The 115,343-nt window shown below is 54.1% G+C and carries 98 protein-coding genes, 1 tRNA gene, 1 pseudogene and 1 other annotated feature (1 of these 101 running past the window's edge); of the genes and pseudogenes, 61 read left to right on the forward strand and 39 right to left on the reverse strand.

The genetic code is table 11. The features are described from left to right. Window positions 1-110 precede the first annotated feature (110 nt). Together AC2FCQ_RS16115 and AC2FCQ_RS16120 are read right to left on the reverse strand one after the other, a co-directional pair. Window positions 111-197 (reverse strand) — tRNA-Leu (locus AC2FCQ_RS16115). A gap of 72 nt (window positions 198-269) precedes the next feature. Continuing rightward, on the reverse strand, window positions 270-1,214 hold the full coding sequence (locus AC2FCQ_RS16120) for a LysR family transcriptional regulator (RefSeq protein WP_265555824.1): 945 nt from the start codon (window positions 1,212-1,214) through the stop codon (window positions 270-272). A gap of 119 nt (window positions 1,215-1,333) precedes the next feature. Between AC2FCQ_RS16120 and AC2FCQ_RS16125 the strand changes: the two genes are divergently transcribed. Beyond that, window positions 1,334-2,326, forward strand: a complete 993-nt coding sequence (locus AC2FCQ_RS16125; protein ID WP_265555823.1) for an aldo/keto reductase — start codon at window positions 1,334-1,336, stop codon at window positions 2,324-2,326. 64 nt (window positions 2,327-2,390) lie between these two features. On the opposite strand, the gene rsmC is transcribed toward AC2FCQ_RS16125, so the two are convergent. Next, window positions 2,391-3,434, reverse strand: a complete 1,044-nt coding sequence (gene rsmC / locus AC2FCQ_RS16130; protein WP_209634898.1) for a 16S rRNA (guanine(1207)-N(2))-methyltransferase RsmC — start codon at window positions 3,432-3,434, stop codon at window positions 2,391-2,393. 316 nt (window positions 3,435-3,750) lie between these two features. Between rsmC and AC2FCQ_RS16135 the strand changes: the two genes are divergently transcribed. The 14 genes from AC2FCQ_RS16135 (at window position 3,751) to yjjJ (ending at window position 17,760) form a co-directional block, all read left to right on the forward strand. Next, window positions 3,751-4,188: a DNA polymerase III subunit psi gene (locus AC2FCQ_RS16135; RefSeq protein ID WP_037424156.1), complete on the forward strand. Its 438-nt coding sequence runs from the start codon at window positions 3,751-3,753 to the stop codon at window positions 4,186-4,188. Then, entirely contained in the window at window positions 4,133-4,576 is a 444-nt protein-coding gene (rimI, locus tag AC2FCQ_RS16140) for a ribosomal protein S18-alanine N-acetyltransferase (RefSeq protein ID WP_209634904.1), read from the forward strand. Before AC2FCQ_RS16135 ends, rimI begins: the two co-directional genes overlap by 56 nt. 168 nt (window positions 4,577-4,744) lie before the next feature. Beyond that, complete coding sequence (gene prfC, locus AC2FCQ_RS16145; RefSeq protein ID WP_209634908.1) at window positions 4,745-6,334, forward strand: peptide chain release factor 3; 1,590 nt, start codon at window positions 4,745-4,747, stop codon at window positions 6,332-6,334. 532 nt (window positions 6,335-6,866) lie between these two features. Next, window positions 6,867-7,481 carry a molecular chaperone OsmY gene (gene osmY, locus AC2FCQ_RS16150; protein WP_209634911.1) on the forward strand — a complete coding sequence of 205 codons (615 nt, stop codon included), beginning with the start codon at window positions 6,867-6,869 and terminating at the stop codon, window positions 7,479-7,481. Between the two features lie 156 nt (window positions 7,482-7,637). Further along, window positions 7,638-7,799, forward strand: a complete 162-nt coding sequence (locus tag AC2FCQ_RS16155; RefSeq protein WP_004955572.1) for a DUF1328 domain-containing protein — start codon at window positions 7,638-7,640, stop codon at window positions 7,797-7,799. A gap of 59 nt (window positions 7,800-7,858) precedes the next feature. Further along, complete coding sequence (locus AC2FCQ_RS16160) at window positions 7,859-8,044, forward strand: CsbD family protein (protein ID WP_209634914.1); 186 nt, start codon at window positions 7,859-7,861, stop codon at window positions 8,042-8,044. A 10-nt stretch (window positions 8,045-8,054) separates the two neighbouring features. Next, on the forward strand, window positions 8,055-9,176 hold the full coding sequence (locus tag AC2FCQ_RS16165; RefSeq protein ID WP_209634917.1) for a patatin-like phospholipase family protein: 1,122 nt from the start codon (window positions 8,055-8,057) through the stop codon (window positions 9,174-9,176). Then, complete coding sequence (locus AC2FCQ_RS16170) at window positions 9,173-9,949, forward strand: TatD family hydrolase (RefSeq protein WP_209634921.1); 777 nt, start codon at window positions 9,173-9,175, stop codon at window positions 9,947-9,949. The genes AC2FCQ_RS16165 and AC2FCQ_RS16170 overlap by 4 nt, the downstream gene beginning before the upstream one ends. A gap of 210 nt (window positions 9,950-10,159) precedes the next feature. Next, window positions 10,160-11,425: a NupC/NupG family nucleoside CNT transporter gene (locus tag AC2FCQ_RS16175; RefSeq protein ID WP_209635291.1), complete on the forward strand. Its 1,266-nt coding sequence runs from the start codon at window positions 10,160-10,162 to the stop codon at window positions 11,423-11,425. A gap of 373 nt (window positions 11,426-11,798) precedes the next feature. Then, window positions 11,799-12,578, forward strand: a complete 780-nt coding sequence (gene deoC, locus AC2FCQ_RS16180) for a deoxyribose-phosphate aldolase (protein WP_490308649.1) — start codon at window positions 11,799-11,801, stop codon at window positions 12,576-12,578. Between the two features lie 69 nt (window positions 12,579-12,647). Next, window positions 12,648-13,970, forward strand: a complete 1,323-nt coding sequence (gene deoA, locus AC2FCQ_RS16185) for a thymidine phosphorylase (protein WP_490308648.1) — start codon at window positions 12,648-12,650, stop codon at window positions 13,968-13,970. Window positions 13,971-14,154: 184 nt separating this feature from the next. Then, complete coding sequence (deoB, locus tag AC2FCQ_RS16190) at window positions 14,155-15,378, forward strand: phosphopentomutase (RefSeq protein ID WP_209634929.1); 1,224 nt, start codon at window positions 14,155-14,157, stop codon at window positions 15,376-15,378. A 167-nt stretch (window positions 15,379-15,545) separates the two neighbouring features. Continuing rightward, window positions 15,546-16,277 (forward strand): purine-nucleoside phosphorylase, encoded by a 732-nt coding sequence (gene deoD / locus AC2FCQ_RS16195; protein ID WP_061807400.1) that lies wholly within the window; start codon window positions 15,546-15,548, stop codon window positions 16,275-16,277. 139 nt (window positions 16,278-16,416) lie between these two features. Next, window positions 16,417-17,760, forward strand: a complete 1,344-nt coding sequence (gene yjjJ, locus AC2FCQ_RS16200; RefSeq protein WP_404760386.1) for a type II toxin-antitoxin system HipA family toxin YjjJ — start codon at window positions 16,417-16,419, stop codon at window positions 17,758-17,760. A gap of 17 nt (window positions 17,761-17,777) precedes the next feature. On the opposite strand, the gene AC2FCQ_RS16205 is transcribed toward yjjJ, so the two are convergent. Continuing rightward, the gene (locus AC2FCQ_RS16205; protein ID WP_490308647.1) at window positions 17,778-18,464 is read right to left on the reverse strand and encodes a YtjB family periplasmic protein; all 687 of its coding nucleotides are present in this window, start codon (window positions 18,462-18,464) and stop codon (window positions 17,778-17,780) included. 104 nt (window positions 18,465-18,568) lie between these two features. Between AC2FCQ_RS16205 and serB the strand changes: the two genes are divergently transcribed. The 4 genes from serB (at window position 18,569) to AC2FCQ_RS16225 (ending at window position 24,011) form a co-directional block, all read left to right on the forward strand. Then, complete coding sequence (serB, locus tag AC2FCQ_RS16210; RefSeq protein WP_209634935.1) at window positions 18,569-19,546, forward strand: phosphoserine phosphatase; 978 nt, start codon at window positions 18,569-18,571, stop codon at window positions 19,544-19,546. Window positions 19,547-19,691: 145 nt separating this feature from the next. Next, on the forward strand, window positions 19,692-21,077 hold the full coding sequence (gene radA, locus AC2FCQ_RS16215) for a DNA repair protein RadA (protein ID WP_020825123.1): 1,386 nt from the start codon (window positions 19,692-19,694) through the stop codon (window positions 21,075-21,077). Between the two features lie 56 nt (window positions 21,078-21,133). Continuing rightward, on the forward strand, window positions 21,134-22,408 hold the full coding sequence (gene nadR / locus AC2FCQ_RS16220) for a multifunctional transcriptional regulator/nicotinamide-nucleotide adenylyltransferase/ribosylnicotinamide kinase NadR (protein ID WP_209634937.1): 1,275 nt from the start codon (window positions 21,134-21,136) through the stop codon (window positions 22,406-22,408). Window positions 22,409-22,535: 127 nt separating this feature from the next. Then, entirely contained in the window at window positions 22,536-24,011 is a 1,476-nt protein-coding gene (locus tag AC2FCQ_RS16225; protein ID WP_490308646.1) for a glycosyltransferase family 39 protein, read from the forward strand. Here the strand turns inward: AC2FCQ_RS16225 and AC2FCQ_RS16230 are convergent. Next, window positions 24,005-25,006: a zinc-binding alcohol dehydrogenase family protein gene (locus AC2FCQ_RS16230; RefSeq protein ID WP_404760388.1), complete on the reverse strand. Its 1,002-nt coding sequence runs from the start codon at window positions 25,004-25,006 to the stop codon at window positions 24,005-24,007. The genes AC2FCQ_RS16225 and AC2FCQ_RS16230 overlap by 7 nt on opposite strands. A 98-nt stretch (window positions 25,007-25,104) precedes the next feature. On the opposite strand from AC2FCQ_RS16230, the gene AC2FCQ_RS16235 reads away from it, so the two are divergent. Next, window positions 25,105-26,016, forward strand: a complete 912-nt coding sequence (locus AC2FCQ_RS16235) for a LysR family transcriptional regulator (protein WP_209634942.1) — start codon at window positions 25,105-25,107, stop codon at window positions 26,014-26,016. 29 nt (window positions 26,017-26,045) lie between these two features. On the opposite strand, the gene ettA is transcribed toward AC2FCQ_RS16235, so the two are convergent. From ettA to AC2FCQ_RS16260, 5 genes are all read right to left on the reverse strand, one after another. Beyond that, window positions 26,046-27,713: an energy-dependent translational throttle protein EttA gene (ettA, locus tag AC2FCQ_RS16240; protein ID WP_037420609.1), complete on the reverse strand. Its 1,668-nt coding sequence runs from the start codon at window positions 27,711-27,713 to the stop codon at window positions 26,046-26,048. A gap of 265 nt (window positions 27,714-27,978) precedes the next feature. Beyond that, on the reverse strand, window positions 27,979-28,476 hold the full coding sequence (gene yfiB, locus AC2FCQ_RS16245) for an outer membrane lipoprotein YfiB (protein ID WP_037420612.1): 498 nt from the start codon (window positions 28,474-28,476) through the stop codon (window positions 27,979-27,981). 160 nt (window positions 28,477-28,636) lie between these two features. Continuing rightward, entirely contained in the window at window positions 28,637-29,884 is a 1,248-nt protein-coding gene (dgcN, locus tag AC2FCQ_RS16250) for a diguanylate cyclase DgcN/YfiN (protein ID WP_209634944.1), read from the reverse strand. Beyond that, complete coding sequence (gene yfiR, locus AC2FCQ_RS16255) at window positions 29,881-30,495, reverse strand: regulatory sequestration protein YfiR (RefSeq protein ID WP_209634946.1); 615 nt, start codon at window positions 30,493-30,495, stop codon at window positions 29,881-29,883. Before yfiR ends, dgcN begins: the two co-directional genes overlap by 4 nt. After that, entirely contained in the window at window positions 30,479-30,853 is a 375-nt protein-coding gene (locus AC2FCQ_RS16260) for a hypothetical protein (protein ID WP_265555815.1), read from the reverse strand. The genes yfiR and AC2FCQ_RS16260 overlap by 17 nt, the downstream gene beginning before the upstream one ends. A 383-nt stretch (window positions 30,854-31,236) precedes the next feature. Here AC2FCQ_RS16260 and sltY point away from each other — a divergent pair, with 383 nt between their 5' ends. Then, complete coding sequence (sltY, locus tag AC2FCQ_RS16265) at window positions 31,237-33,165, forward strand: murein transglycosylase (protein ID WP_490308645.1); 1,929 nt, start codon at window positions 31,237-31,239, stop codon at window positions 33,163-33,165. Between the two features lie 55 nt (window positions 33,166-33,220). Beyond that, a complete protein-coding gene (gene trpR, locus AC2FCQ_RS16270) occupies window positions 33,221-33,550 on the forward strand; it encodes a trp operon repressor (RefSeq protein ID WP_209634955.1) in 330 nt (109 codons plus the stop codon). Window positions 33,551-33,567: 17 nt separating this feature from the next. On the opposite strand, the gene yjjX is transcribed toward trpR, so the two are convergent. Further along, window positions 33,568-34,107, reverse strand: a complete 540-nt coding sequence (yjjX, locus tag AC2FCQ_RS16275) for an inosine/xanthosine triphosphatase (RefSeq protein ID WP_209634957.1) — start codon at window positions 34,105-34,107, stop codon at window positions 33,568-33,570. A 110-nt stretch (window positions 34,108-34,217) separates the two neighbouring features. Between yjjX and gpmB the strand changes: the two genes are divergently transcribed. Beyond that, on the forward strand, window positions 34,218-34,865 hold the full coding sequence (gene gpmB, locus AC2FCQ_RS16280) for a 2,3-diphosphoglycerate-dependent phosphoglycerate mutase GpmB (RefSeq protein ID WP_037420628.1): 648 nt from the start codon (window positions 34,218-34,220) through the stop codon (window positions 34,863-34,865). On the opposite strand, the gene robA is transcribed toward gpmB, so the two are convergent. Further along, complete coding sequence (gene robA / locus AC2FCQ_RS16285; RefSeq protein WP_209634959.1) at window positions 34,862-35,731, reverse strand: MDR efflux pump AcrAB transcriptional activator RobA; 870 nt, start codon at window positions 35,729-35,731, stop codon at window positions 34,862-34,864. The genes gpmB and robA overlap by 4 nt on opposite strands. A gap of 345 nt (window positions 35,732-36,076) precedes the next feature. Here robA and creA point away from each other — a divergent pair, with 345 nt between their 5' ends. Then, window positions 36,077-36,556, forward strand: a complete 480-nt coding sequence (creA, locus tag AC2FCQ_RS16290) for a protein CreA (RefSeq protein WP_209634961.1) — start codon at window positions 36,077-36,079, stop codon at window positions 36,554-36,556. A 43-nt stretch (window positions 36,557-36,599) separates the two neighbouring features. Here the strand turns inward: creA and arcA are convergent, their stop codons facing one another. Further along, window positions 36,600-37,316: a two-component system response regulator ArcA gene (gene arcA / locus AC2FCQ_RS16295; protein WP_004949989.1), complete on the reverse strand. Its 717-nt coding sequence runs from the start codon at window positions 37,314-37,316 to the stop codon at window positions 36,600-36,602. Between the two features lie 633 nt (window positions 37,317-37,949). On the opposite strand from arcA, the gene AC2FCQ_RS16300 reads away from it, so the two are divergent. From AC2FCQ_RS16300 to thrC, 5 genes are all read left to right on the forward strand, one after another. After that, window positions 37,950-38,636: a tRNA/rRNA methyltransferase gene (locus AC2FCQ_RS16300; protein ID WP_209634963.1), complete on the forward strand. Its 687-nt coding sequence runs from the start codon at window positions 37,950-37,952 to the stop codon at window positions 38,634-38,636. Window positions 38,637-38,848: 212 nt separating this feature from the next. Then, window positions 38,849-38,917 carry a thr operon leader peptide gene (thrL, locus tag AC2FCQ_RS16305; protein WP_071998276.1) on the forward strand — a complete coding sequence of 23 codons (69 nt, stop codon included), beginning with the start codon at window positions 38,849-38,851 and terminating at the stop codon, window positions 38,915-38,917. Beyond that, window positions 38,856-38,974 (forward strand) — a sequence feature (Thr leader region). It overlaps the preceding gene by 62 nt. Window positions 38,975-38,999: 25 nt before the next feature. Next, on the forward strand, window positions 39,000-41,459 hold the full coding sequence (thrA, locus tag AC2FCQ_RS16310; RefSeq protein ID WP_209634964.1) for a bifunctional aspartate kinase/homoserine dehydrogenase I: 2,460 nt from the start codon (window positions 39,000-39,002) through the stop codon (window positions 41,457-41,459). A 1-nt stretch (window position 41,460) separates the two neighbouring features. Then, window positions 41,461-42,390 carry a homoserine kinase gene (gene thrB, locus AC2FCQ_RS16315; protein ID WP_490308644.1) on the forward strand — a complete coding sequence of 310 codons (930 nt, stop codon included), beginning with the start codon at window positions 41,461-41,463 and terminating at the stop codon, window positions 42,388-42,390. A gap of 3 nt (window positions 42,391-42,393) precedes the next feature. Further along, complete coding sequence (thrC, locus tag AC2FCQ_RS16320; protein WP_209634970.1) at window positions 42,394-43,683, forward strand: threonine synthase; 1,290 nt, start codon at window positions 42,394-42,396, stop codon at window positions 43,681-43,683. A 63-nt stretch (window positions 43,684-43,746) separates the two neighbouring features. On the opposite strand, the gene yaaA is transcribed toward thrC, so the two are convergent. Beyond that, window positions 43,747-44,520 (reverse strand): peroxide stress protein YaaA, encoded by a 774-nt coding sequence (gene yaaA, locus AC2FCQ_RS16325; protein WP_265555810.1) that lies wholly within the window; start codon window positions 44,518-44,520, stop codon window positions 43,747-43,749. Window positions 44,521-44,624: 104 nt separating this feature from the next. Then, a complete protein-coding gene (locus AC2FCQ_RS16330) occupies window positions 44,625-46,049 on the reverse strand; it encodes an alanine/glycine:cation symporter family protein (RefSeq protein WP_490308643.1) in 1,425 nt (474 codons plus the stop codon). A gap of 381 nt (window positions 46,050-46,430) precedes the next feature. On the opposite strand from AC2FCQ_RS16330, the gene tal reads away from it, so the two are divergent. The 3 genes from tal (at window position 46,431) to AC2FCQ_RS16345 (ending at window position 49,554) form a co-directional block, all read left to right on the forward strand. Next, complete coding sequence (gene tal, locus AC2FCQ_RS16335) at window positions 46,431-47,384, forward strand: transaldolase (protein ID WP_209634976.1); 954 nt, start codon at window positions 46,431-46,433, stop codon at window positions 47,382-47,384. Between the two features lie 150 nt (window positions 47,385-47,534). After that, window positions 47,535-48,122 (forward strand): molybdopterin adenylyltransferase, encoded by a 588-nt coding sequence (gene mog / locus AC2FCQ_RS16340; RefSeq protein ID WP_490308642.1) that lies wholly within the window; start codon window positions 47,535-47,537, stop codon window positions 48,120-48,122. Window positions 48,123-48,246: 124 nt separating this feature from the next. Then, window positions 48,247-49,554: an MFS transporter gene (locus tag AC2FCQ_RS16345; RefSeq protein WP_265555809.1), complete on the forward strand. Its 1,308-nt coding sequence runs from the start codon at window positions 48,247-48,249 to the stop codon at window positions 49,552-49,554. A gap of 49 nt (window positions 49,555-49,603) precedes the next feature. Here AC2FCQ_RS16345 and satP read toward each other — a convergent pair whose 3' ends face one another. Beyond that, complete coding sequence (gene satP, locus AC2FCQ_RS16350) at window positions 49,604-50,203, reverse strand: acetate uptake transporter (protein ID WP_209634981.1); 600 nt, start codon at window positions 50,201-50,203, stop codon at window positions 49,604-49,606. A 61-nt stretch (window positions 50,204-50,264) separates the two neighbouring features. On the opposite strand from satP, the gene AC2FCQ_RS16355 reads away from it, so the two are divergent. The 5 genes from AC2FCQ_RS16355 (at window position 50,265) to nhaR (ending at window position 56,174) form a co-directional block, all read left to right on the forward strand. Continuing rightward, complete coding sequence (locus AC2FCQ_RS16355) at window positions 50,265-50,435, forward strand: hypothetical protein (RefSeq protein ID WP_209634983.1); 171 nt, start codon at window positions 50,265-50,267, stop codon at window positions 50,433-50,435. A gap of 92 nt (window positions 50,436-50,527) precedes the next feature. Further along, the gene (gene dnaK / locus AC2FCQ_RS16360) at window positions 50,528-52,441 is read left to right on the forward strand and encodes a molecular chaperone DnaK (RefSeq protein ID WP_209634985.1); all 1,914 of its coding nucleotides are present in this window, start codon (window positions 50,528-50,530) and stop codon (window positions 52,439-52,441) included. Window positions 52,442-52,547: 106 nt separating this feature from the next. Next, a complete protein-coding gene (gene dnaJ, locus AC2FCQ_RS16365) occupies window positions 52,548-53,678 on the forward strand; it encodes a molecular chaperone DnaJ (RefSeq protein WP_037420667.1) in 1,131 nt (376 codons plus the stop codon). A 235-nt stretch (window positions 53,679-53,913) separates the two neighbouring features. Then, window positions 53,914-55,080 (forward strand): Na+/H+ antiporter NhaA, encoded by a 1,167-nt coding sequence (gene nhaA, locus AC2FCQ_RS16370; protein ID WP_209634986.1) that lies wholly within the window; start codon window positions 53,914-53,916, stop codon window positions 55,078-55,080. Between the two features lie 194 nt (window positions 55,081-55,274). Continuing rightward, a complete protein-coding gene (nhaR, locus tag AC2FCQ_RS16375; protein ID WP_037420673.1) occupies window positions 55,275-56,174 on the forward strand; it encodes a transcriptional activator NhaR in 900 nt (299 codons plus the stop codon). A gap of 70 nt (window positions 56,175-56,244) precedes the next feature. Here nhaR and rpsT read toward each other — a convergent pair whose 3' ends face one another. Beyond that, window positions 56,245-56,508, reverse strand: a complete 264-nt coding sequence (gene rpsT, locus AC2FCQ_RS16380; protein ID WP_037420676.1) for a 30S ribosomal protein S20 — start codon at window positions 56,506-56,508, stop codon at window positions 56,245-56,247. Between the two features lie 390 nt (window positions 56,509-56,898). On the opposite strand from rpsT, the gene ribF reads away from it, so the two are divergent. The 5 genes from ribF to ispH all read left to right on the forward strand — a co-directional run bounded on the left by ribF (window position 56,899) and on the right by ispH (window position 62,725). Next, complete coding sequence (gene ribF / locus AC2FCQ_RS16385; RefSeq protein ID WP_061807386.1) at window positions 56,899-57,837, forward strand: bifunctional riboflavin kinase/FAD synthetase; 939 nt, start codon at window positions 56,899-56,901, stop codon at window positions 57,835-57,837. A 156-nt stretch (window positions 57,838-57,993) separates the two neighbouring features. After that, window positions 57,994-60,810 carry an isoleucine--tRNA ligase gene (gene ileS, locus AC2FCQ_RS16390; protein WP_209634988.1) on the forward strand — a complete coding sequence of 939 codons (2,817 nt, stop codon included), beginning with the start codon at window positions 57,994-57,996 and terminating at the stop codon, window positions 60,808-60,810. After that, complete coding sequence (gene lspA / locus AC2FCQ_RS16395; protein ID WP_209634990.1) at window positions 60,810-61,319, forward strand: signal peptidase II; 510 nt, start codon at window positions 60,810-60,812, stop codon at window positions 61,317-61,319. Before ileS ends, lspA begins: the two co-directional genes overlap by 1 nt. Window position 61,320: 1 nt before the next feature. Next, window positions 61,321-61,791, forward strand: coding sequence for an FKBP-type peptidyl-prolyl cis-trans isomerase (fkpB, locus tag AC2FCQ_RS16400; protein WP_209634992.1), 471 nt, complete (start codon window positions 61,321-61,323; stop codon window positions 61,789-61,791). Further along, window positions 61,772-62,725, forward strand: coding sequence for a 4-hydroxy-3-methylbut-2-enyl diphosphate reductase (ispH, locus tag AC2FCQ_RS16405; RefSeq protein WP_209634993.1), 954 nt, complete (start codon window positions 61,772-61,774; stop codon window positions 62,723-62,725). Before fkpB ends, ispH begins: the two co-directional genes overlap by 20 nt. A gap of 307 nt (window positions 62,726-63,032) precedes the next feature. On the opposite strand, the gene AC2FCQ_RS16410 is transcribed toward ispH, so the two are convergent. After that, complete coding sequence (locus AC2FCQ_RS16410; protein ID WP_209634996.1) at window positions 63,033-63,956, reverse strand: LysR family transcriptional regulator; 924 nt, start codon at window positions 63,954-63,956, stop codon at window positions 63,033-63,035. A gap of 192 nt (window positions 63,957-64,148) precedes the next feature. Here AC2FCQ_RS16410 and pvcA point away from each other — a divergent pair, with 192 nt between their 5' ends. The 8 genes and pseudogenes from pvcA (at window position 64,149) to kefC (ending at window position 75,980) form a co-directional block, all read left to right on the forward strand. Further along, window positions 64,149-65,114 (forward strand): L-tyrosine isonitrile synthase, encoded by a 966-nt coding sequence (gene pvcA, locus AC2FCQ_RS16415; RefSeq protein WP_209634998.1) that lies wholly within the window; start codon window positions 64,149-64,151, stop codon window positions 65,112-65,114. Window positions 65,115-65,204: 90 nt separating this feature from the next. Continuing rightward, window positions 65,205-66,068 carry a TauD/TfdA dioxygenase family protein gene (locus AC2FCQ_RS16420; protein WP_490308641.1) on the forward strand — a complete coding sequence of 288 codons (864 nt, stop codon included), beginning with the start codon at window positions 65,205-65,207 and terminating at the stop codon, window positions 66,066-66,068. Between the two features lie 6 nt (window positions 66,069-66,074). After that, a pseudogene (locus AC2FCQ_RS16425) lies at window positions 66,075-67,348 on the forward strand (glycosyltransferase). A 369-nt stretch (window positions 67,349-67,717) separates the two neighbouring features. After that, entirely contained in the window at window positions 67,718-68,539 is an 822-nt protein-coding gene (gene dapB, locus AC2FCQ_RS16430) for a 4-hydroxy-tetrahydrodipicolinate reductase (RefSeq protein WP_265555805.1), read from the forward strand. 470 nt (window positions 68,540-69,009) lie between these two features. After that, a complete protein-coding gene (gene carA / locus AC2FCQ_RS16435) occupies window positions 69,010-70,158 on the forward strand; it encodes a glutamine-hydrolyzing carbamoyl-phosphate synthase small subunit (RefSeq protein WP_490308640.1) in 1,149 nt (382 codons plus the stop codon). Between the two features lie 14 nt (window positions 70,159-70,172). After that, window positions 70,173-73,397, forward strand: a complete 3,225-nt coding sequence (carB, locus tag AC2FCQ_RS16440) for a carbamoyl-phosphate synthase large subunit (protein WP_209635007.1) — start codon at window positions 70,173-70,175, stop codon at window positions 73,395-73,397. Between the two features lie 179 nt (window positions 73,398-73,576). Continuing rightward, the gene (kefF, locus tag AC2FCQ_RS16445) at window positions 73,577-74,134 is read left to right on the forward strand and encodes a glutathione-regulated potassium-efflux system oxidoreductase KefF (protein WP_209635009.1); all 558 of its coding nucleotides are present in this window, start codon (window positions 73,577-73,579) and stop codon (window positions 74,132-74,134) included. Continuing rightward, complete coding sequence (gene kefC / locus AC2FCQ_RS16450) at window positions 74,127-75,980, forward strand: glutathione-regulated potassium-efflux system protein KefC (protein WP_490308639.1); 1,854 nt, start codon at window positions 74,127-74,129, stop codon at window positions 75,978-75,980. The genes kefF and kefC overlap by 8 nt, the downstream gene beginning before the upstream one ends. A gap of 138 nt (window positions 75,981-76,118) precedes the next feature. Here kefC and AC2FCQ_RS16455 read toward each other — a convergent pair whose 3' ends face one another. After that, the gene (locus tag AC2FCQ_RS16455; RefSeq protein ID WP_404760395.1) at window positions 76,119-76,733 is read right to left on the reverse strand and encodes a LysE family translocator; all 615 of its coding nucleotides are present in this window, start codon (window positions 76,731-76,733) and stop codon (window positions 76,119-76,121) included. A gap of 174 nt (window positions 76,734-76,907) precedes the next feature. On the opposite strand from AC2FCQ_RS16455, the gene AC2FCQ_RS16460 reads away from it, so the two are divergent. The 4 genes from AC2FCQ_RS16460 to AC2FCQ_RS16475 all read left to right on the forward strand — a co-directional run bounded on the left by AC2FCQ_RS16460 (window position 76,908) and on the right by AC2FCQ_RS16475 (window position 80,880). After that, entirely contained in the window at window positions 76,908-77,708 is an 801-nt protein-coding gene (locus tag AC2FCQ_RS16460) for a threonine/serine exporter family protein (RefSeq protein ID WP_209635012.1), read from the forward strand. After that, window positions 77,705-78,169, forward strand: coding sequence for a threonine/serine exporter (locus tag AC2FCQ_RS16465; protein WP_209635013.1), 465 nt, complete (start codon window positions 77,705-77,707; stop codon window positions 78,167-78,169). The genes AC2FCQ_RS16460 and AC2FCQ_RS16465 overlap by 4 nt, the downstream gene beginning before the upstream one ends. Window positions 78,170-78,312: 143 nt before the next feature. Next, window positions 78,313-78,795: a type 3 dihydrofolate reductase gene (gene folA / locus AC2FCQ_RS16470; RefSeq protein ID WP_037420718.1), complete on the forward strand. Its 483-nt coding sequence runs from the start codon at window positions 78,313-78,315 to the stop codon at window positions 78,793-78,795. Window positions 78,796-78,990: 195 nt separating this feature from the next. Further along, window positions 78,991-80,880 carry a PhoX family protein gene (locus tag AC2FCQ_RS16475; protein WP_265555799.1) on the forward strand — a complete coding sequence of 630 codons (1,890 nt, stop codon included), beginning with the start codon at window positions 78,991-78,993 and terminating at the stop codon, window positions 80,878-80,880. Window positions 80,881-80,919: 39 nt separating this feature from the next. Here AC2FCQ_RS16475 and apaH read toward each other — a convergent pair whose 3' ends face one another. The 6 genes from apaH to lptD form a co-directional block, all read right to left on the reverse strand. Continuing rightward, window positions 80,920-81,771, reverse strand: a complete 852-nt coding sequence (gene apaH / locus AC2FCQ_RS16480; RefSeq protein ID WP_209635015.1) for a bis(5'-nucleosyl)-tetraphosphatase (symmetrical) ApaH — start codon at window positions 81,769-81,771, stop codon at window positions 80,920-80,922. Window positions 81,772-81,775: 4 nt separating this feature from the next. Then, entirely contained in the window at window positions 81,776-82,153 is a 378-nt protein-coding gene (apaG, locus tag AC2FCQ_RS16485; RefSeq protein WP_012005174.1) for a Co2+/Mg2+ efflux protein ApaG, read from the reverse strand. Window positions 82,154-82,165: 12 nt separating this feature from the next. Beyond that, window positions 82,166-82,984 (reverse strand): 16S rRNA (adenine(1518)-N(6)/adenine(1519)-N(6))-dimethyltransferase RsmA, encoded by an 819-nt coding sequence (rsmA, locus tag AC2FCQ_RS16490; RefSeq protein WP_037420728.1) that lies wholly within the window; start codon window positions 82,982-82,984, stop codon window positions 82,166-82,168. Next, complete coding sequence (gene pdxA, locus AC2FCQ_RS16495; protein WP_209635016.1) at window positions 82,977-83,969, reverse strand: 4-hydroxythreonine-4-phosphate dehydrogenase PdxA; 993 nt, start codon at window positions 83,967-83,969, stop codon at window positions 82,977-82,979. The genes rsmA and pdxA overlap by 8 nt, the downstream gene beginning before the upstream one ends. Further along, window positions 83,956-85,254 carry a peptidylprolyl isomerase SurA gene (gene surA / locus AC2FCQ_RS16500; protein ID WP_209635017.1) on the reverse strand — a complete coding sequence of 433 codons (1,299 nt, stop codon included), beginning with the start codon at window positions 85,252-85,254 and terminating at the stop codon, window positions 83,956-83,958. The genes pdxA and surA overlap by 14 nt, the downstream gene beginning before the upstream one ends. Window positions 85,255-85,319: 65 nt before the next feature. Continuing rightward, complete coding sequence (gene lptD, locus AC2FCQ_RS16505; RefSeq protein ID WP_265555796.1) at window positions 85,320-87,683, reverse strand: LPS assembly protein LptD; 2,364 nt, start codon at window positions 87,681-87,683, stop codon at window positions 85,320-85,322. Window positions 87,684-87,911: 228 nt separating this feature from the next. On the opposite strand from lptD, the gene djlA reads away from it, so the two are divergent. Then, the gene (djlA, locus tag AC2FCQ_RS16510; protein ID WP_209635021.1) at window positions 87,912-88,733 is read left to right on the forward strand and encodes a co-chaperone DjlA; all 822 of its coding nucleotides are present in this window, start codon (window positions 87,912-87,914) and stop codon (window positions 88,731-88,733) included. Between the two features lie 121 nt (window positions 88,734-88,854). Here the strand turns inward: djlA and rluA are convergent, their stop codons facing one another. From rluA to AC2FCQ_RS16525, 3 genes are all read right to left on the reverse strand, one after another. Beyond that, complete coding sequence (rluA, locus tag AC2FCQ_RS16515) at window positions 88,855-89,505, reverse strand: bifunctional tRNA pseudouridine(32) synthase/23S rRNA pseudouridine(746) synthase RluA (protein ID WP_209635023.1); 651 nt, start codon at window positions 89,503-89,505, stop codon at window positions 88,855-88,857. A gap of 58 nt (window positions 89,506-89,563) precedes the next feature. Further along, entirely contained in the window at window positions 89,564-92,470 is a 2,907-nt protein-coding gene (gene rapA / locus AC2FCQ_RS16520; RefSeq protein ID WP_209635024.1) for an RNA polymerase-associated protein RapA, read from the reverse strand. 269 nt (window positions 92,471-92,739) lie between these two features. Continuing rightward, window positions 92,740-95,103: a DNA polymerase II gene (locus AC2FCQ_RS16525; protein WP_490308637.1), complete on the reverse strand. Its 2,364-nt coding sequence runs from the start codon at window positions 95,101-95,103 to the stop codon at window positions 92,740-92,742. A gap of 184 nt (window positions 95,104-95,287) precedes the next feature. Between AC2FCQ_RS16525 and AC2FCQ_RS16530 the strand changes: the two genes are divergently transcribed. Continuing rightward, window positions 95,288-96,058, forward strand: coding sequence for a DedA family protein (locus tag AC2FCQ_RS16530; protein ID WP_209635028.1), 771 nt, complete (start codon window positions 95,288-95,290; stop codon window positions 96,056-96,058). 27 nt (window positions 96,059-96,085) lie between these two features. Here AC2FCQ_RS16530 and ilvN read toward each other — a convergent pair whose 3' ends face one another. The 7 genes from ilvN to sgrR form a co-directional block, all read right to left on the reverse strand. Then, the gene (gene ilvN / locus AC2FCQ_RS16535; protein ID WP_037420755.1) at window positions 96,086-96,379 is read right to left on the reverse strand and encodes an acetolactate synthase small subunit; all 294 of its coding nucleotides are present in this window, start codon (window positions 96,377-96,379) and stop codon (window positions 96,086-96,088) included. A gap of 3 nt (window positions 96,380-96,382) precedes the next feature. Then, window positions 96,383-98,077 carry an acetolactate synthase large subunit gene (gene ilvB, locus AC2FCQ_RS16540; protein ID WP_490308635.1) on the reverse strand — a complete coding sequence of 565 codons (1,695 nt, stop codon included), beginning with the start codon at window positions 98,075-98,077 and terminating at the stop codon, window positions 96,383-96,385. Between the two features lie 111 nt (window positions 98,078-98,188). Further along, on the reverse strand, window positions 98,189-98,302 hold the full coding sequence (gene ivbL / locus AC2FCQ_RS16545; protein ID WP_218167600.1) for an ilvB operon leader peptide IvbL: 114 nt from the start codon (window positions 98,300-98,302) through the stop codon (window positions 98,189-98,191). Window positions 98,303-98,390: 88 nt separating this feature from the next. Continuing rightward, window positions 98,391-99,095 (reverse strand): thiamine ABC transporter ATP-binding protein ThiQ, encoded by a 705-nt coding sequence (thiQ, locus tag AC2FCQ_RS16550; protein WP_209635031.1) that lies wholly within the window; start codon window positions 99,093-99,095, stop codon window positions 98,391-98,393. Next, entirely contained in the window at window positions 99,082-100,689 is a 1,608-nt protein-coding gene (gene thiP / locus AC2FCQ_RS16555; protein WP_209635033.1) for a thiamine/thiamine pyrophosphate ABC transporter permease ThiP, read from the reverse strand. Before thiP ends, thiQ begins: the two co-directional genes overlap by 14 nt. Beyond that, a complete protein-coding gene (thiB, locus tag AC2FCQ_RS16560) occupies window positions 100,665-101,651 on the reverse strand; it encodes a thiamine ABC transporter substrate binding subunit (RefSeq protein WP_490308634.1) in 987 nt (328 codons plus the stop codon). Before thiB ends, thiP begins: the two co-directional genes overlap by 25 nt. 317 nt (window positions 101,652-101,968) lie before the next feature. Further along, a complete protein-coding gene (gene sgrR / locus AC2FCQ_RS16565; protein ID WP_490308633.1) occupies window positions 101,969-103,630 on the reverse strand; it encodes an HTH-type transcriptional regulator SgrR in 1,662 nt (553 codons plus the stop codon). A gap of 90 nt (window positions 103,631-103,720) precedes the next feature. Here sgrR and sgrT point away from each other — a divergent pair, with 90 nt between their 5' ends. From sgrT to AC2FCQ_RS16580, 3 genes are all read left to right on the forward strand, one after another. After that, window positions 103,721-103,894: a glucose uptake inhibitor SgrT gene (gene sgrT, locus AC2FCQ_RS16570; RefSeq protein WP_209635039.1), complete on the forward strand. Its 174-nt coding sequence runs from the start codon at window positions 103,721-103,723 to the stop codon at window positions 103,892-103,894. 159 nt (window positions 103,895-104,053) lie between these two features. Next, window positions 104,054-105,259, forward strand: coding sequence for a sugar efflux transporter (locus AC2FCQ_RS16575; protein ID WP_209635041.1), 1,206 nt, complete (start codon window positions 104,054-104,056; stop codon window positions 105,257-105,259). A gap of 142 nt (window positions 105,260-105,401) precedes the next feature. After that, the gene (locus AC2FCQ_RS16580; RefSeq protein WP_209635043.1) at window positions 105,402-106,874 is read left to right on the forward strand and encodes a DASS family sodium-coupled anion symporter; all 1,473 of its coding nucleotides are present in this window, start codon (window positions 105,402-105,404) and stop codon (window positions 106,872-106,874) included. Between the two features lie 110 nt (window positions 106,875-106,984). Here the strand turns inward: AC2FCQ_RS16580 and leuD are convergent, their stop codons facing one another. From leuD to leuA, 4 genes are read right to left on the reverse strand one after another with little or no spacing between them, the layout of a single operon-like run. Next, entirely contained in the window at window positions 106,985-107,587 is a 603-nt protein-coding gene (leuD, locus tag AC2FCQ_RS16585) for a 3-isopropylmalate dehydratase small subunit (RefSeq protein WP_037420776.1), read from the reverse strand. Between the two features lie 9 nt (window positions 107,588-107,596). After that, window positions 107,597-108,997, reverse strand: a complete 1,401-nt coding sequence (gene leuC, locus AC2FCQ_RS16590) for a 3-isopropylmalate dehydratase large subunit (RefSeq protein WP_265555791.1) — start codon at window positions 108,995-108,997, stop codon at window positions 107,597-107,599. A gap of 1 nt (window position 108,998) precedes the next feature. Further along, window positions 108,999-110,090, reverse strand: a complete 1,092-nt coding sequence (gene leuB / locus AC2FCQ_RS16595; RefSeq protein WP_209635049.1) for a 3-isopropylmalate dehydrogenase — start codon at window positions 110,088-110,090, stop codon at window positions 108,999-109,001. Between the two features lie 2 nt (window positions 110,091-110,092). Further along, entirely contained in the window at window positions 110,093-111,667 is a 1,575-nt protein-coding gene (gene leuA, locus AC2FCQ_RS16600) for a 2-isopropylmalate synthase (protein ID WP_209635051.1), read from the reverse strand. Window positions 111,668-112,556: 889 nt separating this feature from the next. On the opposite strand from leuA, the gene leuO reads away from it, so the two are divergent. Then, window positions 112,557-113,504, forward strand: coding sequence for a transcriptional regulator LeuO (gene leuO, locus AC2FCQ_RS16605; RefSeq protein WP_490308631.1), 948 nt, complete (start codon window positions 112,557-112,559; stop codon window positions 113,502-113,504). 466 nt (window positions 113,505-113,970) lie between these two features. Further along, window positions 113,971-115,343, forward strand: partial view of an AMP-dependent synthetase/ligase gene (locus tag AC2FCQ_RS16610; protein ID WP_490308629.1) — the 5' portion only. Its footprint extends 430 nt past the window's final position; the window shows 1,373 of its 1,803 coding nt (coding positions 1-1,373); the start codon lies at window positions 113,971-113,973; its stop codon lies beyond the right edge, outside the window.

Consider the following 115,343-nt stretch of genomic DNA (forward strand, 5'->3'; position numbering starts at 1 on the left):
GAGGGACTTGAACCCTCACGTCCGTAAGAACACTAACACCTGAAGCTAGCGCGTCTACCAATTCCGCCACCTTCGCATTGATGCTGTGCAATATAAATCATGTGGTTATTTGGTGCGAAGAGAGGGACTTGAACCCTCACGTCCGTAAGGACACTAACACCTGAAGCTAGCGCGTCTACCAATTCCGCCACCTTCGCATACCAGAAACATTACCGGAGTAACGCTACCACGGAGGCGAATTCTAGAGATTTTGGCGGGTACGTCAATAGTTATTTCCCCTGTTTGCTGGTGTTTGCTGGAAATATAGCCATATCACTACTTTTGCCGTGCTCAAACAGCCAAATCAGCCAGTCAATCAACACCCTGACCCGTGGCGCAAGGAAACGACCGGGAGGATACATGATGTAAATGGGCATCGGCGGGGGCGGTGTTTCTGCCAATACTTCCACCAATTCCCCATTTTGCAGCCAGGGCGTCAACGAATAGCGAGAAGCTTGTATGAGCCCCAGGCCGGCGCGACAGCCACTGGTGTAGGCATCTGCGCCACTGACGTTTAGCCGGGTGGGGAGTTCGCGTAATTCCACTTTGCCATTCCGGCAAAATTCCAGCGGATAATTGCGGTTGCTGGCGAGGGAAAAGTAACCCACCGCCTGGTGCGGTTGTAATTGATCAATCGACTGCGGCACGCCGAACGTCGCCAGATAGCCGGGTGACGCACAGGTTAGCTGCGGCATCATGGCTATGCGTCGTGCCACCAGACTGTCGTCCTCGGTTTCCCATGCGCGCAGTACGCAATCCACGCCCTCACGCAGCAAGTCGACGTGGGTGTCATTGGCCCCCAGCGACAGGGTGAGCTCTGGATAGCGCTGATAAAAGTCACCCAACGCGGGAATAACGATTTCGCGAGCCAGCGAATGCGGCATATCGATACGTATGTTGCCGGAAGGCTTCAGTTTATGGTGGCTAAACAGTGTGTCCGCTTCTTCCAATGCCCCTAGCAATTGCACGCAGCGTTGGTAATAAAGCGTGCCTTCGCTGGTCACCTGTACCTGGCGGGTGGTGCGGATCAGCAGGCGTACGCCGAGGCGTTGTTCCAGTCGCTTGAGCACATTACTGACGGTGGCTCGTGGCAATTGCAGACGCTCGGCTGCCCGACTGAAGCTGCCCAACTCGACGATACGGGTAAAAATGCGCATGGCCTGGATCTGATCCATCGGCTTCTCCGTATTGTTAGCGATTTATGAACAGTGATGAGCCATTCGCATTATTTATCTTTGCAGGGTAAACAACCAGACTTTGTTGCGTTATCAATCCACGGTATGAGGGCAACACAATGCAACAACGTCAATTAGGCCCCAATGGCCCGACTGTTTCTGCTCTGGGCTTGGGCTGCATGGGGATGAGTGACTTTTACTCAACCGGCAGCGATCAACAGGAAGCCATCGCCACCTTGCATCGGGCGCTCGAACTGGGCGTCACCCTGCTGGATACCGCCGACATGTACGGCCCACACACGAACGAGCAACTGGTGGGGAAGGCAATCAAGGGCAAGCGGCAGCAGGTGTTTTTAGCGACGAAGTTCGGTATTTTGCGCGATCCCACCGATCCCGCCGCGCGTGGCGTCAGCAGCCGGCCGGAATACATTCGCCGGTCGGTTGAAGGCAGCCTGAAACGACTGGGGGTCGATGAAATAGACCTTTATTACCAGCACCGGGTCGATCCGCAGGTGCCCATTGAGGATGTCGTGGGTACCATGGCGGATCTGATCCGTGAAGGGAAGATCCGCCACATTGGGCTTAGCGAAGCGTCGGTTGCTACGCTTGAGCGTGCGCATAAGGTGCATCCGATTACCGCGTTGCAGACCGAGTATTCGCTATGGACGCGTGATGCCGAGCAAGGCGTATTGGCCGCCTGTGAGCGTCTGGGCATCGGTTTTGTTCCTTACAGTCCGCTGGGGAGAGGTTTCCTGACTGGGGCGATCCAGCGGCCGGAGGACCTGGATGCCGACGATTTCCGCCGTAGCAATCCGCGCTTCCAGGGCGATAACTTTGCCCGCAATCTGGCCCTGGTGGCGAAAGTGACCGAGCTGGCGAAACTGAAAGGCGTGGCACCGTCGCAGTTGGCGTTGGCCTGGGTGTTAGCGCAAGGCAAGCATATTGTGCCGATTCCGGGTACCAAACGGCGTCGTTATCTGGAGGAGAACATGGCGGCAGCGGAACTGACATTGAGCCAGGCGGACCTGGCGGCAATCGAGGCCGTGTTCCCGGTGGAGGCAGTGGCGGGCAATCGCTACAGTGCGGAGTCGATGACGTATATTAACGGTTAAATAAAAAGGGCGCCGCGTATGAACGCGGCGCCCTGATACCCGGGGTTAACGGGCGAAATCCGACTTATTTCTTCTTCTTGGTATCGCGTGGCGCACGGGCTACGGTTGCCTGATAAACCTTGAAGCGGCCGTTTTGTGCCAGCACTTCATGGCTGCCAAAGGTGGCGTCCAGAATGTCCGGGTACGGCAGGAAGGCGTTGGCCACGATGCGCAGGCGGCCACCAATCGGCAGGTGTTTCAATGCGCCGCGGATCAAGGTTTCGGCCGCTGTCAGGCTGGTTTGCAGGCCATCATGGAACGGCGGGTTGGAGATGATCAAATCAAAGCGGCCGGTAATGTCGGAATAGACGTTACTGACGATGACTTCACCTTCAATGCCGTTGGCAGCCAGGGTTGCACGGCTGGATTCAATAGCGGCTGCGTTGACGTCGCTGAGGGTCAGCTTCATCTTTGGTGACATTTTGGACAACACTGACGCCATGACACCGGCACCGCAACCCACGTCCAGCACTTTGCCTTTCATGTGTTTATCCAGAGTAGACAGCAGCAGCGAACTCCCAACGTCCAGGCCGTCACGGCTGAACACGCCCGGCAGTGTTTTCACTTCCAGATCGTGTAATTGATAGCTTTCCCACCAGTCTTCCAGTGCGAATTCGGCCTGCGTATCCAGACGACCGTGATACAGGCCACAGCGGCGAGCGCTGTCGATTTTAACCAGTGTGGTGTTGTCTTCGAGCATCTGGTCCGCGCTGCGAACACCGCTGCGGTTCTCGCCGACGACGAACACATCAGCGCCTACGGGCAGCAATGCCAGAATGTTGCACAACTGGAATTGGGCTTCCTGCTTGCTCTTCGGCCAGTAGTAGATCAGCGTATCGCACTCGGCGACGAACGCGGCATCCACGGTCAGACCGAACTGCACGTTGTCACCCATCGCCCGGTTCAGTAACTGCCAGTGATGGTACTGCTGGGTATGGACACGCACATCCGCGGCCTCGAATTGGGCCGGCAGGGCGTCCTGCAGGTCACCGGCAAACAGAACGCGGCGTTCGATAAACTCATCACTGTGGCGCAGCATAACTTCACTGGCGGGGGTTAATGCAGACATCAGGTTTTGGCTCCTAGAAATTAGACCGGGGATTATAGAGCTTTGTGGCGATATGTTCGACGGGTTTATATACCCGTCATCTTTCAAATCGCAGATGTGTTGGCTGCGCGACCTCACCCCAGTCACTTACTTGAGTAAGCTGCTGGGGATTCACTCGCTTGCCGCCTTCCTGCAATTTGAAAGCTATTGGGTATAAAGAGAACCGTTAAGATGAAAGATGACGGGATGTTGGCGCAGGCCGTGCGGGTTTGTTAGCATAGCGCGGCGCATGGCAGGCATGGCGCACCACAACAGGTAGATCCTGACAGGAATCGGCATGGCATCAAAACGCGACTGGCTGTTACAACAACTGGGTATTACGCAGTGGACATTGCGCCGCCCGGGCGTGTTGCAGGGCGAAGTCGCGGTCAGCCTGCCACCCGAGGTGCGCTTGCTGGTTGTGGCGCAGACCTTGCCTGAGCATAACGATCCGCTGTTTTGCGACGTGCTGCGCAGCCTGGGATTGACCCCGGCGCAAACCTACGGCCTGACGCCGGATCAGGTGGCTATGCTGCCTGAGGACACCGAATGCAACAGTTGGCGGTTGGGCGTTGCGGAGCCACTTGCGGTGGCCGGCGCGCAGCTATATAGCCCGGCATTGGCCGAGCTCTCTCTCGATGCGAGTGCCAAACGCGCACTCTGGCAGCAGATTTGTCATCATGAACACTATTTCTACCCTGAACGCGGCCGATCTGGCCACAGCCTTCAAGATTGAGCAAGCCAGCCACGCCTTTCCCTGGACACAGGCCACCTTTACCAGCAATCAGGGCGACCGCTATCTGAATCTGAAGCTGGAATCCGACGGGCAGATGGCCGGTTTTGCCATTACCCAGATCGTGCTGGATGAAGCTACGCTGTTCAACATTGCCATTCATCCAGACTGGCAACGTCGTGGGTTCGGCCGCCAGCTGCTGGAAGCGCTCATTGCCCAATTGGAAACCCGTGGCGTAGTGACGTTGTGGCTGGAAGTCCGCGCTTCTAACCGTGCTGCCATCGCGTTGTACGAAGATCTCGGCTTCAACGAAGTGACCATCCGCCGGAATTACTACCCAGGCACCCATGGCCGTGAAGATGCGATTGTGATGGCGCTGCCGCTAGGTTAGCGGGTAGCCCGCTTCTAACTTTTCCGCCGGGAAAAGCATTGATTGTCACCGGTTGACAAATCAGCGAAAATACCCGGCTATTATCTTTTATTTACCGCTTTGCCTGGCGCCGCGATCGGCGCGTTCTGATGCTTTCGCAGGGCGGACTAACTGTAGAATCTGAAAAACATGTCTCCTAGTGAATTTGCCCGCGAAGTCTCGAAAAGAAGAACTTTCGCCATCATCTCGCACCCCGATGCCGGTAAAACCACCATTACCGAAAAGGTGTTGTTATTCGGACAGGCGATCCAAACCGCCGGTACGGTAAAAGGCCGCGGTTCAAACCAGCATGCCAAATCCGACTGGATGGAGATGGAAAAACAACGTGGTATTTCCATTACGACCTCGGTGATGCAATTCCCGTATCGCGAATGCTTGGTTAACCTGCTCGATACCCCGGGACACGAAGACTTCTCCGAAGATACTTACCGTACCCTGACCGCTGTCGACTGCTGTTTGATGGTGATTGACGCGGCGAAAGGGGTTGAGGATCGTACCCGTAAACTGATGGAAGTTACCCGTCTGCGCGATACCCCGATCCTGACCTTCATGAACAAACTGGACCGCGATATCCGTGATCCAATGGAAGTCATGGACGAAGTTGAGCGTGAGCTGAAAATCGCCTGCTCACCGATCACCTGGCCTATCGGCTGCGGCAAGCTGTTTAAAGGGGTTTACCACCTGTATAAGGATGAAACCTACCTTTATCAGACCGGTAAAGGCCACACCATTCAAGAAGTGCGCATTGTCAAAGGGTTGGACAACCCGGAACTGGACGCTGCCGTCGGTGAGGATCTGGCTGCGCAGTTGCGCGAAGAGCTGGAACTGGTGCAGGGCGCATCCCACGAGTTTGATCAAGATGCTTTCCTCAGCGGTGATTTGACGCCGGTATTCTTTGGTACCGCACTGGGTAACTTCGGTGTGGACCATATGCTTGACGGTCTGGTTGCCTGGGCCCCTGCGCCGATGCCGCGTCAAAGCAGCACCCGTGAAGTGGTCGCTGCCGAAGAGAAGTTCACCGGTTTTGTCTTTAAGATTCAGGCCAATATGGATCCTAAACACCGTGACCGCGTTGCCTTTATGCGTGTGGTCTCCGGCCGCTATGAAAAAGGCATGAAGCTGCGTCAGGTACGTACCGGTAAAGACGTCGTAATCTCTGATGCACTGACCTTCATGGCGGGCGACCGTTCGCACGTGGAAGAAGCCTATCCTGGCGATATCATTGGGTTGCATAACCACGGCACCATTCAGATTGGCGATACCTTCACCCAGGGTGAAGATATGAAGTTCACCGGTATTCCAAACTTTGCACCGGAACTGTTCCGCCGCATTCGTCTGCGTGATCCGCTGAAGCAAAAACAATTGTTGAAAGGTCTGGTTCAGCTATCTGAAGAAGGGGCTGTACAGGTCTTCCGTCCGATTGCCAACAACGATTTGATCGTTGGCGCGGTGGGTGTGCTGCAGTTCGACGTGGTGGTAGCGCGTCTGAAAAGCGAATACAACGTTGAAGCCTTGTACGAGTCCGTCAACGTGTCGACCGCCCGCTGGGTTGAATGCAGTGACGTGAAGAAGTTTGAAGAATTTAAACGTAAGTGTGAACTTAACCTGGCATTGGACGGCGGAGACAACCTGTCTTACATCGCGCCAACCATGGTTAACCTGAACATCACACAGGAACGTTACCCTGAAGTGGTGTTCCGCAAAACGCGCGAGCACTAACAGAACAGCAGGGCGCCTTAGGGCGCCCTGCTGCTATTGAATTCCCTCTCAGCCTGCTAATTAGTAAATTCCCCTCATCAGTTCATTCTCTCTTGTCATCATCAGCAATTTCCCGGCCTTACCTGCTTTTTTTGTCATATGGTCTATATTTAACAGGGCGCTAACTGTTGGGTAAGCGTAATTCACTGAATTTGCTTATAACTGTAGCGAGTTGTTCGGTACTGTTGCCAATTAGAGACAGTATGATGTGATAAATATCAATAACATAGCGATAACATCGATTTTACGGGCAGAGGTTGTCGTTAATAGACGACAGTTTTTAGTTTGAAAAGTAAGCGGTTTTTGTTTTGTTATTGATTTTAAAGTTAATTTTAAAGTTGGCACAGCCGTTGCAACAGTCCAAATGTGGCAACAATCGTTTTACGTGAATATTTGATCGTATAGAAATTGTGAAGTATTTACTGAATGGGCCGCGTTATGGCGGCTGAAGAATCCGTCACCATTTTGGGTTCACAACCAAAGGAAGAGATCGATGAAAAATACTAAATTTGCACAATCACTGATGGCTGTTGTTTTGGGTTCCGTTCTGGTTAGTGGCAGCGCGCTGGCTGAAGATACGCTGCTCAATAAAGCGTCGAGTGCCGCTGATAGTGCGGGTGCCAAAATCGATAGCTCCATGAAAAAAGTTGACGGCTACATGGATGACAGCGCAACAACGGCTAAAGTTAAAAGTGCGTTGGTGGATGATAAAACCATCACCAGCAGCGATATCTCGGTGAAAACCGAGAAAGGGACCGTCACCCTGAGCGGGTTTGTCGGTAGCCAAGCGCAGGCCGAGCATGCGGTAGAAGTGGCCGGTAAGGTTGAAGGCGTTAAATCCGTCAGCGACAAGCTGCACGTGAAAGATGAAAGCAAGCAATCCATGAAAGCCTATGCCGGTGATACTGCGACCACCAGCGAACTGAAAGCTAAACTGCTGGCCGATGACATCGTGCCTTCGCGTAACGTGAAAGTGGAAACCACCGACGGTGTCGTGCAGCTTTCCGGTGAAGTGAAAAGCCAGGCGCAGTCTGAGCGTGCTGAAAGCATCGCCAAGGCTATCGACGGCGTGAAAAGCGTTAAGAACGACCTGGTCGTTAAACCATAAATTTTTAGAACACGTGACAACAAGCACCAAATCCTGGGTTGGTCGTGAGGTTAACCCAGGATGCACCATCAAAAAAAGAAACTGACCTGTAACCTGAGAGAGCCTGACAAGGGCACAGGCTGCGATGTGTTTTTTCACTATGGTAAGGAGAAGCTTATGTTTCGTTGGGGCATTATCTTTTTAGTCATTGCATTGATTGCTGCGGCGTTGGGTTTTGGGACGCTGGCGGGTACCGCCGCTTGGGCAGCAAAAATCGTCTTCGTCGTTGGGATCATTCTGTTCCTGGTCAGCCTGTTTACCGGCCGCCGACGTCCTTAGCTTCTTAAGACAAAGTGTAACAAAGCTTAATCCGTTTTCTCGCAGTAGGGAGGCCAGTCATGAACAGCGATATCATTCTCGGACGCTGGAAACAGTTGAAGGGCCGGGCCTGCCAAGCATTGGCAGAGTGGTCCGACAATGACTGCATTTGGCTGATGGGAAGCAATGACTGCCTCTCTGGTGTACTGCAAGAGGATTACGGAAGAGAGCAAGACGAGGTATCCTCGGGTAAAACGTCTCACTGAGGATTCAGGGTTGGGATACAGAATACCCATCACGCTCGGCAATATAGAACCGCTGGCGTATAAACCTTACCGGCCCGGTAAAATGGCGTTGGTATGTGAAGGGGGCGGGCAGCGCGGTATTTTTACCGCCGGCGTACTGGACGAGTTTCAGCGTGCCCGCTTTAATCCTTTTGATCTGATGATCGGCACTTCTGCCGGCGCGCAAAATCTCTCGGCTTTTATTTGTGGCCAGATGGGTTACGCCCGGCGAGTGATCACGCGTTATACCACCTCTGCTGAATTCTTCAATCCGCTGCGTTTTGTGCGCGGCGGGCATTTGATTGATCTTGACTGGCTCATCGACACTACGTCGCAACAGCTGCCGCTGGCAATGGACGTGGCGGAAAAGCACCTGATCGATGGCCGTGAACTCCTGATGTGCGCTTGCCGCAGCGATGATTTTGAGCCCACCTACCTGTCGGCACAGCGCGAAAACTGGTTGCCAGCCATCAAGGCATCCAGCGCCATCCCTGGTTTTTACCGGATGGGGGTGGAACTCGATGGCGTGAGCTATCAGGATGGCGGTATCAGTGACGCGATTCCGGTTGAAGAGGCCTATCGCCGCGGCGCAGACACCATTGTGGTGATACGCACCGTGCCGTCACAGATGTACTACACGCCGCAGTGGATGAAGCGCATGGAGCACTGGCTGAGCGAGAGTAGCCTGCAACAGATGGTGCGCATCCTGCAACACCATGAGCAAAGCTATCACCGCATCCAGCAGTTTATTGAGAAACCGCCCGGCAAGCTGCGTATCTTTGAAATTTTCCCACCAAAGCCGTTGGCCAGTAATGCCTTGGGCAGCCGTTTGACGTCACTTAATCAGGACTATCACTTGGGTCGCCGTTGTGGACGTTACTTCCTGGCAACCGTCGGTCACTGGTTGGTTCAACAGGATAAGCTGGATGGCATGAAGGTGAAAAAGGCATTGTCGCGCCGTTTGATCCAACCGGAAAACGTTGTCATGCCTTCACCGATCATTACCGACGTCACACACCCGCGCGATCTTGCGGCACAACCGGAAGCCAAGTTGGCTGCGATGGATATTATCCTGCCGGGCGACGTGCCGCCGGGCGAAGGGGGACAGTTGTGAGTCACGACTTCACCGACACACACTGCCATTTTGATTTTCCGCCGTTTTACGGCCATGAGCCAGAAAGCCTGGCTCTTGCCGAGCAGGCGGGCGTGCGACGGATCATCGTGCCGACGGTGACCGCCGATCGCTTTGCCCGGGTTCTGAAGCTGGCGCGCGAATACCCACCGCTGTTTGCCGCTCTGGGGCTGCATCCGCTGTATATTGCCCAGCATCAGGAGCCTGAACTCGAGCAACTGGCGGCATTCCTGGCAAGTCAACCCCCGAAGCTGGTCGCCGTGGGGGAGATCGGCCTCGATTTGTATATGGAAAACCCGCAGTTTGAACGGCAGCAGCGGGTGTTGGCGGCCCAATTGGCGCTGGCTAAACAATACGATTTGCCGGTGATCCTGCATTCTCGTCGTAGCCACGATCAGTTGGCTGCACTGTTACGCCGTACCCCGGTGCCGCGTTGTGGCGTGGTGCATGGCTTTGCCGGCAGCTTGTCGCAAGCGCAAGCGTTCATTCGTCTGGGGTATTACATCGGCGTCGGGGGCACCATCAGTTATGAGCGGGCGCAGAAAACCCGCAACGTCATGGCCCAACTGCCGCTGACTTCTTTACTGCTGGAAACCGATGCGCCGGATATGCCGCTAGCCGGTTATCAAGGCCAGGCCAACCGCCCTGAGCGTGCCGCAGAGGTATTTAAGGTGTTATGCCAACTGCGTGCTGAATCTCCTGATGATATTGCGGCCCATCTGCAACACAACACTCACACCCTGTTTAAGCTCTGAGATGTAAACCCGTCATAAATGTGATGTCCATCACGTTATAAGATTTTCATTTGCTTCCTGTTGTATACATTTGTGACATAAATCGGTGCGGGTGCGGCTTCGCTCCGTATAATCGCATCCCGAAATCACTCATAAGCAACCCTCGCGGTATTACCGGACAGGGATGCATTTCTTTTTTTCGCAACAGGGATACTTTGCATGCAACTCATCATGAGCCTGGTCGGTATGGCGGCGCTGATCGCCATTGCCGTGCTGCTCTCCAGCAACCGCCGCGCGATTAAATTGCGCACCGTTGTCTGGGCATTTGTTATTCAGGTCGCCATCGGCGCGCTGGTGCTGTATGTCCCGGTTGGCCGAGCCATTCTTGGCGGTATGTCGGCGGGTGTCGCTAACGTCATCGCTTATGGCAACCAAGGGATTTCATTTATCTTTGGCGGCTTGGTTTCCGACAAGATGTTTGAAGTCTTCGGCGGCGGCGGTTTTGTTTTCGCACTGCGCGTGCTGCCGGTAATCGTGTTCTTCTCCTCGCTGATTGCGGTGCTTTATTACCTCGGCATCATGCAACTGGTGATTCGTATTTTGGGGGGTGGTTTGCAAAAACTGCTGGGTACTTCACGTACCGAGTCGCTGTCTGCAACCGCCAACATCTTCGTTGGCCAGACCGAAGCCCCGCTGGTGGTACGTCCCTATATCGCTACCATGACCCAGTCTGAATTGTTCACCGTGATGTGTGGTGGCCTGGCCTCGGTCGCCGGTTCAGTGCTGGCGGGTTACGCCCAGATGGGTGTGCCGCTGGAATACCTGATTGCCGCGTCGTTCATGGCAGCGCCGGGTGGATTGCTGTTTGCCAAGCTGATGGTGCCAGAAACCGAAAAAACCCACGATAAAGACGATGCGATGAAGCTGATCGCCGAAGAGGATCGCCCGGCTAACGTGATCGATGCGGCGGCCTCGGGTGCGGCTTCGGGCATGCAATTGGCGCTGAACGTCGGTGCGATGCTGTTGGCGTTTATCGCATTGATTGCGTTGTTGAACGGTATTCTCGGCGGTATTGGCGGTTGGTTCGACTATCCGCAACTGTCGCTGGAACTGATTCTGGGTTGGGTATTCTCACCGATCGCCTTCCTGATTGGTGTGCCATGGCATGAAGCGATGACTGCCGGTTCGTTTATCGGCCAGAAGATTATCGTGAATGAATTTGTCGCCTACATGAACTTTGGCGCTTACCTGCGTCCAGACGATGTGGTTGCGGCTGACGGGCTGCAGGTGCTGTCTATGCATACCAAGGCCATCATTTCCTTTGCACTGTGCGGCTTCGCCAACCTGTCATCGGTGGCGATCTTGCTGGGTGGTTTGGGCAGCATGGCGCCAAACCGTCGTCACGATATTGCGCGTTTCGGTCTGAAAGCCGTGGCTGCCGGTACGCTCTCCAACTTAATGAGCGCAACCATTGCCGGGTTCTTCTTGGCACTCTAAGCCAGATTCTGTCTTGCCCTGGCGCAACATGCTCTATGGCAGGACTCCGCCTATACTCTAAGACGGGCACAGATGCTGTGCCCGTTGTCTTTGTCCGTTTCTTTAGCGAATTTGTGAACGATATCGCGTTATTTTGTGATGCTCTTCACATATAATTCCGGCCTGTTACAGTGTTATTTCATATAGTGTGACTGTGAGCGCGAATCGCCCCGGGCGATCGTGTTCAAATAGCTATTACTGACCCTGCACGAAACGAAGGGTCATGCGCGGTGAGAAGGATCTCAGTGGCCGCCGTGGGAGCTTTGTTCCCCAGCGCTGTCTTCAAGGAACCAAGTCCGCTCGCCAACATCCAGGTTCTCAGTTGGAGAGTTTTATGACCGAACTAACCGCAGCAGCGCAACGTGCGCTGACCTTAATGGATTTAACCACGCTGAACGATGATGACACCGACGAGAAGGTGATCGCGTTGTGTCGTCAGGCGAACAGCCCGGCAGGCCATACGGCGGCCATCTGTATTTACCCGCGTTTTATCCCTATAGCGCGTAAAACGTTGCGCGAACAGGGGACGCCGGATATCCGCATTGCGACCGTAACCAATTTCCCGCATGGCAACGACGATATCGACATCGCGCTGGCGGAAACCCGTGCGGCTATCGCTTACGGTGCTGATGAAGTGGATGTGGTATTCCCTTATCGCGCGTTGCTCGCCGGCAATGAGCAAGTGGGATTTGAACTGGTAAAACAGTGCAAACAGGTCTGTCAGGCGGCTAATGTCCTGCTGAAAGTGATCATCGAAACCGGTGAGCTAAAGCAGGCGAATCTGATTCGTAAGGCGTCGGAGATTGCCATCAAGGCCGGTGCTGACTTTATCAAAACCTCTACCGGTAAAGTGCCCGTCAACGCGACGCTGGAAAGTGCTGAGCTAATGATGTCGGTGATCCGCGATATGAATGTCGCCAAAACCGTAGGCTTCAAGCCGGCCGGTGGTGTTCGTACGGCGGAAGATGCGCTGCATTATCTGCAACTTGCCGATCGTATTCTGGGTGAAGGCTGGGCCGATGCGCGTCATTTCCGCTTCGGGGCGTCCAGCTTATTAGCCAGCCTGCTGACGACGCTGGGCCACAGTGCCGAGAGGTCCGGTAGCGGTTACTGATCGATTACGTCGGCAACGCGCGATACGGCGCCTGCCTGCACCCTACATTCGCTAAAACAGGGGGATGCCTTGTTCCTGGCACAAGAAATTATTCGTAAGAAACGTGACGGTCAGCCGTTGAGCGAAGCGGAAATCCGCTTTTTCATCAATGGGATCCGTGACAATGTGGTTTCCGAAGGTCAGATCGCCGCGCTGGCGATGACCATTTATTTCCACGATATGACCATGCCGGAGCGCGTGGCGCTCACCATGGCAATGCGTGATTCCGGCACCGTGCTGGACTGGAAAAGTTTGTCGCTGAATGGACCTTTAGTCGACAAGCATTCCACAGGCGGTGTGGGCGATGTGACGTCGCTGATGCTCGGTCCCATGGTCGCCGCATGTGGCGGTTATGTCCCAATGATTTCTGGCCGTGGTTTGGGCCATACCGGTGGGACATTGGACAAGCTGGAGGCCATCCCGGGCTTTAATATTTTCCCGGACGACAATGCCTTCCGTAAGATTATTCAGGACGTAGGCGTTGCGATTATCGGCCAAACCAGCTCGCTGGCACCGGCGGACAAGCGTTTCTACGCGACCCGTGACATTACCGCGACCGTGGATTCTATCCCGCTGATCACCGCGTCTATTCTGGCGAAAAAGCTGGCAGAAGGCCTGGATGCCTTGGTGATGGACGTTAAAGTCGGTTCTGGTGCCTTTATGCCAACTTACGCGTTGTCGGCTGACTTGGCACAGGCGATTGTTGGCGTGGCCAACGGTGCGGGCTGCAAAACCACGGCATTGCTGACAGACATGAACCAGGTACTGGCTTCGAGCGCGGGTAATGCGGTGGAAGTGCGTGAAGCGGTGCGCTTCCTTACCGGTGAATACCGCAACCCACGCCTGTTGGAAGTGACCATGGCGTTGTGTGTGGAGATGTTGCTTTCCGGTGCGCTGGCGAAAGACGACGCCGATGCGCGTGCCAAGCTCCAGGCGGTATTGGACAATGGTAAGGCAGCAGAGGTGTTTGGTCGGATGGTGGCTGCACAACAAGGCCCGACCGATTTCGTTGAGCGTTACGACAGCTATCTGCCTGCGGCAACCCTGAGCAAGCCCGTTTATGCCGAGAAGCAGGGCATTATCAGCGCGATGGATACCCGCGCGCTGGGCATGGCCGTCGTGTCACTGGGCGGTGGCCGTCGTCGTGCGACCGACAGTATTGATTACAGCGTGGGCCTGACTGGCGTGGCACGTCTGGGCGACAAAGTGGATTCTCAGCAGCCGCTGGCGGTGATCCATGCCAACGACGAAGAAACTTGGCAGCAGGCGGCCGAAGCGGTCCGCAGTGCCATGACGCTAAGCGACAAAGCACCGGAAGAGACGCCGGTAGTTTACAAACGCATTTCGGAATAAGTATTACCTTTACAACATTTATAGCGGTAGCCAAACTCGCTGCCGCTATACCCAATGAATTTCAAGGTGCAGGTAGGCGGCAACGGAAGGAATCCCAGGAGCTTGGTAAATCCAGTGACTGGGGTGAGTGAAGGCAACCCACACACCTGCGGTTTGAAAGACGACGGGTATACAGGAGAGCATGATGAAACGCACATTTATTATGGTATTAGACTCATTCGGTATTGGCGCAAGCGAAGATGCTGAGAAATTTGGCGATCAGGGTTCCGATACGCTGGGCCATATTGCCGATGTTTGCGCGCGCGGTGAAGCCAACGTTGGCCGTCAGGGCCCGTTGACACTGCCTAACCTGAGCCGTTTGGGCTTGGGTAAAGCGGCGGAAGAGTCCACTGGCACCTTCCCGCAAGGGCTGGATCGCAATGCGGATATCATTGGTGCCTACGGTTATGCCAGCGAGCTTTCTTCTGGTAAAGATACGCCGTCAGGCCACTGGGAAATCGCCGGTGTGCCGGTCTTGTTCGACTGGGGCTATTTCAGCGACGAGCACAACAGCTTCCCACAAGAACTGCTGGACAAACTGGTTGAACGTGCCAATTTGCCCGGCTATCTCGGCAACTGCCACTCATCTGGCACGGTGATCCTCGACCAACTGGGTGAAGAGCACATGAAAACCGGCAAGCCGATTTTCTACACCTCTGCTGACTCAGTGTTCCAGATTGCCTGCCATGAAGAAACTTTCGGCCTGGACCGTCTGTATGAGCTGTGTGAAATCGCCCGTGAAGAGCTGACGGAAGGCGGTTACAACATCGGCCGCGTGATTGCGCGTCCTTTCCTGGGCGACAAGCCGGGCAACTTCCAGCGTACCGGTAACCGCCATGATCTGGCAGTAGAACCACCTGCCCCTACCGTGCTGAAAAAGCTGGTGGACGAGAAGGGCGGTGAAGTGGTGTCGATCGGTAAAATTGCCGATATCTACGCTAACGTGGGCATCACCAAGAAGGTCAAGGCGACCGGTATCGACGCGTTGTTTGACGCAACCCTGATCGAAATGGAAAAAGCCGGTGACAACACCATTGTGTTCACCAACTTTGTTGATTTTGACTCCTCTTACGGCCACCGCCGTGACGTTGCAGGCTATGCCGCAGCATTGGAGCTGTTCGACCGCCGCCTGCCTGAGCTGTTAAAATTGGTTAAAGATGAAGACATCATTATCTTCACCGCTGACCACGGTTGCGATCCAACTTGGCCGGGCACCGACCATACTCGTGAGCACATTCCGGTATTGGTTTACGGTCCGAAAGTAAAACCAGGCTCATTGGGTCACCGTGAGACCTTCGCCGACATCGGCCAGACGGTCGCCAGCTACTTTGGCGTGTCACCGATGGATTACGGTAAATCCATGCTCTAAGCCCCCTATTTCAAGCTGCAGCGTTATTAGCTTTATGCGTGGGCCCCAGTGACTGACTCAAGTCAGTGGCTGGGGACTCGCCCGCGAGTGAGAACACTGCAGTTTGGCGTTCAATGGTTTGGATGTTTGACGTTTTTATTCAATACGATTTCTAAAGGAAGACAATTATGGCTACGCCGCATATTAATGCTGAAATGGGTGATTTCGCTGACGTAGTACTGATGCCGGGCGATCCGCTGCGTGCAAAATACATCGCGGAAACTTTCCTGGAAGGCGCGGTGGAAGTGAATAACGTGCGCGGTATGCTGGGCTTCACCGGGACTTACAAAGGTCGTAAGATCTCTGTCATGGGCCACGGTATGGGGATCCCATCTTGCTCCATTTATGCGCGTGAACTGATTGCCGAATTCGGCGTGAAGAAAATCATCCGTGTGGGTTCCTGTGGCGCGGTTCGTGACGATGTCAAACTGCGTGACGTGGTGATCGGTATGGGTGCTTGCACTGATTCCAAAGTGAACCGCATGCGTTTCAAGGATCATGACTATGCGGCGATTGCCGATTTTGACATGGTGCGTAACGCAGTAGACGCAGCGGCAGCGCAGGGTATCCCGGCGCGCGTGGGTAACATCTTCTCTGCTGATTTGTTCTACACGCCAGATCCAGACATGTTCCAGGTGATGAAGAAGTACGGCATCCTGGGTGTGGAAATGGAAGCCGCCGGCATCTACGGTGTGGCTGCGGAGATGTACGAAGAGTTCGGTTGTAAAGCACTGACCATTTGTACCGTTTCAGACCACATTCTGCGTCATGAAGCGACCACCGCGGCAGAGCGTCAGACCACCTTTAACGAAATGATCGTTATCGCGCTGGAATCTGTACTGCTGGGTGACAAAGCGTAATAACACTGCGGGCGCGGCACCCTGCCGCGCCTCGGATAAATCTATTCATCCTGCCCCACTTATTATTTGAAAAACTTTACCTTATAGGTAATTAGCGCTATTAATCTATTCATCAATCTATTCACCAATCTATTCAATTATGACTACCCTTGAGCAGGTTCTGCGGAATGGCCCGGCTGCGTCAAAAGTGCTTACCGATGCGTTGGGCATTAGCCAACCAACGTTGTCGCGCCGTATTCGCGACCTGGCGGGCAGGGTATTGGCCGTTGGCAAAGGTCGCGCCACCCGCTATGCATTGTGCCGGGTTGTGGGAGGGGAGTCGTATTTTCCGCTGTATCAGGTGGATGAACTGGGCAAGGTTTCTAAGCTGCTCACACTTTATCCTGTCTATCCGGCGGGCTGCTATGCCGTTCAGCATGAGCAAAATGGCGAGTGGCATCTTTATGACGGTTTGCCTTGGTACCTAAACGATCTGCGACCGATAGGCTTTCTTGGACGAGCCTGGGGGAAAGCCGTCTCGCAAGTACTGCGTTTGCCGGAAGATACGCAGCTCTGGAATGAAGATCAGCGCCTATTGGCGCTTTGCCACTTTGGTGACGACATGAGCGGCAACCTACTGCCCGGCAATGGCAGCTATCAACGCTGGTTGGTAAGGGGTCCAGAGAGCGCTGTACCGGTATTGGATAAAAATACTCGTTACGCGGAACTGGCTAAGCAGGCGTTGGCGGGGGAACTGGTTGGATCGTCTGCCGGTGGCGAGCAACCCAAGTTTATCGCTTATGCTGAACTGAAGGGCGGCCGATGTCGTCATGTGCTGGTTAAGTTCAGTTCGGTTCCGACAAACCCTAATGCTCAGCGTTGGAGCGACTTGCTTATTGCAGAGTCACTGGCGTTGCAGGTCGTGGCGGAGGCGGGGTTGCCTGCGGCACAAAGTGACATCTTGCTGGGTGAAGATCGGCAGTGTTTTCTGGAAATTGAACGGTTCGATCGCATCGGTCCCTTTGGTCGGGTGGCGATGGTTTCGTTGGAAGCATTGGATGCCGAGTTTAGCGGTAGTGGTAATGCCAATTGGGCCACAGCGGCTGAAGGGTTATTGAAACAGGGTGTGATAGATCGCCATACCTGTCAGAGAATGGCTCTGTATTGGGCATTTGGCAGGTTAATTGCCAATAGCGATATGCATCAGGGTAACTTGTCGTTTCTACGCCCCGAACAGCGGCCAGTGGTTTTAGCACCTTTGTATGATATGTTGCCGATGGCATTTGCACCAACCAGCAGCGGTAACATGCGTCATCAAGCGGTGGAGATCCGACTGGGCCATGAGGTCAAGGGTGCTGTTTGGCGGCAGGCCGAATTGATGGCGCTGGAGTTTTGGCAACGTGTGTCACAACATGAACCGATCAGCGAAGCGTTCCGCGATATTGCCAAGCAGATGCTGAAACAGGTTCAGGGGCTGAACGAACACATCCAGCGCATGGCTTAAACTGGCTGTCTGCCGGTTTAAGGCTTCCTCTCTTCTTTCTTATCTTCCGGCTGTTCGTCATCGTCATTTTCCACCGTGTTACCCTCATCCAAGGGGGTATTGGCGGTCAGGAGATACGGTGACTGTTGCCAGCGGCTGCGACGGTGTTGCAGTAAGGTTCGGGCCAGAATAATGCCGATCGCCAACGCCAGCAGGATCATCAGGCGCAGCAGGTTGGTGGTGTTGTCCACCTGTTTGGATTCAGTTGCCAGCACGTGGGTATCGAGCGTGATGCGGATAAAGCCAATCGGGCCGTCTTTGCTCTGAATAGACTCCACCAGTTGGTGGTTGAAGTAACTCCCGGCGCGTTTGCCATCAAGCGACAGGCGATCGCGTATACTTATTTGCTCACCGGCATGGGAAATCAATGTGCCGTCAAGCTGATAGACGCTGGCGTCCAGAATACGGCTGTGATCGGTGAGCTGTTTGAGAATGGCATTGATGCGCTGATTGTCGACATCGCTGTCGTCGTCCATCAGGGGAGCAAGGCTCGATGCGACCTGTTTGGTCAGCGTTTGTGCCAGTTCTTCCACCTGTTCGGATCGCGCCAACTGGTGACTCAGGCTAAAATAGGACGCACCCTGCATCAACAAAACCAGTAAAGCCAGGCAAATCAGGATAATAGCAGTGCGGTGCAGGCGGAATTTCAGTTTAGCGCGAGCCATGCAGGTTCCTTGGGCATCTTGGACACTTTATGTTGCCAGAAGCAATGGCGATAGGATAGCTTGATGCGTCGTTTTATCATGCAGTGTTTTTTCAGGAGTTAAGGATGTCGAATAGTCTGACCTATTGCGATCTCCCGGCAGAGATCTCTCAATGGCCGGGTCTTCCCCTTTCGCTGAGCGGTGACGAAGTGATGCCGCTGGATTATCGGGCGGGTCATACCGGTTGGCTATTATATGGCAGAGAACTGAACAAAACGCGCATCACCGATTTCCAGCGTAAGTTGGGTGCGGCGATGGTGATCGTGACCGCCTGGTGTGTTGAGGATTATCAGGTTGTGCGTCTGGCCGGTACGTTGACGGCGCGCGCCAAGCTGCTGGCGGCAGAGAGCGGGCTGGATGTGGCGCCGCTCGGCAAGATCCCGCATCTGCGCACTCCAGGGTTATTGGTGATGGATATGGATTCGACCGCAATTGAGATTGAATGCATTGACGAGATAGCCAAACTGGCAGGCGTGGGCGAGCAAGTGTCGGAAGTCACCGAGCGTGCGATGCGAGGCGAATTGGACTTTACTGCCAGCCTGCGCCAGCGCGTAGGTGCGCTTAAAGGTGCCGATGCCAATATTCTCAAGCAGGTGCGTGATGAGTTGCCGTTGATGCCTGGATTGATCAGCCTGGTGCGTAAGTTACAGGCAATGGACTGGCATGTGGCGATTGCTTCTGGTGGTTTCACTTATTATGCCGAGTACCTGCGCGACAAACTGAAATTGGTCGCGGTGGCGGCCAATGAGCTGGAAATCCGTGACGGCAAGCTGACCGGTGACGTTTTGGGGCCGATAGTCGACGCGCAGTTCAAAGCGGATACGTTAGTTGCGTTGGCCGAAAAGCTGGGCATCCCAATACAGCAAACTGTCGCCATCGGCGACGGTGCCAACGATTTGAAAATGATGCAGGTTGCCGGATTAGGCATCGCCTATCACGCCAAACCGAAAGTGTATGAGAAGGCGCAGGTGTCGATTCGCCATGCTGACCTTATCGGTGTGCTGTGTGTACTGACCGGCAGCCTGAAACACGAAGTTCGCTAAACCCGTCATACTTGAAGCTGCCTCCGCGTTAGCTGCGTGCGCTCACCCCCAGTCACTTACCTAAGTAAGCTCCTGAGGATTCCCGCACTGGCTGCCTTGATGCAACTCCAATTATCTAGCGTATAAAAAATGATTGAGGTAATACGTGGCAAAAGCAGCAAAACGGGCGTTTGTATGTAATGAGTGTGGGGCTGATTATCCGCGCTGGCAGGGGCAGTGCAGCGCTTGTCACGCCTGGAACAGCATTACAGAAGTGCGCCTGGCTGCCGTGTCTTCTTCTTCTCGCAACGAGCGCCTTAGCGGTTATGCCGGCGATGCTGGCATCAGCAAAGTGCAAAAGTTGTCGGATATCAGTCTCGAAGAGTTGCCGCGTTTCTCTACCGGTTTTCTTGAGTTTGACCGCGTGCTGGGTGGGGGAGTGGTGCCGGGCAGCGCGATCCTGATTGGCGGTAATCCCGGTGCCGGTAAGAGTACGTTGCTATTACAAGTATTATGCAAACTGTCCGAACAAATGAAGACCCTGTACGTTACCGGTGAGGAATCCTTACAACAGGTTGCCATGCGTGCCCACCGTCTCGGTTTGCCGACGGGGGGCCTGAATATGCTGTCGGAAACCAGTATCGAACAGATCTGCCTGATCGCCGAGCAGGAGCAGCCAAAGCTGATGGTGATTGACTCCATCCAGGTGATGCACATGGCGGATATTCAGTCTTCGCCGGGCAGCGTGGCACAGGTGCGTGAAACTGCCGCTTATCTGACGCGCTTTGCCAAAACACGCGGTGTGGCGATAGTGATGGTTGGCCACGTGACCAAAGACGGTTCTCTGGCCGGGCCGAAAGTCTTGGAGCACTGTATCGACTGCTCGGTACTGCTGGACGGCGATGCCGATTCGCGTTTTCGTACCTTGCGCAGCCACAAAAACCGCTTCGGTGCGGTGAATGAACTGGGCGTGTTCGCCATGACCGAACAAGGTCTGCGTGAGGTCAGCAACCCGTCGGCCATCTTCCTGAGCCGGGGTGATGAGGTGACCTCAGGCAGTTCGGTTATGGTGGTCTGGGAGGGCACAAGGCCGTTACTGGTAGAGATCCAGGCGCTGGTCGATCATTCCATGATGTCCAACCCGCGGCGGGTGGCGGTTGGCCTGGAGCAAAACCGCCTGGCTATCTTGCTGGCGGTGTTGCACCGCCACGGTGGCTTGCAGATGTCCGATCAAGACGTCTTTGTTAACGTCGTCGGCGGGGTGAAAGTGAGTGAAACCAGCGCCGACTTGGCGTTGCTGATGTCGCTGGTATCCAGTCTGCGAGATCGACCGCTGCCAAACGATCTGGTGGTGTTTGGTGAGGTCGGTCTTGCGGGAGAAATCCGTCCGGTGCCCAGTGGTCAGGAGCGTATTTCTGAGGCGGCCAAGCATGGCTTCAAACGGGCTATCGTACCGCACGCCAACGTACCGAAAAAACCGCCGGCCAACATGCAGGTGTTCGGCGTGAAGAAGCTGGCGGATGCACTTGACGTGCTGGAACAGTTTTATTAATTGCCACGCGGGGTGAAGATTATGCTATTTTGTTTAGCATACTAAACGGAGGGGCTATGCGGCAATTTGATTACCTGAAGGCGTCGATTAAGCAGAAGAACTGTACCCTGCAACAGGTGGCAGATGCCAGTGGCATGACCAAAGGCTATCTTAGCCAGCTGTTAAACGACAAAATCAAAAGCCCGAGCGCCCAGAAACTGGAAGCGCTACACCGTTATCTGGGTCTGGAGTTTCCGCGTCGTGAGAAAAAGGTCGGTGTGGTGTTTGGTAAATTTTACCCTCTGCATACTGGCCATATTTACCTGATTCAACGTGCCTGCAGCCAGGTAGATGAACTGCACGTGATCCTGTGCCACGACGAACCGCGCGATCGGGAGCTGTTCGACAATAGCTCGATGTCGCAGCAGCCGACGGTCAGCGATCGTCTGCGCTGGCTACTGCAAACCTTCAAGTACCAGAAAAACATCCATATTCATTCATTCGACGAGCAGGGTATTGAACCCTACCCGCACGGCTGGAATGTATGGAGCGACGGGATGAAAGCTTTTCTGGAACAGAAAGCCATCGTGCCGAGTTTTATCTATTCCAGCGAGGCGCAGGACGCCCCGCGTTATCGCGAACATTTGGCGATTGAAACCATCCTGATCGATCCAGAACGTTCATTTATGAATATCAGCGGCAGCCAGATCCGCCAGGATCCGTTCCGCTATTGGGACTATATCCCGACCGAAGTGAAACCCTTCTTTGTCCGCACCGTGGCGATTCTCGGCGGTGAGTCGAGTGGCAAATCGACGTTGGTGAATAAGCTGGCGAACATTTTTAATACCACCAGCGCCTGGGAATATGGCCGCGACTATGTGTTCTCGCACCTGGGTGGTGATGAAATGGCGTTGCAGTATTCTGACTATGACAAGATCGCGTTGGGTCAGGCTCAATACGTTGATTTCGCGGTTAAATATGCCAATAAAGTGGCGTTTATCGATACTGACTTTGTTACCACCCAGGCATTCTGCAAGAAGTACGAAGGCAGGGAGCACCCCTTTGTGCAGGCGCTGATTGATGAGTATCGGTTTGATCTGGTGATACTCTTGGAAAATAACACCCCATGGGTGGCGGACGGCCTGCGGAGCCTCGGCAATCCCAACGATCGCAAAGCCTTCCAGCAGTTGTTGGAGGAGATGCTGCGCGCCAATAATATCGAGTACGTGCACGTAGAATCCAGCGGCTATGACGAGCGTTTCCTGCGCTGTGTCGACTTGGTAAAACAGCTGTTGGCGGCCGACGCCAGCCGTTTGATAGCGGCACCTGAAAATCAGCACGTCATTGGTTGATGTCGCCCAATGTGTGATCACCTGGGCAAAATTAGCCGTTAAACGCTGGATTTCACTGTTGTTTAGTTAAGGTTCATTAATCATTTATTAGGTTAAGCGTTTCGTCGAAACAAATGCCGTAGAGACTATGACGTATCGCTTACTTGCTATCTGGTTACTGTTCTATGCCGCTGCCTGGACACTGCTGACTGTTCACCTCGATCCAACCGTGCCTTACGATGCTGTCGAAGCCGTAAACTGGGGCATCAATGCAGAGTGGGGCTCGCCGAAAAACCCGTGGCTAGTGGGTGTAGCGATGCACCCGGTGATTTGGTTGCCCTGGTTGCCGTTAAATATCTATTGGTATGCGAGCCACTTTGTGGCAATCGCCATAGGTATGCTGGGGGTATGGCTTCTGGCGCGGCACCTGAGTGGCAGCACCCGGCTGGCTTGGTTGGCACTGTTGACGCTGAACCTCTCAGGCATCATTAATTTCGATATTATCCCCTATAACGACAACTATTTGCTGGTGATGCTGTGGCCCTGGATGATGCTGTGCTTTCATCTGGCGATCACCCGTTCCGCTAACTGGTGGCTGGCGTTTGCCGTCACGGCGGGTTTGGCGACGATGGCGAAGTACTCAACCTTTGCATTTGTTTATTTCGCTTTCCTGTCGACGCTGTTTATACCCCATATTCGCCGCTGCTACAGACAGCCTCAGTTTTACCTCGCAGTTGCTGCTTGGCTGGCTATTGTCGTGCCAAACCTGGTTTGGCTGTGGCAGCATGACTTTGCCGCATTCAAGTGGGTCGACTCGCAAGTCAAAATGCAGTTAAACCTGGATATGCTGCAATCGCTGCTGTTGGTGTTTTATCCGTCATTGTTCCTGTGGCTGATTTTGCGACGTGCGGGAGTGGTGCTGGCCTGGCCTGACGATCCTTCGATGCGGGTGCTGTTAGGCATCTATCTGTTGCCGCTGGGCATTATTACTTTCTGGTTTTCCTTCAATGTGGGGGGCCGATTGACTGAGTGGCTGCAACCTTTCTTTGTGTTGGCTCCCGCGTTGTTGGTGGGTTGTGTAAAACAACCGCCTCACCGTTCGTTGCGCAGTGCTGTCGTGGGGATGATGTGCGCAGCGCTGGTGATTTATTTGGGTTATGCCGCCATCATGGTCGGCAACGTGCGTAATGCCGGGCAAAAGATGGTGGGGATCAAGGCGTTCAGTGCTGGAGTTGAACAGCGTTGGTTGCAACATTACGGAATGGAATTAAATTATGTCGGTGGCGCTTATTTATCACAATGGATGACGGTGTATGCCGCTTCGCGCCCGGAGACGATTACGCGTTGGTCCAATCATGAGCGGCCGAACATTTATAACGCCCATGTCAGTTATGCGCAGATTGCGCAGCACGGGGCCGTGCTGTTTGGTCACTTGGGGGAGTCCTGTGAGCAAACGGATTTCGATGGCGCTCTGGCCAGTTGGCCCAAGATACGCATTGACGTGCAGCAAAGCCTGCCGTTCCAAGCCGATCCTAAAGCTGCGCCGCAACCGGTGTGCATTGCTTTTGTGCGGCCGGAAAAGGCGCGTGACGCCATAACGCCACGCGCTTTGCCTCATCAGTAAACAATCACCAATTTGCCCTGCATATGGCCGTCGCGCAGTTTTTCATGCGCGGCGGTCAGGTTGTCTACCGTCAACCCATGCAGCGTCTCACTCAGGGTGGTGCTTAACTTCCCTTCGTCGAGCAGCTGCGCGACGTGCTTGAGGATCTCACCTTGCTGGGCAATGTCCGGCGTGTTGAACATGCTGCGGGTAAACATTAATTCCCAGTGCAGTGCCGCACTTTTCAACTTCAGGGCGCTCTGGTCCAGCGGTTGCGCATTTTCTACGATGGTGCAGATGTGGCCCATCGGCGCGATCAAGTCAGACATTGCTTTCCAGTGACCGTCGGTGTCGTTCAGGCAAAGAATATAATCCACGTTCTCAATGCCTTGCTGTGCAAGGTTGCCTTTCAGATCGTGATAATCAACGATCAGATCGGCGCCGCGCTCCAGGCACCAGGCTGCTGATTCCGGGCGTGAGGCGGTTGCAATCACCTTCACCTGGCTGCGCTGTGCGGCAAAGGGGATCGCCAGCGAACCCACGCCACCGGCACCGCCAATAATCAACAGGGTTTTCCCTGCTGCCGCGTCCTGAATTTTCAGGTGTTCGAACAAAGCCTCCCAGGCGGTCAGGGCAGTCAGCGGCATGGCGGCGGACTCTGCCCAGTTCAGGCTGCGCGGCTTGTGGGCCGTGATACGAGAGTCAATCAACTGAAGGGTGCTGTTGCTGCCTGGACGAGTGATATCGCCGGCGTACCAGACCTCGTCGCCGGGTTTGAAGCCGCTGACGCTGCTGCCCACGTCAACCACGATACCGCTGGCATCCCAGCCGAGGATGCGCGGCTGTTGCAGGCCACTTTTTTGCAGGCCAGCGTGGACCTTGGTGTCCACCGGATTGACCGACACCGCTTTAACGTCCACCAACAGATCGTATTGACCGGGAGTGGGCTTTTCCGGGGTGATCTCAATGAAGGCTGCGGGGTTTTTTGGGTCTACGGCAATGGCTTTAATCGGCATGACTGTGCTCCTTTCGAATGAATAGCCACAGTGTAGACCTCTTGATGGGGAGTGATAAGATGGACAATAACTAACTAAGTGTTCGTTTGAGGTGAACAATGCGGTTTAAACAGTTACAGGACATGGCGCTGTTTGCGCTGGTGGCCGAGTGCGGCAGTTTTACCGCCGCCGCCAAACGCGCCGCTTTGCCAAAATCCAGCGTCAGCCAGCGGATTAGCCAATTGGAACAAACGCTGGGCCTGCGGTTACTGAATCGCACCACCCGTCAGCTCAACCTGACCTTTGCCGGTGAGCGTTATTTGGAACACTGTCAGGAAATGCTCACCGCCGCCGAACGGGCAGACCTGGCGCTGCAACGGTTGCGTGATAATCCCAGCGGCCGGTTACGTATATCGACCCCCGCAGGCTTAGGCGCAACCTTGTTACCGCGGCTGACTGCGGATTTTCAACGCCAATATCCAGATGTCTCACTGGAAGTGTCGGTGTCTGATGCGATGGTAGATATGGTGCAGGAAGGGTATGACGCAGCGCTGCGGACCGGCAAGCCACAGGACTCTTCACTGATTGGCCGCCGTTTGGGCCATGCGCCACGTTATTTACTGGCCTCATCGGCTTATTTGGCGCAGCACTCACCGATCCTTCACCCGCAGCAGTTGCAGCAGCATCGGTGTATTGCACACAGTTCCTGGCCGGCCTGGAACCTGCGCCGGGGGGATGAATATTTCCGTTGGCAGCTGCCGACGCGGCATATTACCGATAACCTGCTGTACGCGCGTGAATGTGCCATTGCCGGGGCCGGGATAACCCTCTTGCCGGCATTTCTTAGCCGTGAGGTGGTCGCGCAGAAGCAGTTGGTAGAAGTGCTGCCGGAATGGCAGGCAGAAGGTAATGAGCTGTATTTGGTCTATCCGAGCCGCAAGCTGAATTCGCCGGCGCTGGCCTGTTTTATTGACGTTGTGCTGCAACACCCGGTATTTGACGATTACGCCCGCGAGCTGGCGCGGGATTAAAAAAGGCGCCGCATGCGGCGCCTTTCGGATTACTTGGCGATTCTTTTGTACTTGATACGATGTGGCTCAAGCGCTTCAGCGCCCAGCGTACGTTTCTTGTACTCTTCGTATTCGGTGAAGTTGCCTTCGAAGAATTCGACGTTGCCTTCATCCTGGTAATCCAGAATGTGGGTGGCGATACGGTCAAGGAACCAACGGTCGTGCGAGATAACCATCGCGCAGCCTGGGAATTCCAGCAGGGCGTTTTCCAACGCGCGCAGGGTTTCGATGTCCAGGTCGTTGGTCGGTTCGTCGAGCAGCAGCACGTTGCCGCCAACCTGCAGCAGCTTGGCCAGGTGCAAGCGGCCACGCTCACCACCGGACAGCTCGCCTACGCGTTTGCCCTGATCGACGCCCTTGAAGTTAAAGCGGCCGACGTAGGCACGGCTTGGCATTTCAGTGTTGCCGATACGCATGATGTCCTGACCGCCGGAGACTTCTTCCCAGACGGTTTTGGCATTGTCCATGCTGTCGCGGAACTGATCGACCGAGGCCAGCTTAACGGTATCGCCCAACACGATGCTGCCGGAATCAGGCTGTTCCTGACCGGACATCATGCGGAACAACGTCGATTTACCGGCGCCGTTCGGGCCGATAATGCCGACAATCGCGCCCTTAGGTACTGCGAAGGTGAGATCGTCAATCAGCACGCGGTCGCCGTAAGACTTACGCAGGTTGCTGACTTCAACGACTTTATCCCCCAGGCGTGCGCCAGGTGGGATAAACAGTTCGTTGGTCTCGTTACGCTTTTGGTATTCAGTGCTGTTCAGCTCTTCAAAGCGCGCCAAACGGGCCTTGCCTTTAGACTGACGGCCCTTAGCGCCCTGACGAACCCACTCCAGCTCTTTCTCAATGGATTTACGACGAGCGGCTTCAGAAGAGGCTTCCTGTGCCAGGCGAGCGTCTTTTTGTTCCAACCAGGAAGAGTAGTTACCTTCCCATGGAATACCTTCACCACGGTCAAGCTCGAGGATCCAGCCGGCCACGTTGTCGAGGAAGTAACGGTCGTGCGTGATCGCCACAACGGTACCTTCGAAGTCGTGCAGGAAGCGTTCCAGCCAAGCCACGGATTCAGCATCCAGGTGGTTAGTTGGTTCGTCGAGCAGTAGCATGTCCGGTTTTTCCAGCAACAGGCGGCACAGCGCTACGCGTCGACGCTCACCACCGGAAAGGTTGGCGATTTTCGCGTCCCATTCTGGCAGGCGTAACGCATCGGCGGCACGCTCAAGCTGGGTATTCAGATTGTGGCCATCATGAGCCTGAATGATCTCTTCCAGGCGGCCCTGTTCAGCGGCCAGCTTGTCAAAGTCAGCGCCTTCTTCAGCGTACAGCGCGTACACCTCATCCAGGCGTTTCAGAGCACCAACCACTTCCGCCAGCGCCTCTTCGACCGACTCGCGGACGGTATGCTCCAGGTTCAGTTGCGGTTCCTGTGGCAGGTAGCCGATTTTAATCCCTGGCTGCGGGCGAGCTTCACCTTCGATATCGGTATCGATGCCAGCCATGATGCGCAGCAGGGTGGATTTACCCGAGCCGTTCAGACCCAGCACACCAATTTTGGCGCCAGGGAAGAAGCTCAGAGAGATATTTTTCAAGATGTGACGCTTCGGCGGAACCACTTTGCCGACGCGATGCATGGTATAGACGTATTGAGCCACGTTGCTCTAGCCTCTCTATATCAGTTTTTATACCCGTCATACTTGGTGCTGCATCTTAGTTGGCTGCCTGCATTTACCCCTGTCACGGACTACGCGTACGCTCCGGGGATGCATTTAGTTGCCGTCGCGATGCAACGCCAATTATTTGGGGTAGATAGGATGTCTGGCTGCGGAGTGTAGCCCGTTTCGAAAGCGGATCCCAGACATCACTCCGCGATCGCCAAGTATAACTCTTTATGCGCCCGTGAAGGCGCATATTGGTTGCTTAAGGCGTGACGACGATCGCGACGCGGCGGTTTTCCGCACGACCGCTGGAAGTGCGGTTATCGGCTACAGGATCGCGCTTGCCCATACCCCGCGTTTCAATATTGGCGCGAGGAATGCCTACGCTGGCCAGCAAGTCGGCGACGGCATCGGCACGGCGCAGCGACAGCTGATCGTTATAGCTGTCTTCACCGTAATTGTCGGTATGCCCGTCCAGACGGAATTGGGTGATGCCAACGCTCATCAGTGCGCGACCCATTTTTTGTACCGTTTCGGTGCTTTCCGGGTTCAGCTTGCCGACGTTATTACCAAACAGTACTTTGTCGGACAGTCCAAATTCCCAGCCGTTATCCGTCAGTTTGAATCCCTGTGACTGCAACAGCGCAATTTGCTCAGGGGTTAAGCCCTGCGGTTTGCTCTGGCAGCCGGCAAGGGCTAACAAGGCGATAAACATCATCGTCAGCAGTGAAAAACGGCGTTTTAGTGTTTGCTGTATCATAATCAAATCCCTAGTTTTATTTTATATACCCGTCATTCTTGATGCTGCATCTGTGTTGGCTGCGAGCGCTCGCCCCAGTCACTGACTTCAGTCAGTGCTTTGGGTCTGACGTTCTGGCCGCCTTGATGCAACGCCAATGATGTTGGGTATCGCCGGGGCTTTATTTCTGTATTGCTAGCCGCCAGCCTCCGTTATAACGATGTTTTGCCTGGTACATGGCATCGTCAGCTTCGTGCAAGAGCCCCTGAGGCGTTACCGCATGTTCAGGGTAAAGCGCAATACCGATACTCAGAGAGGAAATCACCGTCTCGTTGTTCGGCAAAATTACCGGTTGGGTCATGCAGTCGATAATGTTATCGGCAATTTGCAGCACATCTTCCGTAGTGTGGACCGGCGCCAACAATACGGCGAACTCATCACCTCCTAAACGTGCCACCAGATCGCTTTCACGCAGTTGCGCGCGAATACGCCCGGCAATGGTGGTCAGTACTACGTCGCCGGCGGCGTGCCCGTAGCTGTCGTTAACTTCCTTGAAGCGGTCGCCGTCTATAAACAGCACCGCCAGTTTTTCTTTTGGCTTAATGTCTCCTAACGCACGGCTCAGTCGGCCTTCAAAGAACGCGCGGTTTGGCAAACCGGTAAGGCTGTCATGGGTCGCCCGGTGCGTCAGTGAGTCATTTTCCTGTTTCAGATGCGCTTGCCAGGCTTCCAGCTCGTCGAGCAGGCCGTTAAAGTCACTGCTCAACTCATGCAGTTCGGCAATGGGGGCAGAAGGCACCCGCAGACCAAATGTACGATCGCGTCGCACCGCATGTGCCACGTTAGCAATATCGTCCAATGAGCTGACAATCCCTAGCAACATGCGGCGGGAAAGAACCAATGAGCACAGCGTACTGAGCACCAGACAGGCGAGCATCCCCACCATACCGCGCAGCAGGAAGCGCAGTAGGCTACCCCCATGCCCGCTAAGCCACACTTTACCGACCACTTTGCCTTCATGTGTAATCGGCAGGATCACCGGTTCCGGTAGCGCCCAGTGAGCGACGACTTGCTCCATACCGTGTAAAGGACCGTCTTTAGGATGACGCCAACTGGCGAGCACCTTGCCGTTATTGTTCAGGATTTTTGCTTCTGACACTTCCTCATTGGAGGCGATCAGCACCAGCGCTTCGCGTGCGGCGGTGCGGTCTTCAAACACGACAGCAGCTTCGACGGTATAGCTGATGGAGCGCGCGATCAGGTGCAAGTTGTGGTTGGCATAGGCACGTAGCGCAAACAGCGCGACCAACGTCAGGAAAATCCCGGCGGTGCCGACAGCAATCAACGCCAGTGCAAGATGTACGCGTTGCAACACCCCGCCCAGCGTAGGTCGTGATTGACCCGATCTGTTCTTGCGCAACCACTTCATAACGGAGGCGCCTGTTTGCGTGCCAGTTGAAGCACGTTAGGGTGAACACGTACGCCGCTGCGTGCCAGTGCGTCAAGGTTCACTTTAAAGCTGGCGGTGTCACCTTCGATCTGCAGGCAAAACGCGCTGCCGGCAGAACATTCACCGTCGTTCTCACTGATGCTGAGAATGGAACGTCCGCTAATGCGTTGCATAAAGTTCTGTTTTTGGCTGGCGCTGACATTACCCAGATAGATCACATCACAGCCGGTGCTCAGCAGTGGACTATCGAAGGGAATACGCTCAGTTTTGATTGGCCGAGGGGCGCTCAGTAGAATGGGATCGAACAGGCCCTTGTCATACTGGGTTGGCGCCGTCACGCATAACCGTATCGGGTTGGGTTCACTGTTCCAGCGTGCGTAGCTGATAATGCCAACGACCACGGTGGTAACAGCATGGGTGCGATTTTTATAGGGATCGGCCGTCTCGGGGCTGGCTAAACTGGGAAAGACCAGCAGTGTGGCAAGAAGCAGCGACAATAAGCGACCATAATTTAGACGTGCGCAAATGAAACTCATAAATGAGTTTTTTGCGCAGGTTGCCAATAACGCGGCATTATTCGCCATCTTCATCTGCCATTCCTGCCCACGTCCGCGCACTGTTGCGGCAACGTAACAATGAGAAGCCTGACCCGGTTGAAGGGATAATTATCTTACTGAAAACTGTCAATCGCACTGCCTGATGAACACTATCTAACCCATAATTGGCGCGGATTGTATTATAAGATATCTCGGTTGCGCGCTTTATGTGCCGTTTTCTCGGAATTATCTTATCTTTTTTTAACAGTATAAAAACGTGCACCCGAGTTTGCCAGGCGTTTTCAGCAAAGTTGGTGCAGCAGGTCAGGGATTCAGCGGTTTGCGCAACATCGTTCTTTCGTTGTTCCGACAGTGGAATTCTATGGTGGCTAATAATTTCAAATGACTTCATCTTATTATCGACGTCGTCATTAATAATGGCTGAGCGCGTCATTTTTCAGTGATAACACCTGGCCAAAATGATTAATACGGCAGAAATTGCCGCCAGCTTTATTTTATTTGTCAGCGACGGTAAACCTTTTTTACCTATAGCCCATCGTGACGATAAACTTCTTCTACAGTAGTGAATGGATAAGCAATCGTGCTGTCTATGATAGATGGCTGAGCCGGTCGCTTAGCGCACCCTTTTGTTCTGGCGTGATGACGGTGATTTTCCACGACAGGACGTGAAACACTCGGAGAGCCGATTTCCCCGTCCGTTGACTGCTGGCGTAGCGCGGCAACGGGGGGCGTCGTCTCTGGCAACACATAAGCATTAGCGAGGAAAGAGTCAGTATGGTCAAGGTAGACAAGTGGCGGTTTTGGGCTGTGGGCCTGTGTCTGACGGCATTTTCGGGCGCGACATTGGCGGATTCCCTGGATGCCCAGCGTCAACGTTACCTGCAGATTAAGCAGGCGTGGGACAGTAATCAAATGGGTGTCGTGGCACAACTGATACCGACGTTGCGCGATTATCCACTTTACCCTTACCTGGAGTACCGCGAGCTGACGCAAGATCTCAGCCAGGCGGGGTTCTCTGAGGTGAATGACTTTATTAAGCAGCACCCGACACTGCCGCCTGCCAAATCGTTAGCTCCGCGCTTTGTTAATGAGCTGGCACGGCGTGAAGACTGGCGCAGTCTGTTGGCTTTCAGTCCACAGGCGCCGAAACCTATTGCTGCGCGTTGTAATTATTACTACGCCAAATGGGCCACGGGCGATCAGCAGGCGGCCTGGAGTGGTGCAAGCGACGTTTGGATGAGCGGCAAATCGTTGCCGGGCGCCTGTGACAAGCTGTTCAGCGTTTGGCAGGGGGCGGGTAAGCAAACGCCGTCGCTTATCCTGGAGCGTATGAAGCTGGCACTGAAAGAAGGGAACAGCGGATTGGTGAACAGCCTTTACCGCCAGTTACCCTCAGATTATCAGACAATGGGCGACGCACTGGTACGGCTGCAAAATGATCCGACGACGGTGGAGTCCTTTGCTCGCAGCGTGGGGCCGACTGACTTTACCCGGGCGGCGACCAGCATCGCTTTCGAACGTCTGGCGCGTCAGGATGTCGAAAACGCCCGCGCGATGATCCCAACGCTCGCTCGCCTGCAAAAAATGAGTGACAGCGAACGACTGGGGTTGGAAGAAGCGGTGGCGTGGCGTCTGATGGGCAGTGACGCTACCTTTGAACAAACACAATGGCGCGATAAGGTGATCCTGCGCAGCCAATCCCCCACGCTACTGGAACGCCGTGTGCGCATGGCGCTGGGTAATGGCGATCGCCAAGGCGTAACGACCTGGTTGGCTCGCCTGCCAGAAGAGTCACGTAATAAAGATGAATGGCGCTATTGGCGTGCGAGTATTTTGCTGGACGAGGGCAAACGCAGTGAAGGTGAAGAGATCCTGCGTCGCCTGATGACTGAACGCGGCTTTTATCCCATGGTAGCGGCGCAAAAGCTGAATACGACTTACCCGGTTATGGTCGCTGTGGCGGCGAAACCTCGCGCGTCGCTGGTGGACGGGCCGGAAATTGCCCGTGTGCGTGAGTTGATGTATTGGAATATGGACAATCTGGCGCGCAGCGAGTGGACTTCCTTTGTGGCCAGTCGCAGTCGTCCAGAACAGGAAGCGCTGGCGCGTTATGCTTTCGAGCAGAAATGGGCCGATCTTAGCGTGCAGGCGACCATCGTCGGTAAGTTGTGGGATCACCTGGAAGAGCGTTTCCCGGTGGCCTGGCCGCAAGAGTTCCGTGCTGCGACCGACGACAAGGGGATAACGCCGAGCTATGCCATGGCGATTGCCCGCCAAGAGAGCGCCTGGAACCCAAAAGCGCAATCCCCGGTGGGGGCGAGCGGCCTGATGCAGGTTATGCCGCGAACCGCGCAGCATACCGTTGAAATGTACAATATTCCGGGTTACTCAAGCCCAAGCCAATTACTTGACCCGCGGGTCAACATTACCATCGGCACCAGTTATCTGGAGTACGTTTACCAGCAGTTTGGGCGAAACCGTATTCTGTCGTCGGCGGCTTATAACGCTGGCCCATCCCGCGTAAACACCTGGTTGGGCAACAGTGAAGGGCGAGTCGATGCGGTGGCGTTTGTCGAAAGCATCCCGTTCTCGGAAACCCGTTCTTACGTGAAGAACGTGTTGGCTTACGATGCATTTTATCGCTATCTCATGCACCGACCAGCCAAAGTGCTGACCGATGCGGAGTGGCAGAGGCGTTATTGATTTTGACGGCGCTATGGTATGCTGCTGTACTAGTTAAATAGTATGGTGGCTTGCCATGACGCAATTATCACTTAACGACCCGGCTCTTTCAGAACAAGGTAATGAGGATTGGCTGCGCTTTGTTGCGCTGCTGCAAAACGCGTTTGCACAAGAACTGCATCAGCCTCTGATGCAACTGCTGCTGACGCCAGATGAACGCACGGCGTTAGGCACGCGGGTACGGATCATCCAGGAACTGATGCGCGGTGAGATGAGCCAGCGTGAGCTGAAAAATGAACTGGGGGCAGGCATTGCCACTATCACCCGGGGTTCGAACAGCCTGAAGGCGGCGACACCGGCGCTGAAGCAATGGCTGGAACAGCAGCTGTTGGGCGATACGCAGTAGCGTAACGCCCAACAGGGCTACTTCTGCGGCGCGTTATTGTGGTTTTGGTAGATTGAATTGTGGAAGGGCACCAACGCCAGCAACAGCGCCTGATGGTAAACGCTGGTGCGGCTTAACCGCCCATCGGTAAAGATGCCGATAGCGCCGCCCTGGCGTTTCACTTCAGCATTGCCGGTGATGGCCGCCATCTCGCTCCCCAATTCGCGACCAGCGCGAATTCCCTGTAAAATTGTCTCTGGTAACATCAGGCTGGCTGAGCGCGATTCGCCGCGGGTGTGTGGGTTTTCGACCGTCATCCAGGCGAAAGTCATATTCTCTTCGATACCTGCTTCCACGCCGACCCAAAAGTCGGCTTCTGGGCGTACTTGCCGCGCTTCCATTACACGCTGGCGTGCCCCGGTGCGGGTTTCGAGATTACCTATGGGTTGCAGTGAGACGCCGCTGGCGACGTCGACTGATTCAATACGGCATTGGCCTGCGCCAAAGGTGTCATCAAAAGCCAACTGAATAGCCTTGATCTTTGCCGGGTTGGTAGTGGCAGCGACAACATGATACATAACGGGTTTGGCATCCTTAAGCTAAGAGCCTATTCAAACGTCAGGCATGTGCGAAAGCGGTTTCTGACGAAGATAAACTCAGGTTTCACGCAGTATAACGGAAAAGCAAAATGTTACAGGTATACCTCGTTCGCCACGGCGAAACGGAATGGAATGCGGCTCGCCGTATCCAAGGCCAGTCCGACAGCCCGTTAACCGCCAACGGTGAACATCAGGCTCGTCTGGTTGCCCAGCGTGTCAGCAAACAAGGCATTACGCATGTGATTACCAGCGATCTCGGGCGCACCCGACGCACTGCACAAATCATCGCAGAGGCTTGCGGCTGCGAGGTGATTAACGATCCACGTTTGCGTGAGTTGCATATGGGGGTGCTGGAAGAGCGCTTGATCGACAGCCTGACGCCGCAGGAAGAACAGTGGCGCAAGCAGATGGTCGATGGTACTGCGGACGGGCGCATCCCTCAAGGCGAATCCATGAGTGAGTTGGGCGAACGTATGCGTGCGGCATTGGAAAGCTGCCTGATGTTGCCTGAGGGCAGCAAACCGCTGATCGTCAGCCACGGTATCGCTTTGGGGTGTTTGATCAGCACCGTACTCGGATTGCCGGCTTATGCTGAACGCCGCCTGCGCCTGCGTAACTGTTCGCTGTCGCGTGTCGACTATCAGCAGAGCCCATGGCTGGCTTCTGGCTGGATCGTTGAAACCGCGGGCGATGTCACGCATTTGGACATGCCCGCGTTGGACGAACTGCAACGCTAACGACGGATCGGGATCAAGTAGTCGCAGTTGATCTCGGTTGGCGGTTGAGGTGGCCTACGGTCACCTTTTGGATAAAAGCGCTCAATGTCGTGCCCTTTACGGCGCGTGAGTTTGAGTGCTGGCAGGCAGGTGCCATACAGGGTCAGAATAAAGTCTTGTAGGCCTGAAGCCGGGCCTTCGTAGCTGAACATGGCATATTCGCCGCCTTGCAGTACGAGCGGCTGGCCTGCCTGTATTTTTGCCGGCACGTGATCAGGCTCCAGCGCTGTGGTGTACAGCACTTCCTGCTCGTCATCCTTTTCCTGGCTTGGGCGCGAATGATGCAACCCGTACAACACCGGTGGCAGCGTGTCTGCTTCGCCCAGATATTGGCGCCAGAACTGGGAACGCAGCTCGGTACGGAAGTTGGATATTTGCTCAAGTGTGCAGGAATAGCTTTGCGTCAGGCCAATCAGATGCTGTTCCGGCAGAGAGATAAACTCAGGCTGCGGCAGGGTAAAGGCACCCAGGCGAATTGGCGGGCAAATGCCGAATGCGCTCCAGTCTTCTGCACGGCGATATAGCGCTGGCGTTTGCGCAAACTGTTTTTTAAATGCGCGTGTGAATGTCTGCTGCGAGTCGAAGCGATACTGTAAGGCGATATCCAGAATAGGTCGGCTGGTTAAACGCAGCGCCACCGCAGCTTTGGATAATCTCCTTGCCCGGATATAAGCGCCGATGGCGTTACCGGTAATATCTTTGAACATCCGTTGTAAATGCCACTTGGAGTAACCCGCTTTAGCCGCCACGTTGTCTAGCGACAAGGGTTGGTCCAGATGGCTTTCCAGCCAGCTAAGCAGATCACGAATGATACCGGCTTGATCCATAGATCTTCCTCGTAGAGCTTTAGGGTAAGGACCCGAACTGTTTATTCATTACGCTGGTGCTTTGCGCTATCAGACCAATCCATGAGCCATTTTGCGTAGCACTCTTTACCTCTTGCTGCGGGTTGCGCAAGAGTTGGATAGGGGCACACCTTAAACGGGCGAAAAGAAATAACGACGCCGCATAATAGCAATTTTTTTCCTCCGAGACTCCCAAAGATTTTTTTCACGCTCTGTGCTAAAAAGATCGGTGCGGACCAGAAGAAAACCTATTCTGTGACCTAAAACATAAACAATATTGATTGCCAGCGCCTATTTCTTTAGGTTCTGGCTATTGGAGTTAAGTGAATGAAAAAAGGATGGATATTTTTGTTTGGTTTAGTTTGCGCAACAGTAAATACGGCGCAGGCTGAACAGGTTGGGTCAGTCGACACGGTATTCAAACTCTTTGGTCCAGACCACAAAATTGTCGTGGAAGCGTTCGACGATCCTGATGTCAAAAATGTAACTTGTTATATCAGCCGGGCAAAAACCGGTGGCATTAAAGGCGGGCTGGGATTAGCGGAAGACACTGCGGATGCGGCCATTTCTTGCCAGCAGGTTGGGCCCATTGAGCTGAACGATAAAATTAAGAATGGCAAGGCGGAAGGTACCGTCGTGTTCCAGAAACGAACATCCTTGGTGTTTAAGAAGCTGCAGGTCGTGCGTTTCTACGATGCGACACGCAATGCGTTGATTTATCTGAGCTATTCAGACCGAGTGGTGGATGGTTCACCGAAGAACGCGTTGAGTGCGGTGCCGATCATCCCTTGGGGTGAGGCAAAATAAGATTTGGGGTTCGAGGGAACCCCAACTATTTAACGCGGGAGACTTACTCTTCCAGATCGCCGCAGAAACGGTAACCTTCACCGTGAATGGTGGCGATAATTTCTGGTGTGTCAGGCGTTGATTCGAAGTGCTTGCGGATGCGACGGATGGTCACGTCCACGGTACGGTCATGCGGCTTCAGCTCACGGCCGGTCATTTTCTTCAGCAGTTCGCCACGGGATTGGATCTTGCCCGGGTTTTCGCAGAAGTGCAGCATGGCGCGGAATTCACTGCGCGGCAGTTTGTACTGTTCGCCAGCTGGGCTGATCAGTGAGCGGCTATTGATGTCCAGCTCCCAACCGTTGAATTTATAGCTTTCAACCAGGCGGCGTTCTTCGCCGACGCTGCCCAGGTTCATGGTACGAGACAGCAGGTTGCGTGCGCGAATGGTCAGTTCACGCGGGTTGAACGGCTTGGTGATATAGTCATCAGCGCCGATTTCCAATCCGAGGATCTTATCAACTTCGTTATCACGACCGGTCAGGAACATCAGCGCGACGCTAGCCTGTTCACGCAGTTCGCGCGCCAGCAGCAGGCCGTTTTTGCCTGGCAGATTGATGTCCATGATAACCAGATTGATATCATTTTCAGACAGGATGTTGTGCATTTCTGCACCATCATTGGCTTCATGAACAACGTAGCCTTCCGCCTCGAAAATGCTCTTCAGGGTGTTACGAGTGACTAACTCGTCTTCGACAATCAGAATGTGCGGGGTCTGCATATTTGCTACCTAAAATTGCCAACAAAATAGAAAATAGGAAGTACAGAAGTCTTTGTTTTCTTGGCGGAGGGCAGAGATTAGCGCTCACGTTCCCTCTTAACAAATGACTACAGTACGTAAACTCGTTCTTGATGCACTTTCCATCTCATGTCAACAAGATCGCTAGCTTGGTGGGGGTGCTATTCCCTACAACCCCAAAGGTGCCAAAACGGCGCATATCCTAACCCTATTAACAGCAATATAACAGTGCGTACCGAATTCATCACCCAACAAAACTAAGCTTTGTTGACATATATCAAATTCAATTGTAGCACGTTAACAGTTTTGTGAAAAACACTTACAGAAATGCCAGTTTAAGTCACAGAAGCATAAATTCTGTGTACGATTCAGCATTGTCGCGCCTAATGGGGTAGAATTATCGGCTTATTGATAAAGGGGGGCTTTTAACACTTTGATTTATAATGGTAGTAAATCATAAGCAGCAATAATATGTATTACGCTCTCTTTATCAGGCCAATAACGCATTTAACCCTATCTATCGTGGCTGTCGGGATTATTGTTGCACGCTTGTAAATATAATCAGACTATCCTGAACAGTCAAAAACTCGCAATCCCTCATTCTGTGGAGTATTGATGCAGCTTCATATTGTTTTAGTGGCTCCGGCACGGCCGGAAAACGTCGGCGCTGCGGCGCGGGCGATGAAAACCATGGGCTTTACTTCGTTACGTATTGTCGATAGCGACGCGCACTTGCAGCCGGCGGCGCGCTGGGTCGCCCATGGGGCAGGGGATATCCTTGACGGCGTGCAAACTTTTTCAACGCTCGAGCAGGCACTGGCGGATGTTGATTTCACGGTAGCGACCACCGCTCGCAGCCGCGCACGCTTCCACTATTACTGTACGCCCCAGCAGTTACTGGGTCAGTTGGACGAACGCCGTGAGTGGGTAGGCCAGGCTGCGCTGGTGTTTGGTCGTGAAGATTCCGGTTTGACCAACGAAGAATTGGAATTGGCCGATCTGCTCACCGGTGTGCCAATGAAGGCGGATTACCCCTCCTTGAATCTTGGCCAGGCGGTGATGGTGTATTGCTACCAACTGTCAGCGCTGATGGACGTTAGTGCACCGCAGGAGCCGGTGGCTAACGAAGGCCAACTTAAGGCGCTGCGTCAGCGTGCCGAAGGTTTACTTGGCGCATTAGGGGTCAGTGATGACCAAAAATTGCGAGACTGGCTGCATCAACGGCTCGGTGCTTTGCAGCAGCGGGACACGGCGATGCTGCATACGTTGTTGCACGACATCGAAAAAAAACTGACAAAGTGATACCCACAAACATGGCTTATTATGCAGTGTGATCCACTGCAAAATTGCTTGCTGTCTGTGTTTTTATTCTGTCATTTGGCTTTTCAGCTCTCTCATTGCTCAATGGCCCCTTTGGGGAATAAATAAGCAAAAATAAGAAATAATTTGACTTGGGATAGCGATTGCTTTAACCAATAGAGGGGACAGAGTATTTAATGAGACAGACAGAAAAAATGCGAAACATCAGCCTGAACACAACAATTATTACCACCACCGATACCACAGGTAACGGGGCGGGCTGACGCGTACAGGAAACAAAAGAAAAAAGCCCGCACCTAACCAGTGCGGGCTTTTTTTTCGGCTTAAATTCGGGAGAGATAAGAAATGCGAGTGCTGAAATTTGGCGGAACCTCGGTAGCGAATGCAGAACGTTTTCTGCGCGTCGCCGACATCATGGAAAGTAACGCACGTCAGGGACAGGTGGCCACGGTATTGTCCGCTCCGGCTAAAATCACCAACCACTTGGTGGCGATGATTGACAAAACGGTAGCTGGGCAAGACATTCTGCCAAATATGAGCGATGCAGAACGCATTTTCGCTGACTTGCTGAGCGGTTTGACACAGGCATTACCTGGCTTTGAATATGATCGTCTCAAGACCTTGGTCGATCATGAGTTCGCTCAACTCAAGCAGGTACTGCACGGCGTTGCACTGCTCGGACAATGTCCGGACAGCGTGAATGCGGCTATCATCTGCCGCGGTGAGAAGCTCTCCATCGCTATCATGGAAGGCGTTTTTCGTGCCAAAGGTTTCCCGGTCACGGTGATCAACCCGGTAGAGAAATTGCTGGCCCAGGGGCACTATCTGGAATCTACGGTGGACATCGCCGAATCCACACTGCGCATCGCGGCGTCGGCGATTCCTGCGGATCACATTGTGCTGATGGCCGGTTTCACCGCCGGTAATGATAAAGGTGAACTGGTGGTGCTTGGCCGTAACGGTTCTGATTACTCTGCTGCGGTGCTGGCTGCTTGTCTGCGTGCCGACTGTTGTGAGATCTGGACTGACGTCGATGGTGTCTACACCTGCGATCCACGCACCGTGCCGGACGCCAGGTTGTTGAAGTCGATGTCGTATCAGGAAGCGATGGAGCTTTCCTACTTCGGCGCCAGCGTACTTCACCCCCGCACTATCGCCCCGATTGCCCAGTTCCAAATCCCTTGTCTGATTAAAAATACCGCCAACCCGCAAGCACCAGGCACGTTAATCGGCGGTGAAAATCTGGATACCGATACCCCGGTTAAAGGCATCACCAATCTGAACAACATGGCGATGATCAACGTTTCCGGGCCAGGGATGAAGGGCATGGTCGGCATGGCTGCGCGGGTGTTCGCCGTGATGTCGCGTGCAGGTATTTCGGTGGTGCTGATTACCCAGTCCTCTTCCGAATACAGCATCAGCTTCTGTGTGCCGCAAAATGAACTGCAGCGTGCGCGTCGTGCACTGGAAGACGAGTTCTATCTTGAACTGAAAGATGGGCTGCTGGAGCCGCTGGACGTCATGGAGAAACTGGCGATTATTTCGGTAGTCGGCGATGGCATGCGTACTCTCCGGGGGATTTCGGCCAGTTTCTTCTCGGCACTGGCGCGCGCCAATATTAACATTGTCGCTATTGCCCAAGGGTCTTCAGAACGTTCTATTTCGGTTGTGGTGAGCAATGATTCCGCGACGACCGGTGTTCGTGTCTGCCACCAGATGTTGTTCAACACCGATCAGGTGATTGAGGTCTTTGTCATCGGTGTCGGTGGCGTGGGTGGCGCATTGATCGAGCAGATTTACCGCCAGCAGCCGTGGTTAAAACAAAAGCATATCGATCTGCGCGTGTGCGGGATCGCCAATTCCCGCGCCATGTTAACCAACGTACACGGCATCGCTTTGGAAAGCTGGCGCGACGAGCTGGCCGGTGCACAGGAGCCGTTCAATCTTGGCCGTTTGATTCGTCTGGTGAAGGAGTATCACCTGCTGAACCCGGTGATTGTTGACTGTACCTCCAGCCAGGCGGTTGCCGATCAATATGCGGATTTCCTCGCCGACGGTTTCCACGTAGTGACGCCGAACAAAAAGGCCAATACCTCGTCGATGAACTACTACCAACAATTGCGCACCGCCGCAGCCGGTTCGCGCCGCAAGTTCCTGTACGATACCAACGTCGGTGCGGGCCTGCCGGTGATCGAGAACTTGCAGAACCTGTTGAACGCGGGTGACGAGCTGACGCGTTTCTCCGGTATTCTCTCCGGTTCGCTGTCCTTTATTTTTGGTAAGTTGGATGAAGGGATGTCGTTGTCGGCGGCGACTCAACAGGCTAAGGAAAAAGGGTACACCGAACCGGATCCGCGGGATGATCTGTCCGGTATGGATGTCGCGCGCAAGTTGTTGATCCTGGCGCGCGAAGCGGGCTACAAACTGGAGTTGGCGGATATCGACGTGGAGTCGGTGTTGCCGCCGTCCTTTGACGCTGCTGGCGATGTAGATGCTTTTATGGCGCGCCTGCCGGAGCTGGATAACGAGTACGCCCGCAACGTGGCCAATGCTACCGAACAGGGCAAGGTATTGCGCTATGTCGGCGTGATCGAAAATGGCCGCTGTCAGGTACGTATAGATGCGGTAGACGGCAACGATCCGTTGTATAAAGTGAAGAACGGCGAGAACGCCTTGGCTTTCTACAGCCGTTACTATCAGCCGTTGCCGTTGGTGCTGCGTGGCTATGGCGCCGGTAACGATGTGACCGCAGCGGGTGTCTTTGCTGACTTGCTGCGCACACTGTCATGGAAGTTGGGAGTTTAATATGGTTAAGGTGTATGCGCCGGCCTCAATTGGCAACGTAAGCGTCGGTTTCGACGTCCTGGGCGCCGCGGTATCCCCGATCGACGGGACTTTGCTGGGCGATTGCGTCAGCGTAGAGGCCGCCGAAACGTTCAGTTTGCAGAATGCCGGCCGTTTCGTCAGCAAGCTGCCGGACGACCCGAAAGAGAATATCGTTTACCAATGCTGGGAGCGTTTCTGCCAGGAGATGGGTCAACAGATCCCGGTGGCGATGCGGCTTGAGAAGAATATGCCGATAGGTTCCGGGTTGGGCTCAAGTGCCTGCTCAGTGGTTGCAGGATTGATGGCGATGAACGAATTCTGCAACCGCCCATTGGATAAAATGACCCTGCTGGGCCTGATGGGCGAGCTGGAAGGCCGTATCTCCGGCAGCGTGCATTACGATAATGTGGCGCCTTGCTACCTTGGCGGCCTGCAGTTGATGCTGGAAGAAGAAGGCTTCATCAGCCAGGAAGTGCCATGCTTTAAAGACTGGCTGTGGGTGATGGCCTATCCAGGCATCAAGGTATCCACCGCCGAAGCGCGTGCGATCTTGCCCGCGCAGTATCGTCGTCAGGACTGTATCAGCCACGGCCGTTATCTGGCGGGCTTTATCCATGCCTGCCACACCCAACAACCGCAGCTGGCCGCCAAGCTGATGCAGGATGTGATTGCCGAACCGTATCGCACCCGCCTGTTGCCGGGCTTTGCCGAGGCGCGCAAGGCTGCGCAGGATATCGGCGCGTTGGCCTGCGGTATTTCCGGCTCAGGCCCGACGCTGTTTGCCGTTTGCAACGACCGCGCGACCGCGCAACGCATGGCCGACTGGCTGACTCATCACTATCTGCAAAACGACGAAGGTTTTGTTCATATTTGCCGTCTGGATACCGCAGGCGCACGACTACTGGGATAACGCATGAAACTGTACAACCTTAAGGATCACAACGAGCAGGTCAGCTTCGCACAGGCGATCAAACAGGGCCTGGGTAAACAGCAAGGGCTGTTTTTCCCGCTGGAGCTGCCGGAATTTGAGCTGACGGAAATCGACCAGTTGCTGGAACAGGATTTTGTCACGCGCAGCAGCCGTATTCTGTCGGCGTTTATTGGTGATGAAGTTTCTGAAGAAGCATTGCATAAGCGTGTGGCGGCGGCCTTTGAGTTCCCAGCGCCGGTCGCGCAAGTCGAAGATGACATTGCCTGTCTGGAACTGTTCCATGGCCCAACGCTGGCGTTCAAAGACTTCGGCGGCCGCTTTATGGCGCAAATGTTGGCGGAAGTCGCGGGCGATCAGCCTGTGACTATTTTGACCGCGACGTCTGGCGATACGGGGGCCGCGGTAGCGCATGCGTTCTATGGCCTGAAGAATGTGCGCGTAGTGATTCTGTATCCGCAGGGCAAAATCAGCCCGCTGCAGGAAAAGTTGTTCTGTACCCTGGGTGGCAACATCCATACCGTGGCGATCGACGGCGACTTCGATGCTTGCCAGGCACTGGTGAAGCAGGCATTTGACGATCAGGAATTGAAAGACGCTCTGCATTTGAACTCGGCTAACTCTATTAATATCAGCCGGCTGCTGGCGCAGATTTGTTATTACTTCGAAGCGGTAGCGCAACTGCCGCAAGAAGCACGCAATCAGTTGGTTGTCTCGGTGCCTAGCGGCAACTTCGGTGATTTGACTGCCGGTTTGCTGGCAAAATCGTTGGGCCTGCCGGTGAAGCGTTTTATCGCAGCGACCAATGCCAATGATACTGTGCCGCGTTTCCTGACTCACGGGCAGTGGCAGCCGCACGCCACCGTGGCGACGCTGTCGAATGCGATGGATGTTAGCCAGCCGAACAACTGGCCGCGGGTAGAAGAACTGTTCCGTCGTAAGATCTGGCAACTGAAAGAGCTGGGTCACGCAACGGTCAGTGACGAGACCACCAAGGACAGCATGCGTGAGCTGGCGCAATTGGGCTATCTCTCCGAACCTCATGCGGCAATTGCGTACCGCGCATTGCGCGACCAGTTGCAGGACGGTGAGTTTGGTCTGTTCCTGGGGACCGCGCACCCAGCCAAGTTTAAAGAGAGCGTAGAGGAGATTCTGGGTCAGGAACTGCCATTGCCAAAAGCATTGGCACTGCGTGCCGATTTGCCGTTGCTGTCTCATAACCTGCCAGCTGGGTTCAGCGAACTGCGTAAGTTCCTGATGGCCTTACCAGCCTGATTCTGATGAGCTCATAAAATCAAAAAGCCGTCATTACGACGGCTTTTTTGTGGGCGAGGTTTATTACTGCTCTGGGCGTTTGAACACCAGTTCGTTGCCCTTGGAGCCGGCTTCATCAAAGGCGTAGCCTTCGAGGTTGAAGCCAAGTAGCTGTTCGCGCTGGGTCAGGCGGTTTTTGATGATATAGCGGCTCATCAACCCACGCGCCTTCTTGGCATAGAAGCTGATCACTTTGTATTTGCCGTTCTTCTCGTCGAGGAACACCGGTTTAATCAGTGTGCCGTGCAGTTTGGCTGGTTTCACGGATTTGAAGTATTCGTCTGACGCCAGGTTGACTACCACGTCGTCCCCCTGTTGTTCCAATGCCTCGTTGAGCTTTTTAGTAATTTGCTCGCCCCAGAAACTGTACAGATCCTTGCCCTTGGCGTTTTCCAGTTTGATGCCCATCTCCAGACGGTAAGGCATCATCAGGTCGAGCGGACGCAGCACGCCGTACAGCCCGGACAGCATGCGCAGATGCTGTTGGGCAAAATCAAAGTCGTCTTCGCTAAAGTCTTGTGCGTGCAAGCCAGTATAGACATCGCCTTTAAAAGCCAGCAGTGCCTGGCGGGCATTGTCGGGGGTAAATTTTGGCTGCCAGTCACCAAAGCGAGCGGCGTTCAGCCCGGCCAGTTTGTCGCTGATGCCCATCAACGTAGAAATTTGTACCGGCGTGAGGTCACGGCAGATTTTGATCAACTGCTTAGATTTATCCAGCAGCTCCGGCTGTGTGAAGCGTTCTGTCGCCAGCGGGCTTTCGTAATCAAGAGTTTTTGCAGGTGAAATAATAACGAGCATGGCCAGATCCTGTTTATCCAAGAACGAGTACTGTAGCAAAAAGCGCGGAAAAAAGGGCAATGGGTGTGATAGGCAGGGCGCGTGCCAGACGCGCCCGCAAAAAATTAATGCTTGTCCCACACGCCCGGTTCAAGCTGGGATTTCAGTTCGGGGAAGCGATTGGCGTCGAACGTGGGCAATTGCCCCAGCGTTCGCTGACGGTGGTAATCATTCGCCAGCTTCAGCGCTACCCGTGACAGCAGCAAGATTGCTGTCAGGTTGGTAATGGCCATCAACGCCATTGAGGTATCTGCCATTTTCCATACCACAGGCAGTTCTGCCTGCGCGCCAAACATCACCATGCCTAGCGCGGCGCAACGGAAAATCAGCAGACCCGCCGGGTGATTGCGTTCCAGAAAAACCAGATTGCTCTCGGCATAGGCATAGTTGGCAATAATAGAGGTAAAGGCGAAAAAGAAAATGGCGATGGCCACAAACGGCGAGCCCCAACTGCCGACGGCGGCGGAGAGTGCCCGCTGTGTCATGTCGATACCACTGATGTTGGCTACCGGCTGGTCCAATACACCAGAGGACAGAATGATTGCGGCGGTCGCGCTGCAAATCACGATGGTATCAATAAATACCCCGAGCATTTGTACATAGCCCTGAGAAGCAGGGTGCGGAGGATAGGGGGAAGCGGAAGCCGCCGCATTGGGGGCAGAACCCATGCCGGCCTCGTTGGAAAACAGGCCGCGCTGAACGCCCTGAGTCATTGCCTGCGAAATACCGTAACCGACGGCACCTGCTGCCGCTTCCTGTAGCCCGAAAGCGCTTTTGACCACCAGTGACAGGATAGCCGGCATATGCTCAATGTTATGACCAATCACCCAGAACGCCAGCAGCAGGTAAGCGGCCGCCATCAAGGGGACGATCAACTCAGCTACGCGGGCGACGGAACGGATGCCGCCAAAGATCACTGCGCCGCTCAGGATCACCAGGCCGATACCGACATACAGAGGTTCTATATGGAAGGCGACGGCGGAAGCCTGAGCGATGGAGTTGGCTTGCACGGCGTTGAATACCAGGCCAAAGGCAATGATCAAAAAGATTGAGAACAATACGCCCATCCAGCGCATGCCCAGACCTTTCTCCATATAATAAGCCGGACCGCCACGGTAGTTACCCTGGTCGTCTTTGGTTTTGTAGAGCTGCGCCAGGCTACTTTCTACAAAGGACGTGGCCATGCCGATAAATGCCACAACCCACATCCAGAAGATGGCACCAGGGCCACCGGCGGTGAGGGCGATCGCTACTCCCGTCAGGTTACCGGTGCCAACACGGGCCGCGAGGGTGGTACAGAGCGCTTGAAAGGAGGAAATGCCAGCACTGTCGCTCTTGTTGCTGTGTTTCAGTATCGAGAACATGTGGCTGAAATGGCGGACCTGAATAAAGCGGGTGCGCAGCGTGAAATAAATGCCTGTACCCAACAGCAAATAAATCAGTACCGAACCCCACAAGATATTATTGATAAAATTCATTAGGTCCGTCACGGATCCCTCCTTGTTGAAATTTGTTGCGCACCACGCCGCATCCACCGCGGGTGAAAAGACATTGATTGAATTTTTACAAGAGCTTAGCTGAGATCAGCCGGAGTCTGAGCAATTGAGATTTTTCTCAGATTTTGTCACCCATTGCACTAATTTTCGCGAATTTAACATAATTTATTCAATCGATAGCACGTTATTGCCTTTTCATCAGCTCGGGAATGGCGAAAGATAGTGGCGTAAACGGTTGCTCGCTCAAGGATAAAACGGGCGTCGCCAGGCCGTGATTTTCCAGCCTTGCACCGGGCCTTGCGCATGTTATTATCAGGGCAGGGCATGGTTGAACGATGCCAAAAGTTCATGCACACACGATGAGATAATGCCAACATGACCGATAAATTAACTTCCCTGCGCCAACTGACTACCGTGGTTGCAGATACGGGCGATATCGCGGCAATGAAGCTGTATCAACCGCAAGATGCTACGACCAACCCTTCGCTGATCCTCAATGCAGCCCAAATTCCTGAATACCGCAAACTGATTGACGAAGCCATTGCCTGGGCACGTGAGCAGAGCAGCGATCGCGAACAGCAGATTGCCGATGCCGCCGACAAGCTGGCAGTCAACATCGGTCTGGAGATCCTGAAACTGGTGCCGGGCCGTATCTCCACTGAAGTGGACGCGCGTTTGTCTTACGACACTGAAGCCAGCGTTGCCAAAGCCAAGCGACTGATCAAACTGTACAACGATGCCGGCATCAGCAACGATCGTATCTTGATCAAACTGGCTTCTACCTGGCAGGGCATCCGCGCCGCGGAGCAGCTGGAAAAAGCAGGCATCAACTGTAACCTGACACTGCTGTTCTCCTTCGCTCAGGCGCGTGCCTGTGCTGAAGCTGGCGTGTTCCTGATTTCTCCGTTTGTTGGCCGTATCCTCGACTGGTACAAAGCGAATGGCGACAAGAAAGAGTTCGCGCCAAACGAAGATCCAGGTGTGGTTTCCGTTACTGAGATTTACCAGTATTACAAAGAGCACGGTTACAAAACCGTGGTGATGGGCGCGAGCTTCCGTAACGTCGGCGAAATCATCGAACTGGCTGGCTGTGACCGTCTGACCATCGCCCCTGCGCTGCTGAAAGAGCTGGCAGAAAGCGAAGGCACGCTGGAGCGTAAACTGTCCTACACGGGCGAAGTGAAAGCGCGTCCTACAGCGTTGACTGAGCCTGAGTTCTACTGGCAGCACAACCAGGATCCAATGGCCGTTGAGAAACTGACCGACGGTATCCGCAAGTTTGCCGTAGACCAGGGTAAGCTCGAAAAAATGATCGCCGATCTGCTGTAATTTTCGCAATCAGCGCAGAAAAAGGTGGCTTAGGCCGCCTTTTTTTATGCCCGCAGATCCCGGTAGCGGGCAGACACTTTATACTCTCTGGATTCATAACAGGGCGGGAAATGAACCCGCCCGAACCCCATCAGGCTGTAGAGGTTACGCATGGACATATTACGTATTGGTTTGGTTTCCGTTTCTGACCGCGCTTCTGGCGGCGTTTACCAGGATAAAGGCATACCGGCGCTGGAAGAATGGCTGGCCACATCGCTGGCGACGCCGTTCAAAGTGGAAACCAGGCTGATCCCCGATGAGCAAACGTTGATCGAACAAACCCTGTGTGAGCTGGTGGATGAAATGGGCTGCCATTTGGTGCTGACGACCGGCGGTACCGGCCCGGCACGCCGTGATGTGACCCCCGATGCCACGTTGGCGATTGCCGATCGCGTGATGCCCGGCTTCGGCGAGCAAATGCGTCAAATCAGCCTACACTATGTGCCAACGGCAATTCTTTCGCGTCAGGTGGGGGCGATCCGCAAGCAGGCGTTGATCATCAATCTGCCGGGGCAACCCAAGTCGATCAAGGAAACGCTGGAAGGGGTTAAGGATGAGCAGGGTAAGGTGGTTGTGCACGGTATTTTCGCCAGCGTGCCGTACTGCATACAGCTGCTTGAAGGACCTTATGTGGAAACGCATGCCGCGGTGGTAGCAGCATTTCGTCCTAAGAATGCGCGTCGCGAGATAAACCTCTAAATTTCAGCGATATGTGGGATAAATTCCAGCCGATCTGGTGTGAAATAAATTTGCCGTTATAGTAAGGATTCGTTTACAGAAAGCCTCTGGCTTTTATTTTAACAGTCTCCTCCGACGGTACTCTATGCCTCTCGATAATAATCGCCGGTTAAACCGGCAAGACTACAAAACTCTGACGTTAGCCGCCTTGGGCGGTGCGTTAGAGTTCTATGACTTCATCATTTTTGTCTTCTTTGCCGCGGTTATGGGTGAGCTATTCTTCCCGGCAGATATGCCGGAATGGCTACGCCAGGTACAGACCTTCGGCATCTTTGCCGCAGGCTATCTGGCGCGCCCGCTGGGTGGCATCGTGATGGCGCACTTTGGCGATCGGGTCGGCCGCAAAAAAATGTTCAGCCTGAGTATTTTACTGATGGCGTTGCCTACGTTGGGCATGGGTCTGTTACCGACCTACGCCAGTATTGGCATTGCCGCACCACTGCTGCTGCTGCTGATGCGCGTGCTGCAAGGGGCGGCTATCGGTGGTGAGGTACCCGGCGCATGGGTGTTTGTTGCCGAGCACGTGCCGCGCCGTCGTATTGGTTTTGCCTGCGGTACGCTGACTGCCGGTCTGACCGTCGGTATTTTGCTGGGGTCGTTGGTGGCGACGGTAATCAATACCACGCTCAGTCAACAGACCATTATTGACGGCGGTTGGCGCCTGCCGTTCCTGCTGGGCGGTATTTTCGGTCTGGTGGCAATGTATCTGCGCCGTTGGTTACAGGAAACGCCAATATTTATCGAGATGCAGGCGCGGAAAGCCTTGGCGGAGGAGCTGCCGCTGAAATCGGTGGTACTTAACCATCGCAAAGAGGTTGTGGTGTCAATGCTGCTGACCTGGCTGTTGTCCGCCGGCATTGTGGTTGTGATCCTGATGACGCCGACCTATTTGCAAAAACAGTTCGGCATCGCCCCGGCGCTGTCACTGCAAGCTAACAGTATCGCCACCATTATGCTGATTGCCGGTTGTATTATTGCGGGGTTGTCGGCGGATCGTTTCGGCGCCAGCAAAACCTTTATCGTTGGCAGCTTGCTGTTGGCTGGCTGCAGCTGGCTGTTTTATCGGACGGTGGGAGAGCACCCGGAAATGCTGTTCGCCTGCTATGCGCTGGTAGGTTTCAGCGTGGGTGTCGTCGGGGCTGTACCCTATGTCATGGTGCGGGCTTTCCCAGCGGAAGTGCGGTTTACCGGGATTTCGTTCTCATATAATGTTGCATACGCTATTTTCGGGGGTTTAACCCCAGTATTTGTGACGTTGATCATGAAGTTAACCCCGTTAGCGCCTGCTTACTATGTACTGGCGCTGTCAGGTATCGGGTTGCTGCTGGGAATGTACCTGCACCGTGACCTGAACAGTGAGACCAAGGCGCAGCGTGCCCGCTCTTACAGCTAAAAAAAAGCCCTGCAATAAGTGCAGGGCTTTTTGTTTCAGACGGCGGTGATTATGCCGCTGCCCGAATGGGTTCTACATTGTTGACGTCGGGTTCGCCAATCGGCAGAACCTTACGGCCAAATTGCTCGTTGAGCACTTCTGCCATTGCCAGGTAAATGGCACTGGCACCGCAGATAATGCCTTCATAACCAGCAACGTTCAGCAGGGCATGATTGCCCGTGATATTGCCGATCGCCAGCAAGGCGAACAGCAGCGTCAGGCTGCCGAACACAAACTGCAGCACGCGGTTAGCGCGCAACGTGCCGAAGAACATGAACAGAGTGAAGACACCCCACAGCGCCAGATAAATACCCAGTACGCTGGCGTCGGTCGGTTCGGCCAGACCCAGGCGCGGCAGCAGCAGCAGGCCCACCAGGCTCAGCCAGAAGCTGCCATAAGAGATAAAGGCAGTCATGCCGAAGGTGTTTCCCTTCTTGTATTCCAGCAGGCCGGCCATAATTTGGGCCAACCCACCGAAGAAAATCCCCATGCTGATAATGGCGGAATTCAATGGGAAAAAGCCCGCGTTGTGCAGGTTCAGCAAGACGGTGGTCATCCCGAAGCCCATCAGGCCGAGAGGGCCGGGATTCGCCAACTTGTTGGTGTGCATAAGTCCTCTGCAATAACAGAAAATTAACGGAAATAGCGAAGTAAATATATAAATGCTCTGAATGGCCGAAAAATCGATAACTTCCATCAGAGTGCGCGGCATCATAATGATCCCCGGAACAGGAAACAATGATCTGAGTGACGATAAAAAAGAAATTTTTTTCGCCTTGCCCCTTGATGCTGAGTTGGATGGCCCCATCTTATTTGCAACCGCAGTTGCTGACCGCGGCTAAGACTGAAATGTTGGGCAGTTGAAAAACAAAAATTTGCCCGCATATAGGTTAGCAACCTGACCGAATATGAATTTATTAGTGGAGACGTTTAGATGGGCAAAATTATTGGTATCGACCTGGGTACTACCAACTCTTGTGTAGCTATTATGGATGGTGGTAAAGCGCGCGTGCTGGAGAACAGCGAAGGCGACCGTACTACACCTTCGATCATCGCATATACCCAGGATGGTGAAATTCTGGTTGGCCAGCCTGCTAAGCGTCAGGCTGTTACTAACCCACAAAACACCCTGTTTGCGATCAAGCGCCTGATTGGCCGTCGCTTCCAGGATGAAGAAGCACAGCGTGATAAAGACATCATGCCGTACAAAATTGTGGCTGCTGATAACGGCGACGCATGGGTTGAAGTGAAAGGCCAGCGTGTAGCACCACCGCAGATCTCTGCTGAAGTGCTGAAGAAAATGAAGAAAACGGCGGAAGATTACCTGGGCGAACCGGTAACTGAAGCGGTTATCACTGTTCCTGCATACTTCAACGACGCACAGCGTCAGGCAACTAAAGACGCCGGTCGTATCGCAGGCCTGGAAGTAAAACGTATCATCAACGAACCGACTGCTGCTGCCCTGGCTTACGGCCTGGACAAAGAAGTTGGCAACCGTACCATCGCGGTTTATGACCTGGGTGGCGGTACTTTCGATATCTCTATTATCGAAATCGACGAAGTTGACGGCGAAAAAACCTTCGAAGTTCTGGCAACCAACGGTGATACCCACTTGGGTGGTGAAGACTTCGACAGCCGCCTGATCAACTACCTGGTGGAAGAGTTCAAGAAAGAACAAGGTTTCGATCTGCGCAACGATCCGTTGGCGATGCAGCGTCTGAAAGAAGCCGCTGAGAAAGCGAAGATCGAACTGTCTTCCGCTCAGCAGACCGACGTTAACCTGCCGTACATCACTGCAGATGCGAGCGGTCCAAAACACATGAACATCAAAGTGACCCGTGCAAAACTCGAGTCGCTGGTTGAAGATCTGGTAGCGCGTTCTATCGAGCCGCTGAAAGTGGCACTGAAAGACGCAGGCCTGTCGGTTTCCGACATCCAGGACGTGATCCTGGTGGGCGGTCAGACCCGTATGCCAATGGTTCAGAAGAAAGTTGCTGACTTCTTCGGTAAAGAACCACGTAAAGACGTTAACCCGGACGAAGCCGTTGCGGTGGGTGCTGCGGTACAGGGCGGCGTGTTGGCCGGTGATGTGAAGGACGTTCTGCTGCTGGACGTTACCCCGCTGTCGCTGGGTATCGAAACCATGGGCAGCGTGATGACTCCGCTGATCACCAAAAACACCACGATCCCGACCAAGCACAGCCAGGTGTTCTCTACCGCTGAAGACAACCAGTCTGCGGTAACCATCCACGTGCTGCAGGGTGAGCGTAAACGCGCTAACGATAACAAGTCACTGGGTCAGTTCAATTTGGACGGTATCCAGGCTGCTCCGCGCGGTATGGCGCAGATCGAAGTCACCTTCGACATCGACGCCGACGGTATTCTGCATGTGTCTGCTAAAGACAAGAATACTGGCCGTGAGCAGAAAATCACCATCAAGGCTTCTTCTGGTCTGAACGAAGAAGAAATCCAGAAAATGGTGCGTGATGCTGAACTGAACGCCGAAGCGGACCGTAAGTTCGAAGAGCTGGTGCAGACCCGTAACCAGGCTGACCACCTGATCCACGGCACCCGTAAGCAGTTGGAAGAAGCGGGCGACAAACTGCCAGCAGAAGACAAAACGGCTATCGAAGCGGCGCTGAAAGATCTGGAAACCGCGGTTAAAGGCGAAGATAAAGCCGATATCGAAGCGAAGACCCAGGCTCTGGTGCAGGTTTCTGGCAAACTGCTGGAAATGGCTCAGGCGCAGCAGGCACAACAAGGTGCTGATGCTGGTGCTGACAACGCGGCGCAGAAAGACGACGACGTGGTTGACGCTGAGTTCGAAGAAGTTAAAGACAAAAAATAATCGCCCTTAAGCGGGCACGTAACGGCCGAGAGGCCGTTACTGGAAACCAGCACGGGCGTCGAGGCAACTCTGCGCCCGTGCACGCATGTTAAGGGTTACAGAAATAATGGCGAAGAAAGACTATTACGAGATTCTCGGCGTCTCCAAGACGGCGGAAGAGCGTGACATAAAAAAGGCGTATAAGCGCCTGGCGATGAAATACCATCCTGACCGTAACCAGGATCAAGACGCCGAAGCCAAGTTTAAAGAGATCAAGGAAGCGTACGAAGTCCTGACCGACGATCAAAAGCGTGCAGCTTACGATCAGTACGGCCACGCCGCTTTTGAACAAGGCGGTATGGGTGGTGGCGGTGGGTTTGGCGGCGGCGGTGCCGATTTCAGCGACATCTTTGGCGACGTTTTCGGCGATATCTTTGGTGGTGGCCGCCGTCAGCGTGCCAGCCGCGGTTCTGATCTACGTTACAACATGGAGCTGTCCCTTGAGGAAGCGGTTCGTGGCGTAACCAAAGAGATCCGTATCCCGACGCTGGAAGAGTGTGGCGTTTGCCACGGTAGCGGTGCAAAACCAGGCAGCTCGCCAGTGACTTGCCCAACCTGTCACGGCCAAGGCCAGGTGCAAATGCGCCAGGGCTTCTTTACCGTGCAGCAGGCCTGTCCGCATTGCCATGGCCGCGGCCAAATTATCAAAGACCCGTGCAACAGCTGCCATGGCCACGGCCGGGTAGAGAAAGCCAAAACGCTGTCGGTGAAAATCCCGGCCGGCGTTGATACTGGCGACCGCATCCGCTTGGCGGGTGAGGGGGAAGCCGGTGAACATGGCGCACCAGCAGGCGATCTGTACGTTCAGGTTCAGGTGAAAGCGCACCCGATCTTCGAACGCGAAGGGAACAACCTGTACTGTGAAGTGCCAATCAACTTCGCAATGGCAGCATTGGGCGGTGAGATTGAAGTGCCAACGCTGGATGGCCGCGTGAAGCTGAAAGTCCCGTCAGAAACCCAGACGGGCAAACTGTTCCGCATGCGCGGCAAGGGTGTTAAATCGGTGCGTGGTGGCAGCCAGGGTGACCTGCTGTGCCGCGTGGTGGTGGAAACTCCGGTTAACCTGAACGACAAGCAGAAGCAATTGCTGAAGGAACTGGAAGAGAGTCTGGGTGGCCCTTCTGGTGATAAAAACAGCCCACGTTCGAAGAGCTTCTTCGACGGTGTGAAAAAGTTTTTTGATGACCTGACGCGTTAAGCTGTTGTTCTGTTAGCGTACTGCATAACCCCGGCGTCAAAACCGGGGTTTTTTATTGGCCGTGGACGGCTAATAATCCTACAAAAAATGTGACACCTGTCGTATATAGATCGGTTTTTACGATCATTAAAGCATTTATAAACGTATTTTATCGAGCTAAATCGCCGTCTATACTCATTCCATTACTTTGTTTGCGGAGCTGTTTCTACTTCGCGCATCTCTGGAGAGACGTATTGTGACCAATATCATTCGTCAATTTTTACGTCAGGAAGCCGCAGGCGGCATTATCCTGATCGTAGCCGCGATTATCGCGTTGATCATGGCCAATACCCCAGCCCAGGGGATTTATCATGCTTTTCTCAATTTACCGGTCATGGTGAAAGTGTCCTCACTGGACATTGCCAAGCCGCTCCTGCTGTGGATCAACGACGGCCTGATGGCGATCTTTTTCTTGGTGGTCGGGTTGGAGGTCAAGCGTGAACTGATGCAGGGTTCACTGGCCGGGCGTGATAAGGCGGTGTTTCCCGCTATTGCTGCGTTGGGCGGCATGTTGGCACCGGCACTGATTTACCTGCTGTTTAACGGTGCCGATGAGGTTACCCGTCAGGGCTGGGCGATCCCGGCGGCAACGGATATTGCGTTTGCCCTTGGGGTGATGGCGTTGTTGGGGAACCGCGTACCAACCAGCCTGAAAGTGTTCCTGCTGGCGCTGGCGATTATCGATGACCTGGGTGTGATCGTGATTATCGCACTGTTCTATACCCACGAAGTGTCGATGGCGGCTTTAGGTGTAGCAGCCGCGTCTGTTGCGGTGCTGGCATTTATGAACTGGCGTGGCGTGGGCAAAACGTCGCTTTACATGATTGTCGGCCTGGTGCTGTGGGTGGCTATCCTCAAGTCCGGGGTACATGCGACCCTGGCTGGGGTAATTATTGGCTTTATGATCCCGTTGAACGTGAAGAAAGGCCCGTCACCGTCGGAGACTCTGGAGCACGAGCTGCACCCATGGGTGGCGTTCCTGATACTGCCGCTGTTCGCTTTCGCCAATGCGGGTGTTTCATTGCAGGGCGTGTCACTGAGTGGGCTGACCTCACTGCTCCCGGTCGGTATCGCAGCGGGTCTGTTCATCGGTAAGCCGTTGGGTATCTTCATCTTTAGTCTGCTGGCGGTGAAGTTGGGCATTGCCAAGCTGCCTGAAGGAATTGGTTTCAAACAGGTGTTTGCCGTTTCTGTGCTCTGTGGTATTGGTTTCACCATGTCAATTTTCATCGCTTCGCTGGCGTTTGGCGATGCGGATGTCGTACTAAGCACTTATTCGCGGCTGGGTATCCTGATTGGGTCAACCACGGCGGCGGTGGTTGGATACGGTCTGTTGCGCATGTCGTTGCCACGGGTCAGATAACCCCTTTAGGGGATCCTCTGTTCGTAAGTACCGATTACAATAGCTGGTCGGAGCTGTGCAGTATGAAATATGTGCAGCTTCGGCCATTCTGTTTGGGACGAATGCAGCAACAGGTTGTCTGAAACAGGGAAAGGACATTAGTCGCTCGTCAGGGTCTATCGTTTAGCCTGACGAAATGTTAAGGAGAGCACCTCGTGAGGATGTCGCATATTAACTTTAATCACCTTTACTACTTCTGGCAGGTCTGCAAGGAAGGTTCGGTGGTCGGCGCCGCTGAAGCACTGTTTCTGACGCCGCAGACCATCACCGGCCAGATCAAAGCGCTGGAAGAACGTTTGGACGGTAAGCTGTTCAAGCGTCAGGGGCGTGGGCTGGTGCCTTCTGAATTGGGGCAGCTGGTTTTCCGCTACGCCGACAAAATGTTTATGCTCAGCCAGGAAATGCTGGATATCGTCAATTATCGCAAGGAATCTAACCTGCTGTTCGACGTCGGGGTCGCGGATGCGCTGTCCAAACGCTTGGTGAGTCAGGTTCTGGAGACCGCGGTGGTGGTGGATAATGAACAAATCCATCTGCGCTGCTTTGAGTCGACGCACGAGATGCTACTGGAACAGCTCAGCCAGCATAAACTCGACATGATTTTGTCAGATTGCCCGGTGGACTCCAGTCAGCAGGAAGGGTTGTTTTCACTCAAGCTGGGTGAATGCGGTATCAGTTTCTTTTGCCGTCAGCCCGCGCCGGACTTGCCGTTTCCCGCTTGTCTTGAACAGCGTAAGCTGCTTATTCCAGGCCGGCGTTCGATGCTGGGGCGTAAGCTGCTTAACTGGTTTAACACGCAAGGTATTCAGGTAGAGATCTTGGGCGAGTTCGATGATGCGGCCCTGATGAAGACCTTTGGCATGTACCACAACGCGATCTTCGTTGCGCCGACGCTGTATGCGCAGGATACCTATAACGATGATGACGTGGTGGAGATTGGGCGTATTGATAGCGTACAGGAAGAGTACTACATCATTTTTGCCGAACGAATGATCCAGCATCCAGCGGTACAACGGGTATGCAACAAGGATTTTTCCGCGCTGTTTACTTACTAACGCGGTGAAAACTGCAGACGTAAAAAAACCGGCCTGAGCCGGTTTTTTTATCAAGCAGACAACGTAATGCTTATTGCATTGCGTTGATACGCGCAGTCAGATTTGACTTATGGCGTGCTGCTTTGTTTTTGTGGATCAGGCCTTTAGCTGCCTTGCGGTCCACGATTGGTTGCATCACGAGGAATGCGTTTTTTGCAGCTTCTTTATCGCCAGTTGCGATAGCAACTTCTACTTTCTTGATGTAGGTACGCATCATAGAGCGGCCGCTAGCGTTGTGCTTACGACGTTTCTCAGACTGTACGGCGCGTTTCTTAGCTGATTTGATATTAGCCAAGGTCCAACTCCCAAATATATTCTATTGAGGACAATTCGAAGGCCGAGGAATATCCCCTTTTAGTCTTCGTTTGTCAACGGATTTGTGCAAATAAGCGCCGTTTGTACGGGCGGCACTTGCTACGTTGTGATGGGGCAGGATTTTACCAGCTTCGGTCATGGGAATACAGTGTTTCGCGAGAAAATTCGCCAATGAATTGCTGTATTGGCTGCAAGCTGTTGGTCGTGGTCGATAATCAGCGGCATGTTGCCGGATAAACTGCGGTTGGGGCGTTTCACCTGCAGATTATCTCCGGTATGGTATGTCTATTACACAAAGGCACCAATCGCGGGTTAACCTTAACCGCTGTACAAGGTATAATCCGGCGATTTCCACTGTTTTGAGCCAGCTATGGAGCTAATTCGCGGCATTCACAATATCCGGGCACGCCACCATGGTTGTGTGCTCACCATCGGCAACTTTGACGGCGTACACCGCGGTCACCAAGCGTTGCTGGAGCAGCTGAAACAAGAGGGGCAACGCCTCGGGCTGCCAGTGATGGTCATGATCTTTGAGCCGCAACCGCTGGAAATGTTTGCAGCGGACAAGGCACCGGCCCGACTCACGCGCTTGCGTGATAAAGCCAAATATCTGGCGCAGGCGGGCGTTGACTACCTGCTGTGCGTCAAGTTTGACCCGCGTTTCGCCGCCAACACGGCACAGGCGTTCGTTGCCGAGTTGCTGGTGGAAAAACTGGGTGTGAAATTCCTGATGGTCGGGGATGATTTTCGCTTTGGCGCGACGCGTCAGGGCGATTTTCCGCTATTGCAAAAAGCCGGGATAGAATACGGCTTTGAAGTGATCAGCACGCCGACCTTCCGTGAAGGCGATCAACGTATCAGCAGTACGGCGATTCGCAATGCACTGCGCGATGATGATCTGGCACAGGCTGAAACGCTGTTGGGTCATCCGTACAGTATTTCAGGCCGAGTAGTACACGGTGATGAACTGGGCCGTACCATCGGCTTCCCCACGGCCAACCTGCCGCTGAAACGCCTGGTTGCTCCGGTCAAAGGGGTTTATGCGGTGGAGGTGTATGGCCTGGGGCCTGAACCGCTGCCTGGCGTAGCCAATATTGGTACGCGACCAACCGTTGCCGGCGTGCGCCAACAGCTGGAAGTCCATCTGTTGGATGTCACAATGGATCTTTACGGGCGCCATATTGACGTGGTGCTCCGCGCGAAATTGCGCAATGAACAGCGTTTTGCTTCGCTCGATGCCCTGAAGCAGCAAATCGCCAATGATGTGGTGACGGCCCGGAAGTTCTTCGGGTTAAAAACACTGGTTTAATCGTTTACCCTAAGTAATTCGAGCCGCATCGCGGCGGCAACCGCGCGAATCCCGATGGGCTTGCACAGGCAAGTGATTTGGATAAGAAAGGGCGGCCCACAAAGATGTGGCTTGAAGTGCGACGGGTAAATAGCCGAAAACGGAAACGAGAATCTCATGAGTGACTACAAGAATACCCTGAACTTGCCGGAAACAGGGTTCCCGATGCGTGGCGATCTGGCCAAGCGTGAACCTGGCATGCTGCAACGTTGGTATGAACAGGATCTGTACGGGATCATTCGTACTGCCAAAAAGGGCAAAAAATCCTTCATTTTGCATGACGGCCCTCCGTATGCGAACGGCAGCATTCACATTGGTCACTCGGTTAACAAGATTCTCAAAGACATTATTATCAAGTCAAAAGGGATGTCCGGTTTCGATTCGCCTTATGTTCCAGGTTGGGACTGTCATGGCCTGCCGATCGAACTGAAAGTCGAGCAGCTGTACGGTAAGCCGGGCGAGAAACTCACCGCGGCGGAGTTCCGTGAGAAATGCCGTGAGTATGCCGCTGAACAAGTTGAAGGCCAGAAAAAAGACTTCATCCGTCTTGGCGTGCTGGGCGACTGGGATCACCCGTACTTGACCATGGACTTCAAAACCGAAGCCAATATCATTCGTGCGCTGGGTAAAATCATCGACAACGGTCACCTGTTGAAAGGTGCCAAGCCGGTGCACTGGTGTACCGATTGCCGCTCTTCACTGGCGGAAGCGGAAGTCGAATATTACGACAAGACGTCACCGTCTATCGATGTGGCTTTCCACGCGGTTGACGCGGCTGCCGTGGCGGCCAAGTTTGGCGTCACCAGCTTCAATGGCCCGGTCTCTTTGGTTATCTGGACCACCACGCCGTGGACCTTACCGGCTAACCGCGCTATCTCTCTGCACCCGGAATTTGCTTATCAGCTGGTGCAGGTCGACGGCCAATGCCTGATCCTGGCGGCTGAACTGGTAGAAAGCGTGATGAAACGCGCCGGTATCAGCGCGTGGACCGTGCTGGGCAGTTGCAAGGGTGCCGATCTGGAGCTGATGCGTTTTGAACACCCGTTCATGGGCTTCGACGTACCGGCGATCATGGGTGAGCACGTCACGCTGGACGCGGGTACCGGTGCGGTACACACCGCCGGTGGCCACGGCCCGGATGACTTTGTCATCAGCCAGAAATACGGTTTGGAAATTGCCAACCCGGTGGGGCCGAACGGTTGCTATCTGCCGGGCACTCATCCACTGCTGGATGGCAAGTTTGTGTTTAAGGCCAACGATCTGATTGTTGATCTGCTGCGTGAGAAGGGTGCATTGCTGCACGTGGAGAAACTGGTTCACAGTTATCCCTGCTGCTGGCGTCACAAAACGCCGATCATCTTCCGTGCAACGCCTCAGTGGTTCATCAGCATGGATCAAAAAGGCCTGCGCAAGCAGTCGCTGGAAGAGATCAAAGGCGTGCAGTGGATCCCTGAATGGGGCCAGGCACGCATCGAAACCATGGTCGCTAACCGCCCGGATTGGTGTATCTCACGCCAGCGTACCTGGGGCGTGCCAATGTCGCTGTTTGTGCATAAAGACACGGAGCAACTGCACCCACGCAGCGTAGAGCTGATGGAAGAAGTGGCCAAACGTGTTGAGCAGGACGGTATTCAGGCATGGTGGGATCTGGACGCCGCTGACATTCTTGGCGCGGAAGCTGCCGACTATGTCAAAGTGCCCGATACCCTGGACGTGTGGTTCGACTCCGGTTCGACCCATTCTTCCGTGGTTGATGTTCGTCCTGAGTTCAATGGTCATGGCGCTGACATGTACTTGGAAGGCTCCGACCAACACCGTGGCTGGTTCATGTCATCACTGATGATCTCCACCGCCATGAAGGGCAAAGCACCCTATAAAGAAGTACTGACTCACGGTTTCACCGTTGACGGTCAGGGCCGCAAGATGTCCAAGTCCATCGGCAACACCATCAGTCCGCAAGACGTGATGAACAAGCTGGGGGGGGACATCCTGCGTCTGTGGGTGGCTTCTACGGATTACACCGGTGAGATCGCGGTATCTGACGAGATCTTGAAACGTTCTGCCGATTCCTATCGCCGCATCCGTAACACCGCGCGCTTCCTGCTGGCGAATCTGAACGGATTCGAACCAAGCACGGATTGTGTGGCTCCGGAAGATATGGTGGTACTGGATCGCTGGGCCGTGGGTCGTGCTCTGGCGGCACAACAGGATATCGAGCAGGCTTACGCCAACTACGATTTCCATGAAGTGGTACAACGCCTGATGCAGTTCTGTTCTGTCGAGATGGGGTCCTTCTACCTGGATATCATCAAAGATCGCCAGTACACCGCGAAGAGCGACAGCGTCGCCCGCCGCAGCTGCCAGACTGCGCTGTTCCATATCGCAGAGGCATTGGTGCGCTGGATGGCACCGATCATGTCGTTCACCGCTGATGAAATCTGGGCTTTCCTGCCGGGCAAACGCGCGCAGTACGTGTTCACTGAAGAGTGGTACGACGGCCTGTTCGGTCTGGCCGAAGGCGAAGGCATGAACGATGCCTTCTGGGCTGAGCTGCTGAAAGTACGTGGCGAAGTGAACAAGGTGCTGGAACAGGCTCGTGCTGACAAACGTCTCGGTGGCTCGTTGGAAGCCGCGGTAACGTTGTATGCCGATAGCGAACTGGCTGAACGTCTCAACAGCCTGCAGGATGAGCTGCGCTTTGTGTTGCTGACCTCCGGCGCTCGCGTTGCACCTTTGGCTGATGCGCCAGCGGATGCACTGACGTCAGAACTGGTGAAGGGCCTGAAAATCGCCTTCAGCACTGCAGAAGGTGAGAAGTGTCCGCGCTGCTGGCATTACACCACCGATATCGGTTTGGTGGCGGAGCATGCAGATCTCTGCGGCCGCTGTGTTATCAACGTAGCCGGCGACGGCGAAAAGCGTAAGTTTGCCTAATGAGTAAACCAATCTGTTCGACTGGCCTGCGCTGGCTGTGGCTGGTAGTAGTCGTGTTGGTACTGGATTTTGCCAGCAAGCAGTGGATCCTCGGTAACTTTGTGCTGGGCCAGTCCCAGCCGCTGATCCCGTCGTTCAATCTGTTCTATGCGCGTAACTACGGTGCTGCGTTCAGTTTCCTGGCCGATCATGGCGGCTGGCAGCGTTGGTTCTTCGCCGGTATTGCGGTGGCTATCGTGGCGGTGCTGCTGGTGATGATGTACCGCAGTCAGGCGCAGCAGAAGCTGAACAACATTGCCTATGCTTTTATCATCGGTGGTGCGCTCGGTAACCTGTTCGATCGCTTATGGCACGGTTTTGTCGTCGATTTTATCGACTTCTACGTAGGCGATTGGCATTACCCGACCTTCAACCTTGCAGATAGTTTTATTTGCGTAGGGGCGGCGATGATAGTGCTGGAAGGCTTCTTGTCGCCGGCGAACAAAAGCGCAAAGAGCAAAGGTGAGTAATATGACGGCTCAGGTTAACGGCAGCAGTGAAGTGTTGGTGCACTTCACGCTGAAACTGGAAGACGGTTCGACCGCAGAGTCTACCCGCAGCAGTGGCAAACCGGCGCTGTTCCGTCTGGGTGACGGCAGTTTGTCCGAACCGCTGGAAGCACAACTGCTTGGTTTGAGTGCGGGCGACAAATGTGCTTTTACCTTACAGCCGGAAGCGGCATTCGGTGCAGAGAACCCGGATCTGGTCCAGTTCTTCTCACGTCGTGATTTCGCGGAAACCGGGGTACCGGACGTCGGCACAATTATGCTGTTTACCGCCGTTGACGGTAGCGAAATGCCAGGCGTGGTACGTGAAGTGGCGGAAGATTCGATTACCGTTGATTTCAACCATCCGCTGGCGGGCCATCCGGTAACCTTCGATATCGAAGTGCTGGAGATCGATCCGCAGCAGGAGGAGACGCATGCAAATATTGCTGGCTAACCCACGCGGCTTCTGTGCTGGGGTTGATCGTGCGATCAGTATCGTTGAACGTGCGCTGGAAATTTATGGCGCACCTATCTATGTGCGCCACGAAGTGGTGCATAACCGCTATGTGGTAGATAGCCTGCGCGAGCGCGGGGCGGTATTTATCGAAGAAATTACTGAAGTGCCGGATGGGTCGATTTTGATCTTCTCGGCGCACGGTGTTTCTCAGGCGGTACGAGCAGAAGCCAAAGCGCGTGATTTGACCATGCTGTTTGATGCCACTTGCCCATTGGTGACCAAAGTGCATATGGAGGTGGCGCGAGCCAGCCGCCGTGGTACCGAGGCGATCCTGATAGGCCATGCGGGCCATCCAGAAGTGGAAGGCACCATGGGCCAGTACAGTAACCCTAAAGGGGGCATGTACCTGGTCGAGTCGCCAGATGATGTGTGGAAGCTGCAGGTGAAAGATGAGAGCAACCTGTGCTTTATGACGCAAACCACATTGTCGGTGGATGACACGTCTGACGTGATTGATGCTTTGCGCAAGCGCTTCCCGAGCATTATCGGCCCGCGTAAGGACGATATCTGCTATGCCACCACTAACCGCCAGGAAGCGGTACGCAACCTGGCGGGTGATGCAGATGTGGTTTTGGTTGTGGGGTCGAAAAACTCCTCTAACTCTAACCGGTTGGCAGAGCTGGCTCAGCGTGTCGGCAAGCCGGCATATCTGATCGACTCTGCGGCTGACATTCAGGAAGCCTGGCTGAAAGATGCCCGTAATATCGGTGTCACTGCCGGCGCATCCGCACCTGACGTACTGGTTCAGGATGTGATCAGCCGCCTGAAGGCGCTGGGGGGTGTCAACGTGCAGGAAGTCAGCGGCCGCGAAGAAAACATCGTGTTTGAAGTGCCGAAAGAGTTGCGGGTTGATATCAAGCAGGTTGAATAAGCTTCAACGCCAAATAAGATAACGGGGAGCCTAGGCTCCCCGTTTTTCGTTTGGGAGTGAGAGCCAAGAAATAGAGGAATTGAGTTTTGGGTAGGGAAAGGGAACTGATTCAAATTTTATGTTATTCAAAGTCAAATTCGTTCTGATAATTTGAATTAAAGATGAGAAATTACTTATATAGAAAGTCAGGGAGTTATTAAGGATAATATCATTAGTCTGCAATCTAAATTAACTCTGGTGCTGGTCAGCAATATGCCGAAAAGTTAAATAACTAAATTAAGTGACGTTACGGATACTTCTTATTTTATTAAGTTCTGAACTGATCTAAGGAATGCTTCTCGTTTTTCTGTAAATAGATTTTCATATGCTCTAATAAGCGGCGAACTTTTAATGGTTGGCTGTCCCTTCTTGGCATAATCGCATAACAATTAATGTCGGGTAATCGCCACTCGGGTAACACCTCTACCAAATCACCGTTGTGTAATTCACGCTCAACGTTGACAAAAAAATTCCGGATGATTCCTTTGCCGGCCAGTGCCAATTCTTTCATCGCCATGCCGTTATTGGTAAATAAACGTCCGGTCATTCGTAACCTGTGCTCTGCGCCGTCCTGATGGAGCAGGCGGACAAACTGCGGGTTGCCCAAGGGGGTAAAAGTAACCCATTGGTGGTGAGTCAGTGACTGCGGGCTATCGGGTATGCCGTGGTTGGCAAGGTAGACTGGAGAAGCGCACAGGACTTCGCGAAAGCGCGCCAGCCGGGTCGATACGTAGCTGGAGTCGGCCAATACGCCACCGCGGATGGCCAGATCAATGCGTTGGCCTATCAGGTCGATTTTTTCGTCATGAATTTCTAATCTCAGTGTGATTCGCGGGTGATCATCAAGGAAGCTTTGCAGCGCCGGCACCAGATAATGGGTGGCAAATTCCGTGGAGGTGGCGACGCGCAATTCCCCAGCCAGTTCACCGCGCAACGCAGCGATACGCTGCTGGCCCCGTTCGGCTGCATGGATCATCAGTACACAATCCTCATAAAAACACAGCCCGGCCTCGGTCAGGCTCAGTGAACGCGTAGAACGTAGAAGTAATTGAATGCCCAGTTCGTTTTCCAGCAAGCGGATATGCTGACTGACGGCGGAGGTAGTAATGCCTAATTCTTTGGCTGCCATGCTGAATGCGCCGCAATCGACAACTTTAGAAAAAATGGCCATGCGTTTTAGAATATTACTCATAGTTTGTTAAGTTCAACTTAACCAAGATTGTGAATTATACGGGCTAATAATATAGCAGTTTCTCTTCTATATTGCCTGAAGCAGATAAATCGTGAGGGTAAGACTTATTTCCCGATCGTCATCTCTATTTTTGATAAGTCTTATTGCGTTTGCGAATAAATTGCCTGCGCCACATCTGAACAGGAGTTAATTGTGGATAGTGCTCGTATTGAAACAATATCGTTAAAAATCCTTCATGAGCTATTGCAATACCGACGTCGATTCCCAGGAATGGAAACGTCAAACGCTGAGGAAGAACATGCCGTTTCTCAGGTACAATTACCGCGTATCCGGGCATTTATTGAAAACCAACAACGCATTGAATTTGTGCTCCCCGCCTTCCCAACAAAATCACCTAATACTAATAAGGTAATTGGTTCGGTGCCCGATATGGCAGAACGGCTGTCACTGATATTCCTTAATTCTCTCTGCCAGCGTATTCAGCTTTATTACCCGCCAGGGGCGCATATCGTCATCTGTTCTGACGGCCATGTCTTTGGCGATTTGATCCGCGTCAGCGATGACGCCATTAATCACTATCAGCGCGAAATCGAAAACTTGTTACATGAGGTGGGGGCAACTCACCTGAGCGTGTTCAACCTGGGCGATGTGGAAGGCCTGGCCGAGCATACCGGCGATTACGATCTCCTGCGTCAACTGCTGGTTGACGGTTATGCCGAATCGGAAACGGCGATCAAACAACAGTTGATGCAGGATGAGCAGGGGTTACAGCTGTATCGCGCCATCACCCGCTTCTTGTATGAAGACAGTCAGCTTCCTGATTACGTTGGTTCCAACGCGGCACTGCAAAAAGATGCCAAACAGCGTGCCTGTGGCGTGATACAGCGTAGCTGGGCCTGGGGCAATTTGTTGGCCCAGCATTTCCCATCGGCGATACGTTTGTCTATCCACCCGCAGCCTGCGGACAGCCTGAAAATGGGCATTCATATGATGCCGACCAAAGATGATTGGCTGACCCCGTGGCACGGGGTGGCGGCTAACATCAACGGACAGTTTGTCCTGATGAAGCGCAAGGATGCCCAGCAGTTGGCGGGTGAACTGGTGACGATCCGCGGAACACCCAGCCATTACCTGATCGAACAGCCTCAAATGGCGTAATTGGCCACATTGCGCCCGCAATCTTGGTGGGCGTCTTTTAACGGTACGGTTGCCGTGTGAGCAGCAAATTCGATTCAAGGAGAGTTACTGATGGATAATCAAACACTGAACTGCCGCATTGAACTGAATACCCCCTTTGGTGCGGTACTGACCCCTATGCACCCTGGGCAACACATCAGCGAACTGCCCGTGGCTGCACTGCGGGCATTGGCGCAGCAGCATCACCTGCTGGTGTTGCGCGGCTTTGGCTCCGGTTTTACCGATCCACAGGTACTGACGCATTATGCCGAGGGGTGGGGAGACATCATGATGTGGCCGTTCGGTGCGGTGCTGGACGTGAAAGAACACCCGGGCGCCAAGGACCACATTTTCGATAGCAGCTATGTGCCACTGCATTGGGATGGTATGTACAAACCGACCATTCCTGAATTTCAGCTGTTCCATTGCGTCGCGGCACCTTCACAGGATGAAGGCGGACGGACGACCTTTGTGGATACCACGCGGTTGTTGGCCAATGCCGACGAATCACTGCTGGCCCAGTGGCTGACGGTATCGATCTCCTACCGTATTAAGCAGGTGGTGCATTATGGCGGTGAGGTGTGCTCGCCGCTGGTGGTGACGCATCCAAGCGGCCACGGGCAGATCATGCGCTATAACGAGCCGCCGACCGAAGGCAAGAAATTCCTGAACCAGCACGCCCTGGAATACCACGGTGTACCGCAAGATCAACAAGAGGCTTTCCATCAGACGCTGCAGCAGCATTTGTACGATCCGCGTCACTATTATGCTCATCAATGGCAGCAGGGCGACGTCGTCATTGCGGACAACTTCTCGTTATTGCACGGCCGTGAAGGGTTCACTGCCCGTTCCGCACGTCATTTGCAGCGCGTGCATATTCAGAGTAACCCGGTGTGTGCCAATTTGGCGCTGAAGCCGGCTAACGCAGAGGCTTAACCCGTTATGGCACGTATTCTGATGACCCGGTGGCAACGCCGGGTCATGTTTATCCGATGCTGAGCATTGCTCGATACCTGATTGCGCAAGGGCATCAGGTTCGGGTGATGACCGGTGCCCTGTTTCGTGAACGTGCAGAAGCGGCTGGCGCACAATTTATCGCCTTTGATGAGCGGGTAGATTTTGATTACCGCTGTCTTGAGCAGCACTTTCCAGAGCGCGCTGCGCTGCCCCCGGGTAATGCGCAGATGGCGTTGGCGCTGAAAGATTTTTTTGCTGCGCCGATCCCGCTGTTGGATCAGCAATTGCGCGCCGCGATCGCGGCTGAGGCCACGGATTTGTTGATGGTGGAAAACTGCTTCTATGGCGTGTTACCACTGCTGCAAAGGGTGGACCGTCCTCCGGTGATCGGCATCGGCGTGACGCCTTTGTCGTACTCTTCAACGGATTCGATCTTCTACGGGCCGCGAATACCCCCCGGGTTATTGCCACGCGATTTGCTACGGGAGCAACTGGTGGATGACGCGACCCGTTTGCTCATCGATGAAGTGCACCAGCGCTTTGATGTTGCGATGGCACAATCCGGCGGTAAACCGCTGCAACAGGCGTTTACTGATGCACTGATTGGCGGTTGCGATCGATTCTTGCAACTGGCTACCCCGGCGCTGGAATATCCCCGTGACGATTTGCCTGACAGCGTGCGTTTTATTGGCCCGTTGCGCAGTGCCGCGGCGGCGGATAAGACACCAGACCTGTGGGATGAGGCCGACCGTCGTCCGCTGGTGATCGTCTCGCAGGGCACGCTGGCGAATGTCGATCTGCACCAGTTGATAGTCCCAACGTTGAAGGCGCTGGCGCAGTTACCTGTGCGAATTTTAGCGACCACCGGTGGGCGTTCAGTTGAAGCCTTGCAGGCACTTTTGCCTGCTAATGCCAGGGTGCAGGCGTTTATCTCTTTTGATCACTGGTTGCCGCAGGCGGCGTTGTTGATCACCAACGGCGGTTACGGTTCGATCAACGCCGCGTTGGATCACGGCGTACCCTTGATTGTAGCCGGTACGGGCGAAGATAAACTCGAGGCCGCTACGCGGGTGGTCGCTGCGGGATGTGGGATAAACCTGCATACCAGCACTCCAGATGAAGCACAGCTGAGGCAGGCCGTACAACAGATCCTGGTACAGCCGCTGTATCGACAGCGTGCGGCGCTGGTCCAGGCCGACTATGCGCGCCATGATGCGCTGGCGGCAATCGCCGAGGAAGTGGCGGCCTTAACCGGTTAAGCAGCCCGTCTTATCACCTCTTAGGCACCCTTCGTGGTGCCTTTTTTTATGCAGATTCAACCAGTCAAAACTGCATGATTATGTATCACCCTGAATTGGCGTGTATTGCAGCGAATGTTAACCTATTGACAGCATTACTGATGAAAAGCAGCCAATATCATAATTTTCTAATTATGAAATGAATCCTCTGGTGGTGATAAGGTGTGGCAGTTAACCTGAACCCATATCCCCATCATATTTGAAGTGGCATCTGTGTTGGCTGCGTTCGATCACCCGTAAGAGTACGTTCATCGGGAAACGCGCCTTTGCGGCCTGGGTGTCGCTCTGAATTATCTCGGGTGCTGATATCACAATGACAAGAGAGCATGTATGACTGATTCACAAATCCGCATTGCGATTGCGGGTTCCGGCGGCCGCATGGGCCGTCAATTGATCCAGGCGGTACAACAGGTGCCTGGCGTGGTACTGGGTGCGGCGATTTCACGCCCGGGTTCAAGTCTGATCGGTGTTGATGCGGGTGAGCTGGCAGGCATAGGCAAGTTGGGCGTGGCCGTGAGCGACAGCCTGGAAAGCGTTGTCGGTGATTTTGATATTCTGATCGACTTCACTCGTCCGGAAAGCTCCCTGGCGTATCTGGCTTTCTGTGTCGAACACAAAAAAGCTATCGTGATAGGCACCACCGGTTTTGATGATGCGGGCAAAGATGCCATCCGCGCCGCTGGCGAGCAGATTGGCATCGTGTTTGCCGCTAACTTCAGCGTGGGCGTTAATCTGGTGCTGAAACTGTTGGAAAAAGCAGCCCAGGTGATGGGGGATTATACCGACATTGAAATTGTTGAAGCGCATCATCGCCACAAGGTGGATGCCCCGTCGGGGACTGCGTTGGCGATGGGGGAGGCGATTGCCGGTGCGCTGGGGCGTGATCTTAAAGAGTGCGCCGTGTATGCACGTGAAGGTTATACCGGCGAACGTGACCCAAAAAGCATCGGCTTTGCCACTATCCGCGCTGGCGACATTGTCGGTGAACACACTGCCATGTTTGCCGACATTGGCGAGCGGGTAGAAATTACCCACAAAGCCTCCAGTCGTATGACTTTTGCCAGTGGAGCAGTTAAGGCCGCTATTTGGTTAAGTAAGCGTGATAAAGGCCTGTTTGATATGCGTGATGTACTGGGTCTTGACCAGTTGTAATTAATTTATACACCATCGTGATGTGGTTGTATTAATCATAATTATATGATTAAAGGACAATAATTTTATTGTCCTTTTTTTTAACACTGAAAATGATGGTTTAGATTATTTCTGTGTTCTTGATGTGTTTTTATGTGTGTTTTAATGGGTTATTTCATCCATAATAGGCTTTGATGATGTTTTAAACCCCGTATTTTAGCGTCGCTAGTGCAATTTTTTGTCATCCCATCCCGCAACCGTTTACCAGCCCGAGTTTAGCGGTGTTTTTATGGCTGCTGGGGCTATTAAACGCCGAGAAGTGCAAAAATAAGAGAAAAAATGGCGCTTTGGGTAGACAAGCGGAGCACTCATCATTAAAATGCGCCCAATTTGCCAAAAATTGACCTTGAGGGCGGTTTTTGCATTGATTTAGATCGCGATATCTGAATTAATATGCAAATATTGTGATTGATTATTCCTTGGAGGGTGTTTTGATTAAGTCAGCGCTATTGGTTCTCGAAGACGGAACCCAATTCCACGGTCGGGCCATCGGGGCAGAGGGTACGGCAGTGGGGGAAGTGGTCTTCAATACGTCGATGACCGGTTATCAAGAAATCCTCACTGATCCTTCCTACTCCCGCCAGATCGTTACTCTTACTTATCCCCATATCGGCAATGTCGGCACCAATGCTTCCGACGAAGAATCCTCCGCAGTACACGCCCAAGGCCTCGTCATTCGTGACCTCCCACTGATTGCCAGCAACTACCGCAACGAAGAAGGTCTGTCTGATTACCTGAAGCGCCATAACATTGTGGCGATTGCCGATATTGATACCCGCAAGCTGACTCGTCTGCTGCGTGAAAAGGGTGCACAGAACGGTTGCATCATCGCCGCTGACACGCCGGATGCCGCTCTGGCATTAGCGAAGGCCAAAGCCTTCCCGGGTCTAAAAGGCATGGATCTGGCCAAAGAAGTGACCACTCAGGAAGCTTACAGCTGGCAGCAGGGGAGCTGGACACTGGAAGGCGAACTGCCGGAAGCCAAAGCAGCCTCTGAACTGCCATTCCACGTCGTGGCATATGATTACGGCGCCAAGCGTAACATCCTGCGCATGCTGGTGGATCGCGGTTGCCGCCTGACGGTAGTACCCGCACAGATGCCGGCAGATGAAGTCTTGAAGATGAATCCGGACGGCATTTTCTTGTCCAACGGCCCTGGCGACCCAGAGCCATGTGATTACGCTATCACTGCGATTAAACAGTTCCTGGAGACCGACATTCCGGTGTTCGGCATCTGCCTCGGTCATCAGTTGCTGGCACTGGCGAGCGGCGCAAAAACCGTGAAGATGAAGCTTGGTCACCACGGCGGCAACCACCCGGTGAAAGACCTGGATAACGACTGCGTCATGATTACCGCCCAGAACCACGGTTTTGCAGTGGACGAAAATAACTTGCCGGCCGAACTGCGCATCACGCACAAATCCTTGTTTGACCACACGGTGCAGGGCATTCACCGCACCGATAAAGCAGCGTTTAGCTTCCAGGGTCACCCTGAAGCCAGCCCGGGCCCACACGATGCCGCGCCGCTGTTCGATCACTTTATCGAATTGATCGAGACTTACCGTTCTAACGCCAAATAATCAGGAGCAAAAAAATGCCAAAACGTACTGATATAAAAAGCATCCTGATCCTCGGCGCTGGCCCGATTGTTATCGGTCAGGCGTGTGAGTTCGACTACTCGGGTGCTCAGGCGTGTAAAGCGCTGCGCGAAGAGGGTTACCGGGTCATTCTGGTGAACTCCAACCCGGCCACGATCATGACTGACCCGGAAATGGCTGATGCGACCTACATCGAGCCAATTCACTGGGAAGTGGTGCGTAAAATTATCGAGAAAGAGCGTCCAGACGCCGTGCTGCCGACCATGGGCGGCCAGACTGCACTGAACTGTGCGCTGGAGCTGGAACGTCAAGGCGTACTGGCCGAGTTTGGCGTGACCATGATTGGCGCGACCGCTGATGCGATCGATAAAGCGGAAGACCGTCGCCGTTTTGACGTGGCAATGAAGAAAATCGGTCTGGACACCGCGCGTTCAGGCATCGCACACAACATGGAAGAAGCGCTGGCAGTTGCCGCTGACGTTGGCTTCCCATGCATCATCCGCCCTTCCTTTACTATGGGTGGCACCGGTGGCGGCATCGCTTATAACCGCGAAGAGTTCGAAGAGATCTGCGAACGCGGTCTGGACTTGTCACCGACCAAAGAACTGTTGATTGACGAATCGCTGATCGGCTGGAAAGAGTACGAGATGGAGGTGGTGCGCGATAAGAACGATAACTGCATCATCGTCTGTTCGATCGAAAACTTCGACGCCATGGGTATCCATACCGGCGACTCCATCACCGTGGCGCCAGCACAGACATTGACCGACAAAGAATACCAAATCATGCGTAACGCCTCGATGGCGGTGCTGCGTGAAATTGGCGTCGAAACCGGTGGTTCCAACGTGCAGTTCTCGGTTAACCCGAAAACCGGCCGCTTGATCGTCATCGAAATGAACCCGCGCGTATCTCGCTCCTCGGCGCTGGCGTCAAAAGCCACCGGCTTCCCGATTGCCAAAATCGCCGCCAAGCTGGCGGTGGGCTACACCCTCGATGAGCTGATGAACGACATCACCGGTGGCCGTACCCCGGCTTCGTTTGAACCGTCAATCGACTACGTTGTGACTAAAATTCCTCGTTTCAACTTCGAGAAATTTGCCGGTGCCAATGACCGCCTGACCACCCAAATGAAATCGGTCGGCGAAGTGATGGCTATTGGCCGCACCCAGCAAGAGTCGCTGCAAAAAGCGCTGCGCGGCCTGGAAGTGGGCGCGACCGGTTTTGACCCGAAAGTGAGCCTGGATGATCCGGAAGCCTTGACCAAAATTCGTCGTGAGCTGAAAGATGCTGGCTCCGATCGTATCTGGTACATCGCTGACGCCTTCCGTGCCGGCCTGTCAGTTGATGGCGTATTCAACCTGACCAACGTTGACCGCTGGTTCCTGGTACAGATTGAAGAGCTGGTGCGTCTGGAAGAGCAGGTTGCCGAAACCGGCATCAACGGCCTGACTCAAGAGTTCCTGCGCACCCTGAAGCGTAAAGGCTTCGCTGATGCGCGTTTGGCGACTTTGGCTGGCGTCGCCGAAAGCGAAATCCGCAAACTGCGTCACGGTTATGGCCTGCACCCGGTATACAAACGTGTGGATACCTGCGCAGCGGAGTTCGCTACCGATACCGCTTACATGTACTCCACCTATGAAGAAGAGTGCGAGTCCAACCCGACCAATGACCGTCCGAAAGTGATGGTGCTGGGCGGCGGTCCGAACCGTATCGGCCAAGGCATTGAGTTCGACTACTGCTGCGTGCACGCCTCGCTGGCACTGCGTGAAGACGGTTACGAAACCATTATGGTCAACTGTAACCCGGAAACCGTGTCTACCGACTACGACACCTCCGACCGCCTGTACTTCGAGCCGGTGACGCTGGAAGACGTGCTGGAAATCGTGCGCATCGAGAAGCCTAAAGGCGTGATCGTGCAGTACGGTGGCCAGACCCCGTTGAAGTTGGCACGTGAGCTGGAAGCTGCCGGTGTGCCGATTATCGGCACCAGCCCGGATGCGATTGACCGTGCCGAAGACCGTGAACGTTTCCAACAGGCGGTGAACCGTCTGGGCCTGAAACAGCCTGCTAATGCTACCGTTGCCACTATCGAACAAGCGGTAGAGAAAGCGGCCGGTATCGGTTATCCGCTGGTGGTGCGTCCTTCCTATGTGCTGGGCGGGCGTGCGATGGAAATCGTCTATGACGACATCGACCTGCGTCGCTACTTCCAAAACGCCGTCAGCGTATCCAACGACGCTCCGGTACTGCTGGACCGCTTCCTGGATGACGCGGTAGAAGTGGACGTCGACGCAATCTGCGACGGTGAGCGGGTGCTGATTGGCGGCATTATGGAACACATTGAACAGGCTGGCGTACACTCCGGTGACTCCGCGTGCTCACTGCCGGCGTACACCCTGAGCAAAGAAATTCAGGACGTGATGCGTCAACAGGTTGAGAAACTGGCGTTTGAGCTGCAGGTTCGTGGCCTGATGAACGTGCAGTTTGCCGTGAAGAACAACGAAGTCTACCTGATTGAAGTCAACCCACGTGCTGCACGTACCGTGCCGTTTGTCTCCAAGGCTACTGGCGTGCCGCTAGCCAAGGTGGCTGCGCGTGTGATGGCAGGTAAAACACTGGCTGAGCAGGGCGTAACGGAAGAAGTTATCCCGCCGTACTACTCGGTGAAAGAAGTGGTATTGCCGTTCAACAAATTCCCAGGCGTTGACCCGATTTTAGGGCCAGAAATGCGCTCTACCGGGGAAGTGATGGGCGTTGGCCGCACCTTCGCAGAAGCTTTCTCCAAAGCGATGCTCGGCAGCCAGTCAGGCATGAAAAAACAGGGCCGCGCACTGCTCTCTGTGCGTGAAGGCGATAAAGCCCGCGTGGTGGACCTGGCCGCAAGCCTGTTGAAACAGGGCTTCGAGCTGGATGCCACTCACGGCACCGCAGTGGTGCTGGGCGAGGCGGGAATTAACCCGCGCCTGGTCAACAAAGTGCATGAAGGCCGTCCGCACATTCAGGATCGTATCAAGAATGGCGAATACACCTACATCGTTAACACCACGGCCGGTCGTCAGGCGATTGAAGACTCCAAGCTGATTCGCCGCAGCGCACTGCAGTACAAAGTGCATTACGACACAACCCTGAACGGCGGCTTTGCCACTGCGATGGCGCTGAAGGCAGATCCGACCGAGCAAGTGACGTCGGTGCAGGAGCTGCACGCACGCATCGGCAAGTAATTCGATAATGCCGTAAGCCCCAGGGCGCTGCAGCTGCAGCGCCCTTATTTTTTTAACTTGTTCAGGGAATTTGTTGTCTTGAATTAGAAATTTCCGCTATCAATCATTCAGCAAACTGTCACCCTGTGTGATTGGTATATGCTTGATGTATTAGCATGGAACGAAGGAACGACGACAACATGATTCTCATTATTTACGCCCATCCCTATCCCCGGCATTCGCATGCCAATCACCGTCTGCTACAGGCAGTGAAGGATATTCCTGAGGTGGAGGTGCGCTCGTTGTACGAGCTGTATCCCGACTTCAATATCGATATCAATGCCGAGCAGCAAGCCTTGGAGCGCGCCGATCTGGTGGTGTTGCAACACCCGATGCAGTGGTACAGCCAACCGCCGTTACTGAAACTGTGGATCGATAAAGTGCTGGAACATGGCTGGGCTTATGGCCATGAAGGCAATGCCTTGGTGGGTAAAGATGTGCTGTGGGCAGTAACCAGCGGTGGCGATGAACACCATTTCGAGCTGGGCGATTACCCCAACTTTGCAGCACTGGCACAACCGTTGCAGGCGACCGCATTGTATTGCGGCATGAATTGGCTGCCGTATTTTGCCGTGCATAACACCTTTACCTGCAATGAGCCGGCGTTGATGGCCGCTGGGGAAGCCTATCGCCAAAGGCTGATAACGTATCTGATGGAACACAGCGAACCCGTTGAGCAGGGAGTCGAAAATGGATAATCACCAGATGATGATTGAGGGGCTGATCTATTTAGGATCGGCCGCATTGTTTGTGCCGATCGCAGTGCGGCTTGGACTGGGCTCTGTGCTGGGCTACCTGATTGCTGGCTGCATTATTGGTCCCTGGGGGCTGAAGCTGGTTTCCGACGCTGAGTCGATCCTCACCTTTGCCGAGATCGGCGTGGTGCTGATGTTGTTTATCATCGGCCTGGAGTTGGATCCGAAACGGCTTTGGACGTTGCGGGCATCGGTGTTTGGCGGCGGTATTATTCAGATGGCGTCGTGCGGGCTGGCGCTGAGCGCGTTTTGTTATTTCCTCGGACTGGACTGGAAGGTGGCGCTGCTGATCGGTCTGACTCTGGCATTGTCTTCCACCGCGATTGCCATGCAGGCCATGAGTGAGCGTAACCTGACGCCATCGCCGATTGGTCGCAGCGCGTTTGCGGCGTTGTTATTCCAGGATATCGCGGCGATCCCTTTGGTCGCGATGATTCCGCTATTGGCCAGCAGCGGTACTGCGACCACGTTGGCATCATTCGCCCTGTCGGCTGCCAAGGTGGTTGGGGCATTGGCGACGGTGGTACTGCTTGGTCGCTATGTCACTCGACCGTTGCTGCATTTTGTCGCCCGTTCCGGTATGCGCGAAGTCTTCAGCGCCGTAGCACTGTTCCTGGTCTTTGGTTTTGGCATTCTGCTGGAAATGGCCGGGCTGTCGATGGCGATGGGGGCTTTCCTCGCTGGGGTGATGTTAGCGAGTTCTGAATACCGCCACGCATTGGAAAGCGATATTCAGCCATTCAAAGGGCTGTTACTCGGGCTGTTCTTCATCGGTGTCGGCATGTCTATCGACTTCGGCACCCTGTTCCACCACCCGTTGCTGATCGCGTCGCTACTGCTGGGCTTTATGCTGATTAAAGCAGCGTTACTGTGGCTGATTGGGCCGTGGCTGGGGGTGCCAAAACGTCAGCGTGGCATGTTTGCCATCTTGTTAGGTCAGGGCAGTGAGTTTGCTTTTGTGATCTTTGCGGCTGCGCAACTGGCTGGGGTCTTGCCGCCAGAATGGGCTAAGTCATTGACGCTGTCAGTGGCCCTGTCGATGGCGATGACCCCCTTGTTGTTGGTCGTGGCCGCCCGGCTTGAGAAGAACGCGCCGAAAGATGAACGTCCGGCGGATGAGATTGACGATGAGAATGCCAGCGTAATCATTGCCGGGTTTGGTCGCTTCGGCCAGATTGCCGGCCGTTTATTGCTGGCCAATGGTGTGCATACCGTGGTGTTGGATCACGACCCAGACCATATTGAAACTCTGCGTAAGTTCGACACGAAAGTATTTTATGGCGATGCCACCCGTGCCGAACTGCTGGAAGCGGCGGGGGCAGAGCACGCCAAGGTGCTGATTAATGCTATCGACGACGTAGAGGCCAACTTGCAACTGACCGAACTGGCCAAGCGGCATTTCCCGCATCTGAAGGTGGTGGCGCGTGCACGTGACGTTGATCACTGGTATCAGCTGCGGCAGTTGGGGGTGGAAAGCCCGGAACGTGAAACCTTTGAAAGTTCACTGCGTATCGGTCGTGAAGCACTGGAGCTGCTGGGGCTTGATGCCTACGAGGCACGTGAGAAAGCCGATACCTTCCGGCGTTATAACCAGAAAATGCTGGAGGAAACGCTGGAGAATTACCAGGATACAGAATTCCGCATTGCCAGCTTGCAGCGGGCCAAAGAGATGCTCAGCGCTGCTATCGAGCAGGACCAAAATCGGCTGGCGAGAGTACAGCAAAGTGGTTGGCGTGGCAGTATTGACGGTAAGGCACCGGAGGATGAGGTGGTAGAAGCCAAGGGATAATCATGCTGATATTGACCCAAAGTACGGGGTGTTGCGGTTAAGCGGCAAGTCCATGAATCCCCGGGAGCTTGGTGAGCCAAGTGACCGGGGTAAATGTATGCCGTCAACAACGCGGCAGCGACAGGTAAGAAGGGGCAATTAACTGAGCGCGACCTTGATACCCAAGGCAATCAGCATGCCGCCCAGCACTTTGTCGACGATCTTCTGGGTCTTTTCCAGCCCACGGCGTACCGGCCCGCTTTGTATCAGGAATACCAACGCCGGCCACCAGAGGGCAGACAGCCCAAGAATAATCCCTGCGTACCAGAGTTTTTCGCCCAGCCCAGAGTTGATCTGCAGTACCTGAGTGAATACCGCCAGGAAGAATAACGTGGCTTTTGGGTTAAGCAGATTACACAGATACCCTTGTACAAAGGCGCTTTTCAGGCTCACCTGCTGTTGCGGTAGATTACTGACATTCATCTTGCTGCCACCGCGTGACAGTAACGCCTGAATACCAACCCAAATCAGGTATACCGCCCCCGCGTATTTCAGCACATTAAACAACCAGGGTGTGGTCGTGATCACCACCGCCAAGCCGGCGACACAGTAAGACATATGGGTCGCGACACCGCAGAACACACCGAAGGCGGTCATCATGGCAGCCAGCCGCGGATAACGGGCCGCGTTTTTGATCACCAGGAAAAAATCCGGACCTGGCGATAGCATCCCTAAAGCGGCAATACCGGCAACGAACAGCGAAGTTTCAAGCATGATTTGACTCTCTGCACAAAAGGCCCAATTGCGCTGATAATAACGCCGCTTCTCCTGATGCGCATCAACCAAATGAGGTAATGTTTGACTCTATGATAAACATTCCTGCCCGCCGTCTTTCAAGCCGCAGTAGTGAAAGCCAGAGGGTCTACTCAGCGCGAACCCCGGGACATTATGCAACAGCCGACAACGACAGACATCCCGCCGCCACAGCGGCAACAACGTGAAATCACTCGGCTGTGCATTCAGTGTGCTTTGCTGCTGTTACAACATGGCGCTGAAAGCACGGTAGTGGAGCAGTTATCGACTCGGCTGGGGATGGCGCTGGGGATGGACAGCGTGGAAAGTTCGATCTCGGCCAATGCGGTCGTGCTGACGACGCTCAGTAAAGGTGAATGCCTGACCACGACACGCAAGAATGTTGACCGCGGCATCAATATGCAGATGGTGACCGAGGTACAACACATCGTCATTTTGGCGGAGCATCGGCTCGCCGATGCGCATGACGTAGCCCGGCGTTTCGAGAAAATCCGTCCGCTGCGTTACCCACGCTGGTTGGTCGTGTTGATGGTGGCGCTGTCTTGCGGCTGCTTCAGCGTATTGAACGGTGGTGATCAAAAAGCATTTGCAGTCACCTTTATCGCCAGTGGCCTGGCGATGTCTGTGCGCCAAATGTTGACGGCTCGTCATATGAATCCGCTGATTAACTTTTGCCTGACGGCGTTTGTCGCTACATCGGTTTCCGGCCTGCTACTGCGATTGCCGGTGTTTAGTCAAACCTCCACGGTGGCGATGGCGGCCAGCGTACTGCTGCTGGTGCCCGGATTCCCGCTGATTAACGCGGTCGCCGATATGTTCAAGGGGCACATTAATACTGGTTTGGCGCGTTGGGCGATGGCGAGCTTGCTGACGTTGGCCACCTGTATCGGTGTAGTGATGGCGATGGCGCTATGGGATCTGCGGGGGTGGTCATGAGTTTGCTTTGGGCCTTACTGCAGGACATGTTGCTGGCGGCGGTGCCGGCGCTGGGCTTTGCCATGGTATTCAACGTGCCGCTGCGTGCCTTGCGTTATTGCGCATTGTTGGGCGCGGTGGGCCACGGTTCCCGTATGCTGATGATGCACGCAGGAATGAACATCGAATGGGCGTCGCTGCTGGCAGCTATTTTGATTGGCATCATCGGCATTTATTGGTCTCGCTGGCTGCTGGCACACCCAAAGGTGTTTACCGTGGCAGCCGTGATCCCGATGTTCCCCGGTATCTCCGCGTATACCGCGATGATCTCAGTGGTTGAGATTTCGCATTTGGGTTATAGCGAGGCGCTGATGGCCACGATGATGAGTAATTTTCTCAAGGCCTGTTTTATCGTCGGCGCGTTATCGATCGGGCTGTCATTGCCTGGGCTTTGGTTGTATCGCAAACGTCCCGGCGTCTGAGGATTTACGGGCAAGAAAATATGGGTATTAGTTATGCTGATAAGAGCTATCTTATATATTCATATTGCTTGATTAGCCTATCGACGGCAGATAGGGCTTTACGTATAGTGTGAGCAATTTTGCTGCCTACACAGGGTTTAACAATGATTATCAGCCTGATCGCTGCCTTGGCGGCGGATCGCGTTATTGGTATGGAAAACGCCATGCCGTGGCACCTGCCAGCAGATTTAGCGTGGTTTAAACGTAACACGCTGAATAAACCGGTTATTATGGGCCGTAAAACTTTCGAGTCCATTGGTCGCCCGTTGCCGGGGCGCCATAATATCGTTTTAAGCAGCCGTCCTGGCAGTGAAACCGGGGTGACCTGGGCGACGTCACTGGACGAAGCACTGGCCGCTGCTGGCGATGTCGAAGAAGTCATGGTGATGGGGGGGGGGCGTATTTATACCCAATTCCTGCCACGCGCCAACCGCATGTACCTGACGCATATCGATGCCGAAGTCGGTGGTGACACCCATTTCCCGGACTATGAGCCGGACGAATGGGAAACTTCGTTCAGTGAGTTCCACGATGCTGACGAGCTGAATTCTCACAGCTATTGCTTCGAGATTTTAGAACACCGCTAATCACCGGGTGTTAGCCATATCCTCCAAAGGGCGCAAGAGATTGCGTCCTTTGTCGTTTCTGCGGCAAAAGGTTTTCTGACTTTCAACTGTAACATTTTCGTCACATTTCCTGATTAGTATGAAGCCCAACTCTGAGCGCCCGGCAACTCTGGTGAATCTTGATCGCGGCGCCATATTAAAAAAGGAAATAAACCTATGACGACTAAAATTGAGCAATTAGATGCCGATCGCCTGACCGACCCCACCCGCCGCAAGTTACTGCTGGGCAGCGCAGGTGCCGTTGGCCTGGCCGGTTTCCTCGGCGGCGGTATTTGGACCCTATCCGCCGACGCATTGGCAGAAGATTTACCGCCAAACAAGCTGTTGGGCTTCAAGGGCATTGCAGCCTCAACCGCGGATGAGGTGGCGATTGCACCGGGATATCGCGCGGAGGTGCTGATCTCTTGGGGGGAACCGTTGGTTGAGGGCGCTGCCGCTTTTGACCCGCAGGGCAATAACAGCGCCGCCGACCAGGAAAAGCAGTTTGGTGATAACAACGATGGCATGAGTTTCTTCCCGATTGATGACAATCACGGCGTGATGGCCATCAACAACGAATACGTTAATGAGCAGTATCTCTTTGCCCATGGTGGCACCAAAGCCACCAGCCTGGAGGACGTGCGTAAATCACAAGCCGCACATGGTGTTTCCATTGTTGCGGTGCGCCGCGACGGTGACAGCCAACGCTGGGAAGTAGAGCGTCCGTCACGCTATAACCGCCGTATCACGGCCAATACCGAAATGCAGTTCAGCGGCCCGGCTGCCGGCCACCCGTTGTTGCAGACGGCGGCTGATCCTAGCGGACGCAAGGTGTTGGGCACCTTCGGCAACTGTGCTAACGGGAAAACGCCCTGGGGCACTTACCTGACCTGCGAAGAGAATTTTGATACTTATTTTGGTACTCACCAGGCGGATTACAAGACGACGGCAGAACAGAAACGCTACACGCTGAAAGTGAGCGAACCGGAGCGTAACTGGCCGGATTATGACGAGCGTTTTGATGTGGCGAAAAATCCAAACGAATTCAACCGCCACGGTTGGATTGTCGAAATCGACCCAATGAATCCAACGTCGACACCGATCAAACACACCGCTCTGGGGCGCTTCAAGCATGAAAATGCTGCCGTTACTGTCGCAAAGGATGGCCGCCTGGTTGTTTACATGGGGGACGATGAGCGTGGTGAGCACATTTATAAATACGTTTCCAAGGGTGTGGTTGACGTGGCTAACCCTGCCAATAATCGTACCCTGTTGGACGAAGGCACGCTGTATGTGGCGCAGTTTGATGGCGATGCCGCCGGGACGCCGTTGAAGGGCACAGGGCGTTGGATTGCCCTGGAGTTCGGCAAGAATGGGCTGACACCGGAAAATGGCTTCCGTGACGAGGCTGAAGTGCTGATCTTCGCCCGTAAAGCGGCGGCGCAGGTTGGGGCAACCAAAATGGACCGCCCGGAATGGATCGCGGTCAATCCTCACGATGGTCGAGCCTATTGCACGTTAACCAATAACAGTAAGCGTGGCGAAGAGGGCATGCCGCTGAACGCGGCGAACCCGCGCCCGAATAATGTCTACGGTCAGATTATCCGTTGGGATGAAGGTGGCGATGCCACGGCGGCGTCATTCACCTGGGATATTTATGCATTGTGCGGCAACCCTATTGCGCACCCGGAAGGGGTGAATCGCGGTACGCCCAATATTACTGCGGACAATACCTTCAATAGCCCGGATGGCTTGGGCTTTGATAAATCCGGTCGCCTGTGGATCCTCACTGACGGTAAATACAGTAATAAGGGCGACTATGCTGGGCAAGGGAACAACCAGATGTTGGTGGGGGATCCACTCAGTGGTGAGATTCGTCGCTTTATGGTCGGCCCGAAATCCTGCGAATTGACCGGTATTACCTTCACTCCGGATTACAAGACGATGTTTGTCAACGTACAGCACCCGGGCGAAGAAGGCGATTCCCATTTCCCGAACAACAGTCCGCGCCCGCGTTCGTCAGTATTGATGATTACGCGTGAAGACGGTGGTGTTATCGGGGCTTAAGGCGAAAACAGTGGGGCGGCTTTAACTGCCCCACTCTAATTATGACGCGACCTGTTGGTGCACGCTGTCCTGAGAATCACGGCGGTGAGCCGGTTGGGTAAAGTACTGCTGATCTTCCCAACGTAGCATGGTCAGATCGCCCCCCCAACAACAGCCGGTATCAAGGCCAATAACGCCTGCGGGTGTGCCCTTACCTTCCAGTGATGCCCAGTGACCAAAGATAATGGTGTAATCGGCATCAACCAATCGCGGTAATTCAAACCAAGGCTTGAGCGGGGCAGGCGCTGTGCCTGGCGCATCTTTGCAGATCATATCAAGCTGGCCGTTCGGGAAGCAGTAACGCATGCGTGTCAGGGCATTGGTGCTGAACCGCAGGCGAGCCAATCCGCTCAGCTCTGGGCTCCAGTTGTTCGGCATATCACCGTACATGGCGTCGAGGAACAGCGGATAGCTGTCGCTGCTCAATACGGCCTCGACTTCACGGGCGCAGATTTGTGCCGTTTCAATGTCCCATTGCGGAGTGATCCCGGCATGTGCCATCACCAGTTTGAGTTGCTCATCCACTTGCAGCACCGGTTGGCGGCGTAGCCAGTTGATAAGCTCATCAGCGTCAGGGGCTTCCAGCAACTGAGTGATGCGGTCTTTGGGCTTATTACGACTGATGCCGGCATAGACAGCCAACAGGTGCAGATCGTGGTTGCCCAGGACCATACGTACCGCAGGGCCGAGTGAACGCACGTAGCGCAGCACGTCCAACGAGCCGGGGCCGCGGGCAACCAAATCGCCGGTCAGCCACAGGCGGTCATGCAGAGGATCGAAAGCAACTTGGGCCAATAGCGACTGCAGTTCATCAAAACAGCCATGAACATCGCCGATGAGATATGTCGACATAGAATTAGTGAATCAGTGTTGGGATAGCTAAGCGGAACACGGGAATAGCGGTCTGGAACGGTTGACCCTGATGATCAACCATTTCGTAATGGCCTTCCATGGTACCCAGTGGCGTTTCAAGGATAGCGCCGCTGGTGTATTGGAATTCTCCCCCAGGTGGAATGAGGGGTTGTTCGCCAACCACGCCTTCACCCTGAACTTCAGTCTGACGGCCATTACTGTTGGTAATCAACCAGTAACGCCCAAGCAGTTGCACGTTGAAACGCCCCAAATTGCGGATGGTGATGGTATAAGCGAAGACGTAACGTTCTTCCTCAGGTATCGATTGTGATTCCACATAGACACTTTGTACCTGAATACATACACGGGGCGAATCAATCATGACCACTACTCCTTATTGCTGCGGCGCGGGATTGGCTGAAAGCCAGTTAGCCAGCTTACAGTATTGCGCCACAGAAATATTCTCTGCTCTAAGTACCGGATCGATACCCAATTCCGTCAGTTGCTCTGGCGTGAACAGATCACCCAGGCTGTTGCGGACCGTCTTCCGGCGCTGGTTGAACGCCTGAGTTGTAATCCGGCTTAGCATACGTACGTCACCCACCGGGTTCGGGTTCACAAGGTGCGGAACCAGACGTACCACAGCGGAATCCACTTTTGGCGCCGGGGTGAAAGAGGTCGGTGGCACTTCCAGCACCGGGATGACATTGCAGTAGTACTGCGCCATTACGGTTAAACGCCCGTAGGCTTTGCTGTTTGGCCCAGCAACCAGACGATTGACGACTTCTTTCTGCAACATAAAGTGCATGTCGCGGATGGCCTGAGTATAGCTGAAAAGGTGGAACATCAGCGGCGTCGAAATGTTATACGGCAGGTTACCAAACACGCGCAGCGGTTGGCCAGCCTGCTCGGCCATTTCGGCAAAGTTCACCGTCATGGCGTCTTGCTGGTGGATGGTCAGTTTGTCTTTCAGCTGTGGGTGATTCGCCAGGCGAGCCGCCAGATCGCGGTCCAGCTCAATCACTGTCATGCGGTCCATGCGTGCGCCAACCGGCTCGGTCAATGCACCCAAGCCGGGGCCGATTTCAACCACCGCTTCACCCGGCATGGGATGAATGGCGGAGACAATGCTATCGATGACAAACTGATCGGTTAAAAAGTTCTGTCCAAAGCGTTTGCGGGCAAAGTGCCCTTGGTGGACTTTATTATTCATTACAATTAATTATCATTTTAATGGCGAGATTCAAGGCCGTTTTGAAACTGCCTGCATCGGCGGTGCCGGTGCCTGCAAGTTCTAAAGCGGTACCGTGGTCGACCGAGGTACGGATAAAAGGCAAACCGAGGGTAATATTTACCGCCCGGCCGAACCCTTGGTATTTTAGCACTGGCAGACCCTGATCGTGATACATCGCCAGCACAGCATCGGCATGTTGCAGATACTTGGGCTGGAACAGGGTGTCTGCCGGCAGTGGGCCAATAAGATGGATACCTTCAGCACGCAGCGCGTCGAGCGCCGGGATAATGGTATCGATCTCTTCGCGGCCCATATGGCCACCTTCTCCGGCATGCGGATTCAGGCCACAGACATAAATTTGTGGTTGTGCAAGGCCAAATTTGGTTTTCAGGTCATGGTCGAGAATATGGATGACTTCATGCAGACTTTGCTGGGTGATAGCGCCAGGCACAGCCAATAAAGGCAGGTGAGTGGTCGCCAACGCCACGCGCAGCTCTTCCGTTGCCAGCATCATCACGACACGATCGCAGCCGCTGCGATCGGCAAAGAATTCGGTATGGCCAATAAAGGGGACACCGGCATCATTGATCACGCCCTTGTTCACCGGGCCGGTGATCAGTGCGGCGAATTCGCCATTCAGACAGCCGTCGCAGGCGCGTGCCAGCGTTTCTACGACGTAGGCGCTATTGCCCACGTTCAATTCACCTGCTACGACCGCATGAGCGAGCGCGACGGGTAATACCGTCAGCGTACCGGCTCGCTGTGGCTGGGCAGGCTGTTGAGCTTGATAGTCGCGCAGCTGTAACGGCAGGTTTAACTGCCGGGCGCGCTCAAGCAACAAGGCCGGATCCGCGCACACCACCAGTTCAACAGGCCAATCCTGTTGTGCCAGCACTGCCACTAAATCCGGCCCAACCCCGGCAGGCTCGCCGGGGGTGATTACGATGCGATTATTGTTGTGCATTACCGTCAAGGATCTTCACGTAAGCCTGAGCACGTTGTTCCTGCATCCAGGTTTGCGCTTCTTCTGCAAACTTGCGGTTGAACAGCATGCGGTAAGCACGGTCTTTCTGCGCCGCGTCGGTTTTATCCACCTGACGCGTATCCAGCAACTGAATCAGGTGCCAGCCGAAGGAAGAGTGCACTGGTTGGCTGATTTCGCCTTTACTCAGTTTCATTAAAGCATCGCGGAAAGCAGGATCGTAGATGTCTGGAGAAGCCCAGCCCAAATCACCACCCTGAAGTGCAGAACCTGGATCTTGAGAAAGCTGTTTGGCTTCGTCAGCAAACTTGGCGCGGCCGCTCTTAATTTCTTCAGCAACGGCTTGCAGTTTTGCACGAGCCTGATCGTCGGTCAGCACCACGGAAGGCTTCAGCAGAATATGGCGTGCATGAACCTCGGTGACGGATACCGACTGGTTGGCGCCGCGGATATCGTTCACTTTCAGAATGTGGAAGCCGACACCGGAACGGATTGGGCCGACCACATCGCCTTTTTTGGCGTTAACCAGTCTTTCAGCGAACAGCGTAGGGATTTCCTGCAGCTTGCCCCAGCCCATGTTGCCGCCTTTCAGCGCCTGGGAGTCCGCGGAGTAGGCGATCGCCAGCTTGCCGAAGTCGGCACCGCCGTTGATTTCACCCATCAGTTTTTTCGCCAAGGCTTCTGCGTCGTCAACCTGTGCCTGCGACGGGTTTTCCGGCAGCGGGATCAGGATGTGACTGATGTTCATTTCAGTATCGCTACCGTTCTGAGCGCCAACCTGCGTTGCCAGTGAGTCCACTTCCTGAGGCAGGATGGTGACGCGTCGGCGAACTTCGTTGTTACGCACTTCAGAAATCAGCATTTCCTTACGGATCTGCGAACGGTAAGTGTTGTAGTTCAAGCCTTCATACGCCAGACGGCTGCGCATCTGATCGATGCTCATTTTGTTCTGTGCAGCGATGTTACTGATGGCTTTGTCCAGATCGGCATCGGAAACGGTAATGCCCATTTTCTTGGCCATCTGCAGCTGGATGTTATCCATAATCAGGCGTTCAAGGATCTGGTGACGCAGTGTCTTGTCATCCGGCAATTGTTGCCCGGCTTGCTGCGCATTAAGTTTCACCGACTGCAACAGGGTGTTTACGTCGCTCTCAAGCACAACGCCGTTATCCACGACGGCGGCGACTTTATCCACTTCTTGGGGTGCTGCGAACGCGGTATTGGCGCAAACCACCAATCCGAGAATAAGCGTTCTCCAGTTCTTCATACATTTCCCATTATGTAATCCGCAAATGCGGGTGAAAGTTCTCGTTTTCAAAGTGTTACAAAGCATCAAAATGCACGCTGATAAGGCAGAATGCCGGAACGCAACATTTCTGCGGAGCCCAGACTGTGATCGCTGCTCAGGCCACGCAGTTCGACGTTGAATGAAACTTTGTTGTCATAAACGCTGGTATTGTTACTGTTATTCCAGTCGGTGATCTTGCGCTCATAGCCCAAGGTTACCGCCCAACAGCAGGTGTTGTACTTCACGCCGAGCAGCTGATCGGCTGATTGTTTTGCACGGGTGTCGTAGTAATAAGCCCCTACAACTGCCCAGCGATCGGCAATCGGCCAACTGCCGGTGACGCCCACTTGCGAAATACCGTCCTGATAAGCCGGAACCTGCGTGGTATTCAATGCCGTCTCAATATACTCCGGCGTAGCGTAACGGTAGTTCAACTGCAGTACGCGTTCAGAATCCTGACGGTATTCCAGTACGCCATTACCCAATGAGATGCTATTGAGACGCGTGTCGTACTGCAGACCGCCACGGAGACCCCAACGATCGTCAATCTTCCAATAGCTATCGCCAGCCCAAGCCAGGCTGCCGGTATCGTCATTGTTGTCGTAACGCGTAGTCTGGTCACCGGTACGGGAACGGCTGAAGTAGTAGATTTGACCAACGGAAACATTAAAACGTTCAACCAGCGCGTCATCATAAATACGCGAGGTCAAACCGGTTGAAACACGGTTTTGTGACGCGATGCGATCCAGGCCACTGTAGGTGCGGTCACGGAACAGGCCTGAGTAGTCGGTTTGCAGCAACGTGGTGTCGTAGGTGTAGATGTTGCTTTGGTCACGATACGGCACATACAAATACTGTACGCGCGGTTCGAGGGTTTGCGTATAGCCCTCAGACCAGTTCATTGGGCGATCGAACACCATCTTGCCATCGACTTTGAACTGCGGCAGCACGCGGTTGACCGAGTCTTCCAGGCCTGGGGCGTTGTTGCCAGTGCGGTTCTTGTAGTTGGTGGCAAAACCGTCAGGAATATCCTGCTGATAGTGGGTTGCCAGCAGTTTGGCCTCGGTGTTCAGGCTGCCCCAACCGTTGGTCAGCGGCAGGCTTAGCGTCGGTTCCATATGCAGACGAGTCGCGTCAGGGCTGTATGGGTTAACGCTAATGAACTTGGCTGCCTGGCCGTAAATGTGGAAATCGAACGGCCCGATATCGTCTTTGTAGTAGTTCAGGTCCAACTGTGGCTGAACTTTATAAGAGTCCGATTGGCTGCGGTCGGTATCGTCGTAGATCTGGAACTGTTTGGAGCTTAAGGTGGCGTCCCAGTTATCAATGGCGTAGCCGACGCTGAATTTCTGCGTCGCGTAACCGTCGGTGGTGGAACCGTATTTAGAGTCCAAATCGGTAAAGTATTTGGAGTCGCTGACCTTGGTGTAGTCGACGTTGAAACGCCACACCTTGTCCATCACGCCATTGTGGTTCCAGTAGAACAACCAACGCTTGCTGTCGTCAGGGTTGTCCTTGCTGTATTCCTTGTCGTTCGGCAACCAGTCGAATTCCATCAGGCCCAAACCAGGCTGCACCAGATAACGGAATTCGTTCTGCAACTGCAGACCACGCCGGGACATATAGTGCGGTGTGATGGTGGCGTCGAAGTTCGGCGCAATGTTCCAGTAATACGGCAGCAAGAACTCAAAACCATTGCTGCTGCCATATTTTGCATTCGGGATCAGGAAACCGGAGCGACGTTTATCACCCACCGGCAATTGCAGATAAGGGCTGTAGAATACGGGCACGCCGCCAATTTTGAAGCGCGCGTTCCAGATTTCTGCGACCTGCTCTTCGCGGTCGTGGATCACTTCGGATCCGACGACGCTCCAGCTGTCGTCGCCAGGCAAGCAGGACGTAAAGGTGCCGTTTTCCAGAATGGTGTAGCGGTTGGCGCCGCGCATCTTCATCTTGTCGGCGTCGCCACGGCCCTGACGGCCTACCATCTGGTAGTCGCCTTCATAGACGTCGGTGTCTTTATTGTTCAGGTTAGACCAGGCTTTCGGACCTTTCAGTTTGATCTGATTGTCGCTGTAGTGCACGTCACCGGTCGCCGTTACGGTGCGTACCGGCTCGGTTTGTCCTGGGTTTTGCGTCTGGTTCAGCTCAACCTGTTTGGCAGTCAGGGTACTGTTGCCTTGCTCAATGTTCACGTTACCGGTGAACAGCGCGCTTTTTGGATAATCGGCGCGGGAGTCATCGGCGTGAATAGTGACGGGTTGGCTGTTCGGATCGCCGCTGACCAGCGGTTTGTCATAAACAGGTACGCCGAGCATGCATTGCTCAGCCAGGTCAGCCAGCGCGTGCTGACTGTAGAGTGCCGTCCAAATCAGTGTGGCCAGCAGTGTTGGGAAACTTTTTTTCATACGCGGTTTTGGTGTTCCGTCATCAGAGGCGTCATGTCCGGCAAACGGTCAGAGACTATATCACTCATCTGCGTTGCGCTAGTGTTAAATCCGGCCGTTTACTTGCGTCGTCGATAGGCGCAAAGATAAATGACAGGTATGATAATCGAAATCCTGGGAAAAATCGCCTTAACCCTTACCTAAGACGGAAGGGAGCAGTCGGCTTTCGGCATGATAATTGAGGAGTATATGCAGTATTGGGGAAAACTGCTCGGGGTCATCGTGGCCATTTGGGCTGGCGCGGGATTCTGGGGTGTAGTTTTGGGGCTGATTGTCGGTCATATGATTGACACTGCGCGCAGCAACAAGCGCAGCCGGGGTTTTTTCGCCGACCAGCAAACGCGGCAAACGCTGTTTTTCCGCACCACTTTTCAGGTGATGGGTCACCTGACCAAATCAAAAGGACGTGTTACCGAGGCGGATATCCAGATCGCCAGCCTGTTTATGGATCGCCTGCAACTGCACGGAGAAGCCCGTACCGCGGCACAGCAGGCATTTCGTGAAGGTAAACAGAGCCAGTTCCCACTGAGAGAAACGCTGCAGCAGTTCCGCAGCATCTGTTTTGGCCGTTTTGACCTGATTCGGATGTTTCTGGAAATTCAAATTCAGGCGGCGTTTGCCGATGGTTCGCTGCATCCAAACGAGCGCCAGGTGCTGTACGTCATCGCTGAAGAATTGGGCATTTCGCGTGCGCAGTTTGATCAGTTCCTCAGCATGATGGAGGGCGGGCGCCAATTTGGCGGCGGTCAGCAAGGCGGGCATTCGCAGGGCGGCTACCAGCAAGCGCAGCGTGGGCCTACTTTGGATGACGCCTGTAAAGTGCTGGGTGTCAGCAGCAGCGACGATGCGACCACCATTAAACGTGCTTACCGCAAGCTGATGAGCGAGCACCATCCAGACAAGCTGGTGGCGAAAGGTTTACCGCCACAAATGATGGAAATGGCCAAGCAAAAGGCGCAGGAAATTCAGGCGGCCTACGACCTGATCAAGCGTGAGAAAGGCTTCAAATAACGATACCCGTCATACTTGAAGCTGCCTCTTTGTTGGCTGCGCCTGCTCCCCCCGGTCACCTGGCTGACCAGGCTCCTGGGGTGAGCAAGGTTGCTGTTTAGGGTATCGCCGTCCGATGGGGTTAGAAATCCGGTTCAACGCGGAAATGCATCGGCGTCTGGAAAGCAGGGTGGGTAATGCGCAGCTCTTGCGCATGCAACTGTAAACGTGGCGCCATGGCCTTGGCTTCTGGTGTGGCATAAAAACCGTCACCGAGGATCGGGTGGCCCAATGCCAGCATATGAACGCGCAACTGGTGTGAGCGACCGGTGATCGGCATGAGTTTTACGCGTGTGCTTCCATCGGCATCTCGTGACAGCACAAGATACTCCGTTTGCGCTGCTTTACCCGTCTCGAAACACACTTTCTGCAACGGCCGATTAGGCCAGTCGCAAATCAGCGGCAAATCCACCAGACCTTCATCGTGCTCCAGATGACCCCAGACCCGTGCGATATAGGACTTTTTCGGCTCGCGCTCGCGGAACTGGCGTTTTAGCTCACGTTCAGCGGCTTTATTTAACGCCACCACAATCACGCCACTGGTTGCCATATCCAGACGATGCACCGACTCGGCGGCCGGAAAGTCTGCCTGAATGCGTGTCATCAGACTGTCTTTGTTTTCCGGCGCACGGCCGGGTACCGACAGCAGACCGCTCGGCTTGTTGACCACGATAATGTGCTCATCCTGATACAGGATATGCATCGGGCCCTGTGGGGGATTGTAGGGTTCCATCTTGTTGGCTCCGCTGAAAGTCACAATAGGGGAACCGCAGCTCCCCCCTTGCGCCAGGTTACTGGTGAGTGACAACCACCAGACGGATCGCGTCCAAACGCCATCCCGCTTCATTCAGGTTAACCAACACCTGCTTACGGTTGAACTCCAGCGCTTCGACTTCGTCATCACGGATGTTCGGGTTGACGGCCTTCAGGGCTTCCAGACGTGCCAGCTCGGTGCTTAGCTTGTCATCCGCTTCCTGTTTTGCTTGCTCGATCAAGGCACGGGCCTGTTCTTCAACCAGGCTTTCTGCCTGTTGCAGCATGGCATGCACATCTTGCTGCACGGCATTGACCAGCTTGCTGGAGGTGTGACGGTTAACTGCGTTCAATTGGCGGTTGAAGCTTTCGAATTCAACCTGCGCCGCCAGATTGGTACCTTTGCGGTCCATCAACATACGGATTGGCGTCGGTGGCAGGAAGCGGGTCAGTTGCAGGTGCTTCGGCGCTTGCGCCTCAACCACGTACACCAGCTCAACCAACAAGGTGCCGACAGGCAGCGCCTTGTTTTTCAGCAGAGAAACGGCACAGCTACCGGTATCCCCAGACAGGATCAGATCCAGGCCGTTGCGGATAATCGGGTGCTCCCAACTGACGAACTGGGCATCTTCACGTGAAAGCGCTTGCTCACGATCGAAGGTGACGGTGCAGCCATCCTGTGGCAAGCCCGGGAAGTCAGGTACCAGCATATGATCGGACGGTGTCAGGACGATCAGGTTATCGCTGCGGTCGTCCTGGTTGATACCGACGATGTCGAATAGGTTAAGCGCAAAGCCCACCAGGTTGACGTCGTTGTCCTGATTGGCAATGGCTTCAGCCAACGCCTGCGCTTTTTCGCCGCCATTGGAGTGCATTTCCAGCAGGCGATCGCGGCCCTGCTCCAGTTGCACCTTCAGTTGGTCGTGCTGCTGACGGCAGGTGTGAATGAATTCATCCAGGCCTTCCTGCTCGGTGGGTGACGCCAGGAAACCGATCAGTTGCTCATAACCACTGTCATAAATGGTACGGCCGGTTGGGCAGGTATGTTCGAAGGCATCGAGCCCTTCGTGGAACCAACGGCCCAGTACCGCCTGAGCGGTGTTTTCCAGGTATGGCACCATGATTTGAATGTCATGCATCTGGCCGATACGGTCCAGACGGCCAATACGTTGTTCCAGCAGGTCCGGGTTAAACGGCAGATCGAACATCACCAGGTGGCTGGCGAACTGGAAGTTACGGCCTTCAGAGCCGATTTCCGAGCACAGCAGCACTTGGGCACCGTCTTCCTCTGAGGCGAAGTAAGCGGCGGCGCGATCGCGCTCGATAATCGACAAGCCTTCATGGAACACGGCGGCACGGATAGCTTCTCGCTCACGCAACACCTGTTCCAATTGCAGTGCAGTGGCGGCCTTGGCGCAGATCACCAGGACTTTTTCGTTGCGGTTGCTTACCAGGTAATTCAGTAACCATTCAACACGCGGATCGAAGTTCCACCAGGTGGCGTTTTCGCCTTCAAATTCCTGATAGATTTGCTCTGGATAGAGCATGTCGCGTGCACGTGCCTCAACGGTTTTCTTTGCACCCATGATGCCAGACACTTTAATGGCGGTCTGGTACTGAGTTGGCAGCGGCAGCTTGATCTGATGCAGATTACGGTGCGGGAAGCCTTTGACCCCATTACGGGTGTTACGGAACAGCACGCGGCTGGTACCGTGGCGGTCCATCAGCATGGTAACCAGCTCCTGACGCGCCTGCTCGCTGTTTTCACTGTCGCTGTTGGCGGCTTTTAACAGCGGTTCAATGTCTTGTTCGTCGATCAGCTCGCCGAGCAGGTTCAGCTTGTCATCCGCCAGGCGCTCACCACTGAGCAGCAAGGTGACAGCATCCGCCACCGGGCGGTATTTCTGCTGTTCTGCGACGAATTCGTGGTAGTCGTGGAAACGGTTCGGATCCAACAGGCGTAAACGCGCAAAGTGGCTCTGTTGGCCAAGCTGTTCTGGGGTTGCGGTCAGCAGCAGTACGCCGGGGATATGCTCGGCCAGCTGTTCAATCACCTGGTATTCGCGGCTTGGTGCGTCTTCGCTCCAGGCCAGGTGGTGTGCTTCATCGACGACCAGCAGATCCCATTGGGCATCGGCCAGTTCTTCCAGGCGCTGCTTATTACGGCGCACGAAGTCCAGCGAGCAGATGACCAACTGTTCGGTTTCAAACGGGTTGCTGCTGTCGAGTTTGGCCTCTGAGTAACGGCTGTCGTCGAATAGTGAGAAATAGAGGTTGAAGCGGCGCATCATTTCGACCAGCCACTGGTGCTGCAACGTTTCTGGTACCACGATCAATACGCGCTCGGCACGGCCTGCCAGCAGTTGCTGGTGGATGATCATACCGGCTTCAATGGTTTTACCCAGGCCCACTTCATCTGCTAACAGAACGCGTGGGGCATGGCGCTGGCCGACTTCATAGGCAATATGCAACTGGTGAGGGATCAGGCTGGCTCGCATGCCGCGCAGACCGGCAAACGGCAGGCGATACTGTTCGCTCTGGTATTTACGGGCGCGGAAACGCAGCGCGAAGCGATCCATACGGTCGATCTGGCCGGCAAACAGGCGGTCTTGCGGCTTGCTGAAGGTCAGCTTACTGTCCAGCAGCACTTCACGCATTGCCACACCGCTTTCCTGGGTGTCCAGGCGGGTGCCAATATAGGTCAGCAGGCCGTTATCCTCTTTGACCTCTTCCACCTGCAGCTCCCAGCCTTCGTGGTTGCTGATGGTGTCGCCTGGGTTGAACATCACGCGGGTGATTGGCGAGTCATTTCTGGCATAGAGGCGGTTTTCGCCGGTTGCGGGGAAAAGCAGGGTAATCATGCGCGCATCCAGCGCCACGACAGTACCCAGTCCTAATTCGCTTTCCGTGTCGCTGATCCAGCGTTGACCAAGTGTAAAAGGCATATATTGTCGGCTCGATTCTTTTTAAGTAAGTCTTGTTACCGGGTTTAGAACACCGCGGTACCCGTATCAAACGTCTGCTAATCCCGATTTATTTTTATATGGCGGGCAATAGCTATTCATCCCATGCATACATCGTTAGACGGCATGGGTGAAGTGTGGTCCAGAATTTGGGAAGGGCGCTATGGTAATGGAAGGCGACGCGTTCGTCACCTGCAAAACCTGATGATTTTTCTTAACCCTTCGCCAAAGCCCGCGGGACGGGCTGAATGTCAAAACAACCCCATTTGCCCGGTCACCAGCGTGGTAAAATCGTCGTGCAAGAATGGGAGTATAGCGTCTGCCACGGGTTGTAACTGGCGCTCCAGATAATGGGGGTAATCAATTGCCGATTGTTGGGTCTCCAGCGGCTCTGGCCCGGCAACGGTCATGACATAGCTGATCCAGCCGCCATTCTGGTATTGAAGCGGCCGACCCTGCTGACGATTATAGTCGTCGGCGATGCGTGCAGCACGGACATGTGGCGGTACGTTGCGCTGATATTCGTCCAGTCTCCTGCGCAGGCGTTTGCGGTAAACGAGCCGATCGTCGAAATCGCCGTTCAGTGTTTGGCTCACGTATTCCCGCACAAAATCCTGATACGGCTGCCGTTTAAAAATGCGTTGGTAGAGCAGTTGCTGGAACTGCTGCGCAAGCGGTGTCCAGTCGGTGCGCACGGTTTCAAGGCCTTTGTAAACCATCTCTTCACGGCCATCAGCGCTTGCGATCAGCCCAGCATAGCGTTTTTTACTGCCCTGTTCGGCACCACGAATGGTCGGCATCAGGAAACGCGAGTAATGGGTTTCGAACTCCAGCTCCAAGGCATTATCCAGCCCATACTGCGCCTGTAAATGTTGTTGCCACCATTGGTTTACGTGCTCAACCAGCGTCCTGCCGATTTGGGCGGCCTGCTGCTCGTCATGGGGTTGCTTGAGCCAAACGAAGGTGGAATCTGTATCGCCGTAGATGACCTGGTACCCCTGCGCTTCGATCAGTTCACGCGTTTGGCGCATGATCTCGTGGCCACGCAGGGTGATCGACGAGGCCAGGCGGGGATCGAAAAATCGGCAACCGCTCGATCCCAATACGCCATACAGCGCATTCATGATGATCTTCAATGCTTGGGATAACGCTTTGTTCTGCTGACGTTTTGCCGTTTCACGCCCCTGCCAGATCTGCTCGACGATCGCCGGCAGGCAGTGTTTGCTACGTGAGAAGCGCGCGTTGCGGAAACCGGGCACTGAATCGACATCGCTCGGGTGTTGCATGCCTTCCACCAGCCCGACCGGATCGATCAGAAAGGTGCGGATGATCGACGGATACAGACTTTTGTAATCCAGCACCAGCACTGAATCATACAGGCCGGGTTGTGAATCCATCACAAAACCGCCGGGGCTGTGTTCTTCTGGCTGTTCGCCGAGGTTGGGGGCGATAAAACCCAGCCGGTGCATGCGTGGCATATACAGATTGCTGAAGGCCGCGACCGAACCGCCACTGCGATCGGCCGCTAACCCGGTGACCGTGGCGCGCTCCAGCAGAAAGGTCAGCAACTCGGTTTTGGCAAAAATCCGCGTCACGAGCTCACAATCTTTTAAGTTGTAGCGTGCCAGTGCCGGCTTATCTTCGGCGAAGCGTCGGTCGATTTCGGCCATCCGCTGATAAGGGTTGTCGATCGACTTGCCTTCCCCCAGCAGTGTCTGGGACACGTGCTCGAGACTAAAAGAAGGGAAGTTCCAGGTGGCAGATTTCAACGCTTCGATGCCATCGATAATCAATCGACCGGCGGCGGAGGCGAAAAAGTGATTTTGTTTGAAACCGTGCTCACGCCACTCGAGCGGGTTACCCCCACGGCCTAACCGTAATGGGATCTGGTAGCGCTCAGCGTGTTTTTGCAGTACGCGTAGATCAAACTGCACCAGATTCCAGCCAATGATGGCGTCGGGGTCGTGCTGTTCCAGCCATTGGTTCAGGCGTTCTAACATCTGCGGGCGGCTTACGCAGTACTCCAGAGCAAAATCCAGCGTCTCATTGCCACCGTTGGCTGGCCCAAGCATGTAGACCTGGCGCTGTCCGCAGCCTTCCAGTGCAATAGAGTACAGCTCACCGTGAGCGGTGGTTTCAATGTCCAGCGAGACCAGCTTCAGTACAGGGCGGTATTCTGGTGCGGATTTCATTTTACTGTTGAGCAGGGGGCCACTGCCATTCGGTTGGCCACTGAACCACACCGGTGCGGTGATAAAGCGCTCCATCAGGTAGCGTTCCGGCGGGCGAATATCGGCTTCGTAGACATTGACGCCGCCGTCTTTCAGCAGCCTTTCCAGTTTGATCAACTGACGGTGTTGGCGGCAGTACAGCCCCAGGACCGGGCGGTGATGAAAATCAGTCAGCGGTAAGGGTTTTAGCTCCCATTGCCGCTCTTCGCGCAGCAACAGCTCAGCACGTTGGCGCTGTTCGACAGGAATGAAGGCGACGGAGGTCTGCGGCGACAGGCGAATTTGCTGTGGCCCATTGTCGGTCGCCAGCCAAAACTCCACCTCGGTGCCAGCCGGCGTATCACGCCAGTGGCGGGTGAGCAGGAAACCCTGTTGGAGTGACATCACGCTGTTCCTGAGAGGCTAAGCTAAAGGGAGAAGGACATAAATTACAGTATGGGTTTTTATACAGTCATTGTCCATTGCCGTGCAGTCCTGCCAAAAAACCCTACAATTCACCGGTTGACTCGTTCCCGGCTGCACCTGACAATCCCACGCCCACGCGCTTTGGATAACCAGCAGAGGTTTAATGGAAGCCTATTTACAGCATTTAATTACCCAGTCTTTGGCTTTCACTCTGATGGTCGTCATGCTTGTCGCGTTTTTGGAGTCGTTGGCGTTGGTTGGGTTGTTGTTGCCCGGCACGGTGATGATGGCCAGTATCGGCGCCTTGATTGGCAGTGGTCAGGTTGACTTCTATTACGCCTGGGCGGCGGGCATTGCCGGTTGCTTGCTGGGCGACTGGATCTCTTACTTTATCGGTCGTGCCTTCAAGGGGCCGTTGCACCGGTGGTCATTCCTGAAAAAGAACAAGGCGATGCTCGACAAAACCGAGCATGCGCTACATCAGCACAGTATGGCGACCATTCTGATTGGCCGTTTTATTGGCCCGACGCGTCCACTGGTGCCGATGGTCGCCGGGATGCTGGATTTACCGCCGTACAAATTCGCATTGCCGAACATTATCGGCTGCATCACCTGGCCACCGGTCTATTTTTTCCCGGGTATTCTGGCCGGCGTGGCGATCGACATTCCTGCCAGCGCCAACAGTGCGTTATTCAAATGGTTGCTGTTTGCGGTGGTGATGCTGGTTTGGCTTGCCGTCTGGCTGAGCTGGCGTTGGTGGCGTGAAGGCAAGCGCAGCGCCGACCGCTTGAGCAACTGGCTGTCGCCGGTGCGACTGCGGATGGCCTGCGTGCTGAGTTGGATCCTGGCGCTCGGCACCTTTTATTATCTGTCCCTGCAACCACTGATGCCGGTTTATCGGCACCTCTTGTGGAAGGTATTAGCAGGACAATAACAAGGGGGCGTAACGCCCCTTTGTACATTACTGGAAGAATGCCTCTAACTGTTCGAACACCCGCACGTCCTCGCTGTGGCGTTTTACTTGCAATACATCTTCGAGTTTCTCTACCTGACTTATCATCTGCATCAGTCGTTGATCGTCCGCCACCAATAGCCAGATGCGGCTCTGTTTACCGTCTTTCAGCGGCAGACACAGAATGCCTTCCACGTTAAAGGCGCGGCGGGCGAACAGACCGCACACATGCGACATCACGCCGGGATGGTTACGAACCGTCAGTTCCAGGATCACCTGCGGGTTATTGTATTGTTCTGACATGGCTTATTCTCCAATCATGTCGATATTAGCGGCACCCGGCGGCACCATCGGGAAGACTTTTTCATTGATATCGATCAGCGCGTGGATCAGACAAGGCCCTGGGCGCTGGAGCGCTTCTGCGAGAGCTGCCTGTGGATCTTCCGCGGCGTTTAAATCGCAGGTGTCCAACCCGAAACCGGCAGCAATCTTGATAAAGTCGGTGCGCTTGGGGTAGGCGGCGGCAAAAATGCGCTGTTGATAAAACAGGGTTTGCTGTTGATGTACCAGCCCCAACGCCTGGTTGTTCATCAGGATAATTTTCACGTCCAGATTGTGTTCGACGGCAGTAGCCATTTCCTGAATGTTCATCATCAGGCTACCGTCACCGGAAAAGCACAGCACTTTACGCTGTGGTTCTGCCAACGCGGCGCCAATTGCGGCTGGTAGGCCAAAGCCCATGGTCCCGAGTCCACCAGAGGTCAGCCACTGGCGCGGACGGCTCAGCGGATAGGCTTGTGCTACCCACATCTGATGCTGGCCCACGTCGGTGGTGATAATGGCGCTGTCATCTACACAGCGTGCGGCAGCGAGCACCAGCCCGTAATGGCTCAGCGGGTCTTCGGCGTTCGGCATACTGAACGGGAACTCGCGCTTCAGGCCGTTGACGGTGTCCAGCCATTCACTGCGTGGCTGTGCCTCAATCAGTGGTAACAGTTGCTGCAACACCTGACCAACGTCGGCATGAATGGCAATATTGGCCTGTTTCACCTTACCCAGTTCGGCACGGTCGATATCCACATGGATGATGCTGGCGTTCGGGCAAAACTGTTCGGTTTTACCAATCGCCCGATCGTCAAAGCGGGCGCCCAGTACGATCAGCAGATCGGCTTCTTGCAGTATAAAGTTAGTGCTACGTGCCGCATGCATCCCCAGCATACCCAGCGACAGCGGATGCTGAACCGGCATGGCGCCGAGTGCCATCAGCGTCATGGTGGTGGGCAAGTTGGCGCGTTCGGCCAATTCAACCGCCTGTTGGTAGGCATTGGCGCAGATGATACCGCCACCCAGATACAGCACCGGGCGCTTGGCCTGGTTGATCATTGTCGCCGCCTCAGCCACCGCGGAGGCTTCAAAGGCGGGAGCCGCATCGGGAATGGCGATCGGGGGCAACTCATCCAAATCGATAACCGCAGTTTGTACGTCTTTAGGCACGTCGATCCACACTGGGCCTGGGCGACCGGACTCTGCGATACGGAATGCATCGCAGATCACTTGCGGCAATTCGCGGATATCGCGTACCAAATGGTTGTGCTTGGTGATAGGGATCGAGATGCCGTAGGTATCCACTTCCTGGAAAGCGTCGGTGCCAATCATCGAGGAAGGCACTTGGCCGGTGATACATACCAGCGGAATGGAATCGAGCTTGGCGTCGGCGATGGCGGTGACCAGGTTGGTTGCACCCGGTCCGCTAGAGGCGATGCACACCGCCGCTTTGCCGTTAGCACGCGCCATGCCTTGTGCCATAAAGCCTGCGCCCTGTTCGTGGCGTGCCAGTACGTGGTGAATGCGAGTGCTTTGGCCCAGTGCATCATACAGTGGCAGTGCTGCACCACCGGGAATGCCGGCGACGGTGGTAATACCCTGCCGTTCCAGCAGATGAACGATCAGCTGTGCGCCGGTGAAGCGGTTACCTTGATGTGGCGTGCCCGAAATTGCCATGTTCCTATCCTTTCTCAAGGCCGGTTCGCTTTTCTGGGCAGGGGGCTAAAACTAAAAACCCCGCCCGGTTTGCGCCGGCGGGGTTTGGGAATCGATGCGTTGATTCGGACCCTACGGCGCATTGCCGACGACCACCACCACACGCACGACGACCACCGCGGCTGGTAGCGCGGTAATTAGTAGGGTCGAAGTCAGCGAGGATGCGATCACAGGGAACCTTATCATCAGTAAAAAAAGTCAGGTTTTTATAAAACCACAGGCGCAAAATTCGCACAACAGGTTTATTTTCACAGCATAAAAAACGCGCGTCAGATCACGCTTTGTTCGCGATGCCGAGTACCTTGGCCTCTGGGGCGCTGCCGTCCAGTAGTGCCAGCGTCGGGCCGTCATAATAAATGCGGCCGTCGACCACGAGTAAGGTGCGCGGCGCGATCCGCGCGGCATCATCCAGATTGTGGGAAACCATCAGCAATGTCAGGGAGCGCTGGTCGCAAACCTCCTGCAGTAGCTGCAACATTTCATTGCGCAGTGCGGGATCGAGCGCTGAGAAAGGCTCGTCGAGCAACAGGATAGGCTGTTGACGGATCAGGCAGCGGGCCAAGGCTGCACGCTGGCGCTGGCCACCGGATAGCTGTGACGGCAGGCGCGTCAAATGTTCTTCCAATCCCACTTGTCGCGCGATGTGTGCCAACTGTTGCTTCTGTTCTTCCTTCAGCCGCAATCCGGGATCCAGACCTAATCCGATGTTCTGTGCCACCGTCAAATGGGCGAACAGGTTATTTTCCTGAAACAGCATAGAGACGGGGCGTTTAGCCGGTGGCGTAGTGGTGTGGTCGCTGCCATTGAGCCGCAGCTTGCCGCTGGTGGCAGACAGGAACCCGGCGATCAGGCTAAGAAGCGTGCTTTTTCCTGCCCCGCTGGGGCCAAGCACCGCGACACGTTCGCCCGGCTCAATGCGCAGATCAAAGCGCATGGGCAGGTGTTCATATAGGTAGGTCAGTTTTTCAAGATCTATCATGGCGGCCTGGTAAACGTTCGATCAAGGTAAACAGTAGGAAGCACAACAGTAGCAGCAACAGTGCGGTGACCGCGCCGTCATTACTGCGATAGGCGCCAATCTGTTGATACAGGTAAAAAGGTAGCGTACGGAAGTGCTCGTTGCCGAACAGGGCCACCACGCCAAAATCCCCGAGTGACAATACGCAGGCGAAGGCTAACGCCTGTGCCAGTGGGCTGCGTAATGCTTTGAGTTCGATCCAGCGTAGCCGTTGCCAACCGTGGATATCCAGTGACAAACACAGCGGGTTGTAACGTTCAGCGAGGTCGCGCATGGGGTTTTCCAGCACTTTCAACGCATAAGGCACTGCCATCAACGCATTGGTGAGGATAACCAGCGCATAGGGCGATTGCGGTAGCCCCAGGGTATCGCTTAACAACAAGAAGAAGCCGGTAGCCAGCACGATACCCGGCATTGCCAGGATCACCATGCCGCTCAGTTCCAACGTATGGCCAAAGCGTAATCGCTGTTGCAGCTTTAATTCACGGCTACTCCACAACAGCATCATCGTCAGCATGACACAGAGTGCGCCTGCACCGAGCGCGATGCGTAGCGAGGTGAACAACGCCTGCCAGAGCACCTGTTGTTGTAGAACGCTGACCAGTGTTTGATTGGCCCCGTCGGCAATGACGGCCAGCAGCGGGGGTAACAGCAACAGCAGCGCGGCGGTAATCAGCAGAACATCACTGGTGCGGCGCCACAGGCTATCTTCCGGATTGCGCCAACGGTGGGCATGGGTGCTGCCAACGGGCAGCGCCTGACTCAAACGCTGACTGAGCACCACCAGGCCCAGACAGCATGCCAGTTGGATAAGAGCCAGCAGTGCTGCACGGCTGAGATCGTAGTCATAACTGAGTGCCTGATAGATAGCCAGTTCGATGGTGGTGGCTTGCGGCCCGCCTCCCAGTGATAGCACGGTGGCGAAGCTGGCGAAGCACAACATAAAGATCAGCGCACCGCTCGGCAGAATTTGACGACGCAGCGCTGGCCACTCGACAAAGCGGAATTGCTGCCAACCGCTCATGCCAAGCTGGGCCGCCAGTTGGCGTTGCTCGACCGGAATGTTTTCCAGTGCCTGTAACAGTAGCCGGGTCGCTAAAGGCAGGTTGAAGAACATGTGGGCTAACAGGATGCCCTGCAGGCCGTAAGGGGAGAAACTGTAGTCAATGCCGAGCCAGCCGCATAGCGCGGCCAACCAGCCTTGTCGGCCATACACACTGAGCAAGCCGAATACGGCTACCAGTACGGGCAGCACCAGCGTCATGGCACACAACCGCAGCAGCAGTTGACGACCAGGAAAACGGCGGCGGTATAGCGCACGTGCCAATAGGATTGCGGGCAGCACCGAAATCAGTGCAGACAGCAACGCCTGCCAGAAGGTGAAACGGACCACATGCCACAGGTAGCTGTCTTGCCACAGGCCGCGCCAGTCGCTTTCCGGCGCGTGTCGCCACAGAGAACCCATCGCCAATACGGCGATGGTCAGGATCAGACCTGCGGCCAGTAGCCCCGGCCATAGCCAATGCGGGATCAGTGGCTGACGGCGGTTTGCCATGCTCGGATCCAGTTGCCGCGTTGTTTAGCCACGTCTTCTGCACTGTATTGCAGCGCTGTCTGCGGTACGGTCATTTGCTCAAAACCTGCGGGTAATTGGGTTTTTATCACCGGGTACATCCAGTTGCCTGTTGGAATGGTGTTCTGGAACGCCGGAGTGACCATAAATTGCATAAAGCGCTCGGCCAGCGCCGGTTGTTTGCTGGCTTTGAGTTTGCCCGCCACTTCGACTTGCAGATAGTGGCCTTCGCTAAAATTGGCCGCAGCGTAGCTGTCTTTCTTCTCTTCAATAAGATGATAGGCCGGGGAGGTGGTGTAGCTGAGCACCAGATCGCCTTCACCTTTCAGGAACAAACCGTAAGCTTCACTCCAGCCCTTTGTCACGGTGACGGTTTTTTTCGCCAGTTTCTGCCAAGCTTCGGGGGCTTTGTCACCATAGACTTTCTGCATCCACAGCAGCAGGCCCAGGCCCGGAGTACTGGTGCGCGGATCTTCGTAAATCACTTTCCATTTTTGATCGCTGTCGACCAGTTCTCGCAGGCTTGTGGGTGGGTTCTTCAGTTTTTCTTTATTGTAAACAAAGGCAAAGTAACCGTAGTCGTAAGGCACGAAGGTTTTATCCTGCCAGCCGCCAGGCACACTCAAGGTTGCGCTGTTAACGCCGCTTGGCGCGAATAAACCGGTTTGTTGCGCGGCCTGCAGCAGGTTGTTGTCCAATCCCAGAACCACGTCGGCGGCACTGTTTTTGCCTTCCATGCGTAAACGGTTAAGCAGTGAGACACCGTCTTCCAGGGCAACGAATTTCAGCTCACAGTCGCACTGGGCCTCAAAGGCCTTTTTGACTGCCGGGCCAGGGCCCCAGTCGGCAGCGAAAGAATCATAGGTATAGACCGTCAGCGTGGGTTTGGCGAACACCGGTGCGGCGCTCAACAACAGTAATAAGGGCAGGCTTTTTTTGACCACTTTGCACTCCTGAACATTTAGGGGGCAAAGGTATCTGAGGGGGCGAATGGCGGCTGCCGGTTCGCTAGGCTCAAATCCCTCCGCCGGTATTGACCGGATCAGGTTCGACGGGTTTATACCCTTCATACTTGACGTTGCAGCGGTGTTGGCTTCTCTCTCCCCCCAGTCACATAGGAATTCTATGTTCTTGGGGATTCGCTCGTTTGCCGCCTACCTGCAACTCCAATTATTTTGGGTATATCTCAGCAATAATTCGTTTTTTGCACCCCGTTGAGACGGCGCCATTGTAAAGACTAACGCGCGCTGGTGAAAGATGCTTATGCTTCCGGTGGCGCAAACCACGCGGATTTAAAATCAAACCAGCCGAGGGTGTTCATCCGCACGCCGCGCATACTCCGTTGACCGTGCAGCTGTAGCCAGTGGTGGAACAGCGGATGCAACTGATGACTGCTGACCAGGCGTTGACCAAAATCGGCCAGCGGTAAGGCATTGGCGCGCCATAGCATCGCATCCTCTGCGAGATCTTCATTCATGCAGTGCTGCATTAGCGGCAACTCATACAGCGTGGCGAACAGTGAGAATTCCAGCGGCAGATAGAAGTTGGCGCTGCCTAGCCACACATCGCTGATCGCATCGCCTTTGTGCCAGGTGTCGTACTCGACGCTCTGAATCTTCAGCTTGATACCCTGCTGCGCCAGCAAAGGTTCGATCGCCTGTTGAATGGCGTGGAATTCCGAGTGTTCGCTGTAGAAGGTCAGCGTCAGTTCGGTTAATCCAGGTGGTTTGGGTTGCAGGGCCAGCGCACGGTTATGATGCCAGCGCGGCAGAATGCCATAGGCGGGAGACCAATAGCGTTGGTAGATAGGCCCGGCGTTGCTCAGCAGTGAAATGGGGTTAATCAACTCACACAGCCAACTGCGAATGGCCGGATCTGCCGCCAATGGGGAACGTTGATCGAACAACAGGAAATAGCAGCCTTCTTCCAATCGGCTTTCCAGCTCATTTTTGCCGGTATCGTCAGCTTGCAGTTGTACGCCTGAATGTACCAGTTCTTCTGTCACTTCCGGCAATACCCAGATATTTACCTCATCGATCAGTGCCCGGTAACCAAAGTAATCGTCGAAGGCGTGAATTTTCATCTGACTGCGGTGGTTCCTTTCCACACTGTACGGCCCAGTGCCGATTGGATGGCGTGAGAACTCTGGCAGACTCTGCCACTCACGCGGGAGGATCATGGCGTGCACAGAGCCCAGCAACCAGGGGAGCCAGTAGTCGGGGCTGAGCAGGTGCACGTCAATCACGTATGGCGTCGGTGACGTCACTCGCTCGATATGGGAAAACAGGGGCTGTGGTGTCAACCGACTGAGCGTGCTGATGACATCCTCCATTTCCAGTTCACGCCCATGGTGAAAATGGATCGCCGGACGTAGATAAAAACGCCAGTGCAGCGGTGTTAACGCTTGCCAATGATGCGCGAGATCTGATTCTAGTTCCCCGTTTTCCTCATTTATACGCGTCAGTCCGCTGAAAATCTGCCGTGCCAAATGGGTTTCCGAACGTCGTAACGCCGAACCGGGCAACAGGTTGTACAACTGGCGATAGTAGAGCACACGCAGAATGTGTTTACCCTGACGAAAGCTGCGCCCCAGTTGCGAGAGGAGCATCTGTCGCACCACATTTTTATCGCCGACCAATTGCACCAGTTGATCGATGCGGTCTTGTTCCAACAGGTCTTCCGCCCGCTGCTGCTGCAATGCCAGGCCAGTATAGTGGAAGGTGAGCCGCGAACGTTTGCCGCGCCCCGATTCCGCTTGCCAGGTCAGCCAGCCTTGCTGCTGCATGGCCCCAAGTAGCGAACGCACGTGACGACGTGAGCAGGTGAGCGCGTCGGCCAGTTCTTGCAGCGTGGTCTCTGTCGGCTCGCCATGGCAGCGTTGCCACAGGCGAATGAACTGCTGTTGCAATCTGGAGGTGGACATAAAAGAGGAACGCTCCGGCATCAACTCATCAATTTATCTTTCCCTATATTACGCCGATAATTTTCCTCAATGAAAGGGGGAGGGCGACGGATGAAAGTTTTCTTGTCAAAACAGTTCTATCAGCGCTACTTCAGTGCGGTACGCCGGCAGCACGCCGACTGGCTGGGCCTGGTGCCTGAACAGGCACGATTGGACATGTTGGCCCACCTGACCCAGTGGGACATTAAGAGCATGACGGACAAGCAATACCGCGAGCACCTCTGAGGCTCCGGTAATGAAAGTGTTTCTGAGTAATGGTGTTGTTCACCAGCCAGTGGGGTCATACCCACTGGTTTTTTTATTGTGGGCCATGGGGATGCTCTTGCAATTTTTCTCCCGTAGCCTAAGGTTCTGTCTTCCGCTTTAGGGCCAGGGAACGATGATATGAAACGCCAGCGCTGGCTGCCACGCCGCTTTAATCCTGTCTTTGCCGCTTTCTTGCTGATCGCGTTTCTTTCCGGCATTGCCGGGGCACTCTTGGCGCCGACGCTGAGCCTGTTCCTGACCACTGAAGTTAAGGTGCGACCGTTATGGGTTGGCCTGTTCTACACCGTTAATGCCATTGTCGGTATTGCCGTCAGTTTTCTGTTGGCCAAGCGTTCGGATACGCAGGGTGACCGGCGTAAGTTGATTCTGATGTGCTGTGTTATGGCGATCGGCAACTGTCTGCTGTTTGCCTTCAATCGTGACTATTTGACGCTGATTACCGCCGGTGTGCTGTTGTCGGCTATTGCCAATACGGCGATGCCGCAAATTTTCGCGCTGGCGCGAGAATATGCTGACAGCTCGGCGCGTGAAGTCGTGATGTTCAGCTCGGTGATGCGTGCGCAATTGTCGCTGGCATGGGTGATTGGTCCGCCGCTGTCGTTTACGCTGGCGCTGACTTATGGATTTACCGTGATGTTCGTGATTGCGGCGACAACCTTTGCTGTCTGTGCACTATTGGTGTGGTTTACCTTGCCATCAGTGCCGCGTGCTGGGCAGCAAGCACAGGACGATGCGCTTGCCAATACGGCCTCTGCCCCTATTGCCCCCGTGAGTGCCTGGCGTAACCCTGATGTGCGGCGCTTGTTTATCGCCTCGATGCTGATGTGGACGTGCAATACGATGTATATCATCGATATGCCGCTCTACATTACCGCGGATTTGGGGCTACCGGAGAATCTGGCGGGTCTGCTGATGGGGACAGCGGCGGGGTTGGAGATCCCGGCAATGCTGCTGGCTGGCTATTACGTCAAACGCTTCGGCAAGCGCAACATGATGCTGTTTGCTGTGGCAGCGGGTATTTTGTTTTATGCCGGGTTGGTGATGTTTAAATTCAAGCTGGCACTGATGGTGCTACAGCTATTCAACGCCATATTTATTGGCATTATCGCTGGCATCGGCATGCTGTACTTCCAGGACCTGATGCCGGGACGGCCGGGAGCAGCGACGACGTTGTTTACCAACAGCATCTCTACCGGTGTGATTTTGGCGGGTGTACTGCAGGGGGCATTGGTGGAAAATCTGGGCCATTATGCGGTGTATTGGTTCGCGACCGTCCTGGCTGTGGTGGCGTTATGGGTGAGCGCTCGCGTGCGGGAAGTGTGAGTTTTAACGTCAGCAACATTGACGCATGTCATTGAGAACATGACGCCAACCCCCCAAGCTAAATGGAACACGGAGCGTGACTGCTGCGCTCCCGCCCATCTTGTTGCTGAGATGCCGATCCGTTTAGAAAAGTGGGTATGTTATGGATAAACTAACACCGCTCAAACCTGTCCCTTCTCTGTGTGCCCTCGCTGCGACTTTGCTAATTTGGTTTGTGATCCCTGTGCCTGATGGGGTAGAGCCCAATGCCTGGCATTTGCTGGCGCTGTTTATCGGCACCATTATTGCCATCATCGGCAAAGCGATGCCGATCGGTGCCGTTTCAGTGGTGGCCATTGCGCTGGTGGCCGTGACCGGCGTTACCCATCCCGGCAATCCAGGCGCGGCGCTGAATGACGCGCTGAGTGGATTTTCCAACCAATTGATCTGGCTGATTGGTTTCTCGATTATGATTTCTCTTAGCCTGAACAAAACCGGGTTAGGTGCACGTATTGGCTATTACTTTATTTCGCTGTTTGGCAAAAAGACGCTGGGGATCGCCTATGCATTGACGCTGGCTGAGACCACGTTGGCACCGGTAACGCCAAGCAATACGGCCCGTGGCGGCGGGATTATCCACCCGATCATGAGATCGATCGCCGATAGCTTTGGCTCCAAACCCGAGTTGAATACCTCCGGTAAAATTGGCCGCTATCTGTCATTGGTAAATTACAATATCAACCCTATCACTTCTGCGATGTTTATTACCGCTACGGCACCTAACCCCTTGATCGTCAGTTTGATTGCCAAAGGTACCCATGGCAACTTTGAACTCTCCTGGTCTATGTGGGCTGTTGCGGCTTTGGTACCGGGATTGTGCTCGCTTATCGTTATGCCATTGGTGATTTACCTGTTGTATCCACCGGACGTGAAAAGTACCCCGGATGCACCACTTTTCGCCCGTGAAAAACTGCAGGCATTGGGACACATCACATTACCCGAGAAAATCACCTTGGCGGTATTTGCCTTGCTATTGGTGATGTGGGCAGGTATCCCGGCGATGATCTTTGGACCGGCCTTGTCGGTAAACCCAACCACTGCGGCGCTGATTGGTCTGGCGGTGCTATTGGCTACGGGGGTGTTGAGCTGGGAAGACGTGCTGAAACACAAGGGCGCTTGGGATACCGTCGTGTGGTTCTCTGCGCTGGTGATGATGGCCAGTTTCCTTGGTAAGTTGGGATTGATCAGTTGGCTGTCGCAAACGGTGGGCAACGGTATCGATCACATGGGCATGAGCTGGGTCGGTGGCACGGTACTTCTGACCATTATCTATCTGTACTCGCATTACTTTTTCGCCAGCACCACCGCACACGTCACTGCCATGTTCGCCGCGTTCTTTGCTGCTGGGGTTGCGCTGGGTGCCCCGCCTGCATTGCTGGGACTGATCCTGGCGTTCTCTTCTTCACTGATGATGTCACTGACTCACTATGGCACGGGAACAGCACCGATTATTTTCGGCTCTGGCTACGTGACGCTAGGGGAGTGGTGGAAAGCCGGTTGGGTGATGAGCGTGGTTAACCTGTTGATTTGGATTTTGATTGGTGGGGCGTGGTGGAAGTGGCTGGGTTATTGGTGATACCCGTCATACTTGAAACTGCTGCTGTTTGGGTTGTGTAAGGGGCCCCTGCCACTGAGTTTACTCAGCTCCAGGGGGCCCCTTGTCGTATTGGGAGTATTAGCCGATGATCAGTTCAGAAACGCAGGCTGCTGCGCTTCGTAGCGGGAAATATCGGCTTCGTGTTGCAGCGTCAAACCAATACTGTCCAGCCCGTTGATCATGCAGTGGCGGCGGAAGCTGTCAATCTCGAACGGATAGCTTTTACCGCCAGCGTTGACGGTCTGATTTTCCAGATCGACCACGAACTCGACGCCTTCGTTGTCTGCCACCAGTTTGAACAATTCATCGACTTCTTGTTCGCTCAGTGTGACAGGTAACAACTGGTTATTGAACGAGTTGCCATAGAAGATATCAGCGAAGCTTGGTGCAATCACGACTTTGAAACCGTAATCGGTCAGTGCCCACGGCGCATGCTCACGTGAGGAGCCACAGCCAAAGTTTTCACGCGCCAGCAGGATACTGGCCCCCTTGTAACGCGGTTTGTTCAGCACGAACTCTGGGTTCGGTTGTTGACCGGCATCGTCGAGAAAACGCCAGTCGTTGAACAGATGCTGGCCGAAACCTGTGCGCGTGACTTTCTGTAAAAACTGTTTTGGGATGATGGCGTCGGTATCGACGTTAGCCGCGTCCAGAGGGACGACTAAACCGATATGCTGAGTAAATTTAGACACGTTAGCCCCTTAGTGAATATCACGGATATCGGCGAAATGACCGGCAACGGCAGCCGCAGCAGCCATAGCAGGGCTGAGCAGGTGCGTACGGCCACCACGGCCCTGACGCCCTTCAAAGTTACGGTTGCTGGTGGATGCACAGCGTTCGCCGGGGTTCAGACGGTCGTTGTTCATTGCCAGGCACATTGAGCAACCCGGCAGACGCCATTCAAAACCGGCTTCAATAAAGATTTTATCCAAGCCTTCAGCCTCTGCCTGCGCCTTTACTGGGCCGGAGCCGGGCACCACGATAGCTTGAACGCCGTTGGCAACCTTGCGTCCCTTGGCGATCGCCGCTGCGGCACGCAGATCTTCGATGCGCGAATTGGTGCAAGAACCGATAAACACTTTGTCGATCGGCACTTCAGTCAGTTTGATACCCGGTTTGAGATCCATGTAGGCCAGTGCCTTCTCGGCAGAGGCTCGTTCGACAGGATCGCTAAAGGATTCCGGTGCAGGGATCACCTGATTGACGGCGATCACCTGACCTGGGTTAGTACCCCAGGTGACCTGTGGCGCAATATCTTCTGCGCGTAAGGTCACCACGGTATCGAATTTGGCGTCATCATCGGACTTCATCGTACGCCAGTAAGCGACAGCCTGTTCCCAGTTGCTGCCGGTCGGCGCAAACTGGCGGCCCTTCAGGTAATCAAAGGTGGTGTCGTCCGGTGCAACCAGCCCGGCCTTGGCACCCATTTCAATCGCCATGTTGCACAGGGTCATGCGGCCTTCCATGCTCAGCGCTTCAATCGCTTTGCCGCAGAATTCCACTACGTGACCTGTACCGCCAGCGCTGCCAGTTTTGCCGATGATCGCCAGCACAATGTCCTTGGCGGTAATGCCTTCGGCAGCGTCGCCGGCGACTTCAATTTTCATCGTCTTGGCGCGACCCTGTTTCAGGGTCTGGGTCGCAAGTACGTGTTCGACTTCCGAGGTGCCAATACCGAATGCCAGCGAGCCAAAGGCGCCGTGCGTTGCGGTGTGGGAGTCTCCGCACACGATGGTCATGCCCGGCAGCGTCATGCCCTGTTCAGGGCCGATGACGTGCACGATACCCTGGAACGGGTGGTTCAGATCGTACAGGGAGACACCGAATTCAGCACAGTTCTTGATCAGCTCCTGCATTTGAATTCGTGCCATCTCGCCGCTGGCGTTGATGTCTTTGGTTTGGGTCGAGACGTTGTGATCCATGGTGGCGAACGTTTTGCCCGGTTGACGAACTTTGCGGCCCATGGCGCGCAGGCCATCAAACGCCTGTGGCGAAGTGACTTCGTGCACCAAATGACGGTCGATGTATAACAGCGGCGTTTCGTTTGGGGCTTCGTACACCACGTGGGCATCGTACAGCTTTTGATATAAGGTCTTGGCCATGTTATGCCCCCTGAGCTACAAAGCGGGCGATGATGTCGCCCATTTCATCGGTGCTGATGGCGTTACCTGTACCGGCCAGATCGGCGGTGCGGTAGCCCTGTTCCAGCGCCTGGTTTATCGCGCGCTCTACGGCATCAGCCGCGTCGGCGGCACCCAGGCTGTATCGCAACAGCAGGGTGGCCGACAGAATCTGAGCGATTGGGTTAGCGATACCTTTACCCGCGATGTCTGGCGCAGAACCGCCAGCCGGCTCATACAGACCGAAACCTTGCTCGTTCAGGCTGGCGGATGGCAGCATGCCCATTGAACCGGTGATCATGGCGCATTCGTCGGACAGGATGTCGCCGAACAGGTTGGAGCACAGCAGCACGTCGAATTGGGACGGATCTTTAATCAGCTGCATGGTGGCGTTGTCGATGTACATGTGCGACAGCGACACGTCCGGGTAATCTTTAGCAACCTGATTGACCACTTCCCGCCACAGGATTGAGCTTTGCAGGACGTTGGCTTTGTCGATAGAGGTGACTTTGTTGCGACGCTTACGGGCGGATTCAAAGGCGATGCGTGCAATGCGTTCAATCTCGAAACGGTGATAGACCTCAGTGTCGAAAGCACGTTCCTGCATGCCTTGGCCCTCACGGCCTTTCGGCTGGCCAAAGTAAATACCGCCGGTCAGTTCGCGCACGCACAAAATATCGAATCCCCGGGCGGCGATGTCGGCGCGCAGTGGGCAGAATTCTTCTAAGCCTTGGTACAAACGCGCGGGACGCAGGTTACTAAACAGCTTGAAGTGCTTACGCAGTGGCAGTAACGCGCCGCGTTCTGGTTGTTCGGCGGGGGGCAGGTGTTCCCATTTCGGGCCACCCACGGAGCCAAACAGAATAGCATCGGCTTGCTCACAACCCGCAAGGGTAGCCTGGGGCAGTGGGCTGCCATGACGGTCGATGGCGATGCCACCGACGTCATATTCGGCTTCGGTGATGCGGATATCAAAGCGCTGACGCACTGCGTCCAACACTTTACGCGCCTGGGCCATTACTTCTGGGCCGATTCCGTCTCCGGGTAAGACGGCAATGTGGTAAGTCTTCGTCATGTTCACACCGTTTCCTGATTATTTTGATGTTTGCTTTGCTGCAGACGCTGTTTTTCTTTTTCTACCTGCTGAGAGCGCCAAATATTATTCAATACGTGAACCATCGCCTTGGCTGAGGATTCCACGATGTCGGTCGCAAGGCCCACGCCGTGGAAGCGACGACCGTTGTAGGACACGACAATATCAACCTGGCCCAGTGCATCACGGCCTTGACCTTTGGCCGTTAACTGGTATTTCACCAACTCGATTGGGTAACCGGTAATGCGATTGATAGCTTGGTAAACTGCGTCAACCGGGCCGTTGCCTGTGGCCGCTTCGGCTTTTTCTTCTTCACCACAGATCAATTTCACCGATGCGGTCGCCATGATGCTGCTGCCTGACTGGACGCTGAAATAGTCCAGGCTGAAATGCTCTGGCTCTTCTTGCTGCTTATTAATGAAGGCCAATGCCTCCAGATCGTAATCGAACACTTGGCCTTTCTTGTCGGCCAGCTTCAGGAATGCGGCGTACAGGTTGTCCAGGTTATAGTCCTGTTCCTTATAGCCCATTTCTTCCATACGGTGTTTTACCGCAGCACGGCCGGAACGGGAGGTCAGGTTCAGTTGCACATCTTTCAGACCAATGGTCTGCGGTGACATGATTTCGTAGTTTTCACGGTTCTTCAGGACACCATCTTGGTGGATACCGGATGAGTGTGCGAAAGCATTGGAGCCCACGATCGCCTTGTTGGCCGGGATCGGCATGTTACACAACTGGCTGACAATTTGACTGGTGCGGAAAATTTCCTGGTGGTTGATATTGGTGTGCACGTTCATGATGTCCTGGCGCACTTTGATCGCCATGATCACTTCTTCCAACGAGGTGTTGCCTGCACGCTCACCAATGCCGTTCAACGTCCCTTCAACCTGGCGCGCACCTGCCTGCACTGCGGCGATAGAGTTGCCGACTGCCATACCCAAATCGTCATGGCAATGGACAGAAATAATGGCTTTATCGATATTGGGGACGCGGTTGTACAGGGTGCTGATGATGCCGCCAAACTGGTTCGGCGTGGTGTAACCCACGGTATCCGGGATATTGATCGTTGTCGCGCCAGCATTAATCGCCGCTTCCACCACACGGCACAGATTATCGATGGGAGTACGGCCTGCATCTTCACAAGAGAACTCTACGTCGTCTGTGTAATTGCGAGCACGTTTCACTGACCGAATCGCCATCTCCAGCACTTCATCGAACGAACGCTTCAACTTTGATTCGATGTGCAGGGTTGAGGTGGCCAGGAAGACGTGAATACGAAAGGCTTCGGCGACACGCAATGCTTCGGCCGCGACGTCGATATCTTTATCGACGCATCGGGCCAATCCACACACACGGCTATTTTTGATCTGACGGGCGATGGTTTGCACCGATTCGAAATCACCCGGTGAAGAGACTGGGAAACCGACTTCCATGACGTCGACCCCCATTCTTTCCAGTGCCATCGCTATCTGAATCTTCTCTTTCACGCTCAGACTGGCTTGCAGCGCTTGTTCACCATCACGCAGCGTTGTATCGAAAATAATGACTTGTTGGCTCATCAGGGCGTTCCTTATCGTGTTTATTTCACGCTAAGCGGGTAAAAAAAAACCCGCGCAGTAGCGCGGGTTTGTTATGTCGTGGGCTGAATCAGCTCTGAACTTCGTCCACTGGCATACCGCGCAAAGAAGATGCGTTAAGTAGTAGGCCTAGTAGACGATGTGTACGGTTCATAGCGGTTCACGTTCTCAAAATAATGTCGTTGTCTAATTTGATACGTTATTGGCTTGGCGCTGTCAACACCTGATTGAAAATGGGGATAGTCTTTACATACGTGGTTAACGGCGTAACGCTTTAGACGATAATTCGGTAAAAAATGATGTTGCCAGAGAAAAAATCATGAGTGATTTGCGGGCCTCTTAGCATAAATTAACTGAATATATATTGTCGTAATTGCTTCTGATTTACATTTGGTTAATATTGAAAGTGCGTAACCATCGCTCTCGCGATACTAAAAGAGTGTTTTTGATTTTTTGCATTCCTATTGTCAATGTGTTTGTGCTTTTTATTGTTCCAGTGAATGTGTTAGACGATCTGGCTATCAATAGGTAAGAATCAGATGTTTGACAGGTTATGCTTTTGTATTTTATTTTCTTGGGGTATGAACAGTTAATGGTGAATGTGTCAGGTGATGTTATAACTGCGAGTTATATTGTGACTGTTTGTTAGGTTTCTAATGCGGATTTTCTGTCTGCAACCAAGAAAATAATCGAGATATACGTCAGTACTTAATCTTTAATCACGTTTTTATATGGGATGATGCTCAAGCCATTTTTTAAATAGAGGCGATGGGCAACTAACTTTTCGTGTGTGATTCAGAGAGTGATGTTTCAATCATTGTTTTGATTATATTCGTTTGAGTTATCTAAATAGGACTTAGTGGAGTGAGATATGTCGGAATTAAATTCAGAGGTTGTTATTGATCAATGTGTGAGTGAAATACACCTGCGTAGCGTCGATCTGAACCTGCTCACGGTGTTTGACGCGGTTATGCAAATGCAGAACATTACGCGGGCGGCAAGCTTTTTGGGGATGTCACAACCCGCGGTGAGTAACGCTGTCGCGCGTTTGAAACTGATGTTTAATGACGAGCTTTTTGTGCGATGTGGGCGCGGCATTCAGCCCACAGTGCGTGCCAAACAGCTGTTTGGCCCGATGCGCCAGGCGTTGCAGCTTGTGCAAAATGAATTGCCAGGGGCGGAATTTGAGCCTGTGACCAGCGAGCGCATTTTCTCTGTTGCATTGTGCAGCCCGCTTGATTTGCGTTTGGGGGCGGCAATAATCAACCGCGTGAAAGAAATGGCACCGCAAATACATTTGAAAATAAATTCTTATATAACAAGTAACATTGACAACCAATTGCGTTATCAGGATGTGGAGTTTGTCATTGGTTATGCAAACTTTGAATCTACAGAGTTTAACAATGTTGTGCTTTTTGAGGATGAGCTGACGTTAGTCTTAGCCCAGAAACATCCGAGAATTGACGCTAACATCACACAGGAACAACTTTTATCGGAACAGCACGCTGTAGTATCGCTTGAGGGGTTCTATTCATTCAGTAAACCTTACTATATAAAAGAAACGATGCGGCGTGTCATCACCCAGCAGTGTACGGACTTATATAGTGTACTGAGCATTGTCTCCAATACAGACATGGTGGCTATTGTTCCTGCTTGGTTAGCTCAGCAGCAAGCCGAAAAATTACAGTTAAGATGTATTCCCTTGCCTTGGATTGAGGAAAAAGTAACATGCTATCTTTCTTGGCATGAATCAGCCGAACGCGATAAGGGGCATCAATGGTTGAAATCCATGCTGAGTCAGCCCGAGACCACTGAGTAAGTAACGGGTTATTACCCCCTAAGGCGGCTATCTCCCGATTGGGGGAATAATTTTTGCTGTTTGTTTATTAGGAATTACCTTGGGCTTATCTAAGATATATCTTGAGTTAAGTCTTTTTCATTAACCACTTCTTTATTTTTTCGATAGTTTTAGCAAAGTTTTTCAATGCGAAATTATATCCTGATATTTTAATTACGATTGGTGTTTTTACCTGTTGGTAAGGTGCTGCTGCCTGACATGCATTTCGTAGCCTGAATCAAACCTTTTAACCTTCTTTCTGTCCAAATGAATGGACGTGATGAAATTAATCTTGGTTTTGGCGCACACTTCGACGCTGAAATCTCTTTTCCCGCTGCCAGAGAGTAGGTAGACTGCGCGAAAAAAAGTAAACACGTGTAAGCTGAGATGCGGGATATGTCGTCCTGCCCAAGGTTAACTGTTTGATTCATTTCAGGCTTAGAGCGCTATGATCAATAATCTGCTGCAATACCATTTAACTCACCGTATACAGCATCAAGTTTCCCACCGTGCCGATCGCACAGCTTTTCGCCAATGGTCACCTGATGGTGAGACACAGCTGACCTGGCGACAGGTCGACGCGCATATCAGTCACATCGCGAGTGCGTTACTGGCATTGGGCATTGACGTACAGGAACGTATCGCCATTTTTGCCAACAACTGCATGGCTTGGTCACTGGTTGATTTGGCGATTCTGCAATTGCGTGGCGTTAGCGTGCCGCTGTATGCCACTAACACGGCGGCTCAGGCGGCTTTTATCATCAATGATGCTGATGTACGCATTCTGTTTGTTGGTGAGCAGGCCCAATTGGATGCCGCTATTGCATTGCGTGGCGTATGCCCGCAACTAAGCCACATTATTGTGTTTGATGACGCTGTCGATCTGCACGGCTGTGAAATTGCACAGCACCTGAGTACCTTCGAGCGTGAAGCTGACCTTGCCGCTGTTGAATCGCAGCGGCAGCAGCGTATCGCCGATTGCGATTTGGGCGATCTGTTCACACTGATCTATACCTCTGGCACCACCGGTGAACCAAAAGGGGTCATGCTGGATTATCGTAATCTGGCTGCGCAACTTTACCTGCACGATGAGCGACTGACGGTGAATGAAGAGGATGTTTCTCTCAGTTTCTTGCCAATGTCACATGTGTTTGAACGCGCCTGGAGCTTTTTTATCATGCATTCCGGCGCCCAGAACGTATTTTTGCCCAATACCGACTGGGTGCGTGAAGCCATGGCGTCGGTGCGTCCGACACTGATGTGCGCCGTGCCGCGTTTCTATGAAAAAATCTTCAGTGCAGTGCATGAAAAGGTGGCACGTGCGCCTTGGCTGCGTCGTGCGCTGTTCCATTGGGCCATTGTCTGCGGTGAGCGCAAATTCTTGCAGGAACGCGCCGGTAAACCTTTAGGTAAGCTGTTTGATCTTTCCCATCGCTGGGCCGATAAGCTAGTGCTGAGTAAGCTACGTGGCATTCTTGGCGGGCGGGTGCGTTTCTTGCCAGCGGCAGGTGCCAAACTTGACGACAACGTCATTCTGTTCTTTCAGGCGATGGGCGTTAACATCAAGTACGGTTATGGCATGACTGAGACGTGCGCCACCGTTTCCTGTTGGGAAGAAAGTGACTTCCGCTTTGGCTCAATTGGTAAACCCTTACCGGGAATTGAAGTGCGTATTGGGCAGGAGAATGAAATCCAGGTACGTGGTCCAATAGTGATGCGTGGTTATTTCAATAAACCATTGGAAACGGCTGACAGCTTTACTGAAGACGGTTGGCTGAAAACGGGTGACGCCGGCGCCATTGATGAAGGCGGTAACCTGTT

The sequence above is a fragment of the Serratia sp. CoH_134_PS_4 genome (assembly GCF_058190535.1).

What these genes read in the sequence shown, in the direction of transcription:
- rluA (WP_209635023.1), bottom strand. Translation starts at nt 89,505, where the DNA reads ATGGAACCCTACAATCCCCCACAGGGCCCGATGCATATCCTGTATCAG.
- folA (WP_037420718.1), top strand. Translation starts at nt 78,313, where the DNA reads ATGATTATCAGCCTGATCGCTGCCTTGGCGGCGGATCGCGTTATTGGT.
- sgrT (WP_209635039.1), top strand. Translation starts at nt 103,721, where the DNA reads ATGAAAGTTTTCTTGTCAAAACAGTTCTATCAGCGCTACTTCAGTGCG.
- AC2FCQ_RS16355 (WP_209634983.1), top strand. Translation starts at nt 50,265, where the DNA reads ATGGCCGAAAAATCGATAACTTCCATCAGAGTGCGCGGCATCATAATG.
- AC2FCQ_RS16175 (WP_209635291.1), top strand. Translation starts at nt 10,160, where the DNA reads ATGAGCCTGGTCGGTATGGCGGCGCTGATCGCCATTGCCGTGCTGCTC.
- leuB (WP_209635049.1), bottom strand. Translation starts at nt 110,090, where the DNA reads ATGACGAAGACTTACCACATTGCCGTCTTACCCGGAGACGGAATCGGC.
- satP (WP_209634981.1), bottom strand. Translation starts at nt 50,203, where the DNA reads ATGCACACCAACAAGTTGGCGAATCCCGGCCCTCTCGGCCTGATGGGC.
- AC2FCQ_RS16260 (WP_265555815.1), bottom strand. Translation starts at nt 30,853, where the DNA reads ATGAAGTCATTTGAAATTATTAGCCACCATAGAATTCCACTGTCGGAA.
- AC2FCQ_RS16420 (WP_490308641.1), top strand. Translation starts at nt 65,205, where the DNA reads ATGGATAATCAAACACTGAACTGCCGCATTGAACTGAATACCCCCTTT.
- yaaA (WP_265555810.1), bottom strand. Translation starts at nt 44,520, where the DNA reads ATGCTCGTTATTATTTCACCTGCAAAAACTCTTGATTACGAAAGCCCG.
- robA (WP_209634959.1), bottom strand. Translation starts at nt 35,731, where the DNA reads ATGGATCAAGCCGGTATCATTCGTGATCTGCTTAGCTGGCTGGAAAGC.
- AC2FCQ_RS16455 (WP_404760395.1), bottom strand. Translation starts at nt 76,733, where the DNA reads ATGCTTGAAACTTCGCTGTTCGTTGCCGGTATTGCCGCTTTAGGGATG.
- sltY (WP_490308645.1), top strand. Translation starts at nt 31,237, where the DNA reads ATGGTCAAGGTAGACAAGTGGCGGTTTTGGGCTGTGGGCCTGTGTCTG.
- dnaJ (WP_037420667.1), top strand. Translation starts at nt 52,548, where the DNA reads ATGGCGAAGAAAGACTATTACGAGATTCTCGGCGTCTCCAAGACGGCG.
- AC2FCQ_RS16465 (WP_209635013.1), top strand. Translation starts at nt 77,705, where the DNA reads ATGAGTTTGCTTTGGGCCTTACTGCAGGACATGTTGCTGGCGGCGGTG.
- trpR (WP_209634955.1), top strand. Translation starts at nt 33,221, where the DNA reads ATGACGCAATTATCACTTAACGACCCGGCTCTTTCAGAACAAGGTAAT.
- AC2FCQ_RS16460 (WP_209635012.1), top strand. Translation starts at nt 76,908, where the DNA reads ATGCAACAGCCGACAACGACAGACATCCCGCCGCCACAGCGGCAACAA.
- AC2FCQ_RS16155 (WP_004955572.1), top strand. Translation starts at nt 7,638, where the DNA reads ATGTTTCGTTGGGGCATTATCTTTTTAGTCATTGCATTGATTGCTGCG.
- AC2FCQ_RS16580 (WP_209635043.1), top strand. Translation starts at nt 105,402, where the DNA reads ATGGATAAACTAACACCGCTCAAACCTGTCCCTTCTCTGTGTGCCCTC.
- ileS (WP_209634988.1), top strand. Translation starts at nt 57,994, where the DNA reads ATGAGTGACTACAAGAATACCCTGAACTTGCCGGAAACAGGGTTCCCG.
- dgcN (WP_209634944.1), bottom strand. Translation starts at nt 29,884, where the DNA reads ATGAAGTGGTTGCGCAAGAACAGATCGGGTCAATCACGACCTACGCTG.
- ribF (WP_061807386.1), top strand. Translation starts at nt 56,899, where the DNA reads ATGGAGCTAATTCGCGGCATTCACAATATCCGGGCACGCCACCATGGT.
- leuC (WP_265555791.1), bottom strand. Translation starts at nt 108,997, where the DNA reads ATGGCCAAGACCTTATATCAAAAGCTGTACGATGCCCACGTGGTGTAC.
- yfiB (WP_037420612.1), bottom strand. Translation starts at nt 28,476, where the DNA reads ATGATACAGCAAACACTAAAACGCCGTTTTTCACTGCTGACGATGATG.
- thrB (WP_490308644.1), top strand. Translation starts at nt 41,461, where the DNA reads ATGGTTAAGGTGTATGCGCCGGCCTCAATTGGCAACGTAAGCGTCGGT.
- arcA (WP_004949989.1), bottom strand. Translation starts at nt 37,316, where the DNA reads ATGCAGACCCCGCACATTCTGATTGTCGAAGACGAGTTAGTCACTCGT.
- nadR (WP_209634937.1), top strand. Translation starts at nt 21,134, where the DNA reads ATGCGGCAATTTGATTACCTGAAGGCGTCGATTAAGCAGAAGAACTGT.
- rsmC (WP_209634898.1), bottom strand. Translation starts at nt 3,434, where the DNA reads ATGTCTGCATTAACCCCCGCCAGTGAAGTTATGCTGCGCCACAGTGAT.
- leuO (WP_490308631.1), top strand. Translation starts at nt 112,557, where the DNA reads ATGTCGGAATTAAATTCAGAGGTTGTTATTGATCAATGTGTGAGTGAA.
- AC2FCQ_RS16525 (WP_490308637.1), bottom strand. Translation starts at nt 95,103, where the DNA reads ATGTCACTCCAACAGGGTTTCCTGCTCACCCGCCACTGGCGTGATACG.
- fkpB (WP_209634992.1), top strand. Translation starts at nt 61,321, where the DNA reads ATGACGGCTCAGGTTAACGGCAGCAGTGAAGTGTTGGTGCACTTCACG.
- tal (WP_209634976.1), top strand. Translation starts at nt 46,431, where the DNA reads ATGACCGATAAATTAACTTCCCTGCGCCAACTGACTACCGTGGTTGCA.
- rapA (WP_209635024.1), bottom strand. Translation starts at nt 92,470, where the DNA reads ATGCCTTTTACACTTGGTCAACGCTGGATCAGCGACACGGAAAGCGAA.
- surA (WP_209635017.1), bottom strand. Translation starts at nt 85,254, where the DNA reads ATGAAGAACTGGAGAACGCTTATTCTCGGATTGGTGGTTTGCGCCAAT.
- yjjX (WP_209634957.1), bottom strand. Translation starts at nt 34,107, where the DNA reads ATGTATCATGTTGTCGCTGCCACTACCAACCCGGCAAAGATCAAGGCT.
- AC2FCQ_RS16345 (WP_265555809.1), top strand. Translation starts at nt 48,247, where the DNA reads ATGCCTCTCGATAATAATCGCCGGTTAAACCGGCAAGACTACAAAACT.
- gpmB (WP_037420628.1), top strand. Translation starts at nt 34,218, where the DNA reads ATGTTACAGGTATACCTCGTTCGCCACGGCGAAACGGAATGGAATGCG.
- yfiR (WP_209634946.1), bottom strand. Translation starts at nt 30,495, where the DNA reads ATGAAGATGGCGAATAATGCCGCGTTATTGGCAACCTGCGCAAAAAAC.
- AC2FCQ_RS16475 (WP_265555799.1), top strand. Translation starts at nt 78,991, where the DNA reads ATGACGACTAAAATTGAGCAATTAGATGCCGATCGCCTGACCGACCCC.
- thiQ (WP_209635031.1), bottom strand. Translation starts at nt 99,095, where the DNA reads ATGATAGATCTTGAAAAACTGACCTACCTATATGAACACCTGCCCATG.
- AC2FCQ_RS16135 (WP_037424156.1), top strand. Translation starts at nt 3,751, where the DNA reads ATGGCATCAAAACGCGACTGGCTGTTACAACAACTGGGTATTACGCAG.
- ilvB (WP_490308635.1), bottom strand. Translation starts at nt 98,077, where the DNA reads ATGGCAATTTCGGGCACGCCACATCAAGGTAACCGCTTCACCGGCGCA.
- leuA (WP_209635051.1), bottom strand. Translation starts at nt 111,667, where the DNA reads ATGAGCCAACAAGTCATTATTTTCGATACAACGCTGCGTGATGGTGAA.
- lspA (WP_209634990.1), top strand. Translation starts at nt 60,810, where the DNA reads ATGAGTAAACCAATCTGTTCGACTGGCCTGCGCTGGCTGTGGCTGGTA.
- AC2FCQ_RS16410 (WP_209634996.1), bottom strand. Translation starts at nt 63,956, where the DNA reads ATGAGTAATATTCTAAAACGCATGGCCATTTTTTCTAAAGTTGTCGAT.
- rimI (WP_209634904.1), top strand. Translation starts at nt 4,133, where the DNA reads ATGAACACTATTTCTACCCTGAACGCGGCCGATCTGGCCACAGCCTTC.
- lptD (WP_265555796.1), bottom strand. Translation starts at nt 87,683, where the DNA reads ATGAAAAAAAGTTTCCCAACACTGCTGGCCACACTGATTTGGACGGCA.
- prfC (WP_209634908.1), top strand. Translation starts at nt 4,745, where the DNA reads ATGTCTCCTAGTGAATTTGCCCGCGAAGTCTCGAAAAGAAGAACTTTC.
- creA (WP_209634961.1), top strand. Translation starts at nt 36,077, where the DNA reads ATGAAAAAAGGATGGATATTTTTGTTTGGTTTAGTTTGCGCAACAGTA.
- pdxA (WP_209635016.1), bottom strand. Translation starts at nt 83,969, where the DNA reads ATGCACAACAATAATCGCATCGTAATCACCCCCGGCGAGCCTGCCGGG.
- carB (WP_209635007.1), top strand. Translation starts at nt 70,173, where the DNA reads ATGCCAAAACGTACTGATATAAAAAGCATCCTGATCCTCGGCGCTGGC.
- ispH (WP_209634993.1), top strand. Translation starts at nt 61,772, where the DNA reads ATGCAAATATTGCTGGCTAACCCACGCGGCTTCTGTGCTGGGGTTGAT.
- osmY (WP_209634911.1), top strand. Translation starts at nt 6,867, where the DNA reads ATGAAAAATACTAAATTTGCACAATCACTGATGGCTGTTGTTTTGGGT.
- ivbL (WP_218167600.1), bottom strand. Translation starts at nt 98,302, where the DNA reads ATGATAAGGTTCCCTGTGATCGCATCCTCGCTGACTTCGACCCTACTA.
- kefF (WP_209635009.1), top strand. Translation starts at nt 73,577, where the DNA reads ATGATTCTCATTATTTACGCCCATCCCTATCCCCGGCATTCGCATGCC.
- mog (WP_490308642.1), top strand. Translation starts at nt 47,535, where the DNA reads ATGGACATATTACGTATTGGTTTGGTTTCCGTTTCTGACCGCGCTTCT.
- dapB (WP_265555805.1), top strand. Translation starts at nt 67,718, where the DNA reads ATGACTGATTCACAAATCCGCATTGCGATTGCGGGTTCCGGCGGCCGC.
- AC2FCQ_RS16230 (WP_404760388.1), bottom strand. Translation starts at nt 25,006, where the DNA reads ATGCCGATTAAAGCCATTGCCGTAGACCCAAAAAACCCCGCAGCCTTC.
- yjjJ (WP_404760386.1), top strand. Translation starts at nt 16,417, where the DNA reads ATGACTACCCTTGAGCAGGTTCTGCGGAATGGCCCGGCTGCGTCAAAA.
- AC2FCQ_RS16225 (WP_490308646.1), top strand. Translation starts at nt 22,536, where the DNA reads ATGACGTATCGCTTACTTGCTATCTGGTTACTGTTCTATGCCGCTGCC.
- AC2FCQ_RS16205 (WP_490308647.1), bottom strand. Translation starts at nt 18,464, where the DNA reads ATGGCTCGCGCTAAACTGAAATTCCGCCTGCACCGCACTGCTATTATC.
- kefC (WP_490308639.1), top strand. Translation starts at nt 74,127, where the DNA reads ATGGATAATCACCAGATGATGATTGAGGGGCTGATCTATTTAGGATCG.
- sgrR (WP_490308633.1), bottom strand. Translation starts at nt 103,630, where the DNA reads ATGTCCACCTCCAGATTGCAACAGCAGTTCATTCGCCTGTGGCAACGC.
- rsmA (WP_037420728.1), bottom strand. Translation starts at nt 82,984, where the DNA reads ATGAATAATAAAGTCCACCAAGGGCACTTTGCCCGCAAACGCTTTGGA.
- AC2FCQ_RS16235 (WP_209634942.1), top strand. Translation starts at nt 25,105, where the DNA reads ATGCGGTTTAAACAGTTACAGGACATGGCGCTGTTTGCGCTGGTGGCC.
- deoB (WP_209634929.1), top strand. Translation starts at nt 14,155, where the DNA reads ATGAAACGCACATTTATTATGGTATTAGACTCATTCGGTATTGGCGCA.
- deoC (WP_490308649.1), top strand. Translation starts at nt 11,799, where the DNA reads ATGACCGAACTAACCGCAGCAGCGCAACGTGCGCTGACCTTAATGGAT.
- thrA (WP_209634964.1), top strand. Translation starts at nt 39,000, where the DNA reads ATGCGAGTGCTGAAATTTGGCGGAACCTCGGTAGCGAATGCAGAACGT.
- ilvN (WP_037420755.1), bottom strand. Translation starts at nt 96,379, where the DNA reads ATGTCAGAACAATACAATAACCCGCAGGTGATCCTGGAACTGACGGTT.
- AC2FCQ_RS16575 (WP_209635041.1), top strand. Translation starts at nt 104,054, where the DNA reads ATGAAACGCCAGCGCTGGCTGCCACGCCGCTTTAATCCTGTCTTTGCC.
- AC2FCQ_RS16300 (WP_209634963.1), top strand. Translation starts at nt 37,950, where the DNA reads ATGCAGCTTCATATTGTTTTAGTGGCTCCGGCACGGCCGGAAAACGTC.
- thrC (WP_209634970.1), top strand. Translation starts at nt 42,394, where the DNA reads ATGAAACTGTACAACCTTAAGGATCACAACGAGCAGGTCAGCTTCGCA.
- apaG (WP_012005174.1), bottom strand. Translation starts at nt 82,153, where the DNA reads ATGATTGATTCGCCCCGTGTATGTATTCAGGTACAAAGTGTCTATGTG.
- AC2FCQ_RS16125 (WP_265555823.1), top strand. Translation starts at nt 1,334, where the DNA reads ATGCAACAACGTCAATTAGGCCCCAATGGCCCGACTGTTTCTGCTCTG.
- serB (WP_209634935.1), top strand. Translation starts at nt 18,569, where the DNA reads ATGTCGAATAGTCTGACCTATTGCGATCTCCCGGCAGAGATCTCTCAA.
- AC2FCQ_RS16530 (WP_209635028.1), top strand. Translation starts at nt 95,288, where the DNA reads ATGGAAGCCTATTTACAGCATTTAATTACCCAGTCTTTGGCTTTCACT.
- thiP (WP_209635033.1), bottom strand. Translation starts at nt 100,689, where the DNA reads ATGGCAAACCGCCGTCAGCCACTGATCCCGCATTGGCTATGGCCGGGG.
- djlA (WP_209635021.1), top strand. Translation starts at nt 87,912, where the DNA reads ATGCAGTATTGGGGAAAACTGCTCGGGGTCATCGTGGCCATTTGGGCT.
- AC2FCQ_RS16160 (WP_209634914.1), top strand. Translation starts at nt 7,859, where the DNA reads ATGAACAGCGATATCATTCTCGGACGCTGGAAACAGTTGAAGGGCCGG.
- apaH (WP_209635015.1), bottom strand. Translation starts at nt 81,771, where the DNA reads ATGTCGACATATCTCATCGGCGATGTTCATGGCTGTTTTGATGAACTG.
- deoD (WP_061807400.1), top strand. Translation starts at nt 15,546, where the DNA reads ATGGCTACGCCGCATATTAATGCTGAAATGGGTGATTTCGCTGACGTA.
- dnaK (WP_209634985.1), top strand. Translation starts at nt 50,528, where the DNA reads ATGGGCAAAATTATTGGTATCGACCTGGGTACTACCAACTCTTGTGTA.
- AC2FCQ_RS16120 (WP_265555824.1), bottom strand. Translation starts at nt 1,214, where the DNA reads ATGGATCAGATCCAGGCCATGCGCATTTTTACCCGTATCGTCGAGTTG.